The sequence below is a fragment of the Pseudomonas sp. FH4 genome (assembly GCF_000510915.2).
GTDB classification, from domain to species: Bacteria; Pseudomonadota; Gammaproteobacteria; order Pseudomonadales; family Pseudomonadaceae; genus Aquipseudomonas; species Aquipseudomonas brenneri.
In genome coordinates, this window is sequence record NZ_AOHN01000023.1 from 1 (window position 1) to 106,678 (window position 106,678).

At 60.3% G+C, this 106,678-nt stretch carries 101 protein-coding genes, 4 tRNA genes, 4 pseudogenes and 1 riboswitch; of the genes and pseudogenes, 32 read left to right on the forward strand and 77 right to left on the reverse strand.

All coding sequences use genetic code 11. The features are described 5' to 3' along the window. Positions 1-231 (reverse strand): annotated as a pseudogene (locus H097_RS27880) (electron transfer flavoprotein subunit beta/FixA family protein); the annotation flags it as partial. Positions 232-787: 556 nt separating this feature from the next. Here H097_RS27880 and H097_RS18055 point away from each other — a divergent pair. Beyond that, complete coding sequence (locus H097_RS18055) at positions 788-2,452, forward strand: electron transfer flavoprotein-ubiquinone oxidoreductase (protein ID WP_032861486.1); 1,665 nt, start codon at positions 788-790, stop codon at positions 2,450-2,452. A gap of 117 nt (positions 2,453-2,569) precedes the next feature. Here the strand turns inward: H097_RS18055 and H097_RS18060 are convergent, their stop codons facing one another. Next, on the reverse strand, positions 2,570-3,463 hold the full coding sequence (locus tag H097_RS18060) for an AraC family transcriptional regulator (RefSeq protein ID WP_032861487.1): 894 nt from the start codon (positions 3,461-3,463) through the stop codon (positions 2,570-2,572). 225 nt (positions 3,464-3,688) lie between these two features. Between H097_RS18060 and H097_RS18065 the strand changes: the two genes are divergently transcribed. Next, entirely contained in the window at positions 3,689-4,741 is a 1,053-nt protein-coding gene (locus H097_RS18065; RefSeq protein WP_032861488.1) for an NAD(P)-dependent alcohol dehydrogenase, read from the forward strand. On the opposite strand, the gene H097_RS18070 is transcribed toward H097_RS18065, so the two are convergent. Together H097_RS18070 and H097_RS18075 are read right to left on the reverse strand one after the other, a co-directional pair. Further along, complete coding sequence (locus H097_RS18070) at positions 4,742-5,545, reverse strand: IclR family transcriptional regulator (protein ID WP_032861489.1); 804 nt, start codon at positions 5,543-5,545, stop codon at positions 4,742-4,744. A gap of 72 nt (positions 5,546-5,617) precedes the next feature. After that, the gene (locus tag H097_RS18075) at positions 5,618-6,097 is read right to left on the reverse strand and encodes a GNAT family N-acetyltransferase (protein ID WP_029299666.1); all 480 of its coding nucleotides are present in this window, start codon (positions 6,095-6,097) and stop codon (positions 5,618-5,620) included. 184 nt (positions 6,098-6,281) lie between these two features. On the opposite strand from H097_RS18075, the gene H097_RS18080 reads away from it, so the two are divergent. Continuing rightward, complete coding sequence (locus H097_RS18080) at positions 6,282-7,490, forward strand: MFS transporter (RefSeq protein WP_032861490.1); 1,209 nt, start codon at positions 6,282-6,284, stop codon at positions 7,488-7,490. Between the two features lie 85 nt (positions 7,491-7,575). Further along, positions 7,576-7,914 (forward strand): hypothetical protein, encoded by a 339-nt coding sequence (locus tag H097_RS18085; protein ID WP_032861491.1) that lies wholly within the window; start codon positions 7,576-7,578, stop codon positions 7,912-7,914. Positions 7,915-8,002: 88 nt separating this feature from the next. Here the strand turns inward: H097_RS18085 and H097_RS18090 are convergent, their stop codons facing one another. The 16 genes from H097_RS18090 to H097_RS18165 all read right to left on the reverse strand — a co-directional run bounded on the left by H097_RS18090 (position 8,003) and on the right by H097_RS18165 (position 21,231). After that, positions 8,003-8,569, reverse strand: coding sequence for a DUF1285 domain-containing protein (locus tag H097_RS18090; RefSeq protein WP_032861493.1), 567 nt, complete (start codon positions 8,567-8,569; stop codon positions 8,003-8,005). A 16-nt stretch (positions 8,570-8,585) separates the two neighbouring features. Then, positions 8,586-9,191 carry a DUF4823 domain-containing protein gene (locus H097_RS18095; protein ID WP_032861494.1) on the reverse strand — a complete coding sequence of 202 codons (606 nt, stop codon included), beginning with the start codon at positions 9,189-9,191 and terminating at the stop codon, positions 8,586-8,588. A 94-nt stretch (positions 9,192-9,285) separates the two neighbouring features. Then, entirely contained in the window at positions 9,286-10,254 is a 969-nt protein-coding gene (locus H097_RS18100) for a radical SAM protein (protein ID WP_032861495.1), read from the reverse strand. A gap of 139 nt (positions 10,255-10,393) precedes the next feature. Continuing rightward, positions 10,394-11,047 carry a TetR/AcrR family transcriptional regulator gene (locus H097_RS18105; protein ID WP_029299679.1) on the reverse strand — a complete coding sequence of 218 codons (654 nt, stop codon included), beginning with the start codon at positions 11,045-11,047 and terminating at the stop codon, positions 10,394-10,396. A 425-nt stretch (positions 11,048-11,472) separates the two neighbouring features. Further along, positions 11,473-12,255, reverse strand: a complete 783-nt coding sequence (locus H097_RS18110; RefSeq protein ID WP_032861496.1) for a TatD family hydrolase — start codon at positions 12,253-12,255, stop codon at positions 11,473-11,475. Between the two features lie 65 nt (positions 12,256-12,320). Next, entirely contained in the window at positions 12,321-13,307 is a 987-nt protein-coding gene (locus tag H097_RS18115) for a DNA polymerase III subunit delta' (protein ID WP_032861497.1), read from the reverse strand. Then, positions 13,300-13,932, reverse strand: coding sequence for a dTMP kinase (gene tmk / locus H097_RS18120; RefSeq protein WP_032861499.1), 633 nt, complete (start codon positions 13,930-13,932; stop codon positions 13,300-13,302). Before tmk ends, H097_RS18115 begins: the two co-directional genes overlap by 8 nt. A 19-nt stretch (positions 13,933-13,951) precedes the next feature. Continuing rightward, positions 13,952-15,046, reverse strand: a complete 1,095-nt coding sequence (gene mltG, locus H097_RS18125) for an endolytic transglycosylase MltG (protein WP_032861592.1) — start codon at positions 15,044-15,046, stop codon at positions 13,952-13,954. A 1-nt stretch (position 15,047) separates the two neighbouring features. Further along, complete coding sequence (gene pabC, locus H097_RS18130) at positions 15,048-15,863, reverse strand: aminodeoxychorismate lyase (protein WP_032861500.1); 816 nt, start codon at positions 15,861-15,863, stop codon at positions 15,048-15,050. Then, positions 15,863-17,107: a beta-ketoacyl-ACP synthase II gene (fabF, locus tag H097_RS18135; protein ID WP_032861501.1), complete on the reverse strand. Its 1,245-nt coding sequence runs from the start codon at positions 17,105-17,107 to the stop codon at positions 15,863-15,865. The genes pabC and fabF overlap by 1 nt, the downstream gene beginning before the upstream one ends. A 127-nt stretch (positions 17,108-17,234) precedes the next feature. After that, positions 17,235-17,471 (reverse strand): acyl carrier protein, encoded by a 237-nt coding sequence (acpP, locus tag H097_RS18140; protein ID WP_010165887.1) that lies wholly within the window; start codon positions 17,469-17,471, stop codon positions 17,235-17,237. A 191-nt stretch (positions 17,472-17,662) separates the two neighbouring features. After that, positions 17,663-18,406, reverse strand: coding sequence for a 3-oxoacyl-ACP reductase FabG (gene fabG / locus H097_RS18145; protein ID WP_032861503.1), 744 nt, complete (start codon positions 18,404-18,406; stop codon positions 17,663-17,665). A 17-nt stretch (positions 18,407-18,423) separates the two neighbouring features. Beyond that, a complete protein-coding gene (gene fabD, locus H097_RS18150) occupies positions 18,424-19,362 on the reverse strand; it encodes an ACP S-malonyltransferase (RefSeq protein ID WP_032861505.1) in 939 nt (312 codons plus the stop codon). A gap of 127 nt (positions 19,363-19,489) precedes the next feature. Beyond that, positions 19,490-20,500: a phosphate acyltransferase PlsX gene (gene plsX / locus H097_RS18155; protein WP_082445635.1), complete on the reverse strand. Its 1,011-nt coding sequence runs from the start codon at positions 20,498-20,500 to the stop codon at positions 19,490-19,492. Positions 20,501-20,504: 4 nt separating this feature from the next. Then, a complete protein-coding gene (rpmF, locus tag H097_RS18160; RefSeq protein WP_008152339.1) occupies positions 20,505-20,687 on the reverse strand; it encodes a 50S ribosomal protein L32 in 183 nt (60 codons plus the stop codon). Between the two features lie 13 nt (positions 20,688-20,700). Continuing rightward, entirely contained in the window at positions 20,701-21,231 is a 531-nt protein-coding gene (locus tag H097_RS18165) for a YceD family protein (protein ID WP_029299696.1), read from the reverse strand. 105 nt (positions 21,232-21,336) lie between these two features. Between H097_RS18165 and H097_RS18170 the strand changes: the two genes are divergently transcribed. Further along, the gene (locus H097_RS18170) at positions 21,337-21,915 is read left to right on the forward strand and encodes a nucleoside triphosphate pyrophosphatase (RefSeq protein ID WP_032861510.1); all 579 of its coding nucleotides are present in this window, start codon (positions 21,337-21,339) and stop codon (positions 21,913-21,915) included. Positions 21,916-21,984: 69 nt separating this feature from the next. On the opposite strand, the gene sppA is transcribed toward H097_RS18170, so the two are convergent. The 3 genes from sppA to rluC are packed head-to-tail and all read right to left on the reverse strand — an operon-like array spanning position 21,985 to position 24,604. Beyond that, positions 21,985-22,974 (reverse strand): signal peptide peptidase SppA, encoded by a 990-nt coding sequence (gene sppA / locus H097_RS18175; RefSeq protein ID WP_032861512.1) that lies wholly within the window; start codon positions 22,972-22,974, stop codon positions 21,985-21,987. Positions 22,975-22,995: 21 nt separating this feature from the next. Then, positions 22,996-23,658, reverse strand: a complete 663-nt coding sequence (locus H097_RS18180) for an HAD-IIIA family hydrolase (protein WP_032861513.1) — start codon at positions 23,656-23,658, stop codon at positions 22,996-22,998. Further along, positions 23,645-24,604, reverse strand: a complete 960-nt coding sequence (rluC, locus tag H097_RS18185) for a 23S rRNA pseudouridine(955/2504/2580) synthase RluC (protein WP_032861514.1) — start codon at positions 24,602-24,604, stop codon at positions 23,645-23,647. Before rluC ends, H097_RS18180 begins: the two co-directional genes overlap by 14 nt. Positions 24,605-25,305: 701 nt before the next feature. Between rluC and rne the strand changes: the two genes are divergently transcribed. After that, positions 25,306-28,554, forward strand: coding sequence for a ribonuclease E (gene rne / locus H097_RS18190; RefSeq protein ID WP_032861515.1), 3,249 nt, complete (start codon positions 25,306-25,308; stop codon positions 28,552-28,554). A 126-nt stretch (positions 28,555-28,680) separates the two neighbouring features. On the opposite strand, the gene H097_RS18195 is transcribed toward rne, so the two are convergent. The 12 genes from H097_RS18195 to H097_RS18250 all read right to left on the reverse strand — a co-directional run bounded on the left by H097_RS18195 (position 28,681) and on the right by H097_RS18250 (position 40,185). Beyond that, positions 28,681-29,268, reverse strand: coding sequence for a nucleotidyltransferase family protein (locus H097_RS18195; protein ID WP_032861516.1), 588 nt, complete (start codon positions 29,266-29,268; stop codon positions 28,681-28,683). Beyond that, positions 29,265-30,251: an XdhC family protein gene (locus tag H097_RS18200; protein ID WP_032861518.1), complete on the reverse strand. Its 987-nt coding sequence runs from the start codon at positions 30,249-30,251 to the stop codon at positions 29,265-29,267. The genes H097_RS18195 and H097_RS18200 overlap by 4 nt, the downstream gene beginning before the upstream one ends. Beyond that, on the reverse strand, positions 30,251-32,572 hold the full coding sequence (locus H097_RS18205) for a xanthine dehydrogenase family protein molybdopterin-binding subunit (protein WP_032861519.1): 2,322 nt from the start codon (positions 32,570-32,572) through the stop codon (positions 30,251-30,253). The genes H097_RS18200 and H097_RS18205 overlap by 1 nt, the downstream gene beginning before the upstream one ends. Beyond that, positions 32,569-33,039, reverse strand: coding sequence for a (2Fe-2S)-binding protein (locus H097_RS18210; RefSeq protein ID WP_032861520.1), 471 nt, complete (start codon positions 33,037-33,039; stop codon positions 32,569-32,571). Before H097_RS18210 ends, H097_RS18205 begins: the two co-directional genes overlap by 4 nt. A 293-nt stretch (positions 33,040-33,332) precedes the next feature. Continuing rightward, positions 33,333-34,352: a UDP-N-acetylmuramate dehydrogenase gene (gene murB, locus H097_RS18215; RefSeq protein ID WP_032861521.1), complete on the reverse strand. Its 1,020-nt coding sequence runs from the start codon at positions 34,350-34,352 to the stop codon at positions 33,333-33,335. Further along, positions 34,349-34,813 (reverse strand): low molecular weight protein-tyrosine-phosphatase, encoded by a 465-nt coding sequence (locus H097_RS18220; protein ID WP_032861522.1) that lies wholly within the window; start codon positions 34,811-34,813, stop codon positions 34,349-34,351. Before H097_RS18220 ends, murB begins: the two co-directional genes overlap by 4 nt. Continuing rightward, positions 34,813-35,577, reverse strand: a complete 765-nt coding sequence (gene kdsB, locus H097_RS18225) for a 3-deoxy-manno-octulosonate cytidylyltransferase (protein ID WP_032861524.1) — start codon at positions 35,575-35,577, stop codon at positions 34,813-34,815. The genes H097_RS18220 and kdsB overlap by 1 nt, the downstream gene beginning before the upstream one ends. Further along, the gene (locus H097_RS18230; RefSeq protein ID WP_003174668.1) at positions 35,574-35,759 is read right to left on the reverse strand and encodes a Trm112 family protein; all 186 of its coding nucleotides are present in this window, start codon (positions 35,757-35,759) and stop codon (positions 35,574-35,576) included. The genes kdsB and H097_RS18230 overlap by 4 nt, the downstream gene beginning before the upstream one ends. Before the next feature lie 24 nt (positions 35,760-35,783). Next, the gene (gene lpxK / locus H097_RS18235) at positions 35,784-36,794 is read right to left on the reverse strand and encodes a tetraacyldisaccharide 4'-kinase (protein WP_032861526.1); all 1,011 of its coding nucleotides are present in this window, start codon (positions 36,792-36,794) and stop codon (positions 35,784-35,786) included. Beyond that, positions 36,794-37,222: a biopolymer transporter ExbD gene (locus H097_RS18240; RefSeq protein WP_032861529.1), complete on the reverse strand. Its 429-nt coding sequence runs from the start codon at positions 37,220-37,222 to the stop codon at positions 36,794-36,796. The genes lpxK and H097_RS18240 overlap by 1 nt, the downstream gene beginning before the upstream one ends. After that, a complete protein-coding gene (locus H097_RS18245; protein ID WP_029299724.1) occupies positions 37,219-37,854 on the reverse strand; it encodes a MotA/TolQ/ExbB proton channel family protein in 636 nt (211 codons plus the stop codon). Before H097_RS18245 ends, H097_RS18240 begins: the two co-directional genes overlap by 4 nt. A 75-nt stretch (positions 37,855-37,929) precedes the next feature. Further along, positions 37,930-40,185: a DNA internalization-related competence protein ComEC/Rec2 gene (locus H097_RS18250; RefSeq protein ID WP_223232745.1), complete on the reverse strand. Its 2,256-nt coding sequence runs from the start codon at positions 40,183-40,185 to the stop codon at positions 37,930-37,932. Positions 40,186-40,320: 135 nt separating this feature from the next. Between H097_RS18250 and H097_RS18255 the strand changes: the two genes are divergently transcribed. The 5 genes from H097_RS18255 (at position 40,321) to H097_RS18275 (ending at position 45,802) form a co-directional block, all read left to right on the forward strand. Next, a complete protein-coding gene (locus H097_RS18255; RefSeq protein WP_032861531.1) occupies positions 40,321-40,836 on the forward strand; it encodes a DUF2062 domain-containing protein in 516 nt (171 codons plus the stop codon). Between the two features lie 273 nt (positions 40,837-41,109). Beyond that, positions 41,110-43,863, forward strand: a complete 2,754-nt coding sequence (locus tag H097_RS18260; RefSeq protein WP_032861532.1) for a response regulator — start codon at positions 41,110-41,112, stop codon at positions 43,861-43,863. 36 nt (positions 43,864-43,899) lie between these two features. After that, positions 43,900-44,889 carry a 2-hydroxyacid dehydrogenase gene (locus tag H097_RS18265; RefSeq protein WP_032861533.1) on the forward strand — a complete coding sequence of 330 codons (990 nt, stop codon included), beginning with the start codon at positions 43,900-43,902 and terminating at the stop codon, positions 44,887-44,889. Positions 44,890-44,960: 71 nt separating this feature from the next. Then, positions 44,961-45,401 (forward strand): hypothetical protein, encoded by a 441-nt coding sequence (locus H097_RS18270; protein WP_032861534.1) that lies wholly within the window; start codon positions 44,961-44,963, stop codon positions 45,399-45,401. Continuing rightward, positions 45,398-45,802: an META domain-containing protein gene (locus H097_RS18275; protein WP_032861535.1), complete on the forward strand. Its 405-nt coding sequence runs from the start codon at positions 45,398-45,400 to the stop codon at positions 45,800-45,802. Before H097_RS18270 ends, H097_RS18275 begins: the two co-directional genes overlap by 4 nt. 124 nt (positions 45,803-45,926) lie before the next feature. Here H097_RS18275 and H097_RS18280 read toward each other — a convergent pair whose 3' ends face one another. After that, positions 45,927-46,388 (reverse strand): TlpA disulfide reductase family protein, encoded by a 462-nt coding sequence (locus tag H097_RS18280; protein ID WP_032861536.1) that lies wholly within the window; start codon positions 46,386-46,388, stop codon positions 45,927-45,929. Positions 46,389-46,503: 115 nt separating this feature from the next. On the opposite strand from H097_RS18280, the gene arsC reads away from it, so the two are divergent. From arsC to H097_RS28840, 4 genes and pseudogenes are all read left to right on the forward strand, one after another. Then, positions 46,504-46,857, forward strand: a complete 354-nt coding sequence (gene arsC, locus H097_RS18285; RefSeq protein ID WP_032861537.1) for an arsenate reductase (glutaredoxin) — start codon at positions 46,504-46,506, stop codon at positions 46,855-46,857. Further along, on the forward strand, positions 46,854-47,468 hold the full coding sequence (gene wrbA, locus H097_RS18290) for an NAD(P)H:quinone oxidoreductase (RefSeq protein WP_029299742.1): 615 nt from the start codon (positions 46,854-46,856) through the stop codon (positions 47,466-47,468). Before arsC ends, wrbA begins: the two co-directional genes overlap by 4 nt. Further along, positions 47,452-47,856 carry a DUF2069 domain-containing protein gene (locus H097_RS18295; RefSeq protein WP_032861538.1) on the forward strand — a complete coding sequence of 135 codons (405 nt, stop codon included), beginning with the start codon at positions 47,452-47,454 and terminating at the stop codon, positions 47,854-47,856. Before wrbA ends, H097_RS18295 begins: the two co-directional genes overlap by 17 nt. Positions 47,857-47,864: 8 nt before the next feature. Beyond that, positions 47,865-47,951, forward strand: a pseudogene (locus H097_RS28840) (outer membrane lipoprotein carrier protein LolA); the annotation flags it as partial. Between the two features lie 2 nt (positions 47,952-47,953). On the opposite strand, the gene H097_RS18300 reads toward H097_RS28840, so the two are convergent. Beyond that, positions 47,954-48,625, reverse strand: coding sequence for a DNA-3-methyladenine glycosylase I (locus H097_RS18300; protein ID WP_032861540.1), 672 nt, complete (start codon positions 48,623-48,625; stop codon positions 47,954-47,956). Positions 48,626-48,692: 67 nt separating this feature from the next. Further along, positions 48,693-49,517, reverse strand: a complete 825-nt coding sequence (gene ttcA, locus H097_RS18305; protein ID WP_032861541.1) for a tRNA 2-thiocytidine(32) synthetase TtcA — start codon at positions 49,515-49,517, stop codon at positions 48,693-48,695. Positions 49,518-49,819: 302 nt separating this feature from the next. Between ttcA and H097_RS18310 the strand changes: the two genes are divergently transcribed. Next, on the forward strand, positions 49,820-50,422 hold the full coding sequence (locus H097_RS18310) for a Yip1 family protein (RefSeq protein WP_032861542.1): 603 nt from the start codon (positions 49,820-49,822) through the stop codon (positions 50,420-50,422). A gap of 129 nt (positions 50,423-50,551) precedes the next feature. Beyond that, positions 50,552-51,046, forward strand: a complete 495-nt coding sequence (locus tag H097_RS18315) for a SprT family zinc-dependent metalloprotease (protein WP_032861595.1) — start codon at positions 50,552-50,554, stop codon at positions 51,044-51,046. A gap of 113 nt (positions 51,047-51,159) precedes the next feature. Here H097_RS18315 and H097_RS18320 read toward each other — a convergent pair whose 3' ends face one another. Next, the gene (locus tag H097_RS18320) at positions 51,160-52,341 is read right to left on the reverse strand and encodes a CaiB/BaiF CoA-transferase family protein (protein WP_032861543.1); all 1,182 of its coding nucleotides are present in this window, start codon (positions 52,339-52,341) and stop codon (positions 51,160-51,162) included. Positions 52,342-52,491: 150 nt separating this feature from the next. Continuing rightward, on the reverse strand, positions 52,492-53,823 hold the full coding sequence (locus H097_RS18325) for a dicarboxylate/amino acid:cation symporter (RefSeq protein WP_029300714.1): 1,332 nt from the start codon (positions 53,821-53,823) through the stop codon (positions 52,492-52,494). Positions 53,824-54,157: 334 nt separating this feature from the next. Here H097_RS18325 and H097_RS18330 point away from each other — a divergent pair, with 334 nt between their 5' ends. Next, positions 54,158-55,156 (forward strand): AraC family transcriptional regulator, encoded by a 999-nt coding sequence (locus H097_RS18330; RefSeq protein ID WP_032861545.1) that lies wholly within the window; start codon positions 54,158-54,160, stop codon positions 55,154-55,156. A 55-nt stretch (positions 55,157-55,211) separates the two neighbouring features. Here H097_RS18330 and H097_RS18335 read toward each other — a convergent pair whose 3' ends face one another. Beyond that, positions 55,212-56,558 carry an ATP-binding protein gene (locus tag H097_RS18335; protein WP_032861547.1) on the reverse strand — a complete coding sequence of 449 codons (1,347 nt, stop codon included), beginning with the start codon at positions 56,556-56,558 and terminating at the stop codon, positions 55,212-55,214. Then, a complete protein-coding gene (locus tag H097_RS18340; protein ID WP_032861548.1) occupies positions 56,555-57,232 on the reverse strand; it encodes a response regulator transcription factor in 678 nt (225 codons plus the stop codon). Before H097_RS18340 ends, H097_RS18335 begins: the two co-directional genes overlap by 4 nt. A 147-nt stretch (positions 57,233-57,379) precedes the next feature. On the opposite strand from H097_RS18340, the gene H097_RS18345 reads away from it, so the two are divergent. Beyond that, positions 57,380-58,096: a 4'-phosphopantetheinyl transferase superfamily protein gene (locus H097_RS18345; protein WP_032861550.1), complete on the forward strand. Its 717-nt coding sequence runs from the start codon at positions 57,380-57,382 to the stop codon at positions 58,094-58,096. An 86-nt stretch (positions 58,097-58,182) separates the two neighbouring features. Here the strand turns inward: H097_RS18345 and H097_RS18350 are convergent, their stop codons facing one another. Together H097_RS18350 and H097_RS18355 are read right to left on the reverse strand one after the other, a co-directional pair. Continuing rightward, positions 58,183-59,793 (reverse strand): ATP-binding protein, encoded by a 1,611-nt coding sequence (locus tag H097_RS18350; RefSeq protein WP_032861551.1) that lies wholly within the window; start codon positions 59,791-59,793, stop codon positions 58,183-58,185. Continuing rightward, positions 59,790-60,515, reverse strand: a complete 726-nt coding sequence (locus H097_RS18355; RefSeq protein ID WP_029300726.1) for a response regulator — start codon at positions 60,513-60,515, stop codon at positions 59,790-59,792. The genes H097_RS18350 and H097_RS18355 overlap by 4 nt, the downstream gene beginning before the upstream one ends. 805 nt (positions 60,516-61,320) lie before the next feature. On the opposite strand from H097_RS18355, the gene H097_RS18360 reads away from it, so the two are divergent. Then, complete coding sequence (locus tag H097_RS18360; protein ID WP_032861552.1) at positions 61,321-64,212, forward strand: ribonucleoside-diphosphate reductase subunit alpha; 2,892 nt, start codon at positions 61,321-61,323, stop codon at positions 64,210-64,212. 86 nt (positions 64,213-64,298) lie between these two features. On the opposite strand, the gene H097_RS18365 is transcribed toward H097_RS18360, so the two are convergent. The 7 genes from H097_RS18365 to H097_RS18395 all read right to left on the reverse strand — a co-directional run bounded on the left by H097_RS18365 (position 64,299) and on the right by H097_RS18395 (position 70,585). Then, the gene (locus H097_RS18365; protein ID WP_241495438.1) at positions 64,299-65,318 is read right to left on the reverse strand and encodes a hypothetical protein; all 1,020 of its coding nucleotides are present in this window, start codon (positions 65,316-65,318) and stop codon (positions 64,299-64,301) included. 192 nt (positions 65,319-65,510) lie between these two features. Beyond that, a complete protein-coding gene (flgE, locus tag H097_RS18370) occupies positions 65,511-66,830 on the reverse strand; it encodes a flagellar hook protein FlgE (protein WP_032861554.1) in 1,320 nt (439 codons plus the stop codon). A 31-nt stretch (positions 66,831-66,861) separates the two neighbouring features. Beyond that, positions 66,862-67,593: a flagellar hook assembly protein FlgD gene (gene flgD / locus H097_RS18375; RefSeq protein WP_032861555.1), complete on the reverse strand. Its 732-nt coding sequence runs from the start codon at positions 67,591-67,593 to the stop codon at positions 66,862-66,864. Positions 67,594-67,609: 16 nt separating this feature from the next. Continuing rightward, positions 67,610-68,053 carry a flagellar basal body rod protein FlgC gene (flgC, locus tag H097_RS18380; RefSeq protein WP_032861557.1) on the reverse strand — a complete coding sequence of 148 codons (444 nt, stop codon included), beginning with the start codon at positions 68,051-68,053 and terminating at the stop codon, positions 67,610-67,612. 3 nt (positions 68,054-68,056) lie between these two features. After that, positions 68,057-68,464, reverse strand: coding sequence for a flagellar basal body rod protein FlgB (gene flgB, locus H097_RS18385; protein ID WP_032861558.1), 408 nt, complete (start codon positions 68,462-68,464; stop codon positions 68,057-68,059). Between the two features lie 317 nt (positions 68,465-68,781). After that, the gene (cheR, locus tag H097_RS18390; RefSeq protein ID WP_032861559.1) at positions 68,782-69,609 is read right to left on the reverse strand and encodes a protein-glutamate O-methyltransferase CheR; all 828 of its coding nucleotides are present in this window, start codon (positions 69,607-69,609) and stop codon (positions 68,782-68,784) included. A gap of 43 nt (positions 69,610-69,652) precedes the next feature. After that, on the reverse strand, positions 69,653-70,585 hold the full coding sequence (locus tag H097_RS18395) for a chemotaxis protein CheV (protein ID WP_032861560.1): 933 nt from the start codon (positions 70,583-70,585) through the stop codon (positions 69,653-69,655). A gap of 81 nt (positions 70,586-70,666) precedes the next feature. Between H097_RS18395 and flgA the strand changes: the two genes are divergently transcribed. From flgA to H097_RS18415, 4 genes are all read left to right on the forward strand, one after another. After that, positions 70,667-71,437 carry a flagellar basal body P-ring formation chaperone FlgA gene (gene flgA, locus H097_RS18400; RefSeq protein WP_032861561.1) on the forward strand — a complete coding sequence of 257 codons (771 nt, stop codon included), beginning with the start codon at positions 70,667-70,669 and terminating at the stop codon, positions 71,435-71,437. A 141-nt stretch (positions 71,438-71,578) separates the two neighbouring features. Beyond that, a complete protein-coding gene (flgM, locus tag H097_RS18405; protein WP_032861562.1) occupies positions 71,579-71,896 on the forward strand; it encodes a flagellar biosynthesis anti-sigma factor FlgM in 318 nt (105 codons plus the stop codon). A gap of 48 nt (positions 71,897-71,944) precedes the next feature. Beyond that, positions 71,945-72,412 (forward strand): flagellar protein FlgN, encoded by a 468-nt coding sequence (locus tag H097_RS18410; protein ID WP_032861563.1) that lies wholly within the window; start codon positions 71,945-71,947, stop codon positions 72,410-72,412. Positions 72,413-72,507: 95 nt separating this feature from the next. Next, entirely contained in the window at positions 72,508-73,257 is a 750-nt protein-coding gene (locus H097_RS18415) for a flagellar brake protein (RefSeq protein WP_032861564.1), read from the forward strand. 63 nt (positions 73,258-73,320) lie between these two features. On the opposite strand, the gene H097_RS18420 is transcribed toward H097_RS18415, so the two are convergent. Then, complete coding sequence (locus tag H097_RS18420) at positions 73,321-74,700, reverse strand: MFS transporter (protein WP_032861565.1); 1,380 nt, start codon at positions 74,698-74,700, stop codon at positions 73,321-73,323. 373 nt (positions 74,701-75,073) lie between these two features. Next, a tRNA-Arg gene (locus H097_RS18425) sits at positions 75,074-75,150 on the reverse strand. 328 nt (positions 75,151-75,478) lie between these two features. Between H097_RS18425 and H097_RS18430 the strand changes: the two genes are divergently transcribed. The 3 genes from H097_RS18430 (at position 75,479) to H097_RS18440 (ending at position 76,632) form a co-directional block, all read left to right on the forward strand. Continuing rightward, the gene (locus H097_RS18430; protein ID WP_032861566.1) at positions 75,479-75,703 is read left to right on the forward strand and encodes a hypothetical protein; all 225 of its coding nucleotides are present in this window, start codon (positions 75,479-75,481) and stop codon (positions 75,701-75,703) included. A gap of 11 nt (positions 75,704-75,714) precedes the next feature. Then, positions 75,715-75,894, forward strand: a complete 180-nt coding sequence (locus H097_RS18435; protein ID WP_032861568.1) for a PA3371 family protein — start codon at positions 75,715-75,717, stop codon at positions 75,892-75,894. A gap of 411 nt (positions 75,895-76,305) precedes the next feature. Continuing rightward, a complete protein-coding gene (locus H097_RS18440; RefSeq protein WP_029294475.1) occupies positions 76,306-76,632 on the forward strand; it encodes an Arc family DNA-binding protein in 327 nt (108 codons plus the stop codon). A gap of 157 nt (positions 76,633-76,789) precedes the next feature. On the opposite strand, the gene mgtE is transcribed toward H097_RS18440, so the two are convergent. The 8 genes from mgtE to ltaE all read right to left on the reverse strand — a co-directional run bounded on the left by mgtE (position 76,790) and on the right by ltaE (position 84,580). After that, entirely contained in the window at positions 76,790-78,232 is a 1,443-nt protein-coding gene (gene mgtE / locus H097_RS18445; protein WP_032861570.1) for a magnesium transporter, read from the reverse strand. Positions 78,233-78,612: 380 nt separating this feature from the next. Beyond that, a tRNA-Arg gene (locus H097_RS18450) sits at positions 78,613-78,689 on the reverse strand. Between the two features lie 72 nt (positions 78,690-78,761). Then, positions 78,762-78,838: transfer RNA gene (locus tag H097_RS18455), tRNA-Arg, on the reverse strand. 108 nt (positions 78,839-78,946) lie between these two features. Further along, a tRNA-Ser gene (locus H097_RS18460) sits at positions 78,947-79,037 on the reverse strand. A 62-nt stretch (positions 79,038-79,099) separates the two neighbouring features. Next, positions 79,100-79,288 carry a carbon storage regulator CsrA gene (gene csrA, locus H097_RS18465; RefSeq protein ID WP_003178872.1) on the reverse strand — a complete coding sequence of 63 codons (189 nt, stop codon included), beginning with the start codon at positions 79,286-79,288 and terminating at the stop codon, positions 79,100-79,102. A gap of 183 nt (positions 79,289-79,471) precedes the next feature. Beyond that, on the reverse strand, positions 79,472-80,713 hold the full coding sequence (locus tag H097_RS18470) for an aspartate kinase (protein ID WP_032861571.1): 1,242 nt from the start codon (positions 80,711-80,713) through the stop codon (positions 79,472-79,474). A gap of 97 nt (positions 80,714-80,810) precedes the next feature. Further along, the gene (alaS, locus tag H097_RS18475; RefSeq protein ID WP_032861572.1) at positions 80,811-83,429 is read right to left on the reverse strand and encodes an alanine--tRNA ligase; all 2,619 of its coding nucleotides are present in this window, start codon (positions 83,427-83,429) and stop codon (positions 80,811-80,813) included. 146 nt (positions 83,430-83,575) lie between these two features. Continuing rightward, positions 83,576-84,580, reverse strand: coding sequence for a low-specificity L-threonine aldolase (ltaE, locus tag H097_RS18480; protein WP_032861573.1), 1,005 nt, complete (start codon positions 84,578-84,580; stop codon positions 83,576-83,578). Between the two features lie 296 nt (positions 84,581-84,876). Further along, a riboswitch (FMN riboswitch) is annotated at positions 84,877-85,046 on the forward strand. Between the two features lie 115 nt (positions 85,047-85,161). Between ltaE and H097_RS18490 the strand changes: the two genes are divergently transcribed. After that, positions 85,162-85,671 carry a 6,7-dimethyl-8-ribityllumazine synthase gene (locus H097_RS18490; RefSeq protein WP_032861575.1) on the forward strand — a complete coding sequence of 170 codons (510 nt, stop codon included), beginning with the start codon at positions 85,162-85,164 and terminating at the stop codon, positions 85,669-85,671. A gap of 69 nt (positions 85,672-85,740) precedes the next feature. Here H097_RS18490 and astE read toward each other — a convergent pair whose 3' ends face one another. From astE to acs, 16 genes and pseudogenes are all read right to left on the reverse strand, one after another. Next, positions 85,741-86,745, reverse strand: a complete 1,005-nt coding sequence (gene astE / locus H097_RS18495) for a succinylglutamate desuccinylase (protein WP_032861576.1) — start codon at positions 86,743-86,745, stop codon at positions 85,741-85,743. A gap of 12 nt (positions 86,746-86,757) precedes the next feature. After that, the gene (locus H097_RS18500; protein WP_003214319.1) at positions 86,758-87,048 is read right to left on the reverse strand and encodes a hypothetical protein; all 291 of its coding nucleotides are present in this window, start codon (positions 87,046-87,048) and stop codon (positions 86,758-86,760) included. Between the two features lie 23 nt (positions 87,049-87,071). Continuing rightward, positions 87,072-88,418, reverse strand: coding sequence for an N-succinylarginine dihydrolase (astB, locus tag H097_RS18505; protein WP_032861577.1), 1,347 nt, complete (start codon positions 88,416-88,418; stop codon positions 87,072-87,074). A 152-nt stretch (positions 88,419-88,570) separates the two neighbouring features. Continuing rightward, positions 88,571-90,040, reverse strand: a complete 1,470-nt coding sequence (gene astD, locus H097_RS18510) for a succinylglutamate-semialdehyde dehydrogenase (RefSeq protein ID WP_162237652.1) — start codon at positions 90,038-90,040, stop codon at positions 88,571-88,573. Beyond that, the gene (gene astA, locus H097_RS18515) at positions 90,037-91,062 is read right to left on the reverse strand and encodes an arginine N-succinyltransferase (protein ID WP_032861579.1); all 1,026 of its coding nucleotides are present in this window, start codon (positions 91,060-91,062) and stop codon (positions 90,037-90,039) included. Before astA ends, astD begins: the two co-directional genes overlap by 4 nt. 52 nt (positions 91,063-91,114) lie before the next feature. Next, complete coding sequence (gene aruF, locus H097_RS18520) at positions 91,115-92,134, reverse strand: arginine/ornithine succinyltransferase subunit alpha (protein WP_032861580.1); 1,020 nt, start codon at positions 92,132-92,134, stop codon at positions 91,115-91,117. A gap of 50 nt (positions 92,135-92,184) precedes the next feature. Further along, positions 92,185-92,295: pseudogene (locus tag H097_RS28845) on the reverse strand (outer membrane lipoprotein carrier protein LolA); the annotation flags it as partial. Further along, positions 92,295-93,515, reverse strand: a complete 1,221-nt coding sequence (locus H097_RS18525) for an aspartate aminotransferase family protein (RefSeq protein ID WP_032861581.1) — start codon at positions 93,513-93,515, stop codon at positions 92,295-92,297. The gene H097_RS18525 and the pseudogene H097_RS28845, both read right to left, overlap by 1 nt. A gap of 233 nt (positions 93,516-93,748) precedes the next feature. Further along, positions 93,749-94,729, reverse strand: a complete 981-nt coding sequence (gene argR / locus H097_RS18530) for a transcriptional regulator ArgR (RefSeq protein ID WP_032861583.1) — start codon at positions 94,727-94,729, stop codon at positions 93,749-93,751. A 70-nt stretch (positions 94,730-94,799) separates the two neighbouring features. Further along, positions 94,800-94,916: pseudogene (locus tag H097_RS28850) on the reverse strand (outer membrane lipoprotein carrier protein LolA); the annotation flags it as partial. 31 nt (positions 94,917-94,947) lie between these two features. Continuing rightward, positions 94,948-95,712 (reverse strand): ATP-binding cassette domain-containing protein, encoded by a 765-nt coding sequence (locus tag H097_RS18535; RefSeq protein WP_029294441.1) that lies wholly within the window; start codon positions 95,710-95,712, stop codon positions 94,948-94,950. A gap of 27 nt (positions 95,713-95,739) precedes the next feature. Continuing rightward, positions 95,740-96,852 (reverse strand): succinylglutamate desuccinylase/aspartoacylase family protein, encoded by a 1,113-nt coding sequence (locus H097_RS18540; RefSeq protein WP_032861584.1) that lies wholly within the window; start codon positions 96,850-96,852, stop codon positions 95,740-95,742. 1 nt (position 96,853) lies between these two features. Then, positions 96,854-97,552 (reverse strand): ABC transporter permease, encoded by a 699-nt coding sequence (locus H097_RS18545; protein ID WP_032861585.1) that lies wholly within the window; start codon positions 97,550-97,552, stop codon positions 96,854-96,856. Next, positions 97,549-98,238 carry an ABC transporter permease gene (locus H097_RS18550; RefSeq protein ID WP_029294434.1) on the reverse strand — a complete coding sequence of 230 codons (690 nt, stop codon included), beginning with the start codon at positions 98,236-98,238 and terminating at the stop codon, positions 97,549-97,551. The genes H097_RS18545 and H097_RS18550 overlap by 4 nt, the downstream gene beginning before the upstream one ends. Positions 98,239-98,329: 91 nt before the next feature. After that, on the reverse strand, positions 98,330-99,115 hold the full coding sequence (locus H097_RS18555) for an ABC transporter substrate-binding protein (protein ID WP_032861586.1): 786 nt from the start codon (positions 99,113-99,115) through the stop codon (positions 98,330-98,332). Between the two features lie 626 nt (positions 99,116-99,741). Further along, the gene (gene acs / locus H097_RS18560) at positions 99,742-101,697 is read right to left on the reverse strand and encodes an acetate--CoA ligase (RefSeq protein ID WP_029294430.1); all 1,956 of its coding nucleotides are present in this window, start codon (positions 101,695-101,697) and stop codon (positions 99,742-99,744) included. A 395-nt stretch (positions 101,698-102,092) separates the two neighbouring features. On the opposite strand from acs, the gene H097_RS18565 reads away from it, so the two are divergent. From H097_RS18565 to H097_RS18580, 4 genes are all read left to right on the forward strand, one after another. Beyond that, positions 102,093-102,362, forward strand: coding sequence for a DUF2790 domain-containing protein (locus H097_RS18565; RefSeq protein ID WP_032861587.1), 270 nt, complete (start codon positions 102,093-102,095; stop codon positions 102,360-102,362). Between the two features lie 148 nt (positions 102,363-102,510). Next, entirely contained in the window at positions 102,511-103,371 is an 861-nt protein-coding gene (locus H097_RS18570; RefSeq protein ID WP_032861588.1) for an AraC family transcriptional regulator, read from the forward strand. A gap of 139 nt (positions 103,372-103,510) precedes the next feature. Beyond that, positions 103,511-104,776 (forward strand): DUF1479 domain-containing protein, encoded by a 1,266-nt coding sequence (locus H097_RS18575; RefSeq protein WP_032861589.1) that lies wholly within the window; start codon positions 103,511-103,513, stop codon positions 104,774-104,776. A 39-nt stretch (positions 104,777-104,815) separates the two neighbouring features. Beyond that, positions 104,816-106,099, forward strand: a complete 1,284-nt coding sequence (locus H097_RS18580) for an ABC transporter substrate-binding protein (protein WP_032861590.1) — start codon at positions 104,816-104,818, stop codon at positions 106,097-106,099. The last annotated feature ends 579 nt before the right edge of the window (positions 106,100-106,678 follow it).

Below are 106,678 nucleotides of genomic sequence, written 5' to 3' on the forward strand. Positions count from 1 at the left end.
CGCCAGAGCGGTACGCAGCTGCTCTTGAGCAGTGGATGGCCCTACGGAAACGACGACGATTTCAGTCACAACACCTTTTTCTTTCAGGCGTACGGCTTCTTCCACAGCGATTTCGCAGAAGGGGTTCATCGACATTTTGACGTTAGCCAGATCGACGCCGGAATTGTCCGCCTTGACGCGAACTTTCACGTTGTAATCGACAACGCGTTTGACAGCTACAAGAACCTTCATGGATTCCTCGTTACTCTCCGGTGAAAAGGAAGCCGCCCGGATAAACCTGGCGGTAGATGCTCAACGGCGCACAAGGGCACCTCTAAAAACGCAGGCCGTCATGACAGATAACGTTGCACGTACTCAATAATAAAGACCGTTCGTCAGGGGTGACTGACAAGTCATTCATCGTCGCAACGTGTAAACTGCGCACCAGCATTACGTGCGCGTCAACCTGCATGGAGCAGTGCCTTGTCTTTGGACGTGGCCTTGAAACCGGCAGTCCGCCTACGGGAAGCGCAAAACCGACCGTATATTGACCGGAACGCCTTTTCCGGTCAATACAGCAAAATGGTCAGATATAAGCCGCGCTGCTTTGATTTATCTAGCGCGCGGGCAATTCAAACAAACGTTTGTATTGGACGCTGAGAGTGGTGTAGATATAATGCGCCACCCAGAGAGAAAGGTGGGTCGTCCCCTGCCCTTCGTAAGAAATTTACGCAGATGACGACAGATAAAACACCGAACCTCCACCCATTAGAAAAAAAACTGTTGAGCCTTGAGTAGGAGATAGCCTGTGGAACGCGAATACATGGAATTCGACGTGGTCATCGTCGGCGCAGGGCCGTCAGGCCTGTCTGCCGCCTGCCGACTGAAGCAGAAGGCCGCCGAAGCCGGTAAGGAAATCAGCGTCTGCGTGGTCGAAAAAGGCTCCGAAGTCGGCGCACACATCCTGTCCGGTGCCGTGTTTGAACCACGCGCCCTGAATGAATTGTTCCCGGACTGGAAAGAACTCGGCGCCCCGCTCAACACTCCCGTGGTGCGCGACGACATCTATGTACTGCGCAGCAGCGACAGCTCCACCAAGGTTCCAGACTTCTTTGTGCCCAAGACCATGCACAACGAAGGCAACTACATCATCTCCCTGGGCAACCTGTGCCGCTGGCTGGCCCAGCAGGCCGAGAACCTGGGCGTGGAAATCTACCCAGGCTTCGCCGCCCAGGAAGTGCTGTTCGACGAGAACGGCGTAGTACGCGGAATCATCACTGGCGACCTCGGTGTCGACCGTGAAGGCCACCCAAAAGACGGCCTGTACACCCCAGGCATGGAACTGCGCGGCAAGTACACGCTGTTCGCCGAAGGCTGCCGTGGGCATCTGGGCAAGCAACTGATCCAGCGCTTCAACCTGGACAGCGACGCCGACGTGCAGCACTACGGCATCGGCCTCAAGGAAATCTGGGAAATCGACCCGGCCAAGCATCAGCCAGGCCTGGTGGTCCACACCGCCGGCTGGCCGCTGGACATCATGAGCAACGAGAACACCGGTGGTTCGTTCCTCTATCACTTGGAAAACAACCAGGTGGTGGTCGGCCTGATCGTCGACCTGTCCTACAGCAATACCTTCCTGTCGCCATTCGATGAGTTCCAGCGCCTCAAGCATCACCCGGTGCTGGCCCAATATCTGGAAGGCGGCAAGCGCATCAGCTACGGCGCGCGAGCCCTGGCCAAGGGCGGCATCAACTCGCTGCCGAAGATGGTATTCAAGGGCGGCGCCTTGATCGGTTGCGACCTGGGCACCATGAACGTGGCCAAGATCAAGGGCAGCCACACCGCGATGAAGTCCGGCATGCTCGCCGCAGACGCCGTGGCTGATCGCCTGTTCGCCGAGTCCGAAGGCGGCGATGAACTGACCGCCTACGTCGACAGCTTCAAAGCCAGCTGGCTCTACGAAGAACTGTTCGCCACCCGCAACTTCGGCCCGGCGATGCACAAGTTCGGCCCGATCATCGGTGCTGGCTTCAACTGGTTCGACCAGAACATCCTCGGCGGCAAAATGCCGTTCACCCTGCATGACACCAAGCCGGACTACGCCTGCCTCAAGCTGGCCAAGGACAGCCAGAAGATCGACTACCCCAAACCCGACGGCAAGTTGAGCTTCGACAAGCTGAGCTCGGTGTTCCTCTCCAGCACCAACCATGAAGAAGAACAGCCGTGCCACTTGAAACTCAAGGACCCGAGCATCCCGATCGGCACCAACCTGCCGCTCTACGATGAACCGGCGCAGCGCTACTGCCCGGCGGGCGTGTACGAAGTCATCACCCAGGAAGACGGCGAGAAGCGCTTCCAGATCAACGCCCAGAACTGCGTGCACTGCAAGACCTGTGACATCAAGGACCCTTCGCAGAACATCACCTGGGTGACGCCGGAAGGCGCGGGCGGGCCGACTTACCCGAATATGTAAGTCATCTGCTTGAACATGAGGCTCTCCACTGGAGAGCCTTTTTTATAGCCAACACAAATCTAGTGTGGGAGCGGGCTTGCTCGCTCCCACATTTGGATCCTGGTATCTCTGGGAGATTTACGCAGTACGCTCTTCGCCCGGGTTGCGCAGGAAGTAACGCTTATATTCGCGACTGAACTGCGACGTACTCTGATACCCCACGTTATGCGCCGCCTGCGCCACGCCCATGCCTTCGACCAGCAACAACTGCTGGGCCTTGAGCAATCGCAAGCGCTTGAGGTACTGCACCGGCGACAACAAGGTGCAGCGCTTGAAGTGCTCATGAAAGGTCGACGCACTCATATGCGCATACCCAGCCAGGGTCTCGATGTTCAGCGGCTCGGCGTAATGGGCATGCAGGTGGTTCAATGACGTGGCAATCCGCGAAAACTGCCCCTGCTGTTCCACCAGCGCGCGCAGTACATCGGCCTGGGGCCCACGCAGCGCGGTGAACAACAATTCCCGCACCCGCGCCGGTCCCATGATCCGACTTTCCAGTGGATCGTGCAGGCACTGCAACAGCCGCTCCACGGCGCCGCGCATCGCGTCATCGAGCACCACCGAACTCATCGACTCCAGGGTCTGCGCTGTCGGCGGTGGCCCGGCCTGCATGCCCATGGCCATCACCAACTCGCCCAACACCACCCGGTCAATACCCACAGTCACCCCATACAGCGGGGCATCGGCGGCCATGGCAAACGTCTCGCACTCAAAGGGCACCGGCATTGCCTGGATCAGGTAATGCCCGGCGCCATACTCCAGCGTCCGGGGCCCCAGGTAGGCGACCTTGCTGCCCTGGGCCACGAACATCAAGCTGGGTTCGTAGATCTGCGGCCCGCGCGCCACGTCGCAACTGGCGCGCAACACCTGCACGCCCGCCAGGTGAGTCGGGGAAAAACCGTCGCAGGGCGTGAGCTGCTCAATCAAGGCAACCAGCGTGGCGTTGGCATCAAGATGGCGGGTCAACAACATAAAAGCAGTTCTCGGGAAATTCACGACCGGATGCAGCGGGACAAGCTTCAAGCCACACGCTACAAGAGAGTGTGGAGTTTATAGCTTGGCGCTTGAAGCTTGCTGCTTTTGGCTGCTCCTTCGGAGCTTTAGGCATAAGACTCGGAGCATTTGCCATGTTCGCCCACCGGGTCCACGCGCAGAATTCGCCACCTCTCCCGTCCAAGCTTTTGCGAGGTTTTCACCATGTACACCGCCATCGGTTACGCCGCCCAGTCGGCCACCACTCCCCTCGCCCCCATGTCGTTCGAGCGCCGCAGCCCGCGGGCCGATGACGTGGCGATCGAGATTCTCTACTGCGGCGTCTGCCACTCCGACATCCACCAGGCACGCAACGAATGGGGCATCGCCGTCTACCCGCTGATGCCGGGCCATGAGATTGTCGGCAAGGTCACGGCCGTCGGCGCCAGCGTCAGCGCGCATAAAGTCGGCGACCTGGTCGGCGTGGGCTGCATGGTGGATTCGTGCCGCCACTGCGAAGCCTGCAAATCGGACCTGGAGCAATACTGCCTCGAAGGCCCGACCATGACCTATGCCACCCCGGATCGCGTGGACGGCAGCAACACCATGGGCGGCTACTCCGATAGCATCGTGGTCAGCGAGCACTTCGTGGTGAAGATTCCGGCCAAGCTCGACCTGGCCAGCGCCGCACCGATCCTCTGCGCAGGCATCACCACCTACTCGCCGTTCAAGCACTATGGAGTCAAGGCCGGCGACAAGGTCGGGATCCTTGGCATGGGCGGCCTGGGCCACATGGGGATCAAGTTTGCCAAGGCCATGGGCGCCGAAGTGACACTGTTCACCCGCTCGGCGAGCAAGGCAGAAGAAGGCCGTCGCCAGGGCGCCGATCATGTGATCGTGTCCACTGATGCCGAGCAGATGAAGGCCGCAGCCGGCAGTTTCGACTTCCTGCTGGACACCATTCCGGTGCAGCACGACCTCAACCCCTACCTCGATACCCTGCGCTTTGACGGCGTGCATATCCTGGTGGGTTTGATCGAGCCGGTCGACCCTCCGGTCAGCGCCGCCAAGCTGGTAGTGGGCCGTAAAGTGCTGGCCGGCTCAATGATCGGCGGTATTGCAGAAACCCAGGAAGTCCTGGATTTCTGCGCCGAGCACGGCATTACCTGCGATATCGAAATGCTTGATATCCGTCAGATCAACGAAGCCTATGCGCGCATGATTGCCGGCGACGTGAAGTACCGCTTCGTGATCGACATGACCACCTTGAAGGCTTGATCAGGCCTTCGCCCCCAACTCCGCTGAGAGCCGTGCTGCGACCTGTTTGACCACAGGGATCAGCTCGGCCATTTTTTCCAGCGGCATGTAGGGCAGCGTACTGGCGATGCTGATGCCGGCGACAATCCGCCGGCTGGCATCGCGCACGGGCGCGGCCACGCAGCGGATCGACGGTTCGTTGTCTTCCAGGTCGAACGCATAGCCGCCCGCGACATAGTCGCGCATGCGTTGCTCGAACTGCTCCCAGGATTGTTCCGGGTGCTGCGGCCAGTGCAGGTTTTTCCCGCCTACCGGCAAGCTGGCCTGATACAGGCGCTGCCATTCCTCTTGCGTGTCATCGAGCAACAAGGCCTTGCCGATCCCGGTGCGTGCCAGGGGCATGCGGTGGCCGACCCGCGAGCGCATTTCCGGGCCATTGCGCCCAGGGTTCTTGTGCAGGTACAGCACATCGTCGTATTCACGGATCGCCAGGTGGATGGTGTCGCCGGTCAGCGCCGACAGCTCATCCAGATAAGGCATCGCCAGCGTCACCAGCGGCAGTTCTTCCCGCGCCTGGAAGCCCAGCTCGATCAACTTCGGCCCCAACAGATAGCCGACTTGTGGCACCACCCGCAGGTAGCGCTCGTCCACCAGGCAACTGGCCAGGCGGTGCGTGGTGCTGCGGGTGGTGCCGATGCGCCGGGCAATCTCCTTGAGATCCCGCGCACCGCTAGCCACCGCCTGCACCACGCCCAGGCCGCGCAACAGGGTCTGGGTGCCCGTGGGGGCAGGATCTTTGACGGGCGTTGGGGCGTTTTCCTGCATGTCGGGAGCCTATGTGTCGTACGAAAGCGGCGGCCATTATGGCAAATGCCAGGCCTCAAAACAGGACCGATCTCAGCCCTGGGCAAACTCACGCAACGCATCGCCTTCCATGCGGTAGCGCACCCATTCTTCCTGGGGCTGGGCACCGATGGATTTGTAGAACGCAATGGCCGGCTCGTTCCAGTCCAGCACGCTCCATTCGAAGCGCCCACAGCCATTGTCGTAGGCAATCTTCGCCAGGTGGCGCAGCAATTTCTTGCCCGCCCCGCCGCCACGCTGTTCCGGGTTGATGTACAGGTCTTCCAGGTACAGGCAGTTGCTGCCAAGCCAAGTGGAATAGCTGAAGAAGAACACCGCAAAACCGATCGGCAAGCCATCACGCAGGCAGATCAGGCCATGGGCGGTAGCGCCTTCACTGAACAGGCTGCGCTCGATATCCACCACGCTGGCGATCACTTCGTGGCGGGCTTTTTCGTACTCGGCCAGCTCCGTGATGAAGGTCAGGATCTGCGCAGCATCGCTGGGCACGGCGGGACGAATCTCGATGGTCATGAACAGGCCTGCTGCTAAAAAAGAAAGGACACATACTAAGGCGCTTTGATGACCGCTTGCAGGGTTTTATGCACGCGGTTACTCCGCTGCCCAGCAATGCTGGCACCAGTAACCACAGAACAAACCACACGGTGGTGCGTGGTAAAAAGTCCGTCATAAATCCAACAGACTCCCAGGCTTGCCCATGCGCCCCACTGCTTCGGTTGACGGAAAACTCTTCGCCCTGCTCTGCCTTGCCAGCTACCTGTTATCACTGTCGTATGGCTCGACGTTTTTATTGTCGCTGCTGATCGACTCCAGAGGCGGCAACGAGCACGACGCCGGTAGCGTGATCGCCATGGCAATGCTCAGTACGTTTATCGCGGTAATGGCGTCCGGGCACCTGGCCGATGCCCTGGGTGCCGCGCGCTCGATTGCCTGCCTGGGGATGCTGTTGGTGACGGCCGGCCTGGGTTTTGCCCTGACGCCGGGCTTTGGCCAGGGCCTGATGCTGTTCGGCCTGGCACTCGGGCTGGGCTGGGGCGTGTTCTATACCCTGGGCCCGATCATTGTGGCGATGCTGGTGGAGCCCAGCCAAAGGGCCAAGTATTTTGCCTGGCTGTCGGGCAGCATGATGACCGGGATCGGTTCAGGGCCCTTGCTGGGGCGAGTGGCCAGCGCTTTGGGCCTGCCCCTTGAAACCGCGTTCTACATCGCAGCCCTCGCCAGCCTGGCGGGCGTGCTGATCTTCTGGCGCCTGGGCAGCCATTTCAAGCGGCAACCCAACCTGCTGGGCGCCGGCACCGTCTCTAAAATCTCCTGGGCCAGCACCCGGCAGGTACTCGGGTCCAAGGCGGTATTCGCAATCATCATGGTGGGCCTGGGCGGCTGCGTATTTGGTGGGCTGTCGAGTTTCCAGACCAGTTATGCGGCAAGCCGTGGGCTGGATTATTCGTGGTTCTTTCTTGGCTTCATGGGGGCAGCCATTACCAGTCGCTTGCTGATTGCCAGCGTGGTGGTCAGGCGCGATGCCTATTGGTCGGCCTGTGTATTGTCCGGATTGATGGTGGTGTCGATCCTGATGTTCAGCGTCGGCGTACATGACAGCTTCAGCTACTTGCTGGCGGCCATGACCTTGGGGGTGGGTTACGGCCTGACCTATTCGGTGATCAACGGCCTGGCCGCCAACGAAGCACCGAGCGCCAGCATGCCCCAGGCCTTGCTGTTGTTCAGCCTGTCGTACTTTATCGGCGTGTTCGGGTTTCCGCTGCTGGCAGGCAAGCTGATCGTCGAGCAAGGCATGCCGACCCTGCTGGCCAGTGTCCTGGGGATCGCCCTGCTCAATTGGTTGATCACGGTGGCGCGCCTGATCTGGCGCCGGGTTTCGCAAAACAAAATCCTACAGGTGACCTGACACCGTTCGTCGCGCCCCAGGCACCAACCACAAAGATGGGCTGACCAATAGAAGGTAAGGACCTTATTTCTATGGAGGCTCCACCATGAATACTCGCAAAATGACTGCCCTTGCCCTCACCGGTTTGCTGTCTGCGTTTTCGCTTGGCAGCTTTGCCGCATCCGACCACTCCACCGGCAAGACCGACCCGATTGGCAGCCCACCCAACCCGGCAACCGAAGAAACCAAGAACTCCATGGGCACCGGCCTGGACACCAATGGCGGTGCCATCATCCAGGACGGCGCCGACCCTCGCACCCAGGGTAATGACGGCAACCGTCAGGGCCTGGGCACCGATGTCGAGAACGGCAAGATCGGCCCAGGCAAGAATGCCACCCCAAGCGGCAACGATGACAACCTGCCCGGTGCGCCGAAGCAGCCTTGAGCCATCAACCGACAGACGCACACTCCAAACCAATGTAGGAGTCGGCTTGCCAGAGATGGCGGTGTGTCGTTCAACCCTATAGCCGGGATCAGCCCTCGGGTTCCAGGCCGATCGGGAAGAACACCCCGCCACTCCAAACCCCCAGCCAACGCTGGCCGTCGATCAGCCGCGTCACCGCCAGCTCCACCAACTGGTAGAACACGTTGCGATGGACCAGCGCCTCAAGGTTGTTGCGCACCAGCACGTAGGGCGAAGGCTCCTGGGTGTGTGCGTCGATCACCACCCGCAGCGGATGCGCCGGGCCGGCCTCGATCGGATCATCGACATTGGAAGTAAACCGCAGCAACTGGCTCTCACCCTGCCCTTCGACCTCCAGCATCACCGCCACAAAGGGCGCGTCATCCACCTTGATCCCGACCTTTTCCACCGGCGTGATCAAGAAGTAATCATCGCCATCGCGGCGGATGATATTGGAGAACAGCTTGACCATCGGTTTGCGCCCGATAGGCGTGCCCAGGTAATACCAAGTGCCATCACGGGCGATGCGCATGTCGATATCACCACAGAAATCCGGGTTCCACAGGTGAACCGGTGCCGGTCCCTTGCCCTTGGGCAACTGTGCCAACAAATCATTGGCCTTGGCCGAACCCGTCATGCTGTTCTCCTTTGAATTACTGGTCGCTCATGCCCAGCAAGGTGCGGGCGTACTGCCGCAACGGTGGGCCAAGCAGATCCTCGGGCTTATTGTCGTGGAACGTCAGTAAACCGCCACGACTGCGAATCCGTGCAGTATCGATCAAATACTGGGTGCTGGTCTCGATCAACATGATCTGGATAACCCCGCTGTCCACTCCCAGCCGATCAAGGGCCTCCTGATCCGCCCACTCATCGGCATTGCCAATGCGATCATCGGCCTTGGCGAACCGCGTGTACAACAGGTAATGCGCCCCGACTTCACGGGCCTCGGCCATGGCTTGCTCCAGGCCTTCCGGGGCACGGGCGCGGCGGACCATGGGGAAGTATTCGATAAAACCGTTGAAGGCTTCTTCGGCCACCACATTGGGACGCGGATAGGCACTGCCCGGCGGCGTGAATGCGCCCTGGGCGATAAACACAAAGGAATCGGGCTGTATGCGAACCGAGTTGGAACGACGGGTGTCGCTATGATCCAGCAAACCGGCATCGCTCATCTGATAGCGAGTGCCTTCGGCCATATCGCTGACTGTCATGCAGCCACCCAGCGCGAACGACGCCAGCAACAAAACCAGACTACGCATCCTATCCTCCAGAAGCCGGTGACGGAAAACCGGCGAATGGGCACGAGATGCAGATTTTGGGCCATAGAAGCAGCTGCACGCCTATAGCTTGGCGTCAGCCACCAATAATCTTCATCACCGTAGCGCCGCCCGAAAATGCCACTTCCTGTTTGTCGCCCAAGGCCTTGACCAGCAGGCGCTGCAACGCAGGCAAAGCCTGGTGCCGCGGTTTGTCCAACAGGTCGCCGACGTAATGGCGGTTGCTCGAAGACAAGCAGCCGTGCAGCCAGCCGGTGGAGGACAGGCGCAGGCGCGAACAGGTTCGGCAAAATGGCACGCTTTCATTGGCGATCACGCCGAAAAAGCCCTGGCCGGGAATTTCATAGCGCACGGCCGTGGCATCTACCGGGGCGTCGGCCTGCAAGTATTCGTGATGGTCGCCAATCAGGCTCAACAGTTGTTGCAGGCTGACGAATTGTTGCAGGAAGGCGTTGGAGTCACTGGCCAGGTGGCCCATGCGCATCAACTCGATAAAACGCAGCTCATAGCCGCGCGCCAGGCAATACTCCAGCAGCGGCATGACCTGATCGAGGTTCTGCCCGCGCAGCGGCACCATATTGACCTTGATCTTGATCCCCGCCGCACGCGCCTGGTCCATGCCATCGAGGACTGTAGCCAAGTCGCCACCACGGGCGATCCCACGAAAGGCATCGGCATCGAGGGTGTCGAGGGACACATTGATACGACGGATTCCGGCATCCACCAGCAAGGGCAACTTGCGCGCCAGTAACTGGCCATTGGTGGTCAGGCTGATATCGCTCAAGCCCATCTGCCCGACGGCCTGCATGAAGGTTTCGAGCTTGGGGCTGACCAGCGGCTCGCCGCCAGTAATGCGCAGGCGATCAATACCGGCCGCCTCGATCAGGTAGGCCACGCCACGGGCCATGGCCTCAGCCGAGAGTTCGTCCTGCGCAGCCACCAGCCGCTTGCCGTTGGGCACGCAGTAGGTACAGGCATAATTGCAGGCTGAGGTCAGGCTGATCCGCAAATTGCGAAAACGCCTGCCTTGACGATCAACGATCATGGATCACTCCGGCAGAGGATAATTCGGGCGCGCTAAAACCTGACTTATAAATCAGATTTTAGCAAGGTCCTTGCCTGAGTATATTCCTGGGTTACCACATACGGCAGTAAATCAGCACACCATTGTGCCGATGAATGCCTTATGTAGCAGGCGTCTCGGGGTTCGGCAGGTCGGTGCTGTGCTTGCGCTTGTTGCCCATGCGCACGCCGATGTCCATCAGGAACTGGAAGAAGCCTTCCTGATCTTCCAGCACGTTGCTCCAGAATGGCGAGTGGTACAACGCCACGGCGCCATGCACCAACGCCCAGGCGGCGCAGTAGTGGAAATAAGGCGGCACGTCTTCCAGCTTGCCTTCGCTGATCCGCCCCTTGATCAGCAGGGTCAGGCGTTCGAAGTTCGAGGCACGGATCTTGTGCAGCTCCTCGACCATTTCCGGCACCTGGTGGCCCTTGACCACTTTCTCTTCCAGGCGGTCGAACAAGCGGTAACGCTGCGGATCACGCATGCGAAACTCGAAGTACGCCCGGGACAGCGCTTCCTTGTCCTTGTCGACATCAGCCGAGTGCAGCAACTCGTTCAAGTCGCGCTCGTAGTCGAGCATCAGGCGCAGATAGATCTCGGCCTTGGACTTGAAGTGTTTATAGATGGTGCCTTTGCCGATACCCACGGCATCCGCAATCATCTCGACGGTGACGCTGTCTTCACCCTGTTCGAGGAACAATTTGAGCGCGGTGTCGAGAATTTCCTGCTCACGGCGGCGAAACTCACGGACCTTACGGGGTTCTTTGTGCATAGAAAGAGGTCTGCAGAGGTCAGTATTGGAAGGGTGGGATGCCCCGATGACGGAACGTTTTACCCGGTGCGAGGGATTATCCCGACTGGGCGGTCGTTGGGCAACGTCTATATGAACAACCCACACACTAAACTTACAGCACGCCAACGAATCAGACGATACGGGTCAGAAATAAAACACTGATTCACGCAATGTATTGCCGTCAATGAGAACTCAAGCGAAGCGCACGTATTCCAAATCTGTTTAAAAAACGATCAGATGCGGCTGGACTGCACGGGATACTGATCAATACTTCATCTGTCGGTGTGACATCTCCCCCAAGTGACACACCGATATGGGTACCAACGGACCGCGTACCTTTGTTTACTCCTAATGGTCTTAACCCGGATTCACCCCCCAGAACCCGGGTTTTTTTTGCCTGGGATTCAGCCAACGTGCGCCAGCGGGAACAGACGCTTGAAGTTTTCGGTGGTCTGCTCGGCAAAACGCTCCACCGACTCCCCTCGCAACATTGCCAGGTAATCCGCCACATCCCGCACATATTCCGGCAGGTTCGGCTTGCCACGATGAGGGATTGGCGCCAGGTAAGGCGAGTCGGTTTCCACCAGCAGGCGGTCAGCCGGCACCTGGCGCGCCACATCGCGCAGGGCCTCGGCGTTGCGGAAGGTGAGGATGCCCGACAGGGAAATATAGAAGCCCAGGTCGAGGGCCGCCTTGGCCATCTCCCAATCTTCGGTAAAGCAGTGCAACACACCCGCCTGGGGCAGCGCCGCTTCGCGCAGCAAGGCCAGGGTGTCGGCCCGGGCGCCACGGGTGTGTACGATCACTGGCTTGCCGGTCTGCTGCGCCGCCTGCAGGTGCAGGCGGAACGAGGCCTGCTGCAAGTCGGCGGCTTCTGGCTCGTAATGGTAATCCAGGCCGGTTTCACCGATGGCCACCACCCGTGGGTGATTGAGCTCGTCCAGCAGCCACTCAAGGGCCGGGGCTTCGCCGGGTTTGAGATCCAGGGGGTGGATGCCCACCGAGCAATCGACATCGGCATAGCGCTCGGCCAGGGCCTTGACGTCGGCGGCATTCTCGGCGCTGACGCCGATACACAGGAAGTGCCCGACGCCACGCTGGCGCGCAGCGTCGAGCGCTGCATCCAGGGAGCCGTTGTGAGCGGCGAGGTCGAGGCGATCAAGGTGGCAATGGGAATCTACGAGCATAGGAAGTTACAACTTGCGTCACAGGAAGTGTCTGGCCAACGAGACATCCGTCGGCCCCGAGAATATCAACGTCGGCCGAGCAACCCGACCCATTGCACCAGCAATGCCTCAAGCAACAGCACCCGGTTCAGGTTGGCCTTGCCCAAGACCTTCTGGCGCTGGGCAAGGATCCAGTCCTGAATGTTCAAAACCTTGTCCTGGGCACTCTTCTGCGCCAGGTATTGCACGACCTTGCGCATGTCCATCAAACCCAGGCCGTTCTCGTCCTGGGTCAGTTGATAGCGCAGGATCAGGCTGGACCAGTCGCAAAACCAGTCAAACAGCAGCAACAACGGCACGTCTTTCCAGCCTTCGGCCAGTTGCGTGGCCGACTGCTCCTGCTTGAGCAGTTTTTTCACCCCGTCGACCACCAGCGCACGCTGCTCGCGCACGCCCTGGGCCTGCAGGCTGACCGCCGCCAAGGGCGAGCCGGCGGCCAGGGTCAACAATTCGACTCGCTCTTGCTCACTGCACTCCGGCAAGGCCTGGCCCAGCCACTGCAAGCTCATGGCCTCGCTCGGCAGCGGGCAGGCCTGTTGCACGCAGCGGCTGCGAATGGTCGGCAGCAGACGGCTGGACTGGTGGCTGACCAGCAACAGCACGGTATCGCCGGACGGCTCTTCCAGGCTCTTGAGCAAGGCGTTGGCGGCGTTGATGTTCATCGATTCCACCGGTTCGATCAGCACCACCTTGCGGCCGCCCATCTGCGCGGTCTGCACCACAAAACTCACCAAGTCCCGCACCTGGTCGACCTTGATCGCCTTGTCGGCTTCTTCAGGTTCCAGCACGTAGTTGTCCGGATGGCTGCCGGCCTTGAGCAACAGGCACGACTTGCATTGCCCGCACGCCTCCAGCCCTGCCGGCCGCTGGCACAGCAGGCGCGCCATCAAGCGTTCGGCCAAGGCGCGCTTGCCGATGCCTGCCGGCCCATGGAGCAGGTAGGCATGGGCGTGCTGGGCACGCCCGGCCAATTGCTGCCACAGGCTGTCCTGCCACGGGTAGGCTTCAGCCACGGTAAAGCTCCAACAGTTTGGGTAGCAGCGCATCGATAGCCTGCTGCACCTGCTTGAGCGGCTGCGCGGCATCCAGCAGGCAGTAGCGCGAGGGTGCAGCTGCGGCACGCTGGAGATAAGCCGCACGCACTGCTTCAAAAAATGCCCGACCTTCCAACTCGAAGCGATCCAGGCGACCACGGGCGCTGGCCCGGGCCAGGCCGACATCAACCGGCAGGTCGAAGACCAGGGTCAGGTGCGGGCGCAGGTCGCCCTGGACGAAGGTCTCCAGGGTCGCGATGCGCTCCAGGGACAAGCCGCGCCCCGCGCCCTGATAGGCGTAGGTGGAATCGGTGAAGCGGTCGCAGATCACCACCGCGCCACGGGCCAGCGCCGGGCGAATCACTTGCGCCAAGTGCTGGGCACGGGCAGCAAACACCAGCAACAGTTCGGTGTCCGGGTCCATGACCTCATCGCCAGTGGCCAGCAGCACTTCGCGAATCTTCTCCGCCAGAGGCGTGCCGCCAGGCTCGCGGGTCAGCAACACCTCGATCCCTTCGGCCCGCAAGCGTTCGGCCAGGTATTCACGGTTGGTACTCTTACCGGCGCCTTCCGGGCCTTCCAGGGTAATAAACAAGCCAGTCACAGGCAGTCCTTAGTCAGAGTCATTGCGGGCTTTGCGCGGGCGCAGCGTCAGGCGCGACAGGCTCAACGGTCGCGGGTGCGGCCGGCGCAGGGCTGGAGCGATAGTCGGCGCGACGCTTGAGTTGGTACTCGCGCACCGCCGCATTATGGGCATCCAGGCTATCGGAGAAAATGTGGCTGCCATCGCCCCGGGCCACAAAATACAGGCTGCTGCCCGGCACCGGATTCAACGCGGCATGGATCGCCTCGCGGCCGACCATGGCAATCGGCGTCGGCGGCAGGCCGCTGATCATGTAGGTGTTATAGGGCGTGGCTTCTTTCAGGTGCGCGCGCGTCAACTTGCCGTTGTAGCGCTCGCCCATGCCGTAGATCACGGTGGGATCGGTTTGCAGCAGCATGCCGATCTTCAGGCGCCGCACAAACACCCCGGCAATCTGCCCACGCTCTTCAGGCACGCCGGTTTCCTTCTCGACCAGCGATGCCATGATCAGCGCCTGGTAGGGATCGGTATAGGGCGCATCCGGGGCGCGTCGGCTCCATTCCTGCTCAAGGACATCGTCCAGGCGGTTGTAGGCTTTCTTGAGGAACTCGACATCGCTCATACCGCGTACGAAACGGTAGGTATCAGGGAAGAACCGCCCTTCCGGGAACACGTCGGGATGACCGATCTTCTCCATCACCTCACGGTCACTCAAGCCCGACAGGGTCTGCTCGATCTTTTCGTGCTTGGCCAGCGCACTGCGCACCTGGCGGAAATTCCAGCCTTCCACCAGCGTCAGGCTGTACTGCACCACTTCACCGCGCTGCCACAGGCCGATCAGCCCCTGGGCCGTCAGGCCTGGCGTCATGCGGTATTCGCCACTGTGCAGCGGCTGGCCATCAAGGTTGAAGCGCCAGTACAGACGCAGCCAAAAGGCATCCTCAAGTACACCATCCGCTTGCAGACGGTTGAAGGTGCCCGTAGGCGTCGCGCCGGTCGCTACATCCAGCAATTGCTCCTGGGACAGATTCAGTGGCTGCTTCAAGGCCGAGTCCAGCTTCCAGGCCGAAAAGCCCAGCAGCAAACCCGCCAGGACCAGACCGATCTCCAGCAGCAATACAATTTTACGTCTCAAATCAAACACCCAATAGCGCGCGAACAATGCCTTGCAGTTTACGGGTGAGTGGCCCGGCCGACCAGCTCATTGGCCCACATCCAAGCACCGGCCAAATGCCATATACGCTGTTGCAGACGAACACTTCATCGGCCTGTTGCAACTGCGCAAGGCTGATATCGGCAACGGTGGTGACAATGCCCAACGCCTCGGCCCTGCTCAACAGCTCGGCGCGCATGACGCCGGCCACGCCACAGCGGCTCAGGTCGGCGGTCAGCAACTGGCCGTCACGCACCAGGAACAGATTGCTGAACACGCCTTCGATGACGCGCCCGGACATATCCAGCATCAATCCTTCAGCGTGATCGGCATCTTGCCACTCGGCGCGAGCCAGGACCTGTTCGAGGCGGTTGAGGTGTTTGAGACCGGCGAGCAAGGGTTGCTCGGACAAACGGGAGGCACATGGGAACAGGCGTACGCCTGATGATCCATGAGCCTCGGGATAGGTGGCAGGCGGGCTGCCTTGCAGGATACGGCGCGCCGGGGCGCCTGGGTTGATGCCATAACCGCGCAAGCTATCGCCACGGGTGAGAATCAACTTGAGCACGCCGTCACCGAGGGCTGCCGCGTAGGCCAGCAACTCGTGGCGGATCAGTGCCTGGTCGACGGTAAGCGCCAGGCGCCTGCAACCTTCGTCAAGGCGTTGCAGGTGGCGGTCAAGCAGCACGGGCTGCCCGGCCTTGACCGCGATGGTTTCAAACAAACCATCGCCGTAGGCCAGGCCGCGATCTTTGAGCGGCACGGTATCCGCTGGCTGACCGTCGACCCAGCTGTGCATCACTCGGCGAACCGGCGGAACACCAGGGAACCGTTGGTACCACCAAAGCCGAACGAGTTGGACAACACCACGTCGATCGGCATTTTCTGCGGCTCGTGAGGCACGAAGTTCAGGTCGCAGCCCTCATCCGGCTCATCAAGGTTGATGGTCGGCGGCGCGACCTGATCCTTGATCGCCAGCACGCTGAAAATCGCTTCGACCGCACCTGCCGCACCCAACAGGTGACCGGTCATGGACTTGGTGGAACTGACCGCCAGCTTGTAGGCGTGCTCACCGAATACCGACTTGATGGCCTGCGCTTCCGCCAGGTCACCCGTGGGCGTCGAGGTGCCGTGGGCGTTGATGTACTGCACCTGATCGACATTGATCTTCGCGTCGCGCAGGGCATTGCTGATGCAACGCGCAGCGCCCGCGCCGTCGGCGGGTGGCGAGGTCATGTGGTAAGCATCGCCACTCATGCCAAAACCGATCAGCTCGGCATAGATCGTCGCGCCGCGGGCCTTGGCGTGCTCCAGCTCTTCGAGAACCAGGGCACCGGCGCCGTCGGACAGCACAAAGCCATCACGGCCCTTGTCCCACGGACGACTGGCGCGGGTCGGCTCGTCATTGCGTGTAGACAGCGCACGCGACGCGCCGAAGCCGCCCATGCCCAGGCCACAGGCGGCCATTTCGGCGCCACCGGCGATCATCACGTCAGCTTCGTCATAGGCGATATTGCGCGCCGCCATGCCGATGCAGTGAGTGCCCGTGGTGCACGCCGTGGAAATGGCGTAGTTAGGCCCCTGGGCACCCAGATGGATGGACAGGAAACCGGAAATCATATTGATGATCGAGCCCGGGACGAAGAACGGTGAAATTCGACGAGGGCCGGAGTCGTGCAGCGTGCGGCTGGTTTCTTCGATATTGGTCAGACCACCAATACCCGAGCCCATGGCCACGCCAATGCGATCACGGTTGGCATCGGTGACTTCCAGGCCGGCATTACGCACTGCCTGAAAACCGGCCGCCAAGCCGTATTGAATGAACAGGTCGAGTTTTCGGGATTCCTTGATCGAGAGATATTCCTCGACATTGAAGCCCTTTACCGAGCCGCCAAAACGGGTGGAATAGGCAGAAAGGTCCGTATGCTCGATCAGACCAATACCACTGTGGCCAGCCAGAATGCCCTGCCAACTGCTCGGCACATCCGTACCCAGTGGCGACAACATACCCATACCGGTGACTACGACGCGTCTACGCGACACAGCACTCTCCTTTTTCTAATGACGACACTTTGCTTCACAGCTCATTTTTCATCAGAGCTAAAGAAAAAACCGCACGCCGTTACAGCAGTGCGGTTTTTCCATAACAGCAAGCGACGATTACAAACTATTACGCCTGGTGGCTAGTAACGTAGTCGATAGCAGCTTGAACAGTAGTGATTTTTTCAGCTTCTTCGTCCGGGATTTCGGTCTCGAATTCCTCTTCCAGAGCCATCACCAGCTCAACGGTGTCAAGGGAATCGGCACCCAGGTCTTCTACGAAGGAAGCAGTGTTGGTCACTTCTTCTTCTTTAACGCCCAGTTGCTCGGCGACGATTTTCTTGACGCGCTCTTCGATGGTGCTCATACCTTGTTTAACTCCTAATGGACAAATTCAGGCAGCTGGCCAGTGGGTAAGTGTATAGAAAGGCTTTTCAGCTTTTCAACTGAAAGCTTCACCCTCGTACCCTACCGACCACCTGCCTATAAATAGATTGCAGCTTTATAACGGATTTTAGACAGCTCGTATGACATTTTTTTGAAGCGATCCGTCACAATTTAACTCATGTACATCCCGCCGTTCACCGGGATTGTAGCCCCAGTCACGTATGCCGCACCGTCAGACGCCAGGAAAGAGACCACATTGGCGATCTCTTGGGCCTGGCCCAGACGGCCCAGCGGAATTTGCGTCAGCAACGCTTCACGTTGCGCTTCAGGCAACTCACGGGTCATATCGGTATCGATAAACCCTGGAGCTACCGAGTTGACCGTAATCGACCGCGAGCCGACTTCACGTGCCAGGGCACGGCTGAAACCTTCCAGGCCGGCCTTGGCAGAGGCGTAGTTTACTTGGCCTGCGTTGCCCATGGCACCCACTACGGAGCCAATATTGATAATTCGCCCCCAACGCGCCTTGGTCATGCCGCGCAAAACACCCTTGGACAGGCGAAACAGACTGTTCAAGTTGGTATCGACCACGTCGTACCACTCGTCGTCTTTCATGCGCATCATCAGGTTGTCACGGGTAATCCCGGCGTTGTTCACCAGAATAGCCGGCACACCGAACTGTGCAGTGATCTGGGCCAAGACAGCAGCCACGGACTCATCGCTGGTCACGTTGAGTTCAAGACCGGTGCCCTGCACGCCATTTTCCTTCAGGGTCGCGGCGATACGCTCGGCGCCCGAGGCGGAGGTGGCAGTACCGATCACGATGGCACCCTGACGACCCAGCTCCAGGGCGATCGCCTGGCCAATGCCACGGCTTGCGCCGGTAACCAGTGCAACTTTACCTTGCAGACTCATGCAGGCTTCTCCTTAGTTCAGGCCAGTGCGGCGCGGGCGGCTACGAAGCCATCCGGGGTATTGAGATTGGACGTCGACACGCCTTCGGCGCAACGCTTGTTGAGACCGGCCAGGACTTTGCCCGGACCACACTCAACCAGTTGGGTAGCGCCCTTGGCAGCCAGGGTCTGGACCGATTCAACCCAGCGCACCGGCTTGTACAGCTGCTCCAGCAGGTCGCGCTTGAGGGTGTCCAGGTCCGGCGCCACGTCGGCGCTGACGTTTTGCACCAGCGGGATCTGCGGTGCCTGCCAGTTGATGGCGGCGATGGACTCGGCAAACCGCTCGGCGGCCGGGCGCATCAGCTCGCAATGGGACGGCACGCTGACCGGCAGCGGCAATGCGCGCTTGGCCCCACGGGCCTTGCAGCCTTCGATGGCACGCTCAACTGCCGCCTTGGCACCGGCGATCACCACCTGGCCAGGGGAGTTGAAGTTCACCGCGCTGACCACTTCACCCTGGGCCGATTCGGCACAGGCTTCGATCACCACCGCGTCGTCCAGGCCCAGGATAGCGGCCATGCCGCCCTGCCCGGCCGGAACCGCTTCTTGCATCAGTTGGCCACGGCGCTCTACCAGCTTGACCGCCTCAGCAAGGGTCAGGCTGCCTGCCGCGACCAAGGCGCTGTATTCGCCCAGGCTGTGACCGGCAACAAAAGCCGGGCGTGCGCCGCCTTCGGCCAGCCAGACGCGCCACAGCGCGATGGAAGCCGTCAGGATGGCCGGCTGGGTTTTATCGGTTTGATTGAGCAGTTCTTCCGGCCCGTCCTGGGTCAAAGCCCAAAGGTCGTAGCCCAAGGCAGCGGAAGCTTCCTTGAATGTTTCCAGGATTAGCGGGTATTGCGCGCCCAGCTCGGCCAACATGCCGAGGGACTGCGAACCCTGCCCTGGAAAGACGAATGCGAGGGATGTAGACATGTAACAAGCCCCTAATGATCTGGTCGTCGGTGAATTGACGCCCCACAGCTGGGAGCGCAAGAAACTGACAGATTGGATGGTCAATTGAACTGGCCGGTCACATTTAAGCATTCCCGGACCAATTCGCCTAAGACAACAGATCCTCAAGACGGCCATGCAAGCGTTGCGGCAGGTTCTCCTGGATCTCGATCTGGGCACGCGCAATGGCACTCTGAAAGCCCTGGACACCCGCCGAACCGTGGCTTTTTACCACAATGCCCTGCAAACCGAGAAAGCTGGCGCCGTTATGCCGAGCCGGAGCCAAATCGGCCTGCAGGCGCCGCATCAACGGCAGCGCCAAGGCACCCACCAGTCGCGAGGCGATGCCCTGCTTGAACAAGGCCTCAATGCGAGCAGCAATCATCGTAGCCAGGCCTTCGCTGGATTTGAGTAGGATATTGCCGACAAAACCGTCGCAAACCACCACATCGGCCTCGCCACGATATAACCCATCACCTTCGATAAACCCGATGTAGTTCAACCCCCGCGCCTGCTGCAGCAGGCTGGCGGCCAACTTGACCTGCTGGTTGCCCTTGATGTCCTCGGTGCCGATATTGAGCAAGGCGACCCGGGGCCGCACCACACCCAGCGCTTCAGCCGCCACCGAACCCATCAGGGCAAAGTGCAACAGGTGCTCGGCACTGCAATCGACATTCGCCCCCAGGTCCAGCAACTGGCAATAGCCACGCTGGGTCGGGATCGCCGCGACCATCGCAGGCCGGTCAATCCCCGGCAAGGTTTTCAGCACATGACGAGACAACGCCATCAGCGCCCCGGTATTGCCCGCACTGACACACGCCTGGACCTTGCCGTCACGCAGCAGCTCAAGGGCCACGCGCATGGAAGAGTCGGGTTTGCCACGCAGGGCCTGGGCCGGTTTTTCGTCCATGCCGATGGTTTCGCTGGCCGGCATTATCGTCAGGCGCGCGCGATCCACAGCCGGATGACTGGCAATCAGTTCTTCAAGTAAGGAAGGTTGACCGACAAGGGTCAGGTGCAGCGAGGGCGTTGCAGACAGGCTGGCAATGCAGGCCTGAACAATGCTGCGGGGACCGAAGTCCCCGCCCATTGCGTCAATCGCGATGACTTGAGCAGACAAGTGATTACTCGTCAGCGCCCTTGTCGATCACTTTACGGCCACGGTATACGCCTTCTGGCGATACGTGGTGACGCAGGTGAATTTCACCGGTGGTTTTTTCTACAGACAGAGTGCTTGCCGTCAGGGCATCGTGCGAACGACGCATGTCACGGGCAGAGCGGGATTTTTTGTTCTGCTGAACAGCCATAATTGATTAACTCCTAAACGTTTGGGTCACGCTTTAACTGCGCCAATACACTGAACGGGTTGGACCGCGTTACCTCGTCCTCGCTCGGTTCGGACTCGTCATCGAGCCCCGCCGGCTGCTGGCATTCTTCCGGATGATGAGCAGGCACAATGGGCAAGGCGAGCAAAAGCTCTTCCTCGATCAGTGCATGCAGATCCAAAGGATCTTCGCCCAGTTCCAGCACGTCATAACCTTTCGGCAACGACTGGGTATTCGCACCCTCTTTCACCACAGCATAACTGCATTCGCTGTGGATCGGCAGGGTGACCAGCTCAAGACAACGCTGGCAAACCATTTTGACCTCGGTGTCGATAAAGCTGTGGATTACCACAGATTTACGTTCATCTCGTTCAAAAACGAATTTAGCCTGCACCGTACCGACATTGTCGGAAAGCGGGTCGCAGAGTCTCTCCAAATCGGCCAGCAACACTTCACCTTGGAGGGTGGTGCCACGATCAGCCAATTTGCGCGGGTCAACGTGAGGTGGAATCGGGTCATTCAACATAGGCGCAGCATTATAGGGATGCACCCGGCCATGTCAAAGGAAATTCAGCCCTGTGCGCCAGACTGTCCGCTCGCTAGAATCCGCAACTGCCTTGAGGAGAGCCACATGTTGCCTTTATTACTCGCTTCCAGCTCGGTTTATCGCCGGGAACTGCTCAATCGCCTGCACCTGCCGTTCATCTGCAGCTCCCCGGATATCGACGAAAGCCACCGTAAAAACGAGCCTGCTGTCGAGCTGGTCAAGCGCCTGGCCGAGGAAAAGGCTCGCGCCCTCGCCAGCAGCCACCCTGGACACCTGATCATCGGCTCGGACCAGGTGGCGACGCTCGACGACCAGATCATCGGCAAGCCCCACACCTTCGAAAAGGCCCGCGAACAATTGCTCGCAGCCAGCGGCAGGCAGGTCAGTTTCCTGACCGGCCTGGCGCTGCTCAATAGCGAAACGGGGCATTGCCAGGTGGACTGCATCCCCTTTACCGTCACCATGCGACAACTGAACCCGGCACAGATCGAGCGCTACCTGCGGATCGAGCAGCCCTACGATTGCGCTGGCAGCTTCAAGGCCGAAGGGCTGGGGGTGAGCTTGTTTCAGAGCACCGAAGGGCCGGACGCCACCAGCCTCGTCGGCCTACCGCTGATTCGCCTGGTGGATATGCTGCTGGCCGAAGGCGTGCAGGTACCGTAGAACACCACAAAACCCAATGTGGGAGCGGGCTTGCTCGCCCCCACATTTTGATCGATGCCAACCCTGAGATCAGCGCAGGGTCGGACCCTGGAAGCCCATATACAGCGCCAGCTTCTCCGCCACACTGGCACCCAGCCGCTTGGAGAAGCGATCGAACGGCGATTCCTGGACGGTGAAGTCCACCAACTCCTTCTCGCCAATCACATCCCGCGCCACGGAGCTGGCACTGCCCAGGCCGTCGATCAAGCCCAACGGCAATGCCTGCTCACCCGACCAGATCAGGCCGGAGAACAACTCCGGATGTTCTTTATCCTTGAGTCGCTCACCGCGCCCCTGCTTGACGCTGGCAATAAACTGGCGATGAGTGGTGTCGAGCACACTCTGCCAGAACTGGGTTTCTTCAGCCTTTTGCGGCTGGAACGGGTCAAGGAACGACTTGTGCTCGCCCGACGTATAGGTACGCCGCTCGACACCCAGCTTCTCCATGGCACCGACAAAACCGTAACCGGCCGCCGTCACACCAATGGAACCTACCAGGCTGGCCTTGTCGGCGTAGATCTGGTCGGCAGCGCTGGCAATGTAATAGGCGCCCGAAGCCCCCAGATCAGAGATCACCGCGTACAGCTTGGTGTCCGGATGCAGCGCGCGTAGACGACGGATCTCGTCATAGACATACCCCGACTGCACCGGACTGCCGCCCGGACTGTTGATGCGCAGCACCACACCCTTGACCTTGGGATCCTCGAAAGCCGTGCGCAGACTGCTGACAATGTTGTCGGCGCTGGCGGACTCCTTGTCGGCAATCACCCCGCGCACCTCGATCAGTGCGGTGTAGTTGGCGCTGCGCACGGCGCTTTTTTCCATGTCCACCAGGGGACTGAACAGCACCAGCATGCCAATCAGGTAGGTAAAGGTCAGGAGCTTGAAGAAGATCCCCCAGCGCCGGGCGCGACGCTGTTCCTGGACGCCCGCCAGCAGGGTCTTTTCCAGCAATTTCCAGCTTTTATCATCGCCATTGTCGGCACCGGCCTTGCTCGGTGCCTTCCACTCATCGGTCATGCCATCTACCCCAGCAAAAACTTAATGGGCCTGGTTGAGCCAGGCGTGCAATTGAGAAAACCGATCAATCGTCAGTCGCGGCTCGTACGCCTGCAAGGCTTCGGGGGACTGGGCACCGTAGCTGACCGCAACACTGTCCATGCCAGCATTGCGCGCCATCAGCAAATCGAACGAGGCATCACCGACCATCAACGACTCGCGGGCAGAAACCCCGCAGTGCGCCATGATCTGCTCCAGCATCAAGGGATGGGGCTTGCTCGCGGTTTCATCAGCGGCGCGGGTGATATCGAAATAATCTTCCCAACCATTGGCCTTGAGTACCCGATCCAGGCCGCGCCGCGCCTTGCCGGTGGCCACTGCCAGGTGATAGCCCTGCTCGCGCAATGCCGCCAGGGACTGCACCACACCCTCAAACAAGGGTGAAGGCTCAGCTTCCAGGGCAATGTAGTGATCAGCGTAATGCTCGCGAAACGCGACCAGCTCGCTGTCAGTGATCTGCGGATACAAGGTGCGAATCGCTTCCGGCAAACCCAGGCCAATAATGCCCTTGACCGCCAGGTCGCTGCACAGCTCGAAGCCGGAACGGGTCGAGGCCATGTGCATGGACTCGACAATCCGACCAATGGAATCGCACAGGGTGCCATCCCAGTCAAAAATCAGCAGCTTGTAGTCAGGGCGCGACACTCAGGCGCTCCACGGTCTTGGCCCACATTTCATCGACAGGGGCCTGCAACTTCAATTCACCACCATCGGGCAACGGTACCGTCAGCATGTAGGCATGCAGGAACAGGCGCTTGCCGCCAAGGTCGCGAATTTCCTTGGAGAAGCCCTCGTCGCCGTACTTGGTATCACCGGCAATGCAGTGGCCAGCATGCAGGGTATGCACGCGAATCTGGTGGGTGCGCCCGGTCACCGGCTTGGCCTCGACCATGGTTGCGAAGTCACCAAAACGCCGTAGCACCTTGAACAGGGTCAGCGCCTCCTTGCCCTCCTCGTCCACCTCGACCATACGCTCGCCGGAGCGCAGGTTGCTCTTCTGCAATGGCGCACGCACGCTCTTGATCGAAGAGGCCCAATTGCCACGCACCAGGGCCATGTAGCGCTTGTCCACGCCATCGCCGCGCAGGGCGGTATGCAAGTGGCGCAACATGCTGCGCTTCTTGGCGATCATCAACAGGCCGGAAGTGTCACGGTCCAGGCGATGGACCAGCTCCAGCTCCTTGGCGTCCGGACGCAACTGACGAAAGGCTTCGATCACCCCGAAATTCAGGCCGCTGCCGCCGTGAACCGCAATGCCACATGGCTTGTTGATCACGATCAGCTTGCTGTCTTCGAAGACAATCGACGCCTCAAGGCGCTGCAACAGGCCCTGGGCCAGCGGCACGGGCTCGTCACGTTCAGGCACCCGCACAGGCGGCACCCGGACGATATCGCCCGCCTGCAGCTTGTACTCGGGCTTGATCCGGCCTTTGTTCACCCGCACTTCGCCTTTACGCAAAATGCGATAAATCAAGGTCTTGGGCACGCCCTTGAGCCTGGCCAGAAGAAAATTGTCGATGCGTTGGCCGGCATATTCCGGCGAGACCTCAAGCAGCTGGACGCTGGGGGTCGGGGGGGCGGTAGTCGTCATGTCGGGAATGATAACAATTTTTTATGGAATTGAAGCACTTAATCATTGCTGCTATAGTCGCGAACGCCGCCAAAAGCGGCCTGGACAGAGGACTCGCGGCAAACTGCCGCCCCTGACCATCGCAATTCATCAGGACGCGAGGCCGTCCTACGGGGCTCTTGCCACACTGGAAGGCTCAAGATTGTAACAAGCGCAGGTGACATGAGGCCTGAAGCGAGTGCAGGAAACAGAGTGATTACTCGTCTCTTGCGCCGATATTTACGGCCAGTTCACAAAGTGCAGTCAGTCTTGTACCAGACCACGGCGAATGCTTCGGAAACAACGCCTGTTATTAGCCATGAGCGTGAACTCCCCATTGGAGAACACGGTAAATGCCAACCCGCTGCGGATTCTGCGCGCGGCAGCACCCGAATTATCAGGGATACGTGTAGGGTGGAGATGCACAACCGTCGGACTGTGTAGCACTAGGCTTATATTTAGACGCTTCATCTCGTCCACAGTCGCCGGTTGATTCCTCCTCCTGACTGAGTGCTTATTAAGTCACCACAGCAAGCAGGACGCGTAAGTCGCGATACCAGCCCAATTGGCCGGTATTGCTGGACACTGGAGTGGCCAACCACTCTTGACGCACCTGACACCGACCGTGAGAAGTCGTGTGTGCCGAACGCCGTTTCCGGCAGCCCGGAAACCGACGGTACAACATGAAAAGAATGCTGATTAACGCAACTCAACCCGAAGAGTTGCGTGTTGCACTGGTAGATGGCCAACGCCTCTACGACCTGGACATCGAGTCCGGTGCACGCGAGCAGAAGAAGGCCAACATCTATAAAGGCCGGATTACTCGTATCGAGCCGAGCCTTGAGGCTGCCTTTGTCGATTTTGGCTCTGAGCGCCATGGCTTCCTGCCCCTCAAGGAAATCTCCCGCGAATACTTCAAGAAAGCCCCTGAAGGCCGCGTGAACATCAAGGACGTCCTGAGCGAAGGCCAGGAAGTCATCGTCCAGGTCGAAAAAGAAGAACGTGGCAACAAGGGCGCAGCCCTGACCACCTTCATCAGCCTGGCTGGCCGTTACCTGGTCCTGATGCCGAACAACCCGCGTGCCGGCGGCATCTCCCGTCGTATCGAAGGCGAAGAGCGCAACGAACTGCGTGAAGCGCTGAACGGCCTGATCGCCCCGGCCGACATGGGTCTGATCGTGCGCACTGCCGGCCTTGGCCGCAGCAGCGAAGAAATGCAGTGGGACCTCGACTACCTGCTGCAACTGTGGACTGCTATTAAAGAAGCATCCCTGGACCGCTCCGCGCCATTCCTGATCTATCAGGAAAGCAACGTGATCATCCGCGCCATCCGCGACTACCTGCGCCAGGACATCGGCGAAGTGCTGATCGACAGCGTTGAAGCCCAGGACGAAGCCCTGACCTTCATCCGCCAGGTGATGCCGCAGTACGCCAGCAAGATCAAGCTGTACGAAGACAGCGTGCCGCTGTTCAACCGTTTCCAGATCGAAAGCCAGATCGAAACCGCCTTCCAGCGCGTGGTCGAACTGCCTTCCGGTGGCTCCATCGTCATCGATCCGACCGAAGCCCTGGTGTCCATCGACATCAACTCGGCGCGCGCTACCAAAGGCAGCGACATCGAAGAAACCGCCCTGCAGACCAACCTGGAAGCAGCTGAAGAAATCGCCCGCCAACTGCGCCTGCGTGATATCGGCGGCCTGATCGTGATCGACTTCATCGACATGACGCCTGCCAAGAACCAGCGCGCCGTGGAAGAAAAAGTCCGCGAATGCCTGGAAGCCGACCGTGCCCGCGTGCAAGTCGGCCGCATCTCGCGCTTCGGCCTGCTGGAAATGTCCCGTCAGCGCCTGCGTCCGTCCCTGGGCGAAAGCAGCGGCATCGTCTGCCCGCGTTGCAATGGCACCGGCATCATCCGTGATGTTGAATCGCTGTCCCTGGCGATCCTGCGCCTGATCGAAGAAGAAGCCCTGAAAGACCGCACCGCCGAAGTCCGCGCGCAAGTGCCAATCCCGGTTGCAGCCTTCCTGCTCAACGAGAAACGCAACTCGATCACCAAGATCGAACTGCGCACCCGTGCCCGCATCGTGATCCTGCCGAACGATCATCTCGAAACGCCGCACTTCGAAGTGCAACGCCTGCGTGATGACAGCCCGGAAGCCCACAGCGGCCAGTCCAGCTACGAAATCGCCGCTGCTGCTGCCGAAGTCGAAGAAGTCCAGCCAGCCGCCGCGACCCGCACCCTGGTTCGCCAGGAAGCTGCCGTCAAGACCGCACCGGCCCGTGCCAACGCACCGGTACCGACTGAAGCCGCAGCCCCGGTTGCCGCTCCTGCCTCCCTGCCGGAGCCAAGCCTGTTCAAGGGCCTGGTGAAGTCGCTGGTCAGCCTGTTCGCCACCAAGGAAGAGCCGGTAGCTCCTGCCGTGGTCGAGAAGCCTGCCGCTGAACGTCCTGCACGCAATGAAGAGCGTCGCAACGGTCGCCAGCAGAGCCGTAACCGCAACGGTCGCCGTGATGAAGAGCGCAAGCCTCGCGAAGAGCGTGCACCGCGTGAAGAACGCGCACCACGCGAAGAGCGCCAACCGCGCGAAGCCCGTGAAGAAACCCCGGCCGTAGCCCGTGAAGAACGTGCTCCGCGTGAAGAGCGCGCACCACGTGAAGAACGTGCACCGCGCGCACCTCGCGCCCCGCGTGAAGATCGCAAGCCGCGTGGCGAGCGTGAAGAACGTGTACGTGAACTGCGCGAGCCATTGGACGCCGTCCCGGCGGTTGCCGCCGCTGCCGTTGATGCCGCTACTGAAGAACGCCCGGCCCGCCAGCCGCGCGAGGAACGCGCCCCACGCCCACCGCGTGAAGAGCGTCAACCACGCGCCGAGCAGGCCGTTGCCGCCAGCGAAGAAGAACTGCTGACCAACGAAGAGCAGCAACAGGAAGATGGCCAGGACAACGCCGAAGGCGATCGTCCACGCCGCCGCTCCCGTGGCCAGCGTCGTCGCAGCAACCGTCGTGAGCGTCAGCGTGACGCCAACGGCAATGTGATCGAAGGCTCGGAAGAGACCGGCGAAGCCACTGAAGAAACCGCCAACAACGAGCCAACCAGCACCGAACTGGCTGCTGGCCTGGCCGTGACCGCTGCCGTTGCCAGCGCGGTCATCAGCGCCCCTGCCGAAGCCGAAGCCAACCAGCAGGCCGAACGTGCCACCGCTGCCGTGCAGGAAACTGCCGTCGTTGAAGCACCCGCTGTCGAAGCCACCACCGTGGTCGAAACACCTGCTGCTCCAGAAGTGGAAGTTGCACCGGTTCGCGAAGCCCAGCCTGAAGCGCAAGCAGTTGCTGCACCTGCGGACGTGGTTGAGCCACAGCCTGTGGTTGAAGCCGTTGTCGAAGCGCCAGTCGAAACGCCAGCCGCCGAGCCAACCCCACAAGTGCGTGAAGTTCGCGAAGAACAGACCGCCTTCCAGTGGACTGCCGAACCAGCACCCGCGCAAGCGCCGGTAGAAGAAGCGCCTGCACCGGTCGCTGAAGTGGTGATCGCCGAAGCCGTCGTGGTTGCAGTAGAACCGGTTGTGGTTGCAGAACCTGCCCCGGTGGTCGTGGAAGCACCAGTGGTTGCCGAAGTGGCCGCCCCGGTGGTTGAAGCCCCGGCCAGCGCCCTGACCGAAAACGGCCGTGCGCCGAACGACCCGCGTGAAGTGCGTCGCCGCAAGCGTGAAGCCGAGCGTCTGCAGAAAGAAGCCGAAGAAGCAGCGGCGGCGGCTCCGGCCGTAGTCGAAGCCGCACCGGTGGTTGCCGAGGTTGTCGAAGCACCGGCGATCGAAGCAGAAGTTGAGCACGCGGCCCCAGCCATCGACGAGAACCTGCGTTCCGTTGAGGAAGTGGTAGAGCACAACCCAAAAGCCCTGGAAGAAGAGCACGAGCCTAAACCCCTCGCCTGATTCCAACGGCAACTAAAAAGCCCCGCCTGAGCAATCAGGCGGGGCTTTTTTATGCGTTCCATGCAGCTACAACAATCAAAAGTGGGAGCTGGCTTGCCTGCGATGGCGGTAGAGAGGGATGGGCTCCTATAGGGGTTGTGGGAACTTGAGCATTTGCGGTACATCCACATCCCACAACACCCCGGGATCATCCACCGGCACTTCCCGCACATCAGCCTGGGCAAACAGGGGCTTGGCGCCACGGTCCCCAGTCAGTTCCATCAAGGCGGGCCCTAGAGCCCGGCCAAACGCAACGGGATGGCCATACTGCCCAGCATGTACCGGCACACTGATGCCCTCCACGCGTTCTATCACCCGCTCAATGCTCGACGACTGAATAAACGGCATATCCCCCAGCACCACCAGCCAACCGGCACTTGGGCCACTGGCCGCCACTGCCGCTGCAAGGCTGTCGCCCATACCCGCAGCATCCAGAAGCAGTACTTCGCATCCATAATCCCTGGCCAGACGAATGACCTCGCTGCGCCCAGGCGACGTGACGACCCAACGCCGGGAGATACTGGCCGGTAAATTGACCAATACCTGCTCGAAGACCGGTCGCATCACCCCATCACGCCCCACACAAGGGGCCAATAGCTTGTCCTGGCCATTTTGCGCACGGAAACGACTGCCCTGCCCCGCCGCGAGGACGATCGCAGTGATCGCGCTCGTCAACTGACCGCCTCCCGTACGGGGTTCTTCTGTAACAGCTCCACACCGTTCTTGACCGCGACGATATGCGCCATCAGCGACAAGGCAATCTCTGCCGGCGTATGACTGCCGATATGAATGCCAATCGGGCCATGCAGCCGCGCAATCGCCTCGGCCCCCACCCCCAACACCGCCAGGTTCTCCCGGCGCTTGCGGCTATTGACCCGTGAACCCAGGGCACCGATGTAGAACGCCCGGGAGTTCAATGCGGTCAACAACGCCATATCGTCCAGGCGCGGATCGTGGGTCAGGGCAACAATGGCCGTGCGCTCGTCCGTCTGGATAGTGAGCACGGCCTCATCGGGCATTCCCGGCACAAAGCGTCCATGCTGCTCTTCCCAGCCATGGACAAACTCCTGGCGCGGGTCGCAGATCAACACTTCAAAGTCCAGTAGGCGCGCCATTTCTGCCACATAGCGCGACAACTGTCCCGCGCCGATCAACAGCAGGCGCCAGCGCGGACCATAAATGGCCCGTAAGCGCTCACCATCAAACGTGACAATGTCAGACTTGTTCGCCGCGCTTAAACACACGGAGCCCGTCGCCAAATCCAACTCCCGCGCAACAATTTCATGGGCCTCACAACGCGCCAGCAACTCGGCGACCCACGCAGGATCACCGACCCGCTCCTGCGTCAGGCGCAAGGTGCCGCCGCACGGCAGGCCAAAGCGCGCGGCTTCATCCCGGGTAACGCCATAGGTCACCAGTTGCACCGGTGGTCCATCGTCGAGCAACCGGCCATCGTACAGACGGGCGATCAGATCGTCCTCGATGCAACCACCGGACACCGAGCCGATCACCACGCCATCGCCGCGCAGGGCCAGCATCGCCCCCGGCGGCCGTGGTGCGCTGCCCCAGGTCTGGACCACGCTGTACAGCACCACCCGGTGCCCTGCGCGGCGCCACTCCAGCACGCTGCGCAAGACATTCAGATCAACGCTGTCCATCAGGCCTTCGCCTCCTGCTGCCAGCCCTGCAACTGATAACGCACCGGCAAGCTGCGGATGCGCTTGCCAGTCGCCGCAAAAATCGCATTGCACAGTGCTGGCGCAATCGGCGGCACGCCCGGCTCACCGACGCCGCCCAGAGGCACCTCGCCCTTGGGCGTGACCAAATGAATGGCAATTTCCCTGGGCGCCAGGGACATGCGCGCCACTTCATACATATGGAAGTTGTCCTGCTGGACCTTGCCATCCTTGAAGCTGATTTCCCCCAGCACCGCGTTGCCCAGGCCCATGACGCAGGCGCCCTCGAACTGCGAGCGAATGCGCTCCGGGTTGATCTGCGGGCCGCAGTCCACGGCAATATCGGCCTTGTGTACGATCAGCGTGCCGTCATCCTTGACCTCCACCTCAATCACCGCCGCCACATAAGTGACGAAACTGTAATGCACCGCCAACCCCAGGCCACGCCCCTTGGGCAATGTACGACCCCAGCCAGCAGCCTTGGCCGCGGTTTCCAATACGCCACGCATACGAGCGGTGTCGATCGGATAGCGCTCGGGCGACTCGCCGTAGTTCCACTCTTCACTCAAGGTTCGCGGATCAATCTGACGGTCCGGGCCCAGCAGTTTGAGTTGGTACTTCAGCGGATCCTGGCCGGCCTTGTGGGCCAATTCATCGACAAAGCTCTGAATCGCAAAACCATGGGGGATGTTTGACACCGAGCGGTACCAACCCACGCGGGTGTGGGCGGCGGCCTCGGGGTTTTCCAGGCGCACGTTGGGGATGGCGTAGGCCATGTTGGTAAAGCCCATGCCCAGTTCAAATGCGGCCTCGTGGTTCATGCCCGGCGCAAACAACGCGGTGATGCTCGGGGCCACGGTGCGATGCAACCAGCCCGACGGCAGGCCATCCTTGTTCAGGCCGGCCTTGAGATACTCGGCGGACACGGTATGAAAGTAGGAGTTGTGGATATCGTCTTCACGGGTCCACTGCACGCGCACGGCCTTGCCGGGGAACTCCTTGGCCAGGATCGCGGCTTCGACGATAAAGTCCGGTTTCGATTTGCGTCCAAAACCACCGCCCAACAGGGTGACGTGGATTGTGACGTTGTCGAACGGCAGGCCAAGGCGCTCGGCGACCCGCTCCCGCGTGACCTGCGGTGCCTGGCTCGGCGCCCAGGCCTCGCATTGCCCGTCCTGATAACGGGCCACCGCCACCATCGGCTCCATCGGCGACTGCGCCAGGTGTGGCAAGTAATACGCCGCGTCGAAAGTGCTGTCGGCATCGCTCAGGGCCTGGTCGATACTGCCGGTATTGCGCACCACTTTGCCGGGTTTGAGGGCGGCGGCCTCCAGAGTCTTGCGATAGTCGGTGGAGTTGTAGCCGGCATTGGCGCCGTCGTCCCAGACAATCTGCAGCGCCTCACGCCCCTTGATTGCCGCCCAGGTGTTGCTGGCGACCACCGCCACGCCGCCCAATGGCTGGAACTCCGAGGGTATGGGGCGGCTCTCGATCTCCAGGACCTTGATCACACCCGGCACTTTCAGCGCCGCGCTGGCATCAAATGATTTGACCTTGCCGCCATACACCTTGGGCCGCGCGACAGTGGCGAACAGCATGCCGTCAAAATGCACATCGGCGCCGTACACCGCCCGACCGTTGACGATATCGACACCGTCGATAGCCTTGCTCGCTTCTTTGCCGATATAACGAAACTCCGACGGTTGCTTGAGCCGCAGGCTGTCCCGCGCCGGTACTGCCAGTGCTGCGGCGGCAGCGGCCAGGGCGCCATAGCCCAGTTCACGACCGCTGGGCTGGTGAATCACTTTATGCAGCTGTGCACGGCACTCACCCAGCGGGACTTTCCACTGCTCGGCGGCCGCCTGTTCCAGCATGGTCCGCGCGGCAGCACCGCAACGACGCATTGGCTCGTACCAATGGCGCATGCTGCGCGAGCCATCAGTGTCCTGGTTCCCAAAGCGCACTTCGTCACCGGGCGCCTGTTCGACTTTGACCCTGGCCCAGTCGGCTTCCAGTTCGTCGGCCACCACCATGGCCAGGCTGGTGCGCACGCCCTGGCCCATCTCCGAGCGGTTGCAGACCACGGTCACGCTGCCGTCGGCGGCAATACTGACGTAGACCTTGGGGTCGTCGATCACGCCATTGGGCATGGCTTGGGCGCCGTACTTCTTCACTTCTTCGGCAAAGGCATCGGGCAAGCCCCAACTGGCAGCCACTACCAGGGCGCCGGTCGCGCCAACACCCTTGAGAAAGCCGCGACGGCTGAGGTTGTTCAGGACGAAATCAGCAGGCAACTGGCTCATGCCTTGGCCTCCTGCAGGTGGGTGGCAGCCTGGCGGATCGCGGTCTTGATCCGATTGTAGGTGCCACAACGGCAGATATTGCCGACCATCGCCTCTTCAATCTGCGCATCACTGGGGTTGGGGTTGGTTTTCAGCAGCGCGGTGGCCGACATGATCTGCCCGCCCTGGCAGTAACCGCATTGGGCCACCGCCGTGTCCAGCCACGCCTGCTGCACCACTTGACCGACTGGATCATTGTGCAGGTTGTCGATAGTGCTGACGTTCTGCCCCTTGACCGAGCCAATGGGCGTGATGCAACTGCGTGCCGGCGCCCCATCGATATGGATGGTGCAGGCGCCGCACAAGCCCATGCCACAACCGAACTTGGTACCGTTGTAACCCGCCACGTCACGGATCGCCCACAGCAGGGGCATGTCCTCGGTGGCGTCCAGTGGATGATCTTGACCGTTGAGCTTGAGAGTAATCATGGGCACGCCCGCATAGTGATTGGATTATGGGGTCGAGCTATCTGCCGCTTTTAAGGAAGCGGAGTCGGTTCACGCAGATGGCTCAGGCTAATCGGGCTCTCTTGTGAAGACAGGTTTTGCGTCAGGGAATGTGCCTACAATTCCCTACGCGAACAACACCAGCCTTTCACCGGGCCTTTGATAAACAGCATCGATCGAACAATAAACAGGCATCGTTAGCCTGCTAAGTTAACCCAGCATTAACAAAAAAGCCCTGCAATGCAGGGCTTTGTTCAACACGCTAGAAGCGTAGCTCAATAACGATTGGGCTCCATTTCCAGATCGACCTGGAAGCGCTCGGCGATATCGCGCTGGATACGTTGCGCCAGGCTCGAAATTTCCAGGCCCGTGGCCGCGCCATAATTGACCAGCACCAGCGCCTGTAAGCGGTGTACGCCGGCATCGCCGTCACGAAAGCCCTTCCAGCCAGCCTTGTCAATCAACCAGCCCGCCGCCAGTTTCACTTGGCCATCAGCCTGGGGATAGGCCACCAGATCGGGATATTGCAGCTGCAATTGCGCAGCCAGCACCTGGGATACCAGCGGGTTCTTGAAGAAACTGCCGGCATTGCCCAAGACCGCAGGGTCGGGCAGCTTTTCACTGCGGATGCTGCAAATGGCCCGGCTGACATCGCTCGGCGTCGCCTGGGTGATGCCTTGTTCGGCCAGGCGTTGCTGCACCGGGCCATAACCCAACTTGAGGTGCGCGACACGGTTCAGGGCAAAGCGCACCCGCAGGATCAGCCAGCGTCCCACTTCGTGCTTGAACAGGCTGTCACGGTAGGCGAAGTTGCATTCTTGCAGGCTGAAATCCCGCAGCTCGCCGGTCTGGCGGTCGAGGGCGGTCAGGCCGGCGAACACATCCTTGATCTCGACCCCGTAGGCACCGATGTTCTGCATCGGCGCGGCACCGACGGTACCGGGAATCAGGCTGAGGTTTTCCAGGCCAGAGAACCCTTGCTCAAGGGTCCACAGCACAAAAGGATGCCAGGCTTCGCCCGCTTCAGCCTCCACCACAACCTGCTGGCCATCATCGTGCAGGACCCGAATCCCACGGGTCGCCATGCGCAACACCAGCGCCGCGATATCCTGGGTCAGCAGCAGGTTGCTACCGCCCCCGATCACCAGCAACGGCAGCTGTTGTGCGGCTGCATAGGCCAGGGCCTCGCGCACATCTGCGTCGCTATGGGCTTCGGCGAACAACTGCGCTCGCACATCGATACCAAAACTGTTGAAGGCCTTCAGGGAAACCTGGGGCTGTACATCCAGGCTCATAAACGCCCCTTCAATTCGATCACCAGCAAATCACAAGCGGCCTCGATCAGGTCCAGGACCTGTTCGAAACCTTGCTCGCCGTCGTAATACGGATCCGGCACTTCATCCACCGCCGAATCGTAGCGGCGCAGGAACAGGTCCAACTCTGCCTTGCCCTTGGCCGGTTGCATGGCCTTGAGGTTACGCAGGTTGCTCTGGTCCATGGCCAGGATCAGGTCGTAGCGTGCAAAGTCGGCACGCGACACCTGCTGCGCACGCTGGGCCGACAAGTCGTAGCCGCGACGCAATGCTGCCTGCTGGCTGCGCTTGTCCGGTGCCTTGCCGATATGCCATTCGCCGGTACCGGCCGAGGCCACCTCGACCCGATCCGCCAACCCGGCGGCCCGCAATTTATGGCGCAGGACGCCTTCGGCGGTGGGCGAGCGGCAGATATTGCCCAGGCACACAAACAGGACTTCCATCAAACCCCCAGCAACCGGCGTACGCGCTCAAGGTCTTCCTGGGTATCGACGCCGGCTGGTGGGGCTTGCATGGCATCGTCGACATGAATCCGCACGCCATGCCACAGGGCCCGCAGTTGCTCCAGGGCCTCGGTGTTCTCCAGCCAGCACGGGCCCCAGCTGACGAAATCATGCAGGAAGCCGGCGCGGTAGGCGTAAATGCCGATATGGCGGCGATACGGCACGCCGGCCGGCAATACGTCACGCTGCTTGGCGAATTCATCGCGCGCCCAGGGCAGGGTCGAACGGCTGAACGTCAGGGCCAGGCCATTGATGTCGCTGACCACCTTCACCACGTTCGGATTGAACAGGGTCTGGATGTCTTCGATCGGTTCGGCCAGGGTCGCCATGCGTGCTTCAGGATGGGCGGCCAGGTTGGCGGCGACCTGATCGATGACACTCGGCGGAATCAGCGGCTCGTCGCCTTGCACGTTGACCACAATGGCGTCCGGCGCCAGGCCCAGGTGCGTGGCGACTTCGGCCAGGCGGTCGGTGCCGGAGTTGTGATCTTCACGGGTCAGCACCGCTTCGGCGCCAAACCCCTTGCAGGCCTCGATGATCCGCAGGTCATCAGTGGCCACCACCACGCGCTGGGCGCTGCTTTTGCAGGCCTGCTCCCAGACCAACTGGATCATCGGCTTGTCGCCGATCATTTGCAGCGGTTTGCCGGGCAGGCGGGTGGAGGCGTAGCGCGATGGAATGACAACAGTGAAGGCAGTGGTCATTTATCCAGGCGCTCGTCGGTGGTCAGGGTACGGGCTTCGCTTTCCAGCATCACCGGGATGCCGTCGCGGATCGGGTACGCCAGGCCGGCGCCTTTGCTGATCAGTTCGGTCTTGTCAGCGCTGAGCTTGAGCGGGCCTTTGCAGATCGGGCAAGCGAGGATATCGAGCAGTTTGGTGTCCATGAGGATTTCCTGGATAAAAGCGGTTTAAGGCAAAAGGCGAGCCGGCAACAGGCGCATCAACTGCGTGTCGAACCAGGCGATAAACGCCGGTGACGGTGCCGCATCGACTGCAAGGTACCACCAGTGTGCCTGGGCAAAGGCGCGGCACTTCACCGCGTCCTTTTCGGTCATGACCAGCGGCAGTGACGGCGTGAAATTCAGGACCTCTGCACTGTAGGGTGCATGGTCGGCAAACGCATGGGGTATTGGCAGCCAGTGTAGCGTTTCAAGGGTATTGAAGAAACGTTGCGGGTTGCCGATGCCGGCGACCGCATGCACCTGCTGCCCCACGGGAAAATGGTCCAGCGGCTGGCGCTCGCCGGTTGACAGGTTGACCAGCGTGGTCGGTAAAAGACGGAAGGCGAAGCCATCCTCGCGGTCGGCTCCGGCACCGTTGTACAACACGGCATCGACACTTTGCAGGCGCTCGACCGGCTCGCGCAGCGGCCCGGCGGGCAGGCAACGGCGATTGCCCAGGCCACGGGCGTTGTCGATCAGCACCAGTTCAAGGTCACGGGCCAGGCGATAATGTTGCAAGCCGTCGTCGGACAGGATCAGGTCCAGGGTTTCGCTGGCCAACAGTGCCTGCACCGCACGGCTACGATCAGGGTCGATCATCAGGGGGACGCCGCTGCGCTGCACAATCAACAAGGGTTCGTCACCGGCCACCTGGGCGCTATCGCTGGTTTGCACCCGCCATGGCAACTGCGGCGGACTGGCCCCGTAGCCACGGCTGACGACGCCGACCCGCAGGCCGCTGCGCTGGCAATGGTCGATCAACCACAGGATCAACGGCGTCTTGCCCGTGCCGCCCACGGTGATATTGCCGACGACAACGATGGGCACCGGTGATTGGTAGATCGTCCCTTCTCCCGCCAGGAAACGCTCGCGCTTGCGTGTTACCACCCGGCGATAGAGTGCCTCCAGCGGTTGCAGGAGCTTGAGCGCCGGATGGCCGTCGTACCAGGCCTTGAGCAAACGATCGGACAAGGCCATCAGGGCTGCCCCGCCGCCTCGACGGTGGTCATGCGCAAATGGCTGAAACCGAGCTTGCCGGCAGCATCCATCGCGGTGATCACGGCCTGGTGCGGGGTCTTGCCATCGGCGCTGATGGACAGCGGCATTTGCGTATCACCGCCAGACTCCTTCTGCAGCGCATCCATCACGCTGGCCACGTCGTTTTTCTCCAGCAACTGGTTGTTCACTGAAAACACCCCTTCGGCGCTGATGGTGATGTCCAGTTGCTTGAGCTGCTGGTCCTCGGCCGGCGAGCCGCTGACGGCTTCCGGCAGTTCGACCCGCAGTTGGGTTTCCCGGGTAAAGGTGGTGGTGACGACAAAAAACAGCAACAGGATGAACACCACATCGATCAATGACGCCAGGTTGATATCGACGCTTTCCCGGGGCTTGCGGCGAAACTTCACGCTTTGCCCTCGACCAGATCGACATCACGGTCGCCCTGGACCACTTCCACCAGCTTGATGGCTTCCTGCTCCATGCCCACCACCAACTCATCGATACGGCGCTGCAGGAAACGGTGGAAGAATACCGCCGGGATCCCCACCATCAGGCCCGCCGCCGTGGTGATCAGGGCCTTGGAAATCCCTCCGGCCAACACCGAGGCGTTAGTGGTCATGCCGGAACCGGTGAAGGCGCTGAAGATATCGATCATGCCCAGCACGGTGCCGAGCAGGCCGAGCAACGGTGCCATTGCCGCGATGGTGCCCAGGGCATTGATATAGCGCTCCAGCTCGTGGATCACTCGGGCGGCGGCTTCTTCAATGCATTCCTTCATGATCTCGCGACCATGCTTGGAGTTGGCAAGGCCGGCAGCGAGGATCTCCCCAAGGGGCGAATTGGCCCGCAGCTCCTTGAGTTTCTCCTTGTCCAGTTGCTTGTCCTTGATCCAGCGCCAGACCTGCCCCAGCAGATGATCAGGGGTCACACGGCTGGCGCGCAGGGTCCACAGGCGTTCGGCAACGATGCCGAGTGCGGCGATGGAGCTCAGAATGATCGGCAACATCATCCAGCCGCCGGATTTGACCAATTCCCACACAGTGAATGCCCCCTCGAAAAAGTGCGCCACTTTAGCATATAGGCTGGCGAGGAAGGGCCTGCCCGCCGACAGCCATCATGTCGCAGGTACCGGCCTTTGGTAAGCGTCAATTGCTGGCGTGCGCCAGAAACGGCGCTGGCTGCGCGCCATCACCGGGGCCTGGAATGCCCCCAGGCGCAGACGTATGGCGCCCTGTTCAGCGCTGTCATAAATAGCGCTGCCAAAATGCTGATAACGCGCCAGCACTTGCGGGTGCGGATGGCCAAAGCCATTGCCGCGCCCCCGGGAGATCAGCACGGCCTTGGGCGCCAACTGCTGGACAAACGGCCATGACGAGGAACTGCGGCTGCCATGATGGGGCACTTGCAGCCAATCCGTGGGCACCGCCAATGGCGTGGTGAGCAAGGCCCGTTCGGCCTCGCGGTCAATATCGCCGGTCAGCAGTAGCCGTTCGCCACTGGCCTGGACCTGTAGCACGCACGACTTCGCATTGCCGTTGCGGGCATCGGCCCATTGCCATAACTGAAACACCACGCCATCCCACTCCCAGCGCTCGCCACTGACACAGGCCAGGGCGCCGAGGGATGCCGGCAGCCCCTGGGTTTCCCCACCCACCACCCGCTTGACCGGCAACCCGCGCGCTACCGCCGCCGCGCCACCGGCATGATCCGCGTCGGCGTGGCTGAGCAGCATCAGGTCCAGTTGAGTAACTCCCAGTTTGCGCAGTGTCGGCAGTACCACGCGCGCGCCGATATCAAAATCCCCGAAGCGCGGCCCGGCGTCATACAACAGCGTGTGGTGACGGGTACGTAACACCACAGCCAGGCCCTGGCCGACATCCAGTTGCTCCACTGCCACCTGGCCCAGAGGGATCGATTCACGGGGCGGGAACACCGCCAGCAGCAACAGGGGCCACCCCAGCAGACGAAAAGGAATGCCCTTGGGCATCAATAACAGCAGCGCCCCCAGCAGGCTCAGTAGCCAGTAACCGACGGGCACCTCGGCAGGCATCCACACTGGCACCTGTCCGGCCAGCAAGGCCAGGGCCTTGAACAGCCAATCCAGCGCCCCGCCCGCCAGCCACAGCAAGCCACTGCCCAGCCCTGGCACCGCCAGCAACAACGTGCCCGCCAACGCCAGCGGCAGCACCAGCAGGCTGATCCACGGCACCGCAAACAAATTGGCCAGAGGTGCACTCAAGCTGATCGGTAAACCGAGGATCAGTAGTAACGGAAACAGCCCAATAGCGATCAGCCATTGGGCGCGGGTCCAGGCCTGCCACATACGCCAGGGGCCCAAGCGGCCGCTGAAGGCCAGCACCAACACGGCCACGGCGGCAAATGACAGCCAGAAACCCGGTTGCAGACTGGCCAAGGGTTCAAGGATCAACACCGCATTCAGGGCCAGCAGCAGCGGCCACCAGATCCCCAGATGGCGAAACCGCAGGCGCCACAGCAACACCAGCCCGACCATCACACAGGCCCGCTGCACCGGCACCTCAAAACCGGCCAGCAAGCCATAAGCCAGCGCCGCGGCAAATGCCAGGCCGCAGGCCCAAGGCAGCCAGGGCAAGCGTCTGGGCCAGCAGCCATAGCGCGCCAACCCGGCCACCAGTGCATAGATCAACCCCGACAACAGGCCGATGTGTTGGCCAGAGATGACCAATAAATGTACGGTGCCGGTGCCCTGCAAAATGCGCCAGTCCTCGGCGGCCAAGCCGGAGCCGTCACCCAGTACCAATGCGGCCAGCCCGGCTTCACGACCCTGGGCATCGACCGCCAGTAGCTGCTGGCGGATCCCGTCGCGCCAGGCCTGTCGGGCAGGCGCCAGGCGTTGGCCATCCTTGACCGAGCCGGTCGCGCCCACACGCTGGGCCAATAGCCAGGCTTCCTGGTCGAATCCATGGAAATTCAGCAGGCCAGACGGACGCTTGAGGGTGACGGCCAAACGCCAGCGCTCACCGCTGTGTACTGGCGGGCCGCCCTGCCAGCTCACGCGGATGCGTTGAGGTAGCCGGTCCTGGCGTGACCGGCTGTCGCTCAGCTCAAACCGCACGACCCCATTGCCCTGTTGCGGCAGCCCACTGACGCGCCCTTCCAGCCAACGGGTCTGGCCATCCAGCGCGACAGTTAGCCGGTCGTCCAGTGCCCGTTGCGCACTGAAACAGGCCCACGCCAAGCCCAGTAGAAAAAACGCCAGCGGATAAGTACGAAACGGCAGCAGCATCAACGCCACCACCGGCAACACCAGCAACCAACCGACCGGCGGCAAGACGGGCAGCAGGCGCAACGCCAGCAGCCCCAACGCCAGCGCAAACATCCCTGTACGCATGGGCCATTCCTTGAAAGTGACCCAGGAGTGTTAGCCGAGCGGTTCAGGGCGAACTATTATTTTTTGTCACAAAGTCTGAATTTCCCGTTCGTAGAATACGGGCATACTTGCCCCTCGAACTGACCTGGACCCCTTATGCCACGGCGCTTATTCAAACGGTACATGCCCGATCCGACCAGCATCAGGGAACACAAGTCCTTACGCTTTCTCGGCAAGTTGCTCCATGACCCGAACCTCTGGCACCTGAATCGGCACTCCGTTGCCCGGGCCATGGCTGTCGGCCTGTTTGCTGCTTTCATTCCCATTCCCTTGCAAATGTTGCTGGCAGCCGTGCTCGCCATCTCCGTGCGCGGCAATATGCCCATCGCCGTGAGCCTGGTATGGCTGACCAACCCGATTACCATGCCGGTAGTGTTCTTCTGCACCTACATGACCGGCACCTGGCTGATGAACATCCCGGCCCGCACCCTGCCCGATGAGCTGACTTGGGAATGGATCAGTGGGCAACTGTCGACCATGTGGCAGCCGTTCCTGCTGGGTTCGGTGGTGATGGGCCTGGTATTGGGCGCGCTGGCGTACTGCCTGACCATGCTCTATTGGCGGTGGTGGGTGGGTCATCAGTGGAAAAAGCGCCAGCAGCGTAATCGGTAGAAGGCGGCCTCCTCTGTTTAGAAGCAGAGGTGTCCCGGCTGGCGCCATCGCCGGCAAGCCAGCTCCTACAGGAGTATGCGCACGCTTCGACGATAAGGTCGGCTGTCAGGGCGGAACCGATACCCGCCGTTACCGCAGCTCAATAATCCCGCCATCGTCCCCTCAATCATCTTTTGCAAGATTCCAAACCCCTCATATGGCTACACTGCGCAGGTAGCGCGGGCCGGATGCCTGCGTAGAATGTCGACAACAGTGTGGTAGTGGGAGAGTGGCGTGCTTAGAAGAATGGGGATAAAAGGCCGCGTACTGTTGCTGACCTTGTTGCCTACCAGCCTGATGGCATTGCTTTTGGGCGGTTATTTCACCTGGATGCAGCTCTCGGACCTGCAAACCCAATTGCTCAATCGCGGCGAGATGATTGCCGAGCAACTGGCGCCACTGGTAGCCCCGGCACTGGGCAACAAGAACACCGATCTGCTGGAACGCATCGCCACCCAGTCCCTGGAGCAAGTCGATGTACGCGCCGTGTCCTTCCTGGCGCCCGACCGCTCGCCCCTGGCCCATGCTGGCCCGACCATGCTCAACCAATCGCCCATCGGCAACAGCTCCCATCTGTTGCAGCGCACGGGCAATGACGCCACCCGCTACCTGCTGCCGGTGTTCGGCCGCCATCGCAACCTTGCCGGCGAGCTGATTCCCGATGAGGCCGATCGCCTGCTGGGCTGGGTCGAGCTGGAGTTGTCCCACAATGGCATGCTGTTGCGCGGCTATCGCAGCCTGTTTGCCAGTTTGCTGTTGATCGCCATCGGCCTGATCTGCACCGCCGCCCTGGCCTTGCGCATTAGCCGCACGATCAACTCGCCCATCGGCCAGATCAAGCAAGCCGTGGCACAGCTCAAGGATGGCAACCTGGAAACCCGTTTGCCACCGCTGGGCAGCCAGGAGCTGGATCAGTTGGCATCCGGCATCAACCGCATGGCCGATACCTTGCAAAACGCCCAGGAAGAATTGCAACACAGCATCGACCAGGCCACCGAAGATGTGCGCCAGAACCTGGAAACCATCGAGATCCAGAACATCGAGCTGGACCTGGCCCGCAAGGAGGCTTTGGAAGCCAGCCGCATCAAGTCAGAATTCCTGGCCAATATGAGCCATGAAATCCGCACGCCACTCAACGGCATCCTCGGTTTCACCCACCTGTTGCAGAAAAGCGAGCTCTCGCCCCGCCAGTTGGATTACCTGGGCACCATCGAAAAGTCCGCCGACAACCTGCTGGGCATCATCAACGAAATTCTCGACTTTTCGAAAATCGAAGCCGGCAAGCTGGTACTCGACAATATTCCGTTCAACCTGCGCGACTTGCTGCAAGACACCCTGACCATCCTCGCCCCGGCCGCCCACGCCAAACAGCTGGAACTGGTGAGCCTGGTCTACCGCGATACGCCGCTGTCGCTGGTAGGCGACCCGCTGCGACTCAAGCAGATCCTGACCAACCTGGTCAGCAATGCCATTAAGTTCACCCGCGAAGGCACCATCGTTGCCCGGGCCATGCTCGAAGACGAGCAGGAAGACAGCGTGCAACTGCGCATCAGTGTGCAGGACACCGGCATCGGCCTGTCCAACCAGGATGTGCGGGCGCTGTTCCAGGCCTTCAGCCAGGCGGATAACTCGCTGTCACGCCAACCGGGCGGCACGGGCCTGGGGCTGGTGATTTCCAAGCGCCTGATCGAGCAGATGGGCGGCGAAATCGGCGTCGACAGCACGCCAGGCCAAGGTTCGGAATTCTGGATCAGCCTCAACCTGCCGAAGACCCGCGACGATATCGAAGACCTGCCGGCCCCGCCGCTGCTGGGCCGGCGTGTGGCCGTGCTGGAGAATCACGAGCTGGCGCGCCAGGCGCTGCAACATCAGTTGGAAGACTGCGGCCTTGAAGTCACGCCGTTCAACAGCCTGGAGAACCTGACCAACGGCATTACCAGCGCGCACCAGACCGAGCAGGCCATCGACCTGGCCGTACTGGGCATCACCGCCAACGATATTCCGCCGGAACGCCTCAACCAACATCTCTGGGACCTTGAACACCTGGGTTGCAAAGTCCTGGTGCTGTGCCCGACCACCGAACAGATGCTGTTCAACCTGTCGGTGCCCAACCCCAATAGCCAGTTGCAGGCCAAGCCGGCCTGCACCCGCAAATTGCGCCGGGCACTGTCCGACCTGATCAGCCCTCGGCCATTGCGCAGCGAACCGGGCGAGCCGTTGTCCAGCCGCGCGCCACGGGTGTTGTGTGTCGACGACAACCCGGCCAACCTGTTGCTGGTACAGACCCTGCTCGAAGACATGGGCGCCAAGGTCCAGGCCGTGGAAAGCGGCTATACCGCCATCGAAGCGGTGAAGAAGGAAGCCTTCGACCTGGTGTTGATGGACGTGCAGATGCCCGGCATGGACGGGCGCCAGAGCACCGAAGCGATTCGTCAGTGGGAAAGCGAGCGCCACGGTACGCCGCTGCCTATCGTCGCGCTGACGGCCCATGCCATGGCCAATGAAAAGCGCGCCCTGCTGCAAAGCGGCATGGATGACTACCTGACCAAACCCATCAGCGAACGGCAACTGGCCCAGGTGGTACTGAAATGGACCGGCCTGGCCTTGCGTAATCAAGGCCCGGAACGCGCTGCCGAGGGCCACGGCCCTGCCGCGCAACTGCCGGTGCTGGACCATGAAGAAGGCCTGCGCCTGGCGGCCGGCAAGGCTGACTTGGCCGCCGATATGCTGGCCATGCTGTTGGCCTCCCTGGAAGCCGACCGCGAGGCGGTCTGTATCGCCCGCGAAGCCTGCGACAATAACGCGTTGATCGAACGGGTCCATCGCCTGCACGGCGCTACCCGCTACTGCGGCGTGCCGCAACTCCGGGCCGCCTGCCAGCGGGCCGAAACCTTGCTCAAGCAGGATGACGCCAAGGCCATGGCCGCCCTCGATGAGCTGGACATGGCCATTGCCCGCCTTGCCAGCGAGGCACGGGTCAACGCCTGACACAGCACAACACGCCATTTTGCAGGGAGCCCTCCAATGCGCATCATTCTATTCAGCAGCCAGACCTATGACCGTGACAGCTTCCTCGCCGCCCCCGTGCCCGCCGGCCTGGAACTGCAATTCCAACCGGCACGCCTGAACCTCGATACCGTGGCCCTGGCCGACAAGCACGAAGTGGTCTGTGCCTTTATCAACGACGACCTCGGCACCCCAGTGCTCGAACACCTCACCGCCGGTGGCACACGCCTGATTGCCCTGCGTTCGGCCGGCTACAACCATGTGGACCTGGCTGCCGCCAAGCGCCTGGGCCTGACCATCGTGCGGGTGCCGGCGTACTCGCCCCATGCGGTGGCCGAACATGCCGTGGCCCTGATATTGGCCCTCAACCGTCGCCTGCACCGCGCCTACAACCGCACCCGCGACGGCGACTTCAGCCTGCACGGCCTGACCGGCTTCGACCTGGTGGGCAAGACCGTTGGCGTAGTAGGCACCGGGCAGATCGGCGCGACCTTTGCCAAGATCATGGCGGGTTTCGGCTGCACGTTGCTGGCCTACGACCCCTACCCTAATCCGCAGGTCGAAGCCCTCGGCGCGCGCTATGTCGACCTGCCCCAGTTGTTGGCCGAGGCGCAGATCATCAGCCTGCACTGCCCGCTGACCGCCGACAGCAAGCACTTGATCAATGCCCAATCCCTGGCCCATATGCAGCCGGGTGCGATGCTGATCAATACCGGGCGCGGCGGCCTGGTGGACACGCCGGCACTGATTGAAGCGCTCAAGGACGGGCAATTGGGCTACCTGGGCCTGGATGTGTACGAGGAAGAAGCCCAGCTGTTTTTTGAGGACCGCTCGGACCTGCCCTTGCAGGACGACGTGCTGGCACGCCTGCTGACCTTCCCCAACGTGATCATCACTGCGCATCAGGCGTTCCTGACGCGCGAAGCCCTGGCGGCGATTGCCGGGACCACCCTGGCCAATATCCAGGCCTGGGCCAACGGCCAGCCACAAAACCTGGTACACGGATGATCAGCGGTCACATACCGGGCTCATGATGAGCAGGCGAGCGTGATAGGATGCCGCGCCTATTTGGAGGATCCATGGCCGAACACGATTTCCGCTTCAGTTTGCTGAGCCCACAACACACCCTGATCGAATGCCGCGCCCTGGTGCCGGGTCGTTACCAAGTCACCGGCAATGGTGGCTCGATCAAGCATGGCGATGTGCTGATCGTCACCTTGCGCGGCAGCAAGACCCTGTCGATGCGCCTGACCGTCGAAGGCGATGCGCGCTACTCGATCCGCCCGGCCGGCCAATGGGTCGCCATGGCGCAAGGGCCGAAGTTCGGCGAGCTGGAAATTCACACCTGGAAGGTCAACTGCGACAGCTGCGACGCCGTGCTGGAGTTTGAGTTCTCGGTCGAGACCAAGCTGACCAAGGAGCCGCTGCAACCGGCGGCCACTGCGCGCATTAGCGAACTGGGCTGGGCCACTGTCGGTGATAAACACCGTTGCCCGAAATGCCAGAAGGCTGCGCAATGAAGCGCCTGCTGGTGCTCGCCGCGCTGGGCGTCGGCCTTGCCGGCTGCGCCAGCGATGAGGTCAAGCTCAAGCAGGATCACAGCTATATCGTGGAATGGATCGGCGAACGGCCACTGATGGATTACGCCCACCTGACCGTGACCCTCGGCGCCGATGGCCGGGCCTATGGCAATGGCGGCTGCAACCACTGGTTCGCGCCATACACCCTGGACGGTGACAAGCTCAGCTTCGGCAAGATCGGCAGCACCCGCAAACTGTGCGCCGAAGCCCTGATGGAGCAGGAGCATCGCTTCTTCAAGGCCCTGGAGACGGTGCAGCGCTGGGATATCTCACCCATCGAGCAAACCCGCTTCTGGCCTGCCCAGGGCAAGCCACTGCGCCTGTGGCTGGAAGAAGGCTGATCCAACGTCTTGTAGGAGCGAGCTTGCTCGCGAAGAGCGTCAACGAAAACGCGTGCATCCAGGATGAACGCGTTGCCTGTGAGTGCTTCGCGAGCAAGCTCGCTCCTACAGGGATCGCGAGGGATTAGCCGCGCAACTCCTTGAGCTTGGCCAGTACCCCCGCCGCCGTCTGCTCGCCCAACATCTGCGCCCGCACCTTGCCCTTGTCATCGATGATGTAGGTCACCGGCAACGCTTCGCTGCGTGGGATATCAAAAATCAGCTCGGGGTTCTGTGCCAATACGGTGAACTTGATGCCCAGCTTCTCGCTGGCGCTCTTGAGTTCTTCGCCCTGCACATTGTCGAAGTTGACGCCAAATACACTCACCGGCTGGCCCTTGAGCTGCTCGGCCAGGGCGTTCAGCTCAGGGATTTCGATACGACATGGGCCACACCATTCGGCCCAGTAGTTGATCACCAGCCATTGCTTGTCGACGCGTTCGGACGCGACTTTCTGGCCGTATTGGTCAACGCCATAATCATTGCCGCAGCCGCTGAGCAGGAGTGTAGTGATAACTGCCAGTGCGCCTATCAGTCGCCGTGTCATGGGGTAATCCTTAGCAAAAATGAACGTGGGCTGCGGCCTATCGCCTCTTACGGTTTAAGGACACGCCACAGCGCAGGTAGAATACCCGCCACCTTACGCAAGATGCGACCCGCACATGACCGATCTGACGCTTTATCACAACCCGCGCTGCTCGAAATCCCGCGGTGCGCTCCAACTGTTAGAGGCCCGTGGCCTGACGCCCAACGTCGTGCGCTATCTGGAAACCCCGCTGGACGCCGCGCAGCTTAAAGCCCTGCTCGGCAAACTGGGGATCAGCGCCCGGCAACTGCTGCGCACCGGCGAAGACGAATACAAGACGCTCAACCTGACCGACGCCAGCCTCAGCGAAGCGCAATTGATTGCCGCCATCGCCGCCCATCCCAAGTTGATGGAACGACCGATCCTGGCCACCGCCGACAAGGCCGTGATTGGCCGTCCGCCGGAAAAAATCCTGGAGATCCTGCCGTGAGCGCGCCCTACGTCCTGGTGCTGTATTACAGCCGCAACGGCTCGGTCAGCGAAATGGCCCGGCAGATTGCCCGGGGCATCGAACAAGGCGGCCTGGAAGCGCGCCTGCGGACCGTGCCGGCCATCTCCAGCGAGTGTGAGGCCGTAGCGCCAAGCATCCCGGCCGAAGGCGCGTTGTACGCCAGCCTCGACGACCTGAAGAACTGCGCGGGCCTGGCCCTGGGCAGCCCGACGCGTTTTGGCAACATGGCCGCGCCGCTGAAGTATTTTCTCGACGGCACCAGCAACCTGTGGCTGACCGGCGCCCTCGTCGGCAAGCCCGCCGGGGTCTTCACTTCCACCGCCAGCCTGCACGGCGGCCAGGAAACCACCTTGATGTCGATGCTGCTACCGCTGCTGCACCACGGCATGCTGATCACCGGCCTGCCCTACAGCGAACAGGCCTTGCTCGACACTCAGGGCGGCGGTACGCCCTACGGTGCCAGCCATCATTCCGGCGCTGACGGCAAGCGTGCCCTGGATCCCCATGAAATCGCCCTGTGCCGCGCCCTCGGCCTGCGCCTGGCGAAAACAGCAGCAAAACTGGAGAGTGGCCGTGGCCAAGAAGCCTAAAGTCCTGCCGCCCCAGGCCTGGCTCGAGCCTCGGGTCAAGGTGGCGCGGGTCTTGAGCCTGCTGGCGTTCCTGGGCTTGGTGGGGTTGCTCTGCGTTTATTACCTGCTGGTCGCCGACCTGCATGGCGCCCGGCCCTGGGTGATCCTGCTGATCGAACTGGTGCCGCTGCTGATCCTCGCGCCAGGCATGCTCATGGGCAGTGCGCGCGGGCATTCGTGGATGTGCTTTGTGGTGAACCTGTACTTCATCAAGGGCGCCCTGGCGGCCTATGACCCAAACCGCCAGTGGTTTGGCGTGCTGGAGATGCTGGCGAGCCTGGCGGTGTTCTGCACAGCGTTATTGTATGTGCGCTGGCGGTTCCAGCTGAATCGGCGGTTGGCCATGTAGAAGCGAGCTTGCTCGCGAAAAACGTTAACGATGACGCGGGCATTCAGAATGCACGCGGCGCCCTCAGGTTCTTCGCGAGCAAGCTCGCTCCTACAGGTCAATGGTTGACGGTGTAGGCCAGCATCATCGACAACTGGCACATCGGCCGCCCACTTTCGGCGTGCCACTGGTTGAACGCCGCCTGCACCGTCGCCAGGTCACGCAGGCTGGTAGGGGCCTTGTCGACAATCTTCTGCGCATTCAGCGCCGCGACCACGTCATAGCTCGGCACAAAGGTGTCCTTGCCGACCATGCGCAAAAAGCGTGGGGCTGACAGCCCGCCCAGTTGGTGTCCGTGTTTGCTCAGGTATTTCCACAAGCCGACAATATCCGTCACCGGCCAATCGGCGATCAGTGCGCCGAAGCTGCCCTTTTCCTGCGCGACGTCGAGGATCATCTGCGCATTGCGCGGCACGCTCTTGAGCTTGCCCAGGTGGCGGATGATCCGCGTGTCCTGCATCAGACGCTCCAGGTGCTCGGCACCCATCAACACCACTTTTTCCGGATCGAAGCCGAAGAACACCTGCTCGAACGCTGGCCACTTGGCGTCCACCACACTGTGTTTGAGACCGGCGCGAAACACCCGCAGCGACAGGGTCGACAGGTAGCGGTCATCGCTGATCTGGCGCAATTGCGCCGGCGTCTTGGGCACAGGCAGGTGGGCTTCCAACTCGGCCGCCGAACCAAAGCGATTCAGACAGTATTCGTGCAGCCATTTGTAATCGCGCATGCCCTCTCCTACGGGTTGAAATGAAAACGGCGCCCATGAGCGCCGTCTGTCAGAGCGTGAAAAATGCTCAGAGGTTCACAATATTGACGAAGCGTGAAGCGGCGGTTTCATCGATACGCAGGCTGGTGAAGTCGAACAGGTTGCGGTCGGCCAACTGCGACGGAATCACATTCTGCAGGCTGCGGAAGATGCTTTCGGTGCGCCCCGGCGTCTTGCGGTCCCAGTCCTGAAGCATGTCCTTGACCACCTGGCGCTGCAGGTTTTCCTGGGAGCCGCAGAGGTTGCAGGGGATGATCGGGAATTGCTTGAAGTCGGAGTAGGCCTGGATGTCCTTCTCGTTGCAATACGCCAGCGGCCGGATCACCACGTTGCGCCCATCATCGGCGCGCAGCTTGGGCGGCATGGCCTTGAGGGAGCCGTTGAAGAACATGTTGAGAAAGAAAGTCTCGACGATGTCATCGCGGTGATGACCCAGAGCCATCTTGGTCGCGCCGATTTCATCGGCAAAGGTGTACAGCGTGCCACGACGCAGGCGCGAGCACAGCGAGCAGGTGGTCTTGCCTTCCGGAATCAGTTCCTTGACCACCGAATAGGTGTCTTTCTCGACGATGTGGTATTCGATGCCGAGGGTCTTGAGGTAGGCCGGCAGCACATCCTCGGGGAAACCGGGCTGCTTCTGGTCCATGTTCACGGCGACGATGTCGAACTTGATCGGTGCGACCTTTTGCAGGTGCATCAGCACGTCCAGCAGGGTGTAGCTGTCCTTGCCGCCGGACAGGCAGACCATGACCTTGTCGCCCTCCTCGATCATGTTGAAGTCAGCGACGGCCTCACCGGCCAAGCGACGCAGGCGTTTTTGCAGTTTGTTCTGATTGACGGTAAGAGTGCCCATGGCGCTTGGATCCGCGAAAAGGTGTCTGACGAAAAGCCGGGTATTTTAGCGGTATGGAGCACCGAGTTCCAATGTGGGAGGGACTTGTACCCTTTCACATTGCAATTCATCGCCATCGACAGACCTCGCCGCGATTAAGCCCCGTGTTTACAGCGCGATTTGCTCTAAAGCCCTACAGTTTTTCCGGTCATCACTTCCTATACTGCGACATAAGGTCGCACATATATCCAGACCTTTCAGGCCACTTGGCCGGCGGGCGCTCCGCTTGGGGGGCGATGGTAATAACGACAGGAGTGACTGGCATGATCCATCACGTCGTGGGGCTTTTCACCCATCCCGACCAGGAATGGCGGGAAATTCGTGGCGATAAAGAAGAAAGCATCAGCCACATGTACCTCACTCACACGCTGATACTCGCGGCGATCCCCGCCGTATCAGCCTTTATCGGCACGACCCAGGTCGGCTGGGTCATCGGCAGTCGCGCCCCGGTCATGCTGACCCAGGAAAGTGCGTTGTGGATGACCATCATGTCGTACCTGGCAATGCTCGGCGGCGTTGCGGTAATGGGCGCCTTCATTCACTGGATGGCGCGCACTTATGACGCCAATCCGAGCATGGCGCGCTGCGTGGCATTCGCCACCTACACCGCGACTCCCCTGTTTATCGGCGGGCTGGCGGCGCTGTATCCGCATATGTGGCTGGGAATGGTGGTGGGCACGGCGGCTATTTGCTACACCGTTTACCTGCTGTATGTGGGGCTACCGACCTTCATGAGCATCGACCCGGACGAAGGCTTCCTGTTTTCCAGCTCGGTGCTGGCGGTAGGCCTGGTGGTACTGGTGGCGATCATGGCGTTTACCGTGATTGTCTGGGGCCTGGGCGTAGGACCGATCTACACCAACTGACACGCTTTCAACCGCAGGAATAGCCACCGCAAGGTGGCTTTGTGCGTTATGCATGACCATTCGGCGCCTGGCAGATTCGGAAACACCCCTGGATGCGGCATACTGGACATCTCTGGAGATATGTACAGCATGCCCGAGCAACTCAATACCCGCGTCGAAGATTGTTTCCTGCAAGCCGAATCCTTTTTCAAACGAAGTTTCAAACGCCCGAAGGTCAGCCTCAAGCTCCGCGGCCAGAAAGCCGGTGTCGCGCATTTGCACGAGAACCTGCTGCGCTTCAACCCCCAGCTGTACCGGGAAAACAGCCAACATTTCCTCAAACAGACGGTCGCCCACGAAGTGGCGCACTTGATTGCCCACCAATTGTTTGGCGAACGCATCCAGCCCCATGGTGAGGAATGGCAGTTGATCATGCGCGGGGTCTACGAACTGCCGCCGGATCGGTGCCACACCTATGAGATCCAGCGGCGGCGCGTGACGCGCTATATCTACCGGTGCCCGTGTGCCGAGAGTGACTTTCCGTTCTCAGCCCAGCGTCATGGGTTGGTGAATCAGGGGCGGCGGTATTTGTGCCGGCGCTGCCGGGAGACGTTGGTGTTTACTGGGGAAACGCGGGTCGAGTGAGGTTTTGGGGTGGTTTCACTGGCCCCATCGCGGGCAAGCCCGCTCCCACATTTTGATTTGTGAATACCTTCAATGTGGGAGCTGGCTTGCCTGCGATGGGGCCCGAACAGGCGTTATCCAACCACCTTGGCACCCCGCAACTCGGCTATCCGCTGAGCGCTGAACCCCAGCTCATCCAATACCTGCTCACTATGCGCCCCCACCGCCACCCCAATATGCCTCGGCTCCGGCAACCCCTCGGAAAACTTCAGCGGGCACGCCATCTGCGCCTGGAACGAGCCATCCCCACGCGGCACCTGGCTCACCAGCTTCCGGGCCTGCAATTGCGGGTGTTCCAGGGCTTCGCCCACACTGAGCACCGGCTCCACGCAGGCATCGACCCCGGCAAACATTGCACACAGCTCTTCAAAACTGTGCCGCTCAAACTCCACCTGCAACACCTGCTTGAGCACCTTCTGCTGCTCGGGCTTGGGCGATAACCCCTGGGCCGCCAACTCAGGGCGTCCCAGCGCGATGCACAGTTGCTGCATAAACCCAGGTTCGAGGCTGCCGACGGATAACCAGCGCCCGTCCCGCGAGCGGTAGTAATCGTAGAAACTGCCGCCATTGAGCACCTGGTCTTCCCTCCCCGGCGCCACGCCACAAGCCAGGTAGGCCGCGCCCGCCATGGCGTTGAGGCTGAAGGCGCAGTCGGTCATGCTCACATCCAGATACTGGCCCACCCCGCTGTGCTGCCGTGCAATCACCGCCGCCAGCAAGCCGACCACTGCATGCAACGAACCGCCGCCCACATCCGCCACTTGCACACCCAAGGGGAGCGGCCCGCTGTCCTGGCGCCCGGTGTAGCTGGCGATGCCGGACAGTGCCAGGTAATTGATGTCATGCCCGGCGCGGTCCTTGTAGGGGCCAGTCTGGCCATAGCCGGTGATGGACACGTAGATCAGCTTCGGGTTGATCGCCTTCAACGCTTCATAACCCAAGCCCAGGCGCTCCATGACCCCGGGGCGGAACTGCTCCAGCACGATGTCGTAGTCGGCCACCAGTTGCCGCACGATCTCCAGCGCCTCGGGCTGCTTGAGGTCCAAGGCCAGGCTGCGCTTGTTGCGATTGAGGTAGGCATGGCTGGCCGACACGCCACGGTCGTGGGGCGGCAACACCCGCAGCAGGTCCATGCGCGTGGGGGATTCGATGCGCAAGACTTCGGCGCCCATGTCCGCCAACAGCAGCGAAGCGAAAGGCCCCGGCAACAAGGTCGAGAAATCCAGCACTTTGAGGGACGCCAAGGGGCCTGACATGGGAGCTCCGATTCCAGTTCGATGGGGCACAGAGTAGTCAGCCTTGGGCGCCAGCGGCAATTACCGGAACCATCATCGACAGTGACCGTTGCGCTCGCCCGCCCACAAAAAAACCATCCGAAGATGGTTTTTTCAGTACCGCGTCAGCGTTTACTTGATCGCTGGCGCCGGGCCTTCGGCCACGCCCAGGTCATCCAGTTCGCGGGTTTCGGAGATACCGGTACCGCCGGAAGCCAGCTCGCTTTGCAGCTTGTCGGTGTCCAGTTCCTTGACCCACTTGGCCACGACGATGGTCGCTACAGCGTTACCGACCAGGTTGGTCAGGGCGCGGGCTTCGGACATGAAGCGGTCAATACCGAGGATCAGCGCCAGACCGGCAACCGGCAGGTGGCCAACAGCCGACAGGGTCGCGGCCAGTACGATGAAACCACTACCAGTCACGCCAGCAGCGCCTTTGGAGGACAGCAGCAGCACCAGCAACAGGGTGATCTGGTGGGTGATGTCCATGTGGGTGTCAGTCGCCTGGGCGATGAACACAGCAGCCATGGTCAGGTAGATCGAAGTACCGTCGAGGTTGAAGGAGTAGCCAGTCGGGATAACCAGGCCAACCACCGATTTCTTCGCCCCCAGGCGCTCCATCTTGATCAGCATGCGCGGCAGTGCGGATTCGGAAGACGAAGTACCCAGTACGATCAACAGTTCTTCACGGATGTAGCGCACCAGCTTCAGCACGCTGAAACCGTGGGCGCGGCAGATGCCACCCAGTACGACCAGCACGAACAGGATGCAGGTGATGTAGAAGCAGATCATCAACTGACCCAGTTGCACCAGCGAGCCCACACCGTAGGCACCGATGGTGAACGCCATGGCGCCCAGGGCACCGATTGGCGCGAGCTTCATGATCATGTTGATGATGTTGAACATCACGTGGGCGAAGCGATCGATGAAGTCCAGCACCGGCTTGCCGTAGGCACCCAGGCGGTGCAGGGCGAAACCGAAGATCACCGAGAACATCAGCACTTGCAGGATATCGCCGTTGGCGAAGGCGCCGACGATGGTGTTCGGGATCACGTTGAGGATAAAGCCGACGATGCTCTGGTCTTTACCGGCGGTGACGTAGGCCGCGACTTTCGAGGCGTCCAGGGTAGCGACGTCGATGTGCATGCCAGCGCCTGGCTGCACCACGTTGACCACGACCAGGCCGATCAACAGGGCGATGGTGGACACGATTTCGAAGTACAGCAGCGCGTAGCCACCGGTCTTGCCCACCGACTTCATGCTCTGCATGCCGGCGATGCCGCTGACAACGGTACAGAAGATGATCGGGGCGATGACCATTTTGATCAGCTTGATAAAGCCGTCACCCAGTGGCTTGAGGGCCACGCCGGTCTGCGGGTAGAAGTGACCGAGCAGGATACCGATAACGATGGCAACGATTACCTGGAAGTACAGGGTTTTGTAGAACGGCTGACGAGTCGTCATTGCAAAGTTTCCTCAAGAGTCCCGTGGGGCAAATATCCGCCATTGCCCACGACACTTGAATTGCGAACCCTCCTGCACTGGAGGGATTTGTTTTGGCGAGCTGCTGGCTGGCAGGTCTGTACTCCCTATCGCAAACGGCGTGCCACTTTCCTTAAAAGCCCTGGAGCCCTTGGACCAAGGGGGCTGACGCCTTTTCAGGGTTGTTTGCCTGGTTGGAAACGGTGGCGGATATCCGCCCAGCCCCCTGATCTCGTCCTACAATTTGGCGGATATCCGCCTTGTCCACCCAAGGTCTGATGGCTACCATCGGCCACTCAATGGACGAGGCCCCTGCATGCGCGAACGCACCATCGCCAGTCATTACGCCCGTGCAGCCTTGGGCGGAGCGCGTCGGGCCGGCTACGACTGCTCGACGCTGTTGCAGCAACTGGGCATTACCCCCGAACTGCTGGCGGAGCCACGCGCGCGCATTGCGCCAGAGCAGTTCACGCGGCTGTTGCAGATGTTGTGGCAGGCCCTGGATGACGAATACCTGGGGTTCGCCGATGGGCCGAGCAAGCGCGGCACCTTCGCCATGATGTGCCATGCGCTGATTCATTGCCGCACGCTGGAGAAGGCGCTGCAACGCGGCTTGTTGTTCTACAGCCTGTTCCCCCAGGGGCCACGCTGGCGGCTGAGCCGTGAAGGCGACATGGCGCGCCTGAGTCTGGATGACTCGCAGTTGTGGGACCCGGACCACTTTTTGAGCGAATCCCTGCTCGTGATCTGGCATCGCCTCGGCAGTTGGCTGATTGGCCAGCGCATCCGCCTGGAGCAGGCCACCTTCAGCTACCCGATACCGGCCCATGCCAGCGAATACGACCTGCTGTTCCCCTGCCCGCTGGTGTTCAACGCGGCCAGCAGCAGCCTGGTGTTCCACAGTCGCTACCTGAACCTGCCATTGTTGCAGGACGAACGCACCCTCAAGCACTTCCTCGAACGCTCCCCCGCCGACCTGCTGTCACGGCCGGACGAAGGCGATAGCCTGAGCAGCCAGATCCGCCGTTTGCTGAGCCGCGACCGCACACCCTGGCCGGACCTGGAGGCCGTGGCGCAGCACCTGCACATCAGCCCGCAGACCCTGCGCCGGCATTTACGTGAGGAAAGCACCAACTTCCAGGCCCTCAAGGATGAACTGCGCCGGGATATTGCGATTTTCCATCTGGGGCGGGCGGATCTGTCGTTGCAGGAGATTGCCGAGCAGTTGGGGTTTTCCGAGCCGTCGGCGTTTCACCGGGCGTTCAAGAAGTGGACGGGGGTGACCCCGGGGGCTTATCGGGCACAGGAAAGTTGAGGATGTGGTGTTTGGACGGGCTTGCTCGCGATGAGGCCAGTGAATCCAATAAAGATCAAACAGCCGGAAAATGAATCCTGAACGCCGCCCCCCCTAGAGGCGAATCCCCTAGGGTCAGCCGCGCGCCATAGCTCTCGATGATGTCCTTGACCACCGCCAACCCAATCCCCTGCCCCGGATGCTGACGATCCAGGCGCTCGCCGCGCTGCAGGATCCGCGCACGCTGGTCGGGTGGCACGCCGGGGCCATCATCTTCGATGCACAAGCGCACGCCATCCGGACTTTCATCCAGGGTAATGCGCACCTCGCTCAAACACAGGCGGTAGGCGTTTTCCAGCAGGTTGCCGAGCAATTCCAGCAAGGCGCCCTGTTCGATGGGTACGTCACATTGCTCTGGCAACGCAAAAGACGCCCGCACGCGCTTGTCGCGGTAGACCTTGTCCAGAGTGTCGCACAGGCTTTGCAGCACCGGCCGCAGGCGCACCTGGTGGCGCACCAGGCCGCTTTTGCGCAGGCTGGCGCGCTGCAGTTGGTAGCTGATCTGCTGGCTCATGCGCTCGATCTGCGACTGCAAGACCCGCGCCTGCTCAAGGTCCTGGGGGCGCTGGGCCATGTCTTCACTCACTCCTTGCAAGACCGCCAGCGGGGTCTTCAGGCTGTGGGCCAGGTCGTCCAGGGAGTCACGGTAACGGGTGCGCTGCTCGCGCTCGCTGTGCAACAGACGGTTGAGGGAACCGGTCAGGCGCAGCAGCTCCCGTGGGTGTTGCTCGCTGAGGCTCTCGCGGGTGCCGCCTTCGATTTCATCCAGCTCCTGGCTCAGCCGGCGCAAGGCCTGCAAGCCCCAGGTCAGGCCGATCCACAGCAGGCTCAACAACACCAGCAAGGCCGCGCCGAAACCCAGGTAGAGGTTTTCCCGCAGGCCTTCAAGGGTCACCTGGTATTCGCGCACCGGTTGCAGCGCGACAATACTGAACGCCGCGCTCTTGCCCCCCAGCAGCTTGACCTCGACGTCATAGACGAAGAATTCCTGGCCGTTGGCCTCGCGGATCTTCGCGAACTCGTTACCGCGCCCGTCGTAACGCGGGCGGTAGTTGATGTTTTCTTCACGGGTCGCCCGCGAACGCCAGACCAGGTGGCCTTCGCGATCATAGATATAGCCCAGCAGGCGGCTATCGGTCAGGTTGAAGCGCTCGTCGGGCAACTGCGCCGGCATCAGCAAACGGTTGTTTTCGACCCGTGCGGCCGAGATCAGCGTGGTCACATCCGACGCCAGGCGCTGCTCGATGGAGTCCTGCAACGCCAGGCTGAACGCGCCCTGCATCGCCGGCAACAGCCCGAGCATGAACAACACGGCCAGGGTGGTGGCCGCCAGCATCAGGCGTACACGTAGAGAACGAATCAACGGCAGCGCTCGTTAAACAGATAGCCCAGGCCACGCACGGTGTCGATGGGTTTGAACCCGGCCGGGCCTTCGAGCTTGCGGCGCAGGCGGCCGACCAGCACTTCGATCACGTTCGGATCGCGCTCGTCGTCATCGGGATAGAGTTGTTCCATCAACCGATCCTTGGCCACCACTTGCTGGTGGTGACGCATCAGGTATTCCAGGATCCGGTACTCATAGGCCGTCAGCGCCAGGGGTTGCTCATCCAGGGACGCCTGTTTGCGGTTGAGGTCCAGCAACAAGGGGCCGGCAACGATGGTCGATTGGGTAAAACCGCTGGAGCGGCGCAGCAGTGCGTTCATCCGCGCTTCCAGCTCTTCGAACTGGAAGGGTTTGACCACGTAGTCATCGGCCCCGGCAGCCAGGCCTTCGACCTTGTCCTGCCAGTTGCCACGTGCGGTGAGGATCAGGATCGGGAAGGTCTTTTCCTGGGTGCGCAGTTGGCGGATCAGGTCCAGGCCGCCCATGCCCGGCAGGCCCAGGTCGATGATCGCCAGGTCATGATTGAATTGCCCGGTCTGGTACAGCGCTTCTTCGGCGTTGGCCACGGCTTCGACCACGTGACCGCTGTCGCCAAGACGGGTCAACAGGTGATGGCGCAACAACGCCTCATCTTCGACAACCAGCAATTTCATAACACTCTCCAAGGCCAATCCACTGTCCCGCAGGGAATATCATAGCGGCCCTGAAGGTATGCTTGCGCAGTTTACGGCGGTTGAACTGAACACAGTCTGAACCGGCGGGCTACCCAGGTATGTCCCGCCCCGTGCAGAATAGCCGGCATGAACCCAATACCCGCCTGCTGCACCCCACTTGATGACCATTGGCCATTGCCTGACGCCTTGCCCGGCACGGTGTTCCTGAGCACGCGCTTCGAGCCAAAACTGCTTGAGGCCAGTGACTTCCAGCGCTGCGCCGTGCCGCCGCCGGCGAGCATTCAACGTTCGGTAGCCAAGCGCCAGGCCGAGTTTCTCGCCGGCCGGCTATGCGCCCGCAGCGCCTTGCAACGGCTCGAAGGCCTGGACTTTATCCCCGCCATCGGCGAAGACCGCGCCCCGGTGTGGCCTGGCCATATCAGCGGCTCAATCACCCACAGCACCGGGCATGCCGCGGCCATTGTCGGGCTTAAGGCGCAATGGCGCGGGCTGGGTATGGATCTGGAAAACCTGCTGTCACTTGAACGGGCCGAGCGCCTGGCCGGGGAAATCCTTACCCCGGATGAGATGCAACGCATGGCCGCCGGGCCACGGGAGCAGATTGCGCAGTGGGTGACCCTGACGTTTTCGGCCAAGGAAAGCCTGTTCAAGGCGCTCTACCCGATCGTGCGCAAGCGCTTCTACTTTGAGCATGCCGAGGTGGTGGAGTGGGCAGAGTCGGGTTTTTTGCGCCTGCGACTGCTGACGGACCTGTCTGCCGAGTGGTGCCATGGCAAGGAGTTGGAGGGGCAGTTTGCGGTGGATGACGGGCAGTTGTTGAGCCTGGTGGCTGTCGGTGCCTGATAGATAGCTATCGCAGGCAAGCCAGCTCCCACAGTTGACCGAGTACATCCTTTGGAATGCAAGCTGGCTTGCCTGCGATGACTATCTCAAGCCTTGTCCTGGTCCCTTGGCCAACTCAGGCTGAAACACGCACCGCCCAGGTTGTTGCTCTTGCTGATCAAGGCCCGACCACCGTGCCAGTAGATAATCCGCCGCACAATCGACAGGCCCAGGCCATGCCCGCCCGAGGCGCGTGTACGGCTGTCGTCCAGGCGCAGGAATGGCGTAAAGATCCGTTCCCAGGCACTTTCCGGCACTCCCGGGCCATCGTCTTCAACATCGATACGGCAGCGCACCTGCCCCACCTGGTAACTGATCAGCACCCGCGACTGCGCATGGCGCATGGCATTGCTCACCAGGTTTTGCAGGGCGCGGTGCAGGTAGCGCGGCTCGGCGTCGACCCAGGCCGCATCCAGGTGCGCCGATGACAGGCATACGCCACGCGCCACCTCGATTGCCGGCCGCAGCGGCGCGAGTTCATCGATCACCTGGTCGAGCAAGGCGCTGAGGTCGACCCGCTGAAAGCTCAAGGCCGGCGAACCCTGCTCCAGGCGCGCATAGGTGAGCATCTCATCCACCAGGCCGTCGAGGTCCTGGATGTCGCTGTCCATGCCTTCCATGTATTTACGCCGGGCTTCAGGAGTGGCGGCGTCGCCGATCATCTCCAGGCCAAACCGCAGGCGCGCCACCGGGGTACGCAGCTCATGGGACACCGCGCGCACCAGTTCACGCTGGATCGCCAGCAGGCGTTGCAGGTGCTCGGCCATGCCATTGAAGGCCGCCGCCAGCCGCCCTACCGAGTCAGCACCGCGCGCCGGCACCCGCGCTTCCAGGTTGCCCTTGGCGATACGCGTAGCAGCCGCTTCGAGCCCGCGCAGGCGGCGCTCCAGCTGGCGCACCAGCAGGTACACGATCAAGCCGATCAGGGTCAGGCCAATCAATGCAATCAGCACCAGCCATTGCGCGGGGTAAGGATTCATCTGGTACAGCGGGCCGATTTCCAGGACCCACGGCGTGCCGACCATGCCGGCAAACACGCGAATTGAATCACCGCCCTTGCCCAGGGCCATCACCGTGTCGCCCTCGGCCACGCGCCGCCGCTGGTCTTCATCCATGTCGGCTTCGTCGAGCTTGAGCAGGTGCATTTCAAAGCCAAAGCCCTTGGCGTGTTTCAAGTCGGCCAGACGCTGTGGCTGCTCGGCCACCGGGAAACGCACCAGCTCATCGGCCAGCAAATAAATGGTGGCCCGGGCCAATTGCTCGCTGATCTGCTGCACTTCGCCGGTAAGCAGCAGTTGCTCTTTTTCACTGACCAGGCGCAAGACCCTGGCCGCATGGGGTCCGGTCTGCTCCACCAGGACCTGGCCCCGTTGCAGGCGGTTGCGTTGGCTCAGGTCCAACTGGGCATCGGATACTTTCTGCAACGCCAGGGGAATCCCCAGCAAGCGCTCCCATACCGCCAGGGCGCGCTGGCGCTCGATACTGCTCATCGGTTGCAGGTTGTCACCCATCAGGGCAAAGGTGCCGTGGGCCAGGCGCTCACGGTACTGGCCACTGCGCACTTCATTAAGCAGGTGCAGGGCCAGTACGCCGAGCAGGGCCACCAGGATCAGCGCCGCGCACATGCCGCCATAGATGCGCAGGAAGATCGAGTTCACGACAGCATGTCGGCGGCAGCTTCGGGGACGAACAAATAGCCTTTGCTGCGAATGGTCTTGATCAGGCGCGGGTGGATCGGGTCGTCGCCGATTTTCGGGCGGATCCGCGAGATGCGTACGTCAATGGAGCGGTCCTGGCCGTCGTAACCAATCCCGCGCAGGGCGGTGAAGATCTCTTCTCGGGACAGGATGCGCCCGGCATTGGCCACCAGTAGCCACAACAGGTCGAATTCGGCGCTGGTCAGTTCGATGCCACCGTCGTGCAACCAGGCTTCGCGCAAGGCGTTGTCCACCACCAGCGGGCCGAACTGCAGCCGGCGCTGTTTTTCCGGGGCGGCGGGCTCGGCGCTTTCGCTGCGCCGCAGCAAGGCCTGGATCCGCGCCAGCAGCAGGCGCGGGCGCACGGGTTTGCACACATAGTCGTCGGCGCCCATGTCCAGGCCCAGGACCTGGTCCATGTCGTCGGTACGTGCGGTGAGCATCAGGATCACTCCGTCGTAGCGCTCGCGCACCTTGCGGCAGATGCTCAGGCCGTCTTCGCCAGGCAGCATCAGGTCAAGAATCACCAGGTCTGGCTGCTCGGCAATGATCCGCGCCACTGCCAGGGCACCGTCGCCCTCTATGGAGACCCGCAGGCCGTTGCTTTCCAGGTAGTCACGGGTCAGCTCAGCCAGACGCTGGTCGTCCTCGACAATCAATACCTGCCAGGCTTCTTGCTCCATGCGCTACCTCAACTCTAATTATTGTAGGAGCGGGCTTGCCCGCGAAGAAACCAAGGGCGCCGCGTTCATTCAGCAAGTCAGCGTTATCGTTGACGCCCTTCGCGAGCAAGCTCGCTCCTACAGTTGTCATGTGGAGTGAGCAATATATCGCACGAATAAAGGCCGATTGTAGCCATGGCCTGACCCTGCAACACAAGCCAGGAAATGCATTCGGTGATCGTGTTTTTTTGTGATAGGGTTCGCGCCCGCAAAAATCCAACCAGGTGTTTTCAGCTTGGAATATTCGGTGACAAACGGTGCGATGCAGCAGTACTGCGGCCTACACGGCTATTCCACCTTTCATACACATTTTACCCACAGCGTTATCCACAGGTAGTGCGTTGCTAAGCCCCCCAAAACGCATTATCTTGTAGCTCGTCGCTGAAAAAACCCTACATGTAGGGTTTCAAGCGAAAAGACCAAACACAATTCAGACAAGAAACTCAAGCGCTTTCTTGCTCCTGTTTGGTTGAACTTAAACCTTTTTCGAAAGCCCAAACCGCGCACGCGGATGGCTGCTGTTTTCCAGCCCGAACGGGAGAAAGCGGTACGGGTGTTGCAGTGCAAACACTGTCACCCATCAGGAATACGGTGAAGGGCCCCGGCCCCGAACCAAAGACTTCGGCATGGAAGCGGCGCGAACAGCTCCCTTCCTCCTGTCCCGAAGTTGTTATGCCAGGCCAAGGCCTGTTGTAAGTGCTTCAGGACGGAACGGTGGGCACCGTGATGGTGCCCAAATAAATATAGAATGTGGAGACAACCCCCCATGCAAACCGACACAACTCGCGAGAACCCGCAAGGCTCCGTGCCGCAGGCCGCCGATTCGAATATGGATCTGTCCGCCACCGCGCCCGGCCAATTGCGTGTGATCAAGCGTAACGGCACTGTCGTTCCTTACACCGATGACAAAATCACCGTCGCCATCACCAAAGCGTTTCTTGCAGTTGAGGGCGGCACCGCTGCCGCTTCGTCGCGTATCCACGACACCGTTGCCCGCCTGACCGAACAAGTCACCGCGACCTTCAAGCGTCGCATGCCATCGGGCGGCACCATCCACATCGAAGAAATCCAGGACCAGGTCGAACTGGCCCTGATGCGTGCCGGCGAGCAGAAAGTGGCCCGCGACTACGTGATCTACCGCGATTCGCGCGCCAAGGAACGTGCCGTACACGCGCCGTCCGCCGAAGCCGTGCAAGCGCACCCGTCGATCCGCATCACCCTGGCGGATGGTTCGTTCGCGCCGCTGGACCTGGGCCGCCTGAACACCATCATCACCGAAGCCTGCGAAGGCCTGGAAGAAGTCGACGGCGACCTGATCCAGCGCGAAACCCTGAAGAACCTGTACGACGGCGTGGCCCTGACCGACGTCAACACCGCCCTGGTGATGACCGCCCGTACCCTGGTCGAGCGTGAGCCGAACTACTCGTTCGTGACCGCGCGCCTGCTGATGGATACCCTGCGTGCCGAAGGCCTGGGCTTCCTGAAAGTCGCCGAAAGCGCTACCCACCACGAAATGGCCGATCTGTACGCCAAGGCACTGCCGGCCTACATCGCCAAGGGTATCGAATTCGAATTGCTGAACCCGATCCTGGCCACCTTTGACCTGGAAAAACTCGGCAAGGCGATCAACCACGAGCGCGACCAGCAGTTCACCTACCTGGGCCTGCAAACCCTGTACGACCGTTACTTCATCCACAAGGACGGGATCCGCTTCGAACTGCCGCAAGTGTTCTTCATGCGCGTGGCCATGGGCCTGGCGATCGAAGAGAAGCACAAAGAAGACCGTGCGATCGAGTTCTACAACCTGCTGTCGTCCTTCGACTACATGTCGTCGACCCCGACCCTGTTCAACGCCGGCACCCTGCGTCCACAGCTGTCGAGCTGCTACCTGACCACCGTGCCGGATGACCTGTCGGGCATCTACCACGCGATCCACGACAACGCCATGCTGTCCAAATTCGCCGGCGGCCTGGGCAACGACTGGACACCGGTGCGTGCACTGGGCTCCTACATCAAGGGCACCAACGGCAAGTCCCAAGGCGTCGTACCGTTCCTCAAAGTAGTGAACGACACCGCCGTTGCGGTCAACCAGGGCGGCAAGCGCAAAGGCGCTGTATGTGCGTACCTGGAAACCTGGCACATGGACATTGAAGAGTTCATCGAGCTGCGCAAGAACACCGGTGATGATCGTCGTCGTACCCACGACATGAACACCGCCAACTGGATCCCTGACCTGTTCATGAAGCGTGTCTTCGACGACGGCCCGTGGACCCTGTTCTCGCCATCGGAAGTGCCAGACCTGCACGACCTGACCGGCAAGGCCTTCGAAGAGCGCTATGAGTACTACGAAGCCCTGTCCCAGTACCCAGGCAAGATCAAGCTGTTCAAGACCATCCAGGCCAAAGACCTGTGGCGCAAGATGCTGTCGATGCTGTTCGAAACCGGCCACCCATGGTTGACCTTCAAAGACCCATGCAACCTGCGCAGCCCGCAGCAGCACGTGGGCGTGGTTCACAGCTCGAACCTGTGCACCGAGATCACCTTGAACACCAACAAGGACGAGATCGCCGTTTGCAACCTGGGCTCGATCAACCTGCCGAACCACATCGTCAACGGCAAGCTGGACACCGCCAAGCTGGAACGCACCGTCAACACCGCCGTACGCATGCTCGATAACGTGATCGACATCAACTACTACTCGGTGCCACAGGCGCAGAACTCCAACTTCAAGCACCGTCCGGTCGGCCTGGGGATCATGGGCTTCCAGGACGCTTTGTACCTGCAGCACATTCCTTACGGTTCGGATGCTGCGGTCGAGTTCGCCGACAAGTCCATGGAAGCGGTCAGCTACTACGCGATCCAGGCTTCCTGCGACCTGGCCGACGAGCGCGGTGCCTACGAGACGTTCCAGGGTTCGCTGTGGTCCAAGGGCATCCTGCCGCTGGATTCACAACAGATCCTGATCGAGCAACGTGGCCAGAAGTACATCGACGTCGACCTGGAAGAATCCCTGGACTGGGCGCCGGTACGTGCCCGTGTGCAGAAAGGCATTCGTAACTCCAACATCATGGCCATCGCACCGACCGCGACCATCGCCAACATCACCGGCGTCTCGCAGTCGATCGAACCGACCTACCAGAACCTGTATGTGAAATCGAACCTGTCGGGCGAATTCACCGTGATCAACCCGTACCTGGTTCGCGACCTCAAAGCCCGCGGCCTGTGGGACTCGGTCATGATCAACGACCTGAAGTACTACGACGGTTCGGTGCAGCAGATCGAGCGCATCCCGCAAGAACTCAAAGAGCTCTACGCGACCGCCTTCGAAGTGGACACCAAGTGGATCGTTGACGCCGCCAGCCGTCGTCAGAAGTGGATCGACCAGGCCCAGTCCCTGAACCTGTACATCGCCGGCGCTTCGGGCAAGAAGCTGGACGTGACCTACCGCATGGCTTGGTACCGTGGCCTGAAAACCACTTACTACCTCCGTGCCCTGGCCGCGACCAGCACCGAGAAGTCGACCATCAACACCGGCAAGCTGAACGCTGTGTCCAGCGGCAACCATGGTGATGATTCGGTGCTTGCTGCGCCAGCCGGTCCGGCACCAGTGCCAAAGGCCTGCGCGATTGACGAGCCGGATTGCGAAGCTTGCCAATAAGCTAAGCCCGCCTTGGGTTTAACCTCTCAAGGCTAAAGAGCCCCCGATATGCCTAGCGTATCGGGGGCTTTTTTTGCCTGGCCTGGCTAGATCAATACGGTCGCTATACCCGACTGAGGCACGCTGCCTCGCTTCCCCCACAACTCGATGCGACCGTCGATCACGGCCATCGAATGACCATTATATTCAACCGTCCCCACCTTACTGCTTCTCAAGTCGGCATCCGTAGCCGGCCTGTAAAGCCCCTTCAGCCCCAAGCGATCCAGGCCCTCACGAGAGTGCTCACCATCGTTGAGGCTGTTCATCGCCGCCATGAAACTGTGTCCAGCCGTACCGTCGTTGTTTTCCATCTGCGCCCGCTTGGCACTCGCAGCGTACAGAACGTTGGCATCAGTCATCATCGCCGGATCATCACCCTTGAAGTGCGCGTGCGTGGCCGCTTGCCTCAACTCATCTTTGGACAAAGAAAGCTTGAAGCCGTCACGCATGGTTACGTCATAACCTGCGCTCGTCTCGTTCACCGTTTTGAAGACGTCCGTGGGCTTCTGGCCATACCGCATCATTGCGGCCTTTATCGACGAAACGGTAACGCAGTTGCCATCTGGGCCCTGGCTGAAACCACTCCAGATGTTGTTCGGTTTTTCCCCTGGCTTGCTGTTATCGGGCTTGTAGTTGAAATGCTTGGAGCCTTCGGTAACCGGCTTATTACCCATGGCCTCGGAGGGACCAAACCCTCCCGGCTTCACCCCACCACCTCCACCACCGCCACCGCCACCGCCGCCCTTGGGGGGTGGTGGAGTTACACCATCACTGGGAAACCATTCGTCCAACATCCGTTTGAGAAACTCAAGAAACTTGTCATCCGCTTCCTGAGTCAGCTTGTTAAGCGTTTCCTTGAATTTCTCATCACCCAGTTTCTGACGCAGATCATTCAACTTATCGCGCAGATCCTGAGCCGTCTGGGTCTTGCCTGCTTGCTCGGCATCAAACAGCTGACCGAGCAAGGTCTTGACCGCAGGCAATTCGCCAACAGGCCCGGCAGGAGCAGACTCCTTACGCGCAACTGCCGGTACAAAGTTAATGCGCCCAGCATCTGGCGCGGACACTCCTGCTCCCCACATACCAAGCCCTCCTCTTGATGGATGAGCCTCATGGGCTCTTGTCCAATCATTGGTGCGTCGGGGCCAAGGCGTTCCTCCTCACATTTTTCTGCGCGTAACTCAATCCACGGCGGACTCTTTTCCTGTGCCCACAAAAAAGCCCCTCCGAAGAGGGGCTTCTTGTGCAGCGCTAGCGCATCACGTCATCTGAATGATGGTCTGCATGATGGTGCTCTGGGTGGAGATGGTCTTGGCGTTCGCCTGGTAGTTGCTCTGGGCCTTGATCAGGTCCACCAGCTCATTGGTCAGGTTGACGTTGGAGTTCTCCAGGGAGTTGGCCACGATCGACCCCAGAGTCCCGGCTTCTGGTGCATCGTAGCCAGGCTGGCCCGAGGCGAAGGTTTCTTTCCAGGTGGTGCCACCGGCAGGCTGCAGGCCTTGTTCGTTGTTGAAGCTGGCCAAGGAAATCTGACCAATGGCCTTGCTTTGCTGGTTGCTGAAGGTGGCGAACAGTACGCCGCTGCCGTCGATTTTCAGCCCGGTGATTTCGCCGGTGGCGTAGCCATCGGTAATCGGCGGGTTGCGGTAGCTGGCCGAGTTGTACTGGGTGATGCTGGACATATTGATCGCAATACCACCCGGGTTGGCGGCAGCGCCGTTGTCCGGGTTCCATACGCCATTATCCATGACGCCCGGCTTCCAGTTGCTGATGGTCAGGGTGGTGTTGGATACGGTACTTGGCGGGGTGACAATCCCCTTCAACGCACCCGCGGTATCAAATGTCACCGTCGAGGCCACCGGAGCAACCGCGCCAGTGCCCTTGACCGGTGTACCGTCAGGATTGCGGCCATCGATCAGGGTGTAGGACTTCCAGGTGTTGGAGCCGGTTTTCACCATGTACTGCACCATCTCATGGGCGTTGCCTTGAGTGTCATACAACGTGGTGCCGTATTGCTCGGTAAACGAGGTCGCTACCGTTGGATCAAAAGGACTGGTCGCCTGGTCGATCACCGGCTTCGAAGAGTTCAGGTTGCTGGTCGAATCAACCTTGGTCGACGCTTTCGGCGGCAAGTTGGACAGGTTGATCCGCAGATCGGTCAGGCCGCTCTTGGTGATCTTGCCGTCTTCATCGGCCGCATAGCCCTGCAGGCGCGAAGTGCCGGTGTTGTTGGTGATGTAGCCATCCTTGTCCGGCTTGAACGAGCCGTTACGCGTATATTCCAGCGAACCGTCACTGCCCTTCTGCACGAAGAAGCCCCCGCCCTGGATGCCCATGTCCAGCAAGCCACCGCTGCTGGTCACTTCACCCTGGGTGAACTGCTGGGAAACGGCGGCCAGGTTGACGCCAGTACCGATGGTTTTGTTGCCAGTGCCCAACCGGGACGCCGCGTAGATATCAGCGAACTCTGCACGGGACGACTTGAAGCCGGTGGTCGCGACGTTGGCGATGTTGTTGCCGGTCACGTCCAGTTGTTTGTTGGCCGCATAGAGGCCGCTAAGGCCGATATTAAAAGACATGTTTCTCTCCTCTTGCCGTATTTAGCCGGCTCTATGTACCGATAGTCTGAATTTGCGACAGCTTGATGCTGCCCATGCCGCCAGAAAGATTGAGCAGCATTTCGCCGCCGGTCTGGCTCAAGGTCACACTGGTGACCGTGGCCGGCAGCGAGGTTTTCAGGGCAACCGAATCACCGGCATCATTCTTGGTGCTGGCCGCAAAGGTGTAGGTGCCGGAATCAAGCTTCTCGCCCGCTTCGTTCTTGCCGTCCCAGATAAAGTCCGACTTGCCGGCGCTCTGGGCGCCCAGCTCGATAGTCTTGACCAGCTTGCCGTCCTTGTCGGTGACCTTGACGGTGACGTTGCCCACCGACGAACCCACGGCGACCGAGCCGGTGAAGCTCTTGCTCGTATCGACCATGGCCTTGCCGGTTTCGATAATGACCGAGCGCCCTACCAGCGACGACGCTTGCAGTGCCTGCGACGACTTGTAGTTGCCGGTGATGGTGTTCACCGAGTCGTTCAACGTGTTGATGCCTTCCAGGCTGCTGAACTGCGCCAGTTGCGCCACGAACGCGCCGTTATCCTGGGGCGACAGCGGGTTCTGGTTCTTCAACTGCGTAACCAGCAGTTGCAGGAACGCATCCTTGCCCAGGGACTGGTTACCCGAGGCGGCCTTGGCGGTATCGGCCAGGTTGCCCTGGTTGGCCTTGGCATCCTTGACCTTGGAGTCGAACAGACTCTGGATCGTCGACTGACTCGACACATCGTTAGTGACGGACATTCTTTAGCGCCCCTTATCACTGACCCAGGGTCAGGACCTTCTGCATCATGGCTTTGGCGGTGTTCATCATTTCCGCGTTGGTCTGGAACGAGCGACTGGCGGAAATCATGTCAGCCATTTCCTCGACCACGTTGACGTTGGGGTAGTACACGTACCCCTTTTCATTCGCGGCGGGGTGATTGGGTTCGTAGCGCGCATCGAGGTTGCTCTGGTCTTCGACCACACCCAACACCTGGACGCCCTGGCCCGCAGCATCCTGATTCTGGAACAACGATTCGCTGCCACCGCTCTGAGCGCCCTGGAACATGGTGGCGAAGACCGGGTGCCGGGCACGGTAGGTCTGGTCGATGCTCGACGACACCGTTTCGGCGTTGGCAATGTTACTGGCGACCGTGTTCAGACGCGTGGTCTGGGCGCTCATGCCACTACCGGCAATATTGAAAACACTGGATAGAGACATGACTTACTCTCCGCGCAGGGCTGACATCAGCCCTTTGAATTTGCTGTTGAGCAGGGTGAAGCTGGCCTGGAAGTTCACCGAGTTCTCGGCGTAGTTCGATTGCTCCAACTGCGCATCGACCGTGTTCTGGTCGATCGACGGCTGCATCGGCGTGCGATACATCAGCGACTCGTCGCCATTGCTCAGGCCCTGCGCTTCGATATGACGGTTATTGGTCATGTTCAAGGCGAAGGAACCGTTCTTGGTCTTGTCACTCTGTGCGGCGAGCACGGCGGCAAAGTCCAGGTCCCGAGCCTTGTAGTTCGGGGTATCGGCGTTGGCGATGTTGTTAGCCAGGACTTCGGCACGCTGGGCGCGGAAGCCCAGGGCTTGTTCGTGGATACCGAGCGCTTTATCGAAGCTGATGCTCATGGCGGAGACCTTTAGGGCTGACCTGCTTTTCGTAACAGGGATATAGCAAGCGCCATGCCAGCTTTGTCAGGCCTAATAAATCAGGGGGTTAGGGAGGTATTGCCGGCGGCAATGGCGGAAAAGCGGCAAGCGCTTTCCGCGAAGCGCCAGTAAAGCGGCAACGAGCGTTGCCGCTATCCAAGGTGTGACACAAACAAATGTGGGAGCGGGCTTGCTCGCGAAGGCGGTAGATCAGTTGGTTGATACTTGACTGACACACCGCCTTCGCGAGCAAGCCCGCTCCCACACAATCCCGCTCCCACATTTTGGGTTGGACGCTATTTGGCCTGGTAGATAATGCCCGGGCTGCACTGCACCATCTGGTAATGATCCGGCAAGCCGTTCAGCGCCTCGGACGCACCGAGGAACAGATAACCACCACGCTTGAGCGTGCCATGGATGCGCAACAGGATGTCTTTCTTCACTTCAGCCGAGAAGTAGATCAAAACGTTGCGGCAAAACACGATATCGAACTTGCCGAGGCTGGCGTAGCTGTCCAGCAGGTTGAACGAGCGGAACTCCACGCGACTCTTGATCGGCGCCTTGATCGCCCAGCGGCCGGCGCCCTTGGGGTCGAAGTAACGCTGCAGGCGCTCCTGGGACAAACCGCGCCCCAGGGCCAGGCTGTCGTACTCACCGGTCTTGCAGTTGGTCAGCATGGTGCCGGACAAGTCAGTGGCAACAATTTGCACCCCGGCCTTCAACTGACCCATGTTGGTCCGCTCGAACTCATCGATGGACATCGACAGCGAATACGGTTCCTGCCCCGACGAACACGCCGCCGACCAGATGCGCAAGCGCTGGCCAGGGCTGGCCTTGATTGCCTCGGGCAAGACCTTGTTCTTGAGCACCTCAAAGGGATAGGTGTCACGAAACCACAGGGTTTCGTTGGTGGTCATGGCATCGACCACCATTTCCTTGAGCCCACTGCGCGGCTGGCCCTGGATGCGCTGCACCAGCTCGCCCAGGGACTTGATGCCCTGCTGTTCCATCAATTTGTTGAGACGGCTTGATACCAGATATTGCTTGTTTTCACCGAGCAATATGCCACAGGCTTTTTCCAGGAATACCCGGAACTGTTCGAAATCCAAATTACCCGTAGACAATGAAACCGCCTCTTAACTCGTGTGACCGCCAGGGAGAAAGCCCCTAGCCGTGATCTGCAGATTTGATCCGTTCGACGACCCGGGAGGCCAGGTCATCAGGACGGAATTTGGCCAGGAAGTCATCGGCACCGACCTTCTTGACCATTGCCTGGTTGAATACACCGGACAATGAAGTATGCAGGATGATATGCAATTTTTGCATGCGTGGGTCGTTGCGTATCTCGGCCGTGAGGGTGTAGCCGTCCATTTCCGGCATCTCGATGTCGGAAATCATCATCAGGAACTCTTCTTCCGGCTTCTTGCCTTCATCGACCAGCTTGCGCAGATAGTCCAGGGCCTGGCGACCATCATTGAGCGCCACCACCTCGACACCGACGGTCTGCAGGCAACGGGACACCTGCTTGCGCGCCACCGAGGAGTCATCCACCGTCAACACCCGCAAGGACACGGCCTTTTGCTGGGTCTGTTCATCCACGACGCCTACTGAAATATGCTCCGAAGTCGGCGCCACTTCCGCCAGGATCTTCTCCACGTCGATGATTTCCACCAACTGGTTATCGACCCGCGTCACTGCCGTGAGGTAGTGATCGCGCCCGGTGCCCTTGGGTGGTGGATGGATTTCTTCCCAGTTCATGTTGACGATACGTTCCACCGAGCGCACCAGGAAACCCTGAGTCTTGGTGTTGTATTCGGTGATGATCACAAACGGGTTTTCGCGATCCTGCAAACCCGCAGAACCGGTGGCCATCGCCAGGTCAAGAATTGGAATCGTCGCGCCACGGATGTTGGCCACGCCACACACGACCGGGTTGGACTTGGGCATTATGGTGAGCTTGGGGCATTGCAGCACCTCCCGCACCTTGAAGACGTTGATGCCATATAGCTGCTTGCCATCGAGTCGAAACAGCAACAACTCCAGGCGATTCTGCCCTACCAGCTGTGTGCGCTGGTTCACTGAATCCATTACACCCGCCATGCCCAGACTCCTACGCTACAAAACTTACGGGTACGACGCGCACCCAACACGAAACGGCACGCGCTTTGCTTTTTATTGGCCATGGACATCAAAACGACAGTTTCCCGACGCCTTCGCTCGCCACAGTACCGCAGATTACTCTGCGCCTGGATGGCGTTGGCGTTGCTTGCCTTGGGCACAGGCCATCAGGCCCGTGCCGACAACGTCACCTTGCCTGATCTGCTTATCGGCGTCACTCAAGGCTTTCTTGAGTTCACTGTAGAAGATTATCTGGCGACCACCCAGACACCGGGCCGTTATGAAATCCAGGTCAACCAGTTGGACCCACGCTTGCGCATGCCCATGTGTGACAAGGAATTGACAGGTTCCCTGGAAAGCCCGGCCCAACCCATTGGCCGTGTGACCGTGCGCGTACGCTGCGACGGCAGCTCGCCCTGGACCGTGTTCGTACCAGCTCAGGTCCGACTGTTTCGCGACGTAGTGACCGTCACCCGCCCACTCAAGCGCACCGGCATCATCGGTTTTGAAGACGTTGCCCTGCGTGAACGAGACATCAGCCAGATCAGCCAGGGCTACCTCACCTCGGTGGACCAGGCCGTGGGGCAAAAACTGACCCGACCAATGGTCACCGACCAAGTCATCACCCTGGTTCACCTGGAACAGGCTGAAGTCGTGCGCAAAGGTGACCATGTGGTGATATCCGCCAGCAGTGGCGGCCTGAACGTGAAAATGCCGGGGGAAGCCCTGGCCAATGGCGGGATGAGCGAGCAGATCCGCGTGAAAAACCTCAATTCCAAGCGCGTGATCAAAGCCCGGGTAACGGCCCCGGGCCAAGTGGAGGTCGCGCTATAGATCACTGGCGTGGGACGCTGGCTTTTCCTACACTGTGCACACGATGTCGCTGTGCATAGGTTTATTGTCGATCGAGCCTAAAGTTTGTCCGGGTATGGCCGAAAACATGGCAAGCGTCCAAATACCCAGAGGTTTTTTAACATGGTCATTGATTTCAGCCGATTGAATAACGCCCAGCCAACGCCCGGCGGCACGCGCACCAGCGCGGCCAAGGACAGCGTTGAAGCCAAGGCCCCGGCGCTGCCCGCCAAGGCAGAACAAACCGCATCGACCCAAAGTGGCGAATCGGTGCATTTGAGCAATGAGGCTCAACAGTTGCAGAAGATCACGGACTCGCTGCGCGATCAGCCGGTTGTCAATAAAGCCCGTGTGGCCGAGTTGAAGCAGGCGATTGCCGATGGCAGCTATCAGATCGACAACGACCGTTTAGCCAGCAAAATCATCAAAGCCGAGCGCTAGGCAAAGGCCTGCGCCGGGCTTTTGGACGCTTAAAACCCAAGGCCAGCCATGCACGACGAAAATCTGCTGCAACTGATCACTGAAGACCTGGCTCCCGCGCAACACCTGCTGGAGCTGCTTCAAGACGAATTCGTGGCCCTGTGCGGGCGCGACATGCGCCTGCTGGAAGACATCCTGGCACGCAAGCAATCGCTGATCATCCTGCTTGAACAACACGGCCAGAAACGCAGCCAGATCCTGCTCAGCCTGGGCCTGCCCGCCGACCACAGCGGCCTGGAGCAGTTGGCCAGCCATTCTTCGGTCGGTGACCAGTTGCTGGCCCAGAGCACCGCGCTCAATCAGTTGCTGATCAACTGCCAAGAGGCCAATGTACTCAACGGCCAGTCGATCCAACTGCAACAAGCTACCACCGCCAACCAGTTGCGCATCCTGCATGGCGGCGAACCTCCAGCACTGTACAACGCCCAGGGTTCCACTTCCCGGCTGGTCAAGCCCAGCACCCTCAGCCAAGCCTGACGCCGGTTTATCGCGCGCCCTATCAAGGCGCGCCACATGCTGGCAAAATGCCGGTTCTTGCGTGTAGTCGTATTTTGTCTGGAGATGGAAGAGCCGTGTTCAACACCCTTAGCGCGGAAGATGCTCCGCAGCCACCCAAGGTCCTTACCACACCTCTGGAAATTGCCGGCACCTTGCGGCTGCTGCAAGAGAGCCACGACCCCCTGATCATCACCTTCCACGAACGCAACCAGCGCTTCCAGAGCTACCTGGTGGATGTCGACAAGGACAGCAAGACGCTGAGCCTGGACGAGATGATTCCACCCGAAGGTGAACGCTACCTGGAGAATGGCGAAGCCTTTCGCATCGAAGGCTTTCACGAAGGCGTGCGCGTGGCCTGGGAGAGCAATGGCGCCCTGACCATCGGCGCCCTGGACGGCCACCGCATCTACAAGGGCAGCCTGCCTGAAGAAGTGGTCTACCATCAGCGCCGCAACGCCTTTCGTGCGGCGCTGAAACTGGCGCAACTGGTGAATATCGAAATGGGCGGCGATAAACTCAAGGCGCCTATCAGCGGCAAGTTGCTGGATATTTCCGCCACCGGCTGCAAGTTGCGTTTTGAAGGTGACATCTCCGAGCGCCTGCAACTGGGCCAGGTCTATGACCGCTTTATCGCCGCCCTGCCCTTCGGCAGCATGACCACCGCGGTGGAGTTGCGTTACCTGCACTTCGAAGAAAAGATCAACACCACCTTTGCCGGTGTGCGCTTCCACAACATGAGTGGCCTGGTGCAGCGCCAAGTCGAGCGTTTTGTCTACCAACTGCAGCGCGAGGCGCGACGGTTCGATAAAGACGACGACATGTAAGCGCCAAACGCGCGGCACAAAAAAACGGGCAGTTCCTTGGGGAACTGCCCGTTTTTTTTTGTTTCAGGGACGGGCCCGGCTCAGGTCATGCGGATGATCATCCGGGTCGGGATGCTCCGGCGGCTCGGATTCAGATTGTGGCTCTACCTCAGGCTCAGCTTCGGGCGCAGGTTCAGGCACGGTCGTTTGCATCTGGTCCTGGACCACCTGCTCATCTACACGCGGGTCGAGGGCCGCCACCAATGGTGAACTGGACATACTGTCGGGCATCGCCACGTGATGCAGCGGCGCGTCGTCCACCTGATGCAGGTTGGTCACAGCCTTGGGGCGAATGCGCCAGACCAGGATCAATGCGCACAAGCTGAAGAACGCATAGAGCATCTGGTTGCCAAACAGCTTCATCACCACACCAGCCAGCAACGGCCCGATACTCGCGCCCACCCCATAGGTCACCAGCAACATCGCAGTGAGCGACACCCGGCGATCACCCTCGACGTGGTCGTTGGAAAAAGCCACGGCCAACGGATAGAGACAGAACTGCACCAGCGAGCACAGGAAGCCGGCCACAAACAGCACTTCCAGCGGCACCCGGGTCATGATCGCCAGCGGCAATGCCGCCACGGCCAGGCACAGGGCAAAACAGCGAATCAGCAACGCCCGGTCATAGCGATCCGACAGCCAGCCCAATGGCCATTGCACCAACAGGCCAGCAAAAATGCAGCTACCCATGAACAGACCGACCTGCTCGGTACTCAACCCCTGCTGGGCCGCGTACAACGGCGCCAGGCCGTAGAAGGAACCCACAATCAGGCCAGCACCCAACACCGTACTCAGGGATTGCGGTACCCGCTTGATAAAGAAGCGCGGCTCCATGGGCGCCGGATGCAACGGCGCGGGGTGAATACGCCGGGTCATGGCGACTGGCACCAGGCACAGGGCAAAACACAACGCCACCAGCATCAGCAGCTCAAGCCCCAACTGAGGATGCATGACCAGAATCAACTGGCCCAGCACCAGCCCCAGGTAGGACGCGATCATGTAACCGCTGAAGACCACGCCGCGCTGCTTGGCATCCGCCTGCTCGTTAAGCCAGCTCTCGATAACCATGTATTGGCACATCATGCCCAGGCCGACGATGATCCGCAGCACGATCCAGGCCGGCAGCCAATCCACCAGGCCATGCCCCAGCACCGCGGCACCGACAATCCCGGCACAGGTGGCGTAGGCCCGGATATGCCCCACGCGGGCGATCAGGCGATGCCCGATCTTGCCCCCCAGCACCAGGCCAAAATAGTTGGCCGCCATCAGCGCACCGACCCACAGGCTGTCGACATTATCAGCCGCCAGGCGCAAGGCCAGGTAAGTACTGAGCAGGCCGGAGCCGATCAGCATCATCAAGGAGGCGAAATAAAGGGCTCGAAAAGATTTCCAGATCTGGCGCATCGGCGGTCCGAGCGGCTCCTTGCGGTGGGTGTCAGGCTATTCACACTAGCCTGAGGACAAAGCGTCGTTAAACCCAGGCACCCAACGACACAGGCACCCGGGGGTATTTTGATCCGACAAACAGGAAAACCTCGGGATCTTCGAAGCATGCAGCCTTCGATGAACTCGACACCCAACAGTTCCTTCGCCTGCAAGCGAGTGTCTGACGCACTCCGACAAGGGACAGATACAGGTCCTGACAATATATCTCGCCAGCCAGCCCGAAAGCACTGGCCAAACGGCCAAGAAAACAGCCACCCATAAAAAAACCCCGCCAGAACATTCTGATCGGGGTTTTTCAACATCTCGGTCGGGGTGGAGACGAGACTGCAAATGGTGTCCCAGGGCCGGTTCGAACGGCCAACCTTCCCCTTAGGAGGGGGATGCTCTATCCAATTGAGCTACTGGGACTAATGACAGGCACGCAGCCAAGTGGCGTTGCGACGGACGGCGTGCATGTTAACGGCCGAGGTGAGTTTTGTCATGTCGTCCGTCAGCTTTTTAGGCGTAAGCCCTCTTCCCGCCCCGCCAGCGATAAGCCTTCGTCCACAGGTCTGACACCCTATCGTGCAAAATGCATCAGTGCGAAATACCATCATTGCATATTGCAATGAGCCATACTTTTGAGATCAACCTAAGTATTTGTTTTTAAAGTACTTTACTCAAAATACTAGCTGGCACGATGACTGCACTCTTATGCTTATAACACTGTCCTGCCAATGAACACGGGGAAACACCCATGAACAGTACACTCCTGATCCTCAACGCCCTGGCCTTGGCCGTGCTGGTGACGTTCCACTTCCAACCCAGCAACGACAGTGATACTGCACAGTTCAGCCACACGGGCAGCCACCAGACCCAGCAACGACCTCAACTGGCCGTCATGACAGCCAACGGCCAACCCTCGGTTCAACTGACACAGGATGCACAGGCTGCCGGTTCTTCTGAACACTTGATTTTCTAAGCGAACCCATCATGACCAAGCCCGCCTGGCTGTTTCTCATCCTGACCCTTTCCACGGGCATCCTGGGGCTCAATACCTCATCGACCGACTGGCAAGCCCTTTGCCTGGGCGCCTGCGCTGTATTTGCAACCGCGCTGGCGATAGCCGTGATCGTCGGACGCCGCTTCAAATTCGACCCCGTCCTGCGCTGAACACCCGCGACGACAGATTGACACCCTGCCAATATTCCCTCGACCTTATGTCGCCTCGGCTCGCAAATCGGCCATTTGCCACTAGTCTTAAAATTAAGGGCAAAAGGCCATATTGCTATAGGATGTGCGCCCGAAACCCCTCTTGCATCGAGAGCCTGCGGGCTGACCAACAACCAGATTACCCCGCAGAAAAGTTTTCCAACCAGTCCGCAAATTTGAAAATGAGTACTGGCATAACGCCTGTAGGAAGTTCAATATTTGTCACAGAATTGACGCCAAGTAACTGGCAAATTTGAGGCATGATGCGGCCTCTTTGCAATTCAGGTTGAACATTTGTCCGCAAGCCTTGTCCTAACACACATCTTGCGGCCAATTCCAAAAACCGCTCCCCTGAACTAACCGGTTAAATATATGCGCCCATTGAAACAGGCAATTTATTCCAGCCGTACGGCTGACAAGTTCGTCGTACGTCTGCCAGACGGAATGCGGGAACGCATTGCCGAGGTGGCTCGCAATCATCACCGCAGCATGAACTCTGAAATCATCGCGCGCATGGAGCAAAGCCTTATTCAGGAAGGCGCGCTGGGTGACGAACTGAGCATGCGCATGGACAGCCCGGAGCTGTCACTGCACGAGCGCGAGCTGCTGCAGCGGTTTCGCCAACTGTCCCACCGTCAGCAAAATGCGCTTGTGTCGCTGATTGCCCATGACGTTGAGGCAGCTGCAGAAGCCGAATAATCGGCAACTGAAAGCTGAAGCCAGCCTTGCGCTGGCTTTTTTTTGCCTGGAATGTAGGAGCGAGCCTGCTCGCGAAAAACTCAAGGGCACCGATTTTCTATTGGTGCCCCGCGTTATCGTCAACGCTTTTCGCGAGCAAGGGGAAGCGAGCCGCAGATCAGAGCAGGAAGATCGTCGCCAGCCCCAGGAAGATGAAGAAACCACCACTGTCGGTCATGGCCGTGATCATCACACTGGCGCCCATCGCCGGGTCGCGCCCAAGTCGCGCCAGGGTCATGGGGATCAATACCCCCATCAACGCCGCCAGCAACAGGTTGAGGGTCATGGCCGCCGTCATCACCACGCCCAGGGACCAACTGCCATACAGCAGGTAGGCCACTATGCCGATGACACCCCCCCACACCAGACCATTGATCAGGCCCACCGCCAATTCCTTGCGCATCAGGCGCGAGGTATTACCCGTACTCACCTGATCCAGGGCCATCGCCCGCACGATCATGGTGATGGTCTGGTTACCCGAGTTGCCACCAATACCGGCCACGATAGGCATCAGCGCTGCCAGCGCCACCAACTTCTCGATAGAACCTTCAAACAGGCCGATCACCCGCGATGCAATGAACGCAGTGACCAGGTTGACCGCCAGCCACGCCCAACGGTTGCTCAGGGATCGCCAGACTGACGCAAAAATATCTTCCTCTTCACGCAGACCCGCCATGTTGAGGACTTCGTTTTCGCTTTCTTCACGGATCAGGTCGACCATCTCGTCGATGGTCAAACGGCCAATAAGCTTGCCGTTCTTGTCGACCACCGGGGCCGAGATCAAGTCATAACGCTCAAATGCCTGGGCGGCATCGTAGGCGTCTTCATCAGGATGAAAGCTCACCGGGTCGCTGGCCATGACCTCGGCGACCTGTTTGTCCGGATCATTGACCAGCAGACGCTTGATCGGCAGCACGCCCTTGAGGATGCCCTCGTAGTCGACCACAAACAGCTTGTCGGTGTGCCCCGGCAGCTCCTTGAGGCGCCGCAGGTAACGCAGAACCACTTCCAGGCTGACATCCTCACGGATGGTCACCATTTCGAAGTCCATCAGCGCACCGACCTGCTCCTCGTCATAGGACAACGCGGAGCGCACTCGCTCACGCTGCTGGCCGTCGAGGGTCTCCATCAGCTCATGGACAACATCACGGGGCAGTTCAGGGGCCAGGTCGGCCAGTTCGTCGGCGTCCATCTCCTTGGCCGCAGCCAGGAGCTCGTGATCGTCCATGTCGGCGATCAGGGTTTCACGCACCGAGTCGGATACTTCGAGGAGGATGTCGCCATCGCGATCAGCCTTGACCAACTGCCAAAGCGTCAGACGATCGTCCAGCGGCAGGGCTTCAAGGATGTAGGCAACGTCGGCAGAGTGCAGGTCATCGAGCTTGCGCTGCAATTCGACGAGATTCTGCCGATGGACCAGGTTCTCGACCCGGTCTTGATGAGGGCCTTCCTGGCGATGGGTCAGATCTTCGACCACACGCTGGCGATGCAGCAGCTCGACAACTTGCGCCAGGCGATCCTGCAGGCTTTCTTGTGTTTTCTTTACTTCTACTTCGGTCATAGGCGAACTCCACTCCCAGCAGCGGGGCACGCCGGAAGGATCAATCAGTCAATTCATGATTGGTAAAGCGGGGTACTGAGTAACTACTGGGTAAGTCCATGGAGGTATTCCACAAGCCCCGGCGGGGCTGACGGGCGCAATGATACACGCCCGGCCGCTTCAAACGTTAAAAAACTGGAAAGAACAAGTGCTTGCGCCACAAAGCTGAGTATTGGCCGCACGTATGAAACTGCGACGACACCGACAGAAAAGAAAACACATGGGCGAGAGAAAAACATACCAAGCCGAGATAAATCCTACAGAACAATGCCTGCCCGACAGCTCGAAAACAAAAACCCCAGACGGCAAAAAGCCCGCACTAGGCGGGCTTTTTGTTTGTATGGTGCACTCGACAGGATTCGAACCTGTGACCGCTCGGTTCGTAGCCGAGTACTCTATCCAGCTGAGCTACGAGTGCAGATTGTGTTTTTAGACCAGATCACAACTGGTTGGAGCCAAGCTACCTGCATCGCTGCAACTAACTCTTAAATGGTGCACTCGACAGGATTCGAACCTGTGACCGCTCGGTTCGTAGCCGAGTACTCTATCCAGCTGAGCTACGAGTGCATTTGTTGCCGCGCATTATAGGCCGTTCAATCTCTATGTAAAGCTATTTTTTCGTTTAATTTCAACAACTTAGCGAAAAAACCAGATTGCAACGTACTAAGCAAATAATGGCGGAGAACGGGGGATTCGAACCCCCGACACCCTTTTGAGGTGTACTCCCTTAGCAGGGGAGCGCCTTCGGCCACTCGGCCAGCTCTCCGCAACACGGGGCGTATATTAACCAGCTTCTTCCCCGTTTGCAAACATAAAAAACGATAAAAATTAATGGCTTGGTTCGTCGTCCTTCTCTTTCTTGATCCGCAAGTAGATTTCCTCACGGTGGACAGCCACCTCTTTGGGGGCATTGACCCCAATCCGTACTTGATTGCCTTTGACGCCGAGCACGGTCACGGTGATTTCGCCATCACCAATAATCAGGCTTTCTGCGCATCGGCGAGTCAGAATCAGCATACCTTTCTCCTCACGCATTTCATTTCGGGAACAACAGTCTGCAAAAAAAGGCCTTGAGCCCATAACCCTGCGGCCATGGCCCTGCATGCCTAAGTATTGTCGAGCACGGGCAAAAGAACAGGCCTGCGCCCTCGCCCGACAAAAAAGAAAGGCGCGGGTCAACCGCGCCTTTCTGGCAACGCGTTACTCGCCCTGTCGGGCCGGCGCGTCCAGTTCGAAAGCGGTGTGCAATGCACGCACAGCCAGCTCCAGGTACTTCTCTTCGATCACCACCGACACCTTGATCTCCGAAGTGGAGATCATCTGGATATTGATGGTTTCCTTGGCCAGGGACTCGAACATGCGGCTGGCAACACCCGCATGGGAGCGCATGCCAACACCGACGATCGATACCTTGGCGATCTTGGTGTCACCCACCACTTCACGGGCACCGATCTCTTTCGCGGTGTTCTGCAGGATACGTTCCGCCGCGTCGTACTCATTGCGGTGCACGGTGAAGGTGAAGTCGGTGGTGTTATCGTGCGCAACGTTCTGCACGATCATGTCGACTTCGATATTCGCGGCACTGATCGGGCCGAGGATCTTGAAGGCCACGCCCGGGGTGTCTGGCACGCCACGGATGGTCAGCTTGGCTTCATCGCGATTAAAGGCGATGCCGGAAATGATCGGCTGTTCCATGGATTCCTCTTCATCAATAGTAATGAGGGTGCCCGGACCCTCTTTGAAGCTGTGCAATACGCGCAGCGGTACGTTGTACTTGCCGGCGAACTCCACCGCACGAATCTGCAACACCTTGGACCCGAGGCTGGCCATTTCCAGCATCTCTTCGAAGGTGATCTTGTCCAGGCGCTGGGCCACGGACACGACGCGCGGATCGGTGGTATAGACGCCATCAACATCCGTGTAGATCTGGCATTCGTCAGCCTTCAGGGCTGCCGCCAGCGCCACACCGGTGGTGTCGGAGCCACCACGCCCCAGTGTCGTGATGTTGCCTTGCTCATCAACACCCTGGAAACCGGCGACAACCACCACGCGACCGGCCTTCAGGTCGGCACGAATCTTCTGGTCGTCAATCTGCAGGATGCGCGCTTTATTGTGCGCGCTGTCCGTCAGGATCCGCACCTGGGTGCCGGTATAGGACACAGCAGGCACGCCACGCTTGTTCAGCGCCATGGCCAACAGGGCAATCGTTACCTGCTCACCGGTGGAAACGATCACATCCAGTTCACGCGGAACCGGTTGCTGGTCGCCACTGATTTGCTTGGCCAGGTCGATCAGGCGATTGGTCTCGCCGCTCATGGCCGACAGCACCACTACCAGGTCGTCGCCGGCATCGCGGAATTTCTTAACCTTGTCGGCGACCTGCTCGATTCTTTCGACAGAGCCGACCGAGGTGCCTCCAAATTTCTGTACGATCAAAGCCATTTCTAAGCCGCCTCAGCCCGTAAAGGGGCGCCCAATAAACAAATCTTCCAGCACCTCAGCAAGCCCATGACTAGACCATGGGCTCATTAACAGCGCCTTAAATGCCGGCCTCGACAAACGGCACGGTCAGGGCCAGGGCCGCGTCCAGGGCACCAGCGTCAACACCACCGCCTTGCGCCATGTCCGGACGACCACCGCCCTTCCCGCCCACTGCCGCGGCGGCTTGTTTCATCAAATCACCGGCCTTGAGTTGGCCAGTCAGGTCTTTGGTTACACCGGCAACCAATACGACCTTTTCCTCATGGACACTGCCGAGCAGGATCACTGCGCGGCCGAGCTTGTTCTTCAACTGATCGACCAAGGCCAGCAACGCCTTGCCGTCCTGACCATCCAGGCGTACGGCCAAAACCTTCACGCCCTTGATGTCCAGTGCCGAGGCCGACAAGTCGTCGCCCGCCGCACTGGCTGCCTTGGCTTGCAATTGCTCCAGCTGTTTTTCCAGCTGGCGGTTGCGTTCCAGTACGCCAGAGAGCTTGTCGATCAGGTTGTCACGGCTGCCCTTGACCAGGGTCGCCGCTTCCTTGAGTTGTTCTTCGGCTGCATTGAGATAGGCCAGGGCCGCAGCGCCGGTCACCGCCTCGATACGCCGTACACCGGAGGCCACGCCGCCTTCGCTGATGATTTTCAGCAGGCCGATGTCGCCGGTGCGCTTGGCATGGATACCACCGCACAGCTCTACGGAGAAGCTGCCGCCCATGCTCAGTACACGCACGTTGTCGCCGTATTTCTCGCCGAACAGCGCCATCGCGCCTTTGGCCTTGGCGGTTTCGATGTCGGTTTCTTCGGTTTCCACCGGGGTGTTCTTGCGAATCTCGGCGTTGACGATGTCTTCCAGGGCCTTGATCTGCTCAGGCTTGATCGCTTCAAAGTGGCTGAAGTCGAAGCGCAGGCGCTGGCTGTCGACCAACGAACCCTTCTGCTGGACGTGCTCGCCCAATACCTGGCGCAATGCTGCGTGCAGCAAGTGGGTGGCCGAGTGGTTCAACGCGGTGGCATGACGCACATTGGCATCAACCTGCGCGTCCACCGGCGCACCAACGATGAGGCTGCCCAGCACCAGCACGCCGTGGTGCAGGAATGCCCCGCCGGTCTTGGTGGTGTCGCGCACGTCAAAGCGGCCGGACGTCGAGCTCAAGAAGCCACAGTCGCCGACCTGGCCACCGGATTCGGCGTAGAACGGCGTCTGGTCCAGAACCACTACGCCCTCTTCACCTTCGCTCAACACGTCGACCGACTTGCCGTCCTTGTAGATGGCAACGACTTTGGCCGCACCGGCGGTGGCGTTGTAACCGGTAAACTCGGTGGCCACGTCAACCTTGACCAGAGTGTTGTAGTCCAGGCCAAACGAACTGGCGGAACGCGCACGCACGCGCTGGGCTTGCATCTCACGCTCGAAACCAGCCTCATCGATGGTCAGCTCGCGCTCACGGGCGATGTCGGCGGTCAGGTCCATCGGGAAGCCGTAGGTGTCGTACAGCTTGAACACGACATCGCCCGGCACCACAGTGCCTTTGAGCTCAGCCAAATCCTGCTCCAGAATTTTCAGGCCGTGTTCCAGGGTCTTGGAGAACTGCTCTTCCTCAGCCTTGAGCACGCGCTCGATGTTGTCCTGCTGCTGCTTGAGTTCCGGGAAGGCTTCGCCCATCTCGGCAACCAATGCGGCCACGATCTTGTAGAAGAAGCTGCCAGTGGCGCCCAGCTTGTTACCGTGGCGGCAGGCGCGACGGATGATGCGACGCAGCACATAGCCACGACCTTCGTTCGACGGCAGCACACCGTCGGCGATCAGGAAGCCGCAGGAGCGGATATGGTCCGACACCACCTTGAGCGAAGACTGGCTTTCGTTGGCGCAACCAATGGCCGCCGCTGAAGCGCTGAGCAGGTTCTTGAACAGGTCGATTTCGTAGTTGGAGTGAACGTGCTGCATCACCGCACTGATCCGCTCCAGGCCCATGCCGGTGTCGACCGACGGCGCTGGCAACGGATGCAACACGCCATCGGCGGTGCGGTTGAACTGCATGAACACGTTGTTCCAGATTTCGATGTAGCGGTCGCCGTCTTCCTCTGGCGAACCCGGCGGGCCACCCCAGATGTCGGCGCCGTGATCGTAGAAAATCTCGGTGCAAGGGCCGCACGGGCCGGTATCGCCCATGGTCCAGAAGTTATCGGAAGCGTACGGCGCGCCCTTGTTGTCGCCAATGCGGATCATGCGCTCGACCGGCACGCCAATCTGCTGGGTCCAGATGTCGTAGGCTTCGTCATCGGTGGCATAGACCGTCACCCAGAGTTTTTCCTTGGGCAGTTGCAACACGCCGGTGAGGAAGGTCCAGGCAAAGGTAATGGCATCGCGCTTGAAGTAATCGCCGAAACTGAAGTTACCCAGCATTTCGAAAAAGGTGTGGTGGCGAGCGGTGTAGCCCACGTTTTCCAGGTCGCTGTTCTTACCGCCGGCCCGCACGCACTTCTGGCTGCTGGTAGCACGGGTGTAGGCGCGTTTTTCCTGGCCCAGGAAGCAGTCCTTGAACTGGTTCATCCCCGCGTTGGTGAACAGCAGGGTTGGGTCATTGCCTGGGATCAAAGAGCTGGAGGAGACACGGGTGTGACCTTGCTCTTCGAAGAAGCGAAGGAAGGCTTCACGGATTTCTGCGCTTTTCATTAGGTTCTTCCACGGAGGCTGCGGCCAAAGGCCAGTGCGCAACATCATCAGACGGAGCGACGGCAAAGGGCCGCATTATATCGGCCCTTTGCCCGTGGTACAGCGTGTTTATACGATAGAAACAGTCAATTAGACGGCCAGCACTGTCATTTCCGGGAAAACTCGACAAATGTCGCCAACACTTGTTCGATCTGTGCCCGGCTGACGTCCAGATGCGTGACCATGCGCAGGCGCGACGCAGCACTCAACTTGATCCCGCGCTCCTCGGCAAAGGCCTTCAGGGCCTGGGCCTGCTCGCCGATCTGCACGTAGACCATGTTGGTCTGTACCGGCTCCACGCTATAGCCGGCCTTGCGCAGTTCGTCGCCCAGCCACAGCGCATTGGCGTGGTCTTCGGCCAGGCGCGCCACCTGATGGTCCAGGGCATACAGCCCCGCCGCCGCCAGCGAGCCCGCCTGGCGCATGCCACCGCCGACCATCTTGCGCAAACGACGGGCCTTGGCGATCAACGCACTGGAGCCACACAGCACCGAGCCAATCGGCGCGCCAAGGCCCTTGGACAGGCATACCGAGACCGAATCGAAGTGCTGGGTGATCTCCCGAGCATCGACACCCAGCTTGACCGCTGCGTTGTACAGCCGCGCGCCATCCAGGTGCAGGGCCAGGCCATGCTCACGGGTAAACGCGCGTGCGGCAGCCAGGTAGCTCATGGGCAGCACTTTGCCCTGCATGGTGTTTTCCAGGGCCAACAACCGGGTGCGGGCGAAGTGGAAGTCATCCGGTTTGATCGCTTCTGCGACCTGGGCCAGGTCCAGCGAACCATCGGCCTGGACTTCCAGGGGCTGCGGCTGGATCGAGCCCAGCACCGCCGCGCCGCCGCCTTCGTATTTGTAGGTGTGGGCCTGCTGGCCGACGATGTATTCCTCGCCCCGCTCGCAGTGAGCCATCAACGCGAGCAGGTTGCTCATGGTGCCGGTAGGCACGAACAGCGCGGCGGCAAAGCCCAGGCGCTTGGCCAGTTCGGCTTCCAGGTGGTTGACGCTGGGGTCTTCACCGTAGACATCATCACCGCTCGGTGCAGCGGCCATGGCAGCTCGCATGCCAGGGGTGGGTTGGGTCACGGTGTCACTACGAAGATCAATAACAGACATCAAGTGTGCCTCTGCGAGTGGGGGATTCCCTGTTGTAACCGATTACTGCGGGCATCTGCCGAAAATATCAAGGCGAAAACCCATTTACTGTAGGAGCGAGCTTGCTCTCGAAAAACCTTAACGATGACGCGTACATGCCGAATGAACGTGCTGCCCTCGGATTCTTCGCGAGCAAGCTCGCCCCTGCAATCGAGATGCATGTCCAGCGATACACATCGATTTTGACTATCAAAAACGTAGCTATGCAGTTTTTCGAAATGTATGGTAAAAACTCTCCGCCGCCAGGGTTCTGGTGGCAACGTTCTCAGGGCGGGGTGCAATTCCCCACCGGCGGTAATTGCGCGCAATGCGCATAGCCCGCGAGCGCTTGGCGCCTCGAACTGCTCACGCAGGACGGCGCCAAGGTCAGCAGACCCGGTGTGATCCCGGGGCCGACGGTCATAGTCCGGATGAAGAGAGAACGGGATTGGCGCCTAAGGGCCGTGCGCGAGAAGTCATGCCTGGCATGATCGATTCAGCCGTACCCTTAAATCCCATTCGATTCATAACGCCCTGTTTTTTTCATAAACAGGAGTCAGAACATGCAACCCACCGCAATCGACAGCAAGAGCAAAAACCACCACGGTGAGCGCGTCGCGTTTATCCAGGCTTGCTGGCACAAAGATATTGTTGATCAAAGCCGTAAAGGCTTCCTCGCAGAAATGATCGCCCAGGGCTACCAGGAGTCGGATATCGATTTCTTTGAAGTCGGCGGCGCCTTTGAAATGCCCCTGCACGCCAAGCTGCTGGCCAAGTCCGGCCGTTACGCCGGTATCGTCGCGGCTGCCCTGGTGGTGGACGGCGGGATCTATCGCCATGAGTTCGTCGCGCAATCGGTGGTCAGCGGCCTGATGCAGGTGCAGCTGGAAACCGAAGTACCGGTGTTCTCCGTGTCCCTCACCCCGCACCACTTCCACGCAGGCAGCGAGCACCACAACTTCTTCTTTGAGCACTTTGTGCACAAGGGCAAGGAAGCTGCACAGACCTGTGCCGATACCCTGCACAAGATCCGTGCGATCCGCCGCAATGAGCCGCGGGCGGTAGCGGTTTAAGCGACACTGCAAAGCAAATGTGGGAGCGGGCTTGCTCGCTCCCACATTCGACCGAGTTAGTCTCGGGATTCAGGCCAGGCCAACATCCGTGGTTGGCACAATCAGGATCCCTGCCCGCAAGCCATTCTTGACCTTGGGGTTGGGGAAAATGATGCGTGCGCCCTCCTCTTCGATCACCCAGCGGGTCTTGGCGATGTCTTCCGCCAGCAGATAGCCCTTCTCCAGCTGCGAAAAATTCTCCACATCCGCCGGCAGGTGCAGGGTGAAGGCGTCGCTGTGCTTGATGATTTCCCGGGCCACGCTGAACAACTTCAGACCGTCCAGGCCCTCGGTCGCCGGCTCGTTGCCTTCAATGATCTGCTTGAGGCGGGTTTCCAGGCGCGAGACGTCCACGCCCTGGTTCTGCCCGAATGGCCGGGCCTTGCCCAACTCCAGGGTGAACGACTCGGCACCCAACTGTTCGTAGGTAAAAGCCGTGAAGGTGATGGAGGTCTTGTTCTGCAACAGCACCGCTTCCATCCCCGCCGCCCGCAGACGGGCCAGTTCGGCGCGGGAGTGCTGGCGCCCTTCCTTGAAAGGGTACAGGGCGAACTGCTCGATCTTCGAGCCACGAATCGCCGTATGCAGGTCGTAGTGCAAACGACTCCGCTCAGGCACGCTGAAGAAGGTACGCGCCAACTGTTCAAGCTCGGCCGCGCGCATCGCTTCCGGGCCGATGCTTTGTTCGTGACGGCCATTGAACAGCCGGTTGACGTCCTGTTCGAGGTAACGCTCGCCGCGACGCATGGCCTCGGGGTTGCCGAACAGGAACAGAATACGGGTGCGGGGCTTGATCTCCCCACGGGCAATGCCATGCAGCAAGCGGTCGGCCAATTCGATCGGCGCGGTTTCGTTGCCATGGATACCGGACGACAGCAGCACATCGGCGCCGTTGTCCCGGGCTTGCGCAGGCCGCACTTCAAGTGCGCCCTCACTGAGCCAGCGCATCTGCACGCCGTCGACAGTCAGTTGAATTTTTTGCGCCGGTTCGCGACCGGCGAGGGTCAGTTCAAGCAGTTTGCCGAGGGCGAGCATAAAGCAGCTTCCTTAGTGGTTGCAGCCTGGGCCGTGGACGTGATCGTCGTCATCACCTTCAACGTCGGCCGGTTCCATTTCCAGTTGCAGGCTCATCAGGTTGGTGGCCAGGGGGCGCATCAGCAGGTTGGCGTATTCGGCGTCACCTTCTTCCACGTCCACGCCGATCAGCAGTTGACCGCGGCCGTCGTGCTGGATCCAGATTTCCTTGCCCTGCCACACCACCGCGACGCGGGTGCAGGAAGTTTCCAGCTGGGTGCCGTCGGTGTCTTCAAGGATCAGCTTCAGGGTATCGGTGGTCATATAGAGGTCTCAGCCGTGTGGCGTTAATTGATCTGGAAAGGATAAACCGAGCCCAGTTTAAGGATTTGCGTCAGGTCATCCAATGCCGTACGGCACTCAAGCAGTAACTGCGGGTCAGCCAGGTCGGTTTCGCGCAGGCTGTCGCGGTAGTGCTTGCCGACCCATTGGGTCAACGTTTCGTACAGCGGTGCTGTCATGATAACCCCTGGATTGACCGCCGCCAGTTCGGTTTCCTTCAACGCCACGCGCAGGCGCAGGCATGCCGGGCCACCGCCGTTCTGCATGCTTTGCTTGAGGTTGAAGACTTTCACTTCAGCGATCGGTCCGCCAGAGCTGGTCAGGCCTTGCAGGTACTGCCAGACGCGCTCGTTGTTGCGGCACTCCTCGGGCACGATCAACAGCATCGAACCGTCTACGCGGGTCAGCAACTGGCTGTTGAACAGGTAGGAACGCACCGCGTCTTCCACGCTGACCAGGGCCCGTGGCACGCAGATCGCCTGGAAGTTGCCGCCGACCTGGCCCAGCTTGGCCTGCAGCTCGGCGAGCATCTGCTCGGTATTGAGGAACGCATCCTCGTGATAGAACAGCACTTCGCCGTTGCCCACCGCGATCACATCGTTGTGGAACACTCCAGCGTCGATCACGGCCGGGTTCTGCTGAACGTAGACCACCCCGCCATCCTGCAGGCCGTGCAAGCGCGCAACGGCCTGGGACGCTTCGAGAGTCTGGCGCGCCGGGTACTTTTGTGGCGCCGGGTAACGGGTGTCGAACGCACTGCGGCCGAACACGAAAAACTCTACGCCCGCCTCGCCATATTCGCGGCAAAAACGCGTGTGGTTGGCCGCGCCTTCATCACCGAACTGCGCCACCGCCGGCAACGCGGCGTGGTGGGCGAAGTGCTGCTGATCGGCAAACATCGCCCCCAGCACGCGGCTGGTGGTCGGGTGTTCGATGCTGCGGTGGTATTTGCAGTTGAGGTTGGCGGCGGTGAAATGCACGCGGCCATCCGCTGTGTCGGCACTCGGGCTGACGGTCGCGGCGTTGGCCACCCACATGCTCGATGCCGAGCAACTGGCCACCAGCAACGGCATGGCGTGCTTGGCCGCCTGCTGGATCACCTGGGCGTCGGTACCGGCAAAGCCAAGGCTGCGCAGTGCGGCGACGTCAGGACGTTCCTGGGGGGCGAGCACGCCTTGCACAAACCCCATTTCCATCAGGGCTTTCATTTTCGCCAGGCCCTGCAGCGCCGCCTCCCTGGGGTTGGAAGACTGCTGGCTGTTGCTCTGGGAGGCGACGTTGCCGTAGGACAGACCGCCGTAGTTATGGGTCGGCCCCACGAGACCGTCAAAATTGACTTCACAGGATTTCATCGGCGAGGCTCCACGAACATCTGTTTTTATAAACAATCTTCATCACACCACAGATCGAATGTGGGAGCGGGCTTGCTCGCGAAGGCGGCGGACCAGTTACCTAATCTATCAACTGACAGACCGCATTCGCGAGCAAGCCCGCTCCCACATTTTTAGATCAGCGTAATGCCAGGGGTGAGGGTTGCTGGCAGCACCACACTCGGGGTCTCCAACGACGCCACCGGGTACGCGCAGTAGTCCGCCGCGTAATAAGCACTGGCGCGATGATTGCCCGACGCCCCGACCCCACCAAATGGCGCAGTGCTCGCCGCGCCGGTCAGTTGTTTGTTCCAGTTGACGATACCGGCACGGCTTTGCAGCCAGAACTGCTGGTAGCGCGCCTCGGAGTCCGACAACAGACCCGCGGCCAGACCGTATTGGGTGTTGTTGGCCTCGGCAATCGCCGCTTCAAAACCGGCGTAGCGAACCACTTGCAGCAACGGGCCGAACAACTCTTCGTCTTCGCGTTCGGTCACAGCCGTCACGTCGATAATGCCCGGCGTCAACAACGCCGCCTGCGCCTGGGGCTGGGTCATTTCCAGCAGCGCCACGGCACCGTTGGCCAGCATCAGTTCCTGGGCATCCATCAAGGCCTTGGCCGCAGCCAGGGAGATCACCGAGCCCATGAACGGCGGCGGCTGCTGGTCGAATGCACCCACTGCAATCGTCGCGCTGACAGCAACCAGGCGCGCCAGCAGGGCATCACCCCAGGCGCCTTCCGGCACCAACAGGCGCCGGGCACAGGTGCAGCGCTGGCCGGCAGAGATGAACGCAGACTGGATGATGGTGTAGACCGCAGCGTCAACATCCGCCACTTCGTCCACCACCAGCGGGTTGTTGCCGCCCATCTCCAGCGCCAGGATTTTGTCCGGACGCCCGGCGAATTGCTGGTGCAGGTGGTTGCCGGTGCGGCTGGAGCCGGTGAAGAACAGACCGTCGATGCCCGGGTTGGAAGCCAGGGCAATCCCGGTCTCCCGCGCGCCTTGCAGCAGGTTCAACACGCCCGCAGGCAGGCCGGCTTCGACCCAGCACTGCACCGTCAGCTCGGCCACTTTAGGGGTCAGCTCGCTCGGTTTGAACAACACGGTATTACCCGCCAGCAACGCCGGGACGATATGCCCGTTAGGCAAGTGGCCAGGGAAGTTATAAGGGCCGAACACCGCGACCACGCCATGGGGCTTGTGGCGCAACACGGCGGTGGCGTCGCCCAACGGGCCGCTCTTCTCGCCGGTACGTTCACGGTAGCTCTGCACCGAGATCGCGATTTTATTGGCCATGCTGGTGACTTCGGTGGCCGATTCCCACAGCGGCTTGCCGGTTTCCTCGCCGATGCAACGGGCGATTTCTTCGGCGCGGCTTTTCAAGGTCGCGGCAAAGGTTTCCAGCACGCTGATGCGTTCGTCCAGCGAGCGCGTGGCCCAGGCCGGGAATGCCTGGCGGGCGGCCTGCACGGCGGACTCAACCTGCTCGACAGTGGCGCCATTGCCGGCCCAGATCACTTGCTGGGTCACAGGGTTCAGCGACTCAAAATGCTCCCCCTGACCCGCCAGCCAGTTCCCTGCGATATACAACGAATTCATTATTTCGACTCCCGGGCAGCAGACAACGGTACGGCACGCACTTGATCACCCGCCACCAGTTGCAGGCGCTTGGCGGTCAGCGGATCGACCACCAGGGTGCCGGCAGCCAGGCGCGCCGGTGCGGCGGTGATGCGGCACTCTTCACGTTTACGGTTATGCATCAGGAACGGCGTGGCGTCGTCCCCCGGCGTGCCGATGGCCAGCACCAGCGCCTGGCTGTCACGCACCGCGCGGATCTTGCTGGTCTCACATTCCACCGCAGGGCCCGCGTCGAAGATATCGACGTAACCCTGGTAGCTGAAGCCTTCGCTCTTGAGCATGCTCAAGGCCGGCTCGGTGTCCGGGTGGACCTTGCCGATCACGTTGCGCGCGTCCTCGGACAAGAAGCAGGTGTACAGCGGGAACTTGGGCATCAGTTCGGCGATAAACGCCTTGTTGCCTACACCGGTGAGGTAGTCGGCCTGGCTGAACTCCATCTTGAAGAAGTGCCGGCCCAGGCTTTCCCAGAACGGCGAGCGCCCGGCATCGTTGGACACGCCGCGCATCTCGGCAATGATCTTACTGCCGAACAACTGCGGGAACTCGGCAATGAACAGCATCCGCGCCTTGGCCAACATGCGTCCGTTGAGGCCGTTGCGGTAGTCAGCATGCAGGAACAACGAGCACAGCTCGGAGTTGCCGGTCAGGTCGTTGGCCAGGAACAGCGTAGGGATCTCGCGATAGATGTTCAGCTCCTGGGAGGCGCTGACCGTCAAACCGACCCGGAAGTTGTACCACGGCTCACGCAGGCCGACGGCGCCGGCAATGGCGGAAATCCCCACCACGCGGCCTTCGTCGTTTTCCAGCACGAACAGGTAGTCGGCATCACCACGCCCGGCTTCGCCGCGAAAGGTCTTTTCAGCCCAGCCCACCCGGTGGGTCAGGCGCTCTTCGTTGGCCGGCAAAGTGGTGAGACCGGTGCCGGTGCTGCGCGCCAACTCAATCAGGGCCGGTAAATCGCTGCTGCGTACAGGACGAACGATCATGCTATCTCCTCAGACGGGCCGCTGGTTCCAGCCACCCGCGAAACTCTGCTTTTTAAACCGCTACCAGACGCACACTGGCGCCTTCGCCGACGCCCAGGGCTTCGGCTGCTTCCAGGTCCAGGGTCACTGGCTTACCTGGCGCGTAGTCCAGTTCCAGCATTACCGCACGGTAATCCTGCAACTGCGCGTTGCTCACCAGGTACTGGCGGCCCACGCCCTTGACCATCTCGCCGATCTTCACCGGCACCACGCGGCTCTGGGCAATCGAGCGAATCCCCGAGACCCGTGCATGCAGCGTCGGGCCGCCATCGAAGATGTCGATGTAGTGGTCAGTCTCAAAGCCTTCGCGCATCAGGATGTCGAAGGTGATCTGCGCTCGCGGGTGTACCTGGCCCATGGCTTCCTGGGCTTCATCGGGCAGCAGCGGCACGTAGATCGGGTAATGGGGCATCAGTTCGGCGAGGAAGGTCCGGCTCTTCAACCCGCACAGGCGCTCGGCGGCGGCGTAGTTGAGATCGAAGAAATTGCGGCCGATGGCGTCCCAGAACGGCGAATCGCCATTCTCGTCGCTATAGCCGACAATCTCGGTCACCACCGAGTCGGCAAAGCGCTCGGGGTGGCTGGCGACAAACAACAGGCGGCCACGGGAGTTGAGCTCGGACCAGGCCGACCCCACCAGCTCCGGCACTACATAGAAACTGGTCAGCAAGCTGTTGCCGGTCAGGTCATGGCACTGGGACAGGACGTGGATCTTGTTGTGGATCTTCAGTTCGCGGGACGCATGGACGAAGGTCTCGTTGCGAAAGCTGTAGAACGGCTCGGAATAACCCGCAGAGGCAACGATGGCCGAACAGCCCACCAGCTTGCCGGCAACCGTGTCTTCAAGGACAAAGAAATAGCTTTCTTCACCGTTGAAACTCACTTCGGCGGCGAAGGATGCTTCGCTTGCCGCAATCTTGTCGCTCAGGCGCTCGACATCATCCGGCAAGGAAGTGACACCAATCGGGCTGTCCGCAGCCAGACGCTGTACCTCGCCCAGATCAGCCATTTGCGCGGGGCGCATCACCAGCATGGTGTCACTCCTTAAAATCCATAATTAAAAACAGGGGGGCTCAAAACCTCTGTAGGAGCGAGCTTGCTCGCGAAGACCCCAAGAACACCGCGGGGCATCACGTGCCCCGCGTTATCGTTAACGATTTTCGCGAGCAAGCTCGCTCCTACAGAAGGGCAAATCAGGCTTGCGTGAGTGTTTTTACAGCACGTTCAAAACGATCCAGGCCTTCAGTGATATCCGCATCTTCCACCACCAGGCTCGGGGCAAAACGCACCACGTCCGGGCCGGCTTGCAGGATCATCAGGTTTTCACGCTCACAGGCGTTGAACACGTCCTTGGCCTTGCCTTTGAAGGCATCGCTCAATACGCAGCCAATCAACAGGCCCATGCCACGTACCTGGGTGAAGATGCCGTATTTCTCGCCAATCTGCTCCAGGCGCGCCTTGAACAGGTCGTGCTTGGCATTGACGCCGGCCAGCACCTCAGGGGTGTTGATCACGTCGATCACCGCTTCGCCCACGGCACACGCCAGCGGGTTACCGCCATAGGTGGTGCCGTGCGTACCGACCACCAGGTGCTTGGCCAGTGCCTCAGTGGTCAACATCGCCGCAATCGGGAAACCACCGCCCAGGCTCTTGGCGCTGGTGAGGATGTCCGGCACCACGCCGTAATGCTGATAAGCAAACAGGTTGCCAGTACGGCCCATGCCGGTCTGCACTTCGTCGAACACCAGCAACGCATTGTTGGCATCGCACAGGTCGCGAGCACCTTGCAGGTACTCAAGCTCTGCCGGCAGTACGCCGCCCTCGCCCTGGATCGGTTCCAGCACCACGGCGCAGGTCTTGTCCGACACGGCGGCTTTCAGCGCAGCCAGGTCGTTGTAAGGAACGTGGGTAATGCCGGTGATTTTAGGACCGAAGCCATCGGAGTACTTGGACTGGCCACCCACGTTGACGGTGAACAGGGTACGGCCGTGGAAGCTGTTGAGCGCGGCGATGATCTCGTATTTCTCACTGCCGAAACGGTCGAACGCCACGCGACGGGCCAGCTTGAAGGCGGCCTCGTTGGCTTCGGCGCCGGAGTTGCAGAAGAACACACGCTCGGCAAAGGTGGCGTCGATCAGCTTATGGGCCAGGCGCAGGGCCGGCTCGTTGGTGAAGACGTTGGAGACGTGCCACAGCTTGTTGGCCTGTGCGGTCAGTGCACCCACCAGCGCCGGGTGGGCATGGCCCAGCACGTTAACTGCGATGCCGCCGGCAAAGTCGATCAGCTCGCGACCCGCCTGGTCCCACACGCGCGAACCTTCGCCACGCACAGGGATGAATGCGGCAGGTGCGTAGTTGGGCACCATGACTTGGTCGAAATCGGCACGTTGCACCGGGGCTTGCTCAACGGACATCGGAGTCTCCTGAAGAGGAACGCCTGCCTGGAACTGGCGGGCGATGCAGGGATTGTAAGGACAGTTTTCAGCGCGGCCTTGCCGCCAAGCGACAACTTCTTATAGCGCCAACCCGCGTTTTTCGCGGGTTTACGCCAATGCGACAAATAGCTTCGCAAAGGCGCAGTTTAAACAGATGACAGGGGTTTGCGGCAGTGCCGTGGGATTTTTCGCCCAATGGGCAAACCAAGGGCTTAGCCGCGCTCGGACGGCACCGACGACAATTCAAACGGGCTACTGCTGCGTCGCTGGTTGCGATCTTCCCGTGGCGTGGCGCCAAAGAAGTTGCGGTAGGCACTGGAGAAATGCGGCCCCGAGGAGAAGCCGCATGACAGACCGATCTGGATGATCGACTTGCTGGTTTGCATGAGCATCTGGCGGGCCTTGTTCAGGCGCAGTTCCAGGTAGTACTGGCTGGGAACGCGGTTGAGGTATTGCTTGAAGATTCGCTCCAGTTGGCGTCGCGACACGCACACATGCTGGGCAATTTCGTCGGTGGTCAGCGGCTCTTCGATATTGGCTTCCATCAGCAACACCGCCTGGGTCAGCTTCGGATGGCTGGAGCCCAGGCGGTTTTGCAGCGGAATACGCTGGCGCTCGCCGCCTTCTCGGATGCGCTCCACCACCAGCTCTTCGGAGACCGCGCCGGCCAGTTCGGCGCCGTGGTCACGGGCCAGGACCGCCAGCAACAGGTCGAGTACCGACATGCCGCCGCAGGCGCTCAGGCGGTCACGGTCCCAATCAAACAGATGACTGGTGGCGATGACCTTGGGAAAGCGCTCGGCAAAGTCGTCCTGCCAGCGCCAGTGCACGGCGGCGCGATAACCATCGAGCAGACCCAACTGCGCCAACGGGTAGACCCCGGCCGACAAACCACCAATGACACACCCGGCACGCACCAGTTGCTTGAGGGCGGAACCGAGTTGCGAGGCGATGACGGTAGGCGGCTCATCGGCCAGCAGGAACAGTTTCTGAAAACCTTCCAGCTTGCCGGCCCAGGGTTCGCCAGGCAATTTCCACTCACCCTCGACCGGTGGTTCGGCTTGCAGGAACGACACCTCGTAGACCACATCCGGATGCACCCGCTGGGCAACGCGCAAGGCCTCCTCAGCCAGCGCAAGCGTCAGGGCTTTAGTGCTGGGCCAAATCAGGAAACCGATGCGATGGGCTGTCATGGAAGGCTATCCGAAACGAAAAACGGTAATGAAGACAAGGGCCAATGCTAGCCCGTAAACAAACATAATCCACTGCAGGAGCGAGCTTGCTCGCGAAAAACCCAAGACCGCCACGGGGTATCAGGCGCCCCGCATTATCGTTAACGCTCTTCGCGAGCAAGCTCGCTCCTACAGGGGGGTGAAGCATGCACTATTTCAGTGCGCAAAAGCAGCGCTGGTTATTTCAAGCTACCGGACAGGAACTGCTGCAACCGCTCGGACTGCGGGTTGACCAGCACTTCGCGCGGGTTGCCTCGCTCTTCGACAATGCCTTTGTGCAGGAACACCAACTGGTTGGACACTTCACGGGCAAAGCCCATTTCGTGGGTAACTACCACCATGGTCCGACCTTCCAGGGCCAGGTCCTGCATGACCTTCAAAACTTCGCCGACCAGCTCCGGGTCAAGGGCCGAGGTTGGCTCGTCAAACAGCATCACCTCAGGCTCCATCGCCAACGCACGGGCAATCGCCACACGCTGCTGCTCGCCACCGGACATATGGCCGGGGAACGCATCCTTGCGATGGGCCACGCCAACTTTGGCCAGGTAGTGCTCGGCCTTCTCACGGGCGTCTTTTTTCGACATACCCAACACATGCACGGGTGCTTCCATGACGTTTTCCAGCGCAGTCATGTGCGACCACAGGTTGAAATGCTGGAACACCATCGACAGGCGCGAACGCATACGCTGCAGCTGTTTCGGATCGGCAGCCTTCATGGCACCGTCCTTGTTGGCCACCAGCTTCAGCTCTTCGTTATTGAGCAGGATCTTGCCGGCATGCGGCTGCTCCAGCAGGTTGATGCAGCGCAAAAAGGTACTTTTGCCCGAACCACTGGAGCCGATGATGCTGATCACATCACCGGCCGCGGCGGCCAGGGACACCCCTTTGAGCACTTCATGACTGCCATAGCGTTTATGCAGGTCTTGGACTTCAAGTTTGTACATGCGGTCGGTTCTCACAAAAACAGTTGGTCAGTCGTTGAGCAAGCGCCCGTGACGCAGCGCTTCGCGCCCCGCCACCTTGGCCAGCCAGAAACCCGCTTGGGCATAACGTAGCCGTTCAACGGCAAACAACACCCCCGACGTGCCGGCGCAGACGATGCTGACGCGGTCGGCCAGGGGATCAATCACTTCAAAAATCGGCTCGCCGGTGTCTACCCAGTCACCCGCTTTACGCAGGTAACTGATCACCCCGGCGTGGGGTGCAAACAGCAGCTCAGTGCCTTCGAAGGGCACGCCTTCGCAGGGCTCGTGTTGCGGTGCCGGCCACTCACCACGGATCAGGCCTTGCTCGGCAAGGAACGCAAGAATGCCTTCGGCGTGGAAGATCGCCTCATCGCGGCCCGTATCGGCCTGGCCACCCAGCTCCAGGGTCGTCGCCAGGCACGCCAGGGGAACCTGCGCCCCGGGGAACGCCCGAGACAGGCGCAGCCATGGCAGCGAGCAAGCCTCATCAAACGAGCTGCCGCCCGAGTCTTCCGCCAAGAGGCCGACTTTCACATGCAAATGCGCCGACAACGAACGCCACTGCGGCCAGTGCTGGGGCAGCGCGTACATGTGCAGCGCGGCTTCGGCGTCGCAGTGCAAGTCGAGGACGATATCGGCAGTACAGGCATGGCCGAGCAATACCCGCTGCATGCCTTGCAGTTGGCTGCTCGGCTCGGGCAGTGCATTGAGCGTATCGGTCATTGCCTGGCGGATCATGCGCACATTGGCGTGGGGATCATCGCCCAGGCGGCCTTCGAGCAGCCGTGCAACCGGCTCGCTCAACTCAACGAAATCGCGGTTGAAGTTCTTGCCCGTGCCCACCTCGAAACGCCCCTGGTGCGCGCCTTGCAGCAACTGGCCCAGGCCCATCGGGTTGGCCACCGGCACCAGCTCGATCACCCCGTTGAGGGCACCCTGCTGCTCCAGTTCGGCCAGGCGTTTTTTCAGCTCCCAGGCCGCGCGCATCCCCGGCAACTCATCGGCATGCAGGCTGGCCTGGATATACGCCTTGCGCTCGCCGTGACCGAAACGGAATACCGTCAGCTGGCGCTCGCAACCCAGGTGCCCCCAGGGCAGTACGTGATCGATGCGTTCCATATCAATGCTTCCGTGGCGCCAGGTAGCTCAACCAGCGACGCTCGGCCAGCTTGAACAGGCGCACCAGGATGAACGTCAGGCACAGGTAGAACACGCCGGCGGTGATATAGGCTTCGAACGGCAAGTAGTACTGCGCGTTCACTGTACGCGCGGCGCCGGTGATGTCGATCAGGGTGACGATGGAGGCCAGGCTGGTGGTCTGCAACATCATGATCACTTCGTTGCTGTACTGCGGCAGCGCCCGGCGCAGGGCCGATGGCAGCAGGATCCGGCGATACAGCTTGTAGCGCGACATGCCCATGGCCTTGGCTGCTTCAATCTCGCCATGGGGCGTGGCCTTGAGGCTGCCGGCGATGATTTCGGCGGTGTAGGCGCTGGTGTTGATGGCAAAGGCCAAGCACGCACAGAAGGTCGCGCTGGACAGCCATGGCCAGAGGAAACTCTCGCGCACCGCTTCGAACTGGGCCAGGCCGTAGTAGATCAAGAACAACTGCACCAGCATCGGCGTGCCGCGGATCACGTAGGTATAGAGCCAGGCCGCGCCATTGATCAAAGGCTGCTTGGAAACCCGCATCAGCCCCAGGGGCACGGCGGCGAGCAAGCCGAAGAACAGCGAGATCAACAGCAATTTGAGGGTGGTCAGCAGGCCGCCAAGGTACAGCGGCATGGCCTCCCAGATGACGTTGTAGTCGAAGATCATAGATCAGCCGCCTTTACGCCTACCGAGTAGCGCTTCTCAAGATAACGCAGGGCCAGCAACGAGACGCTGGTGATCACCAGGTACATCGCCGCCACCGCGAGGAAGAAGGTAAAAGGTTCGCGGGTGGCATCTGCCGCCTGCTTGGCCTTGAACATCATGTCTTGCAGGCCCACCACCGAAATCAGCGCAGTGGCCTTGGTCAATACCAGCCAGTTGTTGGTAAAACCGGGGATTGCCAGCCGAATCATCTGCGGCACCATCACCCGGAAAAACACCTGGAACGGGCTCATGCCATAGGCCATGCCCGCTTCGGCCTGGCCCTTGGGGATGGCCATGAACGCACCACGGAAGGTTTCCGACAGGTACGCGCCAAAGATGAAACCCAGGGTGCCGATACCGGCGGCCAAGGGGTTCAAGTCAATATAGTCGTCGTAGCCCAGTAGCGGCGCGACGCGGTTGAGCAGGTCCTGGCCGCCGTAGAAAATCAGCAGGATCAGCACCAGGTCGGGGATCCCGCGGATCACCGTGGAGTACAGGTCACCCAGCCAAGCCAGCCAGCGTACCGGCGACAGGCGCAATGCGACCCCGATCAGACCCAGAACAATGGCCAAGGCCATGGACGACAAGGCGAGCTGAAGCGTCAACCATGCGCCATCGAGGATAACGGCCCCGTAGCCTTTCAACATGATTCAGGTCCTCGAAAAGGCGGATGAAAAAATGGCGCAAACTTCAGAGACCCTGGTGCTTGCGCCATTCTGGACAGACAACTGCGAAGGTTTACTTGGCGTCAGCGCCGTAAATATCGAAGTTGAAATACTTTTTCTCGATTTCTTTGTACTTGCCATTGGCGCGGATCGCGGCGATGGCCGCGTTGATGCGGTCCAGGTTGACCTTGTCGCCTTTACGTACCGCGATACCGATGCCGTCGCCGAAGTATTTGGCGTCGGTGAACGCAGGACCTACGAACGCGTAGCCCTTGCCTGAGTCGGTCTTCAGGAAACCGTCTTCGAGCAGGGTCGCATCAGCCACGGTGCCATCAAGGCGACCGGCAGCCACGTCCAGGTAGATTTCGTTCTGCGTGCTGTAAGGAACGATGGTCGCACCTTTAGGCGCCAGGACTTCCTTGGCGAAACGATCGTGGATCGAACCGCGCTGTACGCCGATCTTCTTGTCCTTGAGCTCAACCAGGCTGTCGCTGACGGTCACGCTGTCCTTCATCACCAGGCGTGCCGGGGTCAGGTAGTAGCGGTTGGTGAAGTCCACGGACTTCTTGCGGTCATCCGTGATGGACATGGACGACAGGATCGCGTCGATCTTGCGTACCTTGAGGGCCGGGATCAGGCCGTCGAATTCTTGCTCGACCCAGGTGCACTTGACCTTCATCTCTTCGCACAGGGCGTTGCCGATGTCGTAGTCAAAACCGACGATGTTGCCGTCCGGCGCCTTCGAGGCAAACGGAGGGTAGGCTGCTTCGATACCAATTTTCAGCGGCTTCTCTTCAGCGAAGGCCTGCATGGACAGCACGGACAGCGCCAGGGCGCCCAACAGCACGAGTTTCTTCATCTTGGGACTCCATCGGTATAGGACAAAAACAGCAGTATGAGCCATGGCCCACGATGCGACTGAGTGAAACCGAATAGCGGTGCTGCGTCCTACACCAGTTCAACACGGCGACGACGAGCGAGTGATCGGCATTCTAACGACAGGCCGGAAGCCGATATTTCCTCAATGCGACAACAATTTACAGAAGCACCGAGAAAGCGACTCCAACACATTGACAGTCCCTGCTTTTTATGCAGAGACAAAAGATATTAAACCTATTAACGCTGCAAATTGCGGGCCTATTATTCGCAAACCCTTCTATTCCGGCAAGTGTAGCGTTTGATCTTATTTTGCCGGGTGTCTAAAACGGGTGTTTTCAGGGCGCTGATGTAGCACTTTGCCTCATGTTTGGGCGCAAGGTTACACATTTGCACCGCTGGGTAACATTCAGAAATGCCCTACGAGATAAACCGATATTTATTGGCTTGGCGCTGAGAGAGGTCTGTCAGCTACCCCACCCCATTTGAAACTGACCCACCGCTATCGCAGGTAAGCCAGCTCCCACATCGACCCTATTTCATATTCAAATTCCCACAAAAAAGCCCCACCCGGCCTACGCCGAATGGGGCTTGGTCCCACAAACCCGCTTACGCGACGTTCATGGTCTTGTGGGTATCAATCAAATGCTGCACCACGCTTGGATCGGCCAAGGTGGAGATATCACCCAACCCGTCATACTCGGCGGTGGCAATCTTGCGCAGTATGCGGCGCATGATTTTCCCCGAACGGGTCTTCGGCAAACCGGGCGCCCACTGGATCACATCCGGCGAAGCAATCGGGCCGATCTCCTTGCGCACCCAGTTCTTCAGTTCCAGGCGCAGCGCTTCGGTCGGCTCCTCACCGTTTTTCAGGGTGACATACACATAGATGCCCTGGCCCTTGATGTCGTGCGGCACACCGACCACGGCCGCTTCGGTGACTTTCGGGTGGGCAACCATGGCGCTTTCGATCTCGGCGGTGCCCATGCGGTGCCCGGAAACGTTGAGCACGTCATCCACGCGGCCGGTGATCCACCAGTAGCCATCTTCGTCGCGACGCGCACCGTCGCCAGTGAAATACATGCCCCGGAAAGTCTTGAAGTAGGTGTCGACAAAACGGTCATGGTCGCCATACAGCGTACGCGCCTGGCCCGGCCACGAATCGAGGATCACCAGGTTGCCTTCGGCGGCGCCCTCGATGATGTTGCCCAGGTTATCCACCAACGCCGGTACCACGCCGAAGAACGGACGTGCCGCCGAACCCGGCTTGAGGGCGTGGGCCCCCGGCAATGGGCTCATCAGGGTTGCGCCGGTTTCGGTCTGCCACCAGGTATCGACAATCGGGCAACGGGATTGGCCGACGTTCTTGTAGTACCAGTCCCACGCTTCCGGGTTAATCGGCTCACCCACCGAACCCAACAGGCGCAAGCTGCTGCCATCGGTGCCTTCGCAGGCGGCGGTGCCGGAAGCCATCATCGCGCGGATCGCGGTCGGTGCGGTGTAGAGGATGTTGACCTTGTGCTTATCGACGATTTTCCCCACCCGCGTGATATCCGGGTAGTTCGGCACACCTTCGAACAGCAGCGTGGTCGCGCCATTGGCCAGCGGGCCGTAGACGATATAGGTGTGGCCAGTGACCCAGCCGACGTCGGCGGTGCACCAGTAGACTTCGCCCGGGCGGTAGTCGAACACGCGCTCGTGGGTCAGGGCCGCGTACAACAGGTAGCCGCCGGTGGTGTGCTGCACACCCTTGGGCTTGCCGGTGGAACCGGAGGTATAAAGGATGAACAACGCTTCTTCGGCGCCCATCTCTTTTGGCGCGCAGACGGTGCCCGCCACTTTCATCAGGTCTTCGTACCAGATGTCGCGATGCTGGTTCCACTTGATCTGGCCATTGGTGCGCTTGCACACGATGACTTTCTGAATGCTGCTGGTTTCCGGGTTGGTCAGCGCGTCGTCGACGTTGGCCTTGAGCGGCACCTTCTTGCCAGCACGAATGCCTTCGTCGGCGGTGATCACCACTTTGGATTTGCAGTCGATGATGCGACCGGCCAGGGCCTCTGGCGAGAAACCGCCAAACACCACCGAGTGAATCGCACCGATGCGGGTACAGGCCAGCATGGCGACCACGGCTTCGGGAATCATCGGCATATAGATGGTCACCACGTCGCCGCGATGCACATCCTGGCCACGCAGGGCGTTGGCGAACTTGCAGACTTGTTCATGCAGCTCGCGGTAGGTGATGGTGCGGCTCTCGGAAGGGTCGTCGCCCTCCCAGATGATCGCTGCCTGGTCGCCGCGCTCGGCGAGGTGACGGTCCAGACAGTTGTAGGAAACGTTGAGGGTGCCGTCAGCAAACCACTTGATATCGACATGGTGGTCGTCGAACGAGGTCTGCTTGACCGTGGTGAAAGGCTTGATCCAGTCAAGACGCTTGGCTTGTTCGCGCCAGAAGCCGTCGGGGTTGACCACCGACTGCTGGTACATGGCCTTGTAGGTCGCCTCGTCGGTCAGCGTGTTGGCTGCTACTTCGGGGCGAACGGGGTACAGGGAAGCCGCACTCATCTTTCTTACCTCGGTGACTATAGTTGTTGTTGTATGGCCCTGTTGTAGCCGGGGCAGGCCTATAGAACCATTCGACGATGGTAGTAACAAGCCCCTACAAATTGCCCTGATATGCCCTTTAAACGCTCTGGCCCGTGGCCTGTAGCGCGTTTTGCTGTGCAGGAAAAAACCTCTGTCGTGGATTGTTACGAAAACCACCAAAAGTGTTTATCAAAAGTACGGGTATATGAATATAACCCAGGCGCCTAAAATCAACCTCGCCAACCAGGCACCGCGATTAACCAAGTTACAGCCCCCACGAAGGCACGTTAATCCGAACTCTCTACTCAAGTTACACACGTGGCCTCACAAGGGCCCCGTGCCCCCCCCTTCGACTGTAAAAAGGTAAATTGGAAATGAAAGCTTTATTAGTTATGGCCCTTGCCAGCCTGTGCGCTACCGCAGCCCTGGCCGACGAGATCCCGACTGACGTAGCCAGCCAGAGCACCGCTATTGTTGAGGAATACACCTACACCACTGACCTGGATATTGCCAAGGTCGTGTCCATGAGTTCCATCCCGAATGTCTGCGAAGTTGTTCCAGCTCGCATGGAATATGAAGACCACCAAGGCCAGCGGCATATTCTTAATTACAAAGTCATGGGCAATGGTTGCTCTAACGGTTAATGACTTAGTTAGTTAAAAACTATCCAGGCACTGTTCGCCGCAAGGAATCGTTCTTGCGGCAAAGTCAGGTATTCGCTCCTCCCCTTTCGCTTGAACCGAATGCTACGATTGTGGCGTCGCCACCTTCGCCGCAAGGCAGGATAGGTTCATGAGAGCCAGTTTCGAGAAAATCCCCACCGAGGCCAATACCTCCTGGACCCTGTTGAACAGGCGCCTGGCACAGGCGATCCCGTTTGAATGGCATCACCACCCCGAGTACGAACTGACCCTCACCCTCAACAGCCGTGGGCACCGCTATATCAGCAATGACGTGGCGCTGTACGATGATGGCGACCTGGTACTGGTGGGTCCGAACGTTCCCCATAGCTGGTCTTCGGCCGAGACGATCGACCCGGCCAAACCGCACATCGCCCTGGTCATCTGGTTTTCCGAAGCCTGGGCCGATTCATTGGTGAAACTATTCCCGGAAATGGCCGCGACCCGTGCCTTGCTCACGGCCGCGCAGCATGCACTGAGTTTCAGTGACGCTACCTCGCGCGCACTGCGCCCGGTGATCGAGGCCATGGTGGAGCAAGACGCTTCCCAGCGCCTGATCTCGCTGTTGACCGTGCTCAACACCCTGTCGCGGGATGTCGCAGCGCAGCGTATCGCAGTGCAAAACACGCCTCATATTATTGAAGATGCGCGCATCCGCCGGGTCCTGGACTACCTACACGGCCACTACGCCCAGCCCCTGAGCATTCCTGAGCTGGCACAAATGGCCTGCGTCAGCGTTTCGGCCTTCCATCGCATGTTCCGTCGACACACACGATGCACAGCTTTGGACTACATCGTCCGGCTACGCATCGGACACGCCTGTGCCCTGCTGATGCAAGGCAACCTGGCCGTCAGCACCATCGCCGAACAGGTGGGTTACGCGTCCCAGGCCCTGTTCAACCGGCAGTTCAAGGCCCACAAAGGCATGACACCTTCAGACTTCCGTGGCCGGCACGGGCATCACTTCCAGTAACAGCGGACCAGCCTGATTCTTCTGCCTCACCTTAAATAAACGCCACAATCGTATTACTCAACGCTGCAAATGAGGCTGCCGCCCAGGCAGGCCAAAGTGATTCCATACCTGCATGAATAATAAAAATGCAGGCCAGCCCATGAGCAACTACCAGACCTTCGCAAGCGCCGAACTGCCAGCCGACCACAAGCGCAACATCGTCGCCATGAAAAAGGCGCTGCGCGCGCAGATCGGCGACGTGCCGGCGCTATTTGCCGAAGTCAGCACCTTTATCGCCACGGAAATTGCTTCGATCAAGGCCCAGCAAGCCCTGACCGGCTCCGCCTGGCCCGAACTCGACTTCGCCACCATCGCCAACGGCCAGGTCAGCGAAGCACAACGCGCGCTGATCAAGCGCCGAGGCTGCCTGGTTATCCGCAATCATTTCCCCAGGCAGCAAGTGCTGGGATGGGACAAAAGCCTGCTGGACTACCTGGATAACAACCTGTTCGACGCGGTTTACCGCGGGCCTGCCGACAACTTTTTCGGCAACCTTGAGGCCTCGCGCCCGGAAATTTTCCCGATCTACTGGTCCGACGCCCAGATGCAACTGCGCCAGCACGAACGCATGGGCAGCGCCCAGTCATTCCTGAACCGCCTGTGGACGGTCGACTCCCATGGCCAGCAGTGGTTCGACCCAGATACCAACGCCCTGTATCCGGATCGCGTACGACGTCGCCCGCCCGGCACCACGTCCAAGGGCCTGGGCCCGCACACCGATTCCGGAGCACTGGAGCGCTGGCTGCACCCGGCCTACCTGAAAGTGTTCGAAAAGATTTACCACAACGACTTCAAGTCCTACGACCCGTGGGACGCCGCTTATCGCACCGAAGTCGATGAATATGCCTACCCGGGCACCAAATGTTCGGCCTTCCGTACCTTCCAGGGCTGGACCGCGTTGTGTGACATGAGCGCCGATCAGGGCGTGCTGCATACCCTGCCGATCCCCAAGGCCATGGCCTACTTGCTGCTGCGCCCACTGCTCGAAGACGTCCCCGAAGATGAACTGTGCGGCGTTGCGCCGGGCAAGGTGCTGCCCATCCTGGAGCAATGGCACCCGCTGCTGGTCCAGGGCATGACGCCAATCCCGGACGTGCAGGCCGGCGATTCGGTGTGGTGGCACTGCGATGTAGTCCACAGCGTCGCCCCCGTTGAAAACCAACAGGGCTGGGGCAACGTGATGTACGTACCCGCCGCCCCCATGTGTCCGAAAAACCTGCGTTATGCCAAGGATGTACTGCGGGCATTCGAGCAAGGTATCTCGCCAGATGACTTCCCCCGTGAGGACTACGAAAAACACTGGAACGATCGCTTCATGAAATCGCAACTGAACGCCTTTGGCCGCAAAGGACTGGGGCTGGAATAACCTCCTCCTTCTCACCACAAAAACAAAAAGGGTCACCCCATGAAAACCCTCAATCACCTTGCCGTTGCCATCTCCCTCGCCAGCCTCTGCACATTCGCCGCCCATGGCGCCGAGAGCAAAGGCAGCGTTGAAGTCGTGCATTACTGGACCTCGGGCGGGGAAGCCAAATCGGCGGACGTGCTCAAGCAACTGATCGAAAAAGATGGTTTCACCTGGCAAAACAGTGCCGTGGCCGGTGGCGGTGGTGCAGCCGCCATGACCGTACTCAAGACCCGCGCCGTGTCCGGCAACCCGCCCTCTGCCGCGCAGATCAAGGGCCCGGATATCCAGGAATGGGGCAACTTGGGTTTGCTGACCAGCATCGACGAGGTGGCCAAGGCGAACAACTGGAATAGCCTGCTGCCCGAAAGCATCGCCAGTCTCATGAAATATGACGGGCACTATGTTGCCGTGCCGCTGAATATCCACCGCATCAATTGGCTATGGACCAATCCCGAGGTACTCAGAAAAGCCGGGGTCGCCAAAGCCCCCACCACCCTGGAAGAACTGTATGCCGCAGGCGACAAGCTCAAGGCGGCGGGCTTCATTGCGATTGCCCATGGTGGCCAACCCTGGCAGGACACCACGGTATTTGAAGGGTTGGTGCTGAGTATCCTCGGCGCAGACGGCTTCAAGAAAGCCTTCATTGACCATGACGAAGCCACATTGACCGGCGCAAAAATGACAGACGTGTTTAGCGCCCTGCGCAGATTGAAGTCCTATATGGACCCCGACGGCGCCGGGCAGGACTGGAATCTCGAAACGGCCAAAGTCATCAACGGTCGGGCCGGCATGCAGATCATGGGCGACTGGGCCAAGAGTGAATGGACGGCGGCCGGCAAAAAGGCTGGCATCGACTACGAATGCGTGCCCTTCCCCGGTTCACAAGGGGTCTACAGCTACACCATCGACTCGCTGGCCATGTTCAAGCTGTCGAGCAAAAATGACACGCCCGGCAATAATGCTGCGCGCGATGACTTGGCCAAGATCGCGCTGGAGCCGCAATTCCAGTACATCTTCAATCAGAACAAAGGCTCTATCCCAGTGGTCAAGGGCCTGGACATGAGCCAGTTCGATAGCTGCGCCCAGGCTTCGGCCAAGGATTTTGCCGACGCTGAAAAAGCCGGCACCCTGGCGCCCAGCATGGCATTCAATATGTCCACCTCGCAGGCTGTGCAAGGCGCGGTCTTCGATGTGATCAGCCATTTTATGAGCGACAAAAACGCCGATCCGGCCAAAGCGGGCAGCCAGCTGTTTGCCAGTATCAAAGCGGCTGCCCAGTAGCGTTGGCCGCCCGGCCCTTGCGCCGTTTGGCGCAAGGACTTTGTGTCCAATCCACACTCCGATTGTTTAAGGCCGGGCCTTCAGAAACGCCGGCTATCGCCTGTCAAAAAAATCCTAGCCTGATAAACCCCCGTAAACTCGCGCTCTGGCCTCAAATGCCGTCATTTTGACCTTCGACTGAGGCCATCCGCCGCAACACAAAGCTAAATTTTTCCCTATAATGCGCGGGTAAATCGGGCCTGCAATATCCCTTTACATGGGATCACGAGCCAGGCCTGAGGCCCCGCAGGAGTACGACACCGTCGCTCCGCCCCTCAGGCCTCAAGCAGAACACCCGTAGCCCATTGCGTTTAATGCCTGCGCGAGCTGTTGCAACAAACGATTCCTTAAAGATCCACCGCGGCCCCTGGGCCGTGTGAACACCCAACCATCCGGTTTCACACGGGCACCATTGGCCCTCACGCAGGAGACGACACGTCATGCTGAGCTGGGACGAATTCGACAAAGAAGAAGAAGGCGAAGTAGCCGCTAAAGGCGCCAACGCCGGCCACGCCACCGAAGCCAACATGGACCGCCTCG

Bases quoted from the DNA above. Each gene is read 5' to 3' on its own strand.
- H097_RS18300 (WP_032861540.1), bottom strand. From the start codon at position 48,625: ATGCGCGATTACAAATGGCTGCACGAATACTGTCTGAATCGCTTTGGT.
- astB (WP_032861577.1), bottom strand. From the start codon at position 88,418: ATGAAATCCTGTGAAGTCAATTTTGACGGTCTCGTGGGGCCGACCCAT.
- aruF (WP_032861580.1), bottom strand. From the start codon at position 92,134: ATGCTGGTGATGCGCCCCGCGCAAATGGCTGATCTGGGCGAGGTACAG.
- H097_RS18330 (WP_032861545.1), top strand. From the start codon at position 54,158: ATGCGCGAACGCACCATCGCCAGTCATTACGCCCGTGCAGCCTTGGGC.
- acpP (WP_010165887.1), bottom strand. From the start codon at position 17,471: ATGAGCACCATCGAAGAGCGCGTCAAGAAAATCGTCGCCGAGCAACTG.
- H097_RS18575 (WP_032861589.1), top strand. From the start codon at position 103,511: ATGAGCAACTACCAGACCTTCGCAAGCGCCGAACTGCCAGCCGACCAC.
- H097_RS18345 (WP_032861550.1), top strand. From the start codon at position 57,380: ATGAACCCAATACCCGCCTGCTGCACCCCACTTGATGACCATTGGCCA.
- arsC (WP_032861537.1), top strand. From the start codon at position 46,504: ATGACCGATCTGACGCTTTATCACAACCCGCGCTGCTCGAAATCCCGC.
- H097_RS18085 (WP_032861491.1), top strand. From the start codon at position 7,576: ATGAATACTCGCAAAATGACTGCCCTTGCCCTCACCGGTTTGCTGTCT.
- H097_RS18060 (WP_032861487.1), bottom strand. From the start codon at position 3,463: ATGTTGTTGACCCGCCATCTTGATGCCAACGCCACGCTGGTTGCCTTG.
- H097_RS18525 (WP_032861581.1), bottom strand. From the start codon at position 93,515: ATGTCCGTTGAGCAAGCCCCGGTGCAACGTGCCGATTTCGACCAAGTC.
- flgD (WP_032861555.1), bottom strand. From the start codon at position 67,593: ATGTCCGTCACTAACGATGTGTCGAGTCAGTCGACGATCCAGAGTCTG.
- acs (WP_029294430.1), bottom strand. From the start codon at position 101,697: ATGAGTGCGGCTTCCCTGTACCCCGTTCGCCCCGAAGTAGCAGCCAAC.
- H097_RS18070 (WP_032861489.1), bottom strand. From the start codon at position 5,545: ATGCAGGAAAACGCCCCAACGCCCGTCAAAGATCCTGCCCCCACGGGC.
- argR (WP_032861583.1), bottom strand. From the start codon at position 94,729: ATGACAGCCCATCGCATCGGTTTCCTGATTTGGCCCAGCACTAAAGCC.
- H097_RS18210 (WP_032861520.1), bottom strand. From the start codon at position 33,039: ATGATTACTCTCAAGCTCAACGGTCAAGATCATCCACTGGACGCCACC.
- H097_RS18360 (WP_032861552.1), top strand. From the start codon at position 61,321: ATGCAAACCGACACAACTCGCGAGAACCCGCAAGGCTCCGTGCCGCAG.
- H097_RS18535 (WP_029294441.1), bottom strand. From the start codon at position 95,712: ATGTACAAACTTGAAGTCCAAGACCTGCATAAACGCTATGGCAGTCAT.
- H097_RS18075 (WP_029299666.1), bottom strand. From the start codon at position 6,097: ATGACCATCGAGATTCGTCCCGCCGTGCCCAGCGATGCTGCGCAGATC.
- H097_RS18165 (WP_029299696.1), bottom strand. From the start codon at position 21,231: ATGTTGAATGACCCGATTCCACCTCACGTTGACCCGCGCAAATTGGCT.
- H097_RS18080 (WP_032861490.1), top strand. From the start codon at position 6,282: ATGCGCCCCACTGCTTCGGTTGACGGAAAACTCTTCGCCCTGCTCTGC.
- H097_RS18275 (WP_032861535.1), top strand. From the start codon at position 45,398: ATGAAGCGCCTGCTGGTGCTCGCCGCGCTGGGCGTCGGCCTTGCCGGC.
- H097_RS18270 (WP_032861534.1), top strand. From the start codon at position 44,961: ATGGCCGAACACGATTTCCGCTTCAGTTTGCTGAGCCCACAACACACC.
- H097_RS18540 (WP_032861584.1), bottom strand. From the start codon at position 96,852: ATGGAACGCATCGATCACGTACTGCCCTGGGGGCACCTGGGTTGCGAG.
- H097_RS18265 (WP_032861533.1), top strand. From the start codon at position 43,900: ATGCGCATCATTCTATTCAGCAGCCAGACCTATGACCGTGACAGCTTC.
- H097_RS18490 (WP_032861575.1), top strand. From the start codon at position 85,162: ATGCAACCCACCGCAATCGACAGCAAGAGCAAAAACCACCACGGTGAG.
- csrA (WP_003178872.1), bottom strand. From the start codon at position 79,288: ATGCTGATTCTGACTCGCCGATGCGCAGAAAGCCTGATTATTGGTGAT.
- H097_RS18410 (WP_032861563.1), top strand. From the start codon at position 71,945: ATGCACGACGAAAATCTGCTGCAACTGATCACTGAAGACCTGGCTCCC.
- astE (WP_032861576.1), bottom strand. From the start codon at position 86,745: ATGCTCGCCCTCGGCAAACTGCTTGAACTGACCCTCGCCGGTCGCGAA.
- flgA (WP_032861561.1), top strand. From the start codon at position 70,667: ATGGACATCAAAACGACAGTTTCCCGACGCCTTCGCTCGCCACAGTAC.
- H097_RS18205 (WP_032861519.1), bottom strand. From the start codon at position 32,572: ATGAGCCAGTTGCCTGCTGATTTCGTCCTGAACAACCTCAGCCGTCGC.
- alaS (WP_032861572.1), bottom strand. From the start codon at position 83,429: ATGAAAAGCGCAGAAATCCGTGAAGCCTTCCTTCGCTTCTTCGAAGAG.
- lpxK (WP_032861526.1), bottom strand. From the start codon at position 36,794: ATGGCCTTGTCCGATCGTTTGCTCAAGGCCTGGTACGACGGCCATCCG.
- H097_RS18430 (WP_032861566.1), top strand. From the start codon at position 75,479: ATGAACAGTACACTCCTGATCCTCAACGCCCTGGCCTTGGCCGTGCTG.
- flgE (WP_032861554.1), bottom strand. From the start codon at position 66,830: ATGTCTTTTAATATCGGCCTTAGCGGCCTCTATGCGGCCAACAAACAA.
- H097_RS18440 (WP_029294475.1), top strand. From the start codon at position 76,306: ATGCGCCCATTGAAACAGGCAATTTATTCCAGCCGTACGGCTGACAAG.
- H097_RS18395 (WP_032861560.1), bottom strand. From the start codon at position 70,585: ATGGCGGGTGTAATGGATTCAGTGAACCAGCGCACACAGCTGGTAGGG.
- H097_RS18555 (WP_032861586.1), bottom strand. From the start codon at position 99,115: ATGAAGAAACTCGTGCTGTTGGGCGCCCTGGCGCTGTCCGTGCTGTCC.
- H097_RS18325 (WP_029300714.1), bottom strand. From the start codon at position 53,823: ATGACGACTCGTCAGCCGTTCTACAAAACCCTGTACTTCCAGGTAATC.
- H097_RS18320 (WP_032861543.1), bottom strand. From the start codon at position 52,341: ATGTCAGGCCCCTTGGCGTCCCTCAAAGTGCTGGATTTCTCGACCTTG.
- H097_RS18570 (WP_032861588.1), top strand. From the start codon at position 102,511: ATGAGAGCCAGTTTCGAGAAAATCCCCACCGAGGCCAATACCTCCTGG.
- ltaE (WP_032861573.1), bottom strand. From the start codon at position 84,580: ATGTCTGTTATTGATCTTCGTAGTGACACCGTGACCCAACCCACCCCT.
- H097_RS18090 (WP_032861493.1), bottom strand. From the start codon at position 8,569: ATGACGGGTTCGGCCAAGGCCAATGATTTGTTGGCACAGTTGCCCAAG.
- rne (WP_032861515.1), top strand. From the start codon at position 25,306: ATGAAAAGAATGCTGATTAACGCAACTCAACCCGAAGAGTTGCGTGTT.
- H097_RS18170 (WP_032861510.1), top strand. From the start codon at position 21,337: ATGTTGCCTTTATTACTCGCTTCCAGCTCGGTTTATCGCCGGGAACTG.
- fabG (WP_032861503.1), bottom strand. From the start codon at position 18,406: ATGAGTCTGCAAGGTAAAGTTGCACTGGTTACCGGCGCAAGCCGTGGC.
- H097_RS18545 (WP_032861585.1), bottom strand. From the start codon at position 97,552: ATGATCTTCGACTACAACGTCATCTGGGAGGCCATGCCGCTGTACCTT.
- H097_RS18105 (WP_029299679.1), bottom strand. From the start codon at position 11,047: ATGCACAAAGAACCCCGTAAGGTCCGTGAGTTTCGCCGCCGTGAGCAG.
- sppA (WP_032861512.1), bottom strand. From the start codon at position 22,974: ATGACCGATGAGTGGAAGGCACCGAGCAAGGCCGGTGCCGACAATGGC.
- rluC (WP_032861514.1), bottom strand. From the start codon at position 24,604: ATGACGACTACCGCCCCCCCGACCCCCAGCGTCCAGCTGCTTGAGGTC.
- H097_RS18340 (WP_032861548.1), bottom strand. From the start codon at position 57,232: ATGAAATTGCTGGTTGTCGAAGATGAGGCGTTGTTGCGCCATCACCTG.
- flgM (WP_032861562.1), top strand. From the start codon at position 71,579: ATGGTCATTGATTTCAGCCGATTGAATAACGCCCAGCCAACGCCCGGC.
- H097_RS18110 (WP_032861496.1), bottom strand. From the start codon at position 12,255: ATGCTCGTAGATTCCCATTGCCACCTTGATCGCCTCGACCTCGCCGCT.
- H097_RS18200 (WP_032861518.1), bottom strand. From the start codon at position 30,251: ATGGACAGCGTTGATCTGAATGTCTTGCGCAGCGTGCTGGAGTGGCGC.
- H097_RS18220 (WP_032861522.1), bottom strand. From the start codon at position 34,813: ATGGAAGTCCTGTTTGTGTGCCTGGGCAATATCTGCCGCTCGCCCACC.
- H097_RS18550 (WP_029294434.1), bottom strand. From the start codon at position 98,238: ATGTTGAAAGGCTACGGGGCCGTTATCCTCGATGGCGCATGGTTGACG.
- H097_RS18230 (WP_003174668.1), bottom strand. From the start codon at position 35,759: ATGGACACCAAACTGCTCGATATCCTCGCTTGCCCGATCTGCAAAGGC.
- flgB (WP_032861558.1), bottom strand. From the start codon at position 68,464: ATGAGCATCAGCTTCGATAAAGCGCTCGGTATCCACGAACAAGCCCTG.
- fabD (WP_032861505.1), bottom strand. From the start codon at position 19,362: ATGTCTACATCCCTCGCATTCGTCTTTCCAGGGCAGGGTTCGCAGTCC.
- H097_RS18315 (WP_032861595.1), top strand. From the start codon at position 50,552: ATGCCCGAGCAACTCAATACCCGCGTCGAAGATTGTTTCCTGCAAGCC.
- ttcA (WP_032861541.1), bottom strand. From the start codon at position 49,517: ATGGGCACTCTTACCGTCAATCAGAACAAACTGCAAAAACGCCTGCGT.
- H097_RS18065 (WP_032861488.1), top strand. From the start codon at position 3,689: ATGTACACCGCCATCGGTTACGCCGCCCAGTCGGCCACCACTCCCCTC.
- H097_RS18310 (WP_032861542.1), top strand. From the start codon at position 49,820: ATGATCCATCACGTCGTGGGGCTTTTCACCCATCCCGACCAGGAATGG.
- H097_RS18435 (WP_032861568.1), top strand. From the start codon at position 75,715: ATGACCAAGCCCGCCTGGCTGTTTCTCATCCTGACCCTTTCCACGGGC.
- kdsB (WP_032861524.1), bottom strand. From the start codon at position 35,577: ATGACCACTGCCTTCACTGTTGTCATTCCATCGCGCTACGCCTCCACC.
- H097_RS18280 (WP_032861536.1), bottom strand. From the start codon at position 46,388: ATGACACGGCGACTGATAGGCGCACTGGCAGTTATCACTACACTCCTG.
- H097_RS18355 (WP_029300726.1), bottom strand. From the start codon at position 60,515: ATGGAGCAAGAAGCCTGGCAGGTATTGATTGTCGAGGACGACCAGCGT.
- H097_RS18565 (WP_032861587.1), top strand. From the start codon at position 102,093: ATGAAAGCTTTATTAGTTATGGCCCTTGCCAGCCTGTGCGCTACCGCA.
- H097_RS18100 (WP_032861495.1), bottom strand. From the start codon at position 10,254: ATGATCGTTGATCGTCAAGGCAGGCGTTTTCGCAATTTGCGGATCAGC.
- H097_RS18255 (WP_032861531.1), top strand. From the start codon at position 40,321: ATGCCACGGCGCTTATTCAAACGGTACATGCCCGATCCGACCAGCATC.
- mgtE (WP_032861570.1), bottom strand. From the start codon at position 78,232: ATGACCGAAGTAGAAGTAAAGAAAACACAAGAAAGCCTGCAGGATCGC.
- H097_RS18500 (WP_003214319.1), bottom strand. From the start codon at position 87,048: ATGACCACCGATACCCTGAAGCTGATCCTTGAAGACACCGACGGCACC.
- murB (WP_032861521.1), bottom strand. From the start codon at position 34,352: ATGAGCCTGGATGTACAGCCCCAGGTTTCCCTGAAGGCCTTCAACAGT.
- flgC (WP_032861557.1), bottom strand. From the start codon at position 68,053: ATGTCTCTATCCAGTGTTTTCAATATTGCCGGTAGTGGCATGAGCGCC.
- H097_RS18580 (WP_032861590.1), top strand. From the start codon at position 104,816: ATGAAAACCCTCAATCACCTTGCCGTTGCCATCTCCCTCGCCAGCCTC.
- H097_RS18420 (WP_032861565.1), bottom strand. From the start codon at position 74,700: ATGCGCCAGATCTGGAAATCTTTTCGAGCCCTTTATTTCGCCTCCTTG.
- pabC (WP_032861500.1), bottom strand. From the start codon at position 15,863: ATGCACAGCTGGGTCGACGGTCAGCCAGCGGATACCGTGCCGCTCAAA.
- rpmF (WP_008152339.1), bottom strand. From the start codon at position 20,687: ATGGCTGTTCAGCAGAACAAAAAATCCCGCTCTGCCCGTGACATGCGT.
- astA (WP_032861579.1), bottom strand. From the start codon at position 91,062: ATGATCGTTCGTCCTGTACGCAGCAGCGATTTACCGGCCCTGATTGAG.
- H097_RS18095 (WP_032861494.1), bottom strand. From the start codon at position 9,191: ATGCGTAGTCTGGTTTTGTTGCTGGCGTCGTTCGCGCTGGGTGGCTGC.
- H097_RS18470 (WP_032861571.1), bottom strand. From the start codon at position 80,713: ATGGCTTTGATCGTACAGAAATTTGGAGGCACCTCGGTCGGCTCTGTC.
- H097_RS18250 (WP_223232745.1), bottom strand. From the start codon at position 40,185: ATGCGTACAGGGATGTTTGCGCTGGCGTTGGGGCTGCTGGCGTTGCGC.